Below are 115,343 nucleotides of genomic sequence, written 5' to 3' on the forward strand. Positions count from 1 at the left end.
GGCCTTGGTCATCGCGTCCGCCGCTTCAATCGCCGGAACCAGACCACGGGTCTCGATCATGCCCAGGGCCACACCAAAGTTTTCACTCGCCATTGCTATTTTCTCCCGGAGTTACGGTTACTTCGAAAAATTCGACGCTCAAGCGGCCCTGCGTCCGCCATCCGAGCGCCCGGTATCGGTCTGGTCCTGCCCAGCCTTGTCCTTCCCGGACGACGACGTGTCATCACTGCCGTCGTCCCAGTAGTCGATGATCCCGCCGATTGTCAGATCGGTCAGAATCGAATGGTCATCGAGCGCGAGGCGCGCCGCCGAACCGCTGATCGTGAACACCCAGTTGCCCGGGTACGCGCCCACCGGATCGACCGCGACCGCGCGACCGCCCTTCGCATCCACCAGCACGCGCAGGGACGCCGTTTTCAGGCCATCGACCCGACGGGTCACCGTCAGCTCGTCCTCCACGCGCATGATGTCCATGTCTTACTGCTCCTCCCAGTGATCGATGATCCCGACGATCGTCGCGTCACTGGGATAGGACTTGTCACCGGCCGCTTCGCGCGCCGCCGACGAGCCCACCACGATCACCCAGTCACCCGGAACGCAACCGACGGCGTCCACCGCCACGGTACGCGGCCCGCCGACCTTTTCCTGCACCACGAGCAGCGGCCGATGCCCCAGGTCGCGAATGCGGTTGGTCGATACCAGCGTTTTTTCTACCTTGCAGATTTTCATCTCGTTCCCGTTGGCCTCAGGCCTCCAGCGGCTCCAGTTGCGAACCACTGCGCTTGTCCCGAATCACCATGTGGCAGCCGATCAGCCCCTTTTCGGACAAATCGCGGTAGCGCTTCATGATCTCGTCGCGTACCCGCCGGCAGCGGGCCTCCACCCGCTCGCGCGACCCGGGCACCTTGCGGTCGTAGCGGAAGTGCACCACTACCGGCACCGGCAGCCCGCGTTCCACGTTCAGTTTGCGGAACACCTTGTTCACGCCGACGTCCATGCTTTCGGCGCCTTCTTCCATGGTGTCCAGATGGGCGATGTATGCGAAGTTGCGCACCTGCATCTCTTCCACTTCCTGGCCCACAATGATCATCCGTTCGCGATGCCCCACGTCGGCGTAATGGCCACCGTGATACCGCGCCACGTAATCGAGCTGCGACAGGTTGTTCATCAGCAGCCGCGAAATAAACCTCAGCATGCCCTCGTGCGGCGCCCCGTTTCCGGTGCCCCACCCCTGCTGGTGGACCGTGTCCTGAATCGCGCGATACACCGCCAGGGAGGCATCTTGTTCGTTCATGCCCTGCGTTTCTCGATACAGCGCGGCACTGTCCACAAACCGATACAGACTCATGCGCGTCTCGCCATCGGGCACATGGACCTTGATGGCGTCGGTGTCAGTGTCCACCCCGATCAGCAGGGTATCGACCGAAGCACCGCAACAATAGGTGTTCTCCACCGCCTGCCGGAACGCCCGGAGCTGGCGCAGGGCCGCATCCGCCGCCTCCCGTTCACAGGAAGCGTGGGCCGTACAGCCCTGATGGTTCGGGTCCGCACTGCTGTAGTGATACGCCGCCACCTTCAGGTACCGGCTCGGCACATCCGCGGTCGTCGGCCTTCCTTCACGAAAACGCAGAAGCTCGCGTTTCGTCCAGTGCCGAACGTCCTCTTCGATATCGAACAGGGCACCCGCGTAGCTCTTCACGCGGACCGCCATATCCGGCAGACGCAGAATGAAGCGCCGCAGACCCAGCAACCGTCCGTCCGAGCAAGGCGAGATATCCACTTCGTGGAAGTCGCAATCGAGGAACCACGCGATCGCCGATTCCGCCTCGGCCGCCAGATCATCCCGGCCCGACCAGTATTCGTTCACCAGCCGGTCGAACAGCCGAAAACTGCCTTCCAGGTACAGACGCCGGGTGTCCAGATGGTTGATCCACGCATCCTCAAGCACCTGTTCGGGAAGCCGGATACCGAGTTGTCGTTCCGCGAGGGACTGTGCCCGTTCCGAGAAACCCTTCTCATGCTGCAGCGAATGGATTTCGCGCAGGACCGGCACCAACTCCGAGAAGCGGTCACGAAAACCCTGTTCGAAGGCATGCAGCCGTTCGTTGCCCCGCTCGTCCGCCAGCGGGTGCCCTGGCCGCACACCACCCCCCGTATCCACGGGAGCATAACGGCCGACTTCACCCAGTGCCGGGGCCACCGACGAATCCGGCCCGACCGCCGGCGTGTGGTCGCTCCGCGGTGCCGAGGCACCCGGGCGACCGGTCACGCTCCCCCGCGGGCGCAGCGGACTCGTCTTGCGGCGACGACGTACGACCATGAGGTCCGTTCTCCCCGGATCAGCCGCGAGCGCCGCCGGACAGGGTCACCAACGACCCCGCATCGGTGCTGCCCGATGAGCCCGTAATCCGGCTCGGCGGTACTTCCTTGCGCTCCAGCTCGCGGTTACCCCAGGCACTGCTGCCCTCGCCCCGCGGATTGCCGCGCATGCTGACATTGCGGCGCGTGGAAAAACCTTCCGTGCCGGTCACCGAATCGCCGCGCTGCCAGTCATCACCGGTGATCGCCACGCCACCCCCGGCACCGTTAACGGTTACGCGTTCGGCACCCTGGCGTTCTTCTACCGCCGCCTGGGCCGCCTCGATCTCGGACCTCGCTGCCTTGGCCTGTGCCATGGCCATGGGGGCACCGGCGCGAGCATGCGCCTGTCCATAACGGAAATCCTCGGTGCCGGACACCAGGCCCATCGCCTTGTTCACCGAACCGGTAATCGAACCGCTTGAACCATAAGCAGTCCCAGTCACGCGCCTTTCACGAGCTTCCCGGGCCGGCGACGGAACGCTGAAGTCACGCCCCGGCACTTCCGCGGCGGGCGTCGCCGCCTGGATGGCCGTGGCCGGATTACTATCGAATCCCTCCGGACGCAAGCGAGGATGCAGGTCCCCGGCGACATTCGGGCAGGCCGATGCAAATTCATCCGCACCGACATAGGCCGAGCCGGAGATATCCTGGCAAGCGCCTCGTTCGGTACCCGTGACCCGCTCGTCATGGCCCGGCTGACTTCCGGAAATGGCGTGGCCCGGGGTGGAATGCCGTTCGGCGACCCGCACCTGGGCGGAACGGGATTCCTCGGGCGAACAGTACTGCTGGTACTGGTCCGGGCTGACATAGGACGTCCCGCTGATCGGCATGCAGGCGCCGTATTCATCGCCAGTCACGCGGGACGAGGGACCCATCGCCGGTCCCGACACCCCCTGCTGATTCCAGGTCCTGCTTGTCGTGACCTTTTCCGGCCCGGCTTCGGGCGTCGCAGCGCACAGCGTTTCGTAATGATCGGATCCCACGTATTCCGTCCCGGTAATGGGCTTGCAGCCCCCGTATTCGTCACCGGTGACACGGCTGGACGAGTCCACCCGTGTCCCCGACACTTCGCCGCCGTGCAGGGTGTGCATCACGCCTACCTTGTGGACACCCCCGGCGGCCGGCTTGTCGCACAGCTCCTCGAAATCCGCCCGGTTATAGTACGGCGTACCCGTCAGCGACGCGCAGGAACCGGTCTCGTCGCCGGTAACCCGAGGGCTTCGATCCACCGACACCCCCGTAACCGAACGACCGTGCGCGGAGTGCATCTCGCTGACGCGCGAAGCCGCCGGTTCCCCGCGGGTCCCGCAACGCTGAAAATCCTCGCTGCCCAGATACTCCGTACCCGTCACGGGCTTGCAGTCCCCGTGTTCAACACCCGTCACTGAAGAGGAGCGCCCGACGTCGGTGCCGGTCAGTTCACGACCCCGCAGGGTGTGCATCACACCGGCCCGGGCCGGCGCTCCGTCAGGCTTTCCCGTGCAGGGAACCTCACTGTCGCGGGTATTCAGATACTCGGTCCCGGTCACGCTGCGGCAGGAACCCGACTCATCACCCGTTACCTTCGGACTGCGACCGACCGTTGTGCCGGAGACATCCTCGCCGCGACCGGTGTGCATCACGCCGGTGCGCAGAGTACCGGGGGCCGGACGGGTGCCGCAGAAGCCCTCGTACTGTTCCGTACTGAGATACTCGGTGCCGGTGATCGCCTCGCAACTGCCGCGCTCGTCGCCGGTGACCCGGCGGGACCGCCCCACCTCGGTTCCACTGACTTCCTGCCCGTGGCTCGTATGCGAATGGCCGACCTTGGGCGAATGGGCCTCGGGGAGGGTCCCGCAGTAGCGATCGAAATGTTCCGCGCCCAGGTATTCGGTCCCGGTCACGTCGTAGCAGCTGCCGGCTTCGCCACCGGTCACGGCATAAGTGCTCTCGACCTGGGTGCCACTCACGTGCCCGCCGGAAAGGGTGGTCCCTTCCTCCACCTTGGCCGGCGCATCATCCTGCCCGGCCTGCCGCGGACGGCCGCAGGGCCGGCCCGGCTCGGACGAACCGCGGCCAATGCTGCACAGTTCCTGGCGCCGCTGACGCGCGATCTCCCGGGTGGTCATGCCCTTGCGCTGGGCCGCCTTCCACGAGCCCTCGCGCGGCAGATCGGAAGGCCGTTTGGTACCGGCCTGATAACGCCGGCGCAGCGCCTTCTTGCCCTGGCTCGCCATCGCGTCCCGACGCGCCATGCAGATGGCCCGCACGTCGGAGATCATCGGCTTGATCTCGCGATCGTTCTCGTCCTGACGCTGCTCCACCTGCTCGCACAGGCGGTCCAGCCCCTGGTCCAGCGCCTCTTCCGCACGTTCGGCGGATTCATCGGCCACCGGGGATTCCGGCTGCCGCGCGGCCTCCCGCGGCGGACGCGTCGGGCGCGGCGGTTCCGGGTCGCGTTCACGGCCACGCAGACGATCCTCGCGCCGCGGTTCGGTCGCCATCGCCTTCTTGCCGTTCTGCGCCAGCGCCTGACGGCGCAGGCGGCAGATCTCGCGGCCGCTCATATTCTCGCAGTCAACGTCCTGGCTCTGGGCAAGGACTTCGAGCTGACGCGAGCGTTCGGAGCCGGCCCGGGCAAATCCGCCCGAGCCGCGCGTGCTGCCCCGCCCCAGGGCCTTTTTGCCCTGACGTGCCATCTTCTGCCGACGCTCGAGCGCGGCCTGGCGCCCGTTGGAGGCACCCTGGTGGGCGCCCGGAGGCGGCGCGTCGGACCCATCGGTCTGCCGCTCCGCCCGCGGCTCGGTGAACCGGGGCTCGGGCTGCGCGGGCGCGTCGGATTCACGCGCCGATTCCGGAGCCGAGGGAGCCGGCTCGGGCGCAGGCGCCGCGGGCGCAGGGTTCTGACGAACCACCTGGGACCGCGAGACGCCCTGGTTCGAGCCCTTCACGGCGGCCTTGCCATTGCGGGACATGGCCTTGCGCCGTTCGCGGGCCAGCTCGCGACCGGAGAGGCCTGCAGACGCGGATGTCGGATTACTCATGGCACTTCCTTACAGTTGGCGACGGCAACAGTAAAACCCTGTATGGAATGGCCGGGCCGGCGACAGCCGACCCGGCCGCAGCCGGATCAACGGCCGCGATCGACCACGAAGGCCATGCCCAGGCTCTGGGCGTAGTTATCGTACGCGACGAAGCGCACCATCATGCCGGGGTTGCTGCGACGGCACTCTTCGATCTCCTGCAGCACGGCTTCCACCGACTGCTCACCGAAGAAGGGCAGCTTCCACATGTACCAGTAGGGGGACATGGCGTGCTCCTTCTCGGAGTACTCCACGGAGGGGTTCCAGCCCTGCGCGAGGCAGTATTCGATCTGCTTGCGCACCTGGTCGGCGTTCATCTCCGGCAGGTAGGAGAAGGTTTCGTACTTCTGCACCGGCTTGAAGTTCTGAATATCGGACATGTCGGTCATCCTGTGTCTGGTTCGTTCAGGGTGCGGACGGCGCCGCCAGCGGCCGTCCGCACTCGGGCGATCACTTGTGCTGGGAATCGAGCTTGTCGACGGTGTCGAACTCGAACTTGATCTCCTTCCAGGTTTCCATCGCAATCTTCAGCTCGGGGCTGTGCTGCGCGGCCTGGGTGAGGATCTCCTTGCCTTCGCGCTCGACGTCGCGGCCTTCGTTACGCGCCTGGACGCAGGCTTCCAGCGCCACGCGGTTGGCCGTCGCACCCGGGGCGTTGCCCCACGGATGGCCCAGCGTACCGCCGCCGAACTGCAGCACGGAGTCGTCGCCGAAGATGGTGACCAGCGACGGCATGTGCCAGACGTGGATACCACCGGAGGCCACGGCGAACACGCCCGGCAGGGAGCCCCAGTCCTGATCAAAGAAGATACCGCGGGAGCGATCTTCCGGGACGAAGGATTCGCGCAGCATGTCGATCCAGCCGAGGGTCGCGGCACGGTCGCCTTCCAGCTTCCCGACCACGGTACCGGTGTGCAGGTGATCACCGCCGGACAGGCGCAGGATCTTCGCCAGCACGCGGAAGTGGATACCGTGCTTCGGATGACGGTCGAGCACGGCGTGCATCGCACGGTGGATGTGCAGCAGCATGCCGTTGTCGCGGCACCAGTTGGCCAGACCGGTGTTGGCGCAGAAACCGCCGGTGATGTAGTCGTGCATGATGATCGGCGCGCCGATCTCCTTGGCGAACTCGGCACGCTTGTACATCTCTTCCGGGGTCGGCGCGGTCACGTTCAGGTAGTGACCCTTGCGCTCGCCGGTTTCGGCTTCGGCCTTCTCGGTCGCTTCCTGGACGAACTCGAAACGCTCGCGCCAGCGCATGAACGGCTGCGAGTTGATGTTTTCGTCGTCCTTGGTGAAGTCGAGGCCGCCACGCAGGCACTCGTACACGGCACGGCCGTAGTTCTTGGCCGACAGACCCAGCTTGGGCTTGATGGTGCAACCCAGCAGCGGCCGGCCGTACTTGTTCAGCTTGTCACGCTCGACCTGGATGCCGGCGGGCGGGCCACCGCAGGTCTTCACGTAGGCGATCGGGAAGCGCACGTCTTCCAGACGCAGGGCACGGATGGCCTTGAAACCGAACACGTTGCCCACCAGGGAGGTGAACACGTTGACCATCGAACCTTCTTCGAACAGGTCGATCGGATAGGCGATGAACGCGTAGAAGGACTCGTCGTCACCCGGCACGTCCTCGATGGAGTAGGCGCGGCCCTTGTAGTAGTCCATGTCGGTGAGGAGGTCGGTCCACACCGTGGTCCAGGTCCCGGTGGAGGACTCGGCGGCCACGGCGGCTGCGGCTTCTTCGCGGTCGATGCCCGGCTGCGGGGTGATCTTGAAACATGCCAGGAGGTCGGTATCCAGCGGCATGTATTCCGGCATCCAGTAGGTTTCGCGGTAATCCTTGACACCCGCGGAGTACTTCTTGGCGGCCATGTGGCTTTCTCCTACGCGTTGGTTAATCGTGACGGTCGCCTAGGTTAGGAAGGTTAACCACTAATAACAAATAAATAATCTAGATACGACCGATTGACGTTCATCTATGGTTTCCCGGGAGCCGTCGTTTACAGGTTCCCGGAGATGGGGGGCACGCGACCTTTCCCGCACGCTCCCGCTGATGAGCCGCCCGCGATTCTAGCCGAAAACCCCGGACGGTGCATGCCAATGACGACCCGGTTTCCCTGAAACCGGCCGGCAGGCAGGCACACGCAGGACGCCGGCCTCGGCAGCGGCGAGGGGTGGCGAGGAAAAGAAACGGGGTAGCACGAAGCGGAGCCGCCCGGGACGCCGGGCGACTCCGGGGAAGGGCAGAGGAGGATCAGGTGCCGCGCAGCAGCCGCACCATGGCGTCAGCGACCGCACGCGCCGACTGTGGGTTCTGTCCGGTCACCAGGCGGCCATCGACCACCACGTGTTCCGCCCAGTCGTCGGCCGTGTCGACCTCGCCTCCCTGAGCCTGCAACCGGTCCTGCAGCATGAACGGCACCGTCGCCTCCAGCCCCACGCCCTTTTCTTCGCTGTTGGTGAACGCGGCGACCGGACGGCCGGAAACCGCCGGGGTCCCGTCCTGCAGCATCGCGCCGACCAGGCATGCAGGGCCATGGCAGACCGCACCCAGCACCTTGTCATTCGCCAGGAATTCACCCACCAGTCGCTGGACATGCGGATTGTCCGGCAGGTCGAACATCGTGCCGTGACCGCCCGGGAAGAAGACAGCCGCATACTGGTCGTGCCGGACCGACTCGCTCAGGGGGATGGTGTCGTCCAGGGCCTGCTGGGCCGAGGCGGATGCGGGATCCGGATGGGCGGCGTCCAGGCTCCGCGGGTCCAGCGGAACCGGGCCGCCGCGGGGACTGACCACCTTGATTTCGTACCCGGCCTCGCGGAACCGCTGATAGGGAACCGCGAATTCGTCAAACCACAGTCCGGTCGCTTGCCCCGGGGCGAGCTCGTCGTGGCTGGTGGTCACGATGAGAATGGTCTGCATCATGATGCCGCCTCCTTTCCGTGCTTGTTGCCGGTGGACAGCCGGCGGGGCGACCACGTTCCCGCGGAAGGCTCAGCCGGTTCCGTCCTCATGGTCCGGCAGGGTGATGTTGAGCTCCAGGACCTCGCAGTCCCCCTCGCGATCAACGTTCATCTGCACCGCGTCGTCGTCCACCTCGACGTACTTGCGGATCACCTGCAGCAGCTCCTGCTGCATTGCGGGGAGATAATCCGGCCCGGAGCGTGCGGCGCGCTCGCGCGCTACGATGATCTGCAACCGCTCCTTCGCGACGTTCGCACTTTTCTGCCGTGGCTGCCGAAAATAGTCGAAGATGCCCATGGACTCAGCCTCCGAACAAGCGGCCGAAGAAGCCCCGCTTCGGCACGTCCACGAAACGCAGCGGACGGTCCTCGCCAAGGAAACGGCCCACGGCGTCGTCATACGCCTGTCCGGCATCCGATTCCGCGTCCAGGATAACCGGCTGCCCCGCATTGGAGGCGTTCAGAACCGCCTGGGATTCCGGGATCACGCCCAGCAGATCGATGGCCAGGATGTCGCCCACATCTTCAATGCTCAGCATCTCCCCGCGTTCGACCCGTTCGGGTGAATAACGCGTCAGCAGCAGGCGCCCGGGCATGGGATCGCCGCCCTGCTCCACCTTGCGGGTCTTGGAGGCGAGGATACCCAGGATACGGTCCGAGTCACGCACGCTGGACACCTCGGGATTGGTGACCACCACGGCCTCGTCGGCGTGGTAAGCGGCCATCAGCGCGCCGCGTTCGATCCCGGCCGGGCTGTCACAGATGATGTAGTCGAATTCCTCGGCCATCTCGCCGAGCACCCGTTCCACGCCGTCCTCGGTCAATGCCTCCTTGTCGCGGGTCTGCGACGCCGGGAGGATGTACAGGTTCTCCACCCGCTTGTCACGAATCAGCGCCTGCTTGAGGTTCGCGTCCCCGTTGATCACGTTAACGAAATCGTAGACCACGCGCCGCTCGCAACCCATGATCAGGTCGAGGTTGCGCAGACCGACATCGAAATCGATCACTGCGGTCCGGTGGCCCCGCTGGGCCAGGCCGGTCGCGATCGCGGCCGAGGTCGTGGTCTTGCCCACGCCCCCCTTGCCGGAAGTCACCACTACGATACGTGCCATGATGGCTGCGTCTCCTTGAGAATCGAGGGAAGCGGAATCCGCTCAGGACTCCGTGATGTTGAGGCTTTCGCCCGCCAGTGTCACCAGCCGGTTGTCGCCGCGCTCGGCTTCCGTGATGTCTTCGGCAATCCGGTAGTGTCCACCGATGGACAGCAGCTCGGCCTCCAGGCGGCGACAAAAGATGCGCGCGGTGACCAGCCCCCGCACGCCAGCCAGTGCGCGGCCTCGCAATGGCCCCAGTACGGTGATGTGGCCGTCCGCCAGCAGCTCCGCACCGGCGGAGACCGGAGCCGTCACCAGCAGATCCCCGCCGCGTGCGTAGACCTGCTGCCCCGAGCGCACCGGCTGATCCACCACGCGTGTCGCGCTGTGCACCGCCACCGGCGCCCCCGACGCCGCGGAATCGCGTTCCTCCGGGGCCGCCGCGGATGGATCCTCCCGCCGCGCACGGCCCTCGCTCAGGGCCACCTCGCCGGAACCGCCGCGGCCACCCATGGCCAGACGCGGCGGCAGTCCGGCGGCATCCGCCGCTTCAAGCGCCTGCGCCGCCTCGCCGTCCTGCAGCCCGATCAGGCGAAAGCCCGCGGCCCGCACCTGCTGCACAACCGCGCGCAGTGCGGCATCCCCGGCATCCGCCACCGGCTGCAGATCCAGCACAATGGGCATGTCGCGCATCAGATCGGGCGCCTCGTCGCGTCGCGCGGCGAGCATGTTGCCCAGGTTGTGCGGCTCGGCGTCGTGCACCCGCAGCACCGAGACCAGCAGCATGCGGCCCTTGAGTTCCATGGCCTGGACGGAGCTGGGGGAAGCGCTCATGCTCGGTTCCACGTTCGGAGGATGGTCGGATCGGCGTCGCCCCGGACGGGGCGGAATCGCGCATTTATAGCGTGCCGGCCCCGGGTCCGGCAAGCCGGTGCGCCGTTCACCGCCGGCGCGGGCGCCCCGGGATCAGCGCCGGGGTCCGTGCAACGTAGTCGGCATAACCCGGGCGGGTCTCGTGCAGGTGTGATTCGAGGAGCGTTACTCCGGATACCCGCAGGATCAGAACGATCATCAGAACCGCCGACGGGATACCCCACCAGCCGCCGGCCGCCAGCGCCAGCAGGCCATAGCCCACCCACACCACGATTTCGCCGAAGTAGTTGGGATGCCGGCTGTAGCGCCACAGCCCCCGGTCCATGACCTCGCCGCGCCGCTGCGGATCGGCGCGGAAGCGGGCCATCTGCAGATCGGCCGCGGTCTCGAAGACGAAACCGAAGGCCCACACCGCGAGACCCGCCGCCAGCAGCAGCGGCTGCATCGACTGCGCACTGACCCCCGCCAGGACCGGTAGGCCGATCACCGCCACCAGCGCACCCTGCAGACCGAAGATCGTAACCAGGCTGCGGCGCGCGAAGGCCGCATCGCTCAGCTCTCCGCGCATCGCGGTGTACCGCGCGTCCTCGCCATGGCCCCAGTTGCGCCAGGTGATGTAGGCCGACAGGCGCAGACCCCACAGGACCACCGGCACCAGCGTCCACAGTCCCGCTGCCGGGAACCCGGCCATCCCCCACCACAGGACGCCGACGACGATGAAGCCGATACCCCAGAAACGATCCACCAGGCTGGCGTCGCGGCGACGCATCGCCGCGCCCCAGACCAGGGTCATCAGACCCAGCGCCGCCAGCAGCCCCCAAAGAAAAGCGACCGAAAGGCTCATTGCACGGCCTCCCGCAGCGGGCGTTCCAGCAGGGTATGCGAGACGAACCACTCACCCCCGCCGTCCCGGGCGAACAGCTCGGCGCAGGCCATGTAGAACATCCGCCAGCGCTGGAAGACCCGCGCCGCCTCCGCCGCGTCCAGCGTCCGGGAGAACAGCGGCAACAGCCGCTGGCGAGCGGCATCCTGGCGTTCCAGCCAGGCGTTCAGGCTGCGCGCGTAATGTTCGCCGCCCACCCGCCACTGGTCACGTACCCGCAGATGCTCCTGGAAGTGGTGCACCAGATCCTCGGACGGCATCAGCCCGTCGCGAAAGAAGTGCCGGGCCATCCAGTCCGCGTCACCGTCGGTCTCGAAGAAATAGGCACGGTCGCGATGGGCGAACACATGCAGGAAGAACCATCCGCCCGGGCGCAACCAGTCATGGATGCGACGGAACAGCTCGGGCCAGTTGCGCATGTGTTCGAACATCTCGACGGAAACCACCCGGTCGAAGTCGCCGTACGGAGGACTGAAATCGTTCATGTCGGCGGTGACCACCTCCAGGTTGGTCAGACCCACGGCGTCCCGCCGACGCTCGATCGCCTCCCGTTGAGTCGTCGAGTTGGATACCGCGAGGACCGTGGACTGCGGAAACTGTTCCGCCATCCAGAGCGACAGCGACCCCCAGCCGCAGCCCAGTTCCAGGATCCGCTGGCCATCCGCCAGCCCGGCGCGCTCCATGGTCAGCTTCAGCATCGCGGCCTCGGCCCCGGCCAGATCGTCCACGCCTTCCGGCCACCAGCCGGAGGAATACTTCATCCACGGCCCCAGGCACGCCTCGAAATACTCGGTCGGCAGCTCGTAATGCTGTTCGTTGGCGGTATCGGTGGACAGCGCGACGGGCGCCTCCCGCATCGCCCGCACCAGCGCCTCGCGACGTGCACGCAGGGTCTCCGGCGACCCGCCACTCTCGCGCAACCGCCGCCGCAGCAGATGCCGGATCCCGGCACGGATGGCCGCATCCGGCAACCAGCCGCGCTCGGCCCAGTCAATCAGTCGCTCCATCGTCCCCTCCATCTGCCGGTGCCCGGGCCGAAGGCCCCGGTCCGCAAGACCATGGACCGACTGCAGCCCAACCCGGTTCCGCGCGACCCGCCGATCATAACCCCGCCCAAAATTGGGTTTGACGTGACCCCGGTCACCTCTCGTCCCCCGACAGCGGTGATAGAGTGAGACCCAACGCTCAATTTCCACGTGATCATGGCCCAGACCTACCGAATCCCGCCCCGGCTGCTGCAGCGCGTCTGGACCCCGTTCATGGATGCGCTCGAGGAAAAGAACCGGGCCTTCATGAACGAGCTCGACGACCGTCTGATGGAGGCATCCGAGAAGGCGATCGACAGCCATCGCGCGCAGCATAGCCTGATGCTCTCGCGACGCATCCGCATGGCCAGCCAGCAGGTTCTACAGCACTTGCGCACGGGCCTCGGAGAACGACTGACGCCGGATGCGCCCGGTGACGTTGCCGGCGAACTCGAGCTCACCCTGATGGACAACGAGGACACCGAACGCGAAGTCGCCCTGCGCAAGGTCGTGGCAGGTGCCCGCGCGGCCATGCCCCGGGAAATCGAGGCCCTGGAACAGCTCACCCGCGACTACTCGCTGGCACCCGCGCCGGAGTCCGCCCCCTGGCACCCACACGCCCTGGGCGAAGCGTTCCTCGAAGCGGTCGAAGCCATACCCCTGTCGGGCGAGGAATCCCTGATGATGCTGCACTGGTTCGACCGCGACGTGGTCCGCGACCTGCAGCCGGAGATGCAGGACCTGATCCACGGCTTCGGCGAGGCTGGACTGGCCGTCCCCGAACTCGAACCGGTAACCCGCTCGCGCAACACCGACGCCGGTGGACCGGCAACCGCCTCGGGGCCGGTCGCGGGCACCGCCCAGGCTGCCGCGACGTCCGACCCGGGCACGGCGGCACCGGAGAGCCACTGGGGCCAGTTCGGCTACGTCGTTCCGGCCGGAGAACGCGGCATGGTCCCCGCCGAGGGCGGAGCCATGCCGCAGGGCATGCCCGGCACGCTGGCCGTGGCCACCATGGTCCAGAACGCCCCCAGCCGCGAGTCGCTGGAACCGTTCATCATGGACCTGCTGCAAGGCCTGTTCGACCTGATCCTCAAGCGCGACGATCTCAACCCGGCGCTGCGCGAACCCCTGGCCGATCTGCAGCTGCCGCTGGTGCGCATCTCCCTGCGCGACAGCAGCTTCTTCCGCGACAAGCAGCACCCGGCACGCCAGATGACGGGTCAGCTGCTCAATATCGCCCTGCGCGTGGACCCCGACCTGGACCTGAAAGATGCCCGCGAACTGCCACTGGCACGGCTGGTCGCGGAACACGTCGAGCGTCTTCGGGGTGCCGGTCTCGACAGTGCCGACGCCTACCACAGCGCGCTGCAGGCCCTGCGCGAAGATCTCGAGCAGGTCGAATCCGAGATCGAGACCGAAGCGGCCGAAGAACGCCGCGCGGCGGAACACGAAGAGACGCGCATCGAGGTCTCCTGGCAGATGGAGACCACCGTGCACCAGACGGTGGAGACCGCCGGCCGGGGCCTGCCCGACCAGGCCCGCCAGCAGCTGATGGACGCCTGGGTCCCGCTGCTGACCGCCGAGGAAACCGCCCGCCTGGAAACGACCTCCGAACCCCGGGGCCGGGGGGACGCCGCCACGGCGGCCCCGATGGAGGACAGCGAACCGGGGTCGCCTCGGGAGTCCGGCGACTCCGCCCGCTCCACGGAGGCGGCCAATGCGGGCGGGACTGCCGACGAGGCCCCGACCGCGGACACTGGCACATCCACCGCCGATGACGCGCCAGAAGCTGACGACGGCCGGGAGTCCCCCGCCGGCCTGGCCCTGCTGGAAGAACTGCTGCAGCTGATGCGCGAAGCCCCGGACTTCAAGTCCTCGGCACCGCTGCTGGCCCGGATCCGCGGGTATCTGGACAAGGCCCCGCTGTCGGCAGAGGAGCGCGCCCGCATCAAGTCCGACCTGGTCAGCGCGCATCTGATGGCCGCCGGGCGCAAGCCGACCCACACCGAAGAGGCAAAACCGGCCGCGGAAGAGGAAGCCGCCACTGGCGAAGCCCCCGCAGCAGACAGTACCGACTCCACGGACACCGCGAGCCGCAGCGATCAGGCCTCCGACAAAGGCAGCGAACAGCGCACTCGCGAACACGGCCGCCGCAGCGAGGGCCGCTCGGCGGCCAGCCCGTTCGCGACCGCGGCGCGTCTGCCGGATGACGACCCGTCGCTGATGCGCGACCACGACGACGAGCACGTGGACACCGCCGACAGCCTGGAATCGGGCACCTGGATCCAGTTCACCTCGCCCGCCGGCACCCGGGTCACGCGCATGAAGCTCGTCTGGCGCGGCACCCACTCCGGGCGCTTCCTGTTCACCGATGCCGCCGGCCGCAGCAAGCGCCAGCACAGCCTCCAGGGACTGGCCCAGGAGTTCCGCACCGGGCGCGCGCAGATCATCCCCGAGGAATCCCTGTTCGATCACCTGATGGAGCAGAAGCTGGGCACGGAGGGGTCGGCCGGCGCCACCGGCTGACATCTGCCGACTTGCCCCCTCCGCGAGCGAACTCTTCGCGGCGAGGGCCGCCCCGCCGAACGACCGGCTCTACTCGGTCTGCGGGTCGGTCTGCGGGGTCCCGTATCCCCCGCCGCCCGGCGTATGGATCTCCACCGCATCGCCCGCTTCCAGCGCACGCCGATCGCAGCCCTGCAGGCGCTCGCGGCGCCCGTCCGCGCGGATCAGCCAGTCCTCGCCGGGTTCCGCATCGCCACCACCGCACAGGCCGAAGGGCACCACGCGGCGGCGATTGGCCAGCAGGGTCAGTTCTATCGGTTCGTCGAAACCCAGACGGCGTATAACCCCGTCGCCGCCCCGCCAGACCCCCGTGCCACCCGAGCCCGTGCGCAGCGCAAAGCGCTCCACCCGCACCGGGAAGCGGCTCTCGAGCACCTCCGGGTCGGTCAGGCGCGAGTTGGTCATGTGGCTCTGCACCGCACTGGCGCCATGGTGGCCGGGCCCCGCGCCGGCACCGCCGGCGATGGTCTCGTAATACTGGTGCCGGTCGTTGCCGAAGGTCAGGTTGTTCATCGTCCCCTGCGCGGCCGCCTGCGCCCCCAGGGCCGCGAACAGGGCGTCGGTCACCGCCTGCGAGGTCTCCACGTTCCCGGCCACCACCGCGGCCGGCGGCACCGGGTTGAGCATGCAGCCCTCCGGCACCCGCAGCTCCACCGGGTCCAGGCAGCCATCGTTCAGCGGCACCGGGTCGTCCAGCAGGCAACGCAGCACGTACAGCACCGCCGCGCGCACGATGGACACCGGCGCGTTGAAATTGTCCGCGCGCTGGGCCGAGGTCCCGTCGAAATCGATCACCAGCCGCGCATCCTCCGCCGATCCGGGCCGATCCGGGGTCACCGACACCACGATCTCCGCCCCGTTGTCCAGCGCACAGCGAAAGTGGCCGGGCTCCAGTTCGGGGATGAGCCGGCGCACTGCCGCGGCCGCGTTCTCCTGCACATGCCGCATGCTGGCGGTCACCATTGCGGGCCCGCTCTCGCCCAGCAGGCGATCCAGCTCTTCCAGACCGCGCCGATTGGCCGCCACCTGCGCCTCCAGATCGGCACGGTTCTGCGCCGGATTGCGCGCCGGCCACGGACCGGACGTCAGCAGCGTCTGGAGGATCTCGCCATCGAACTGGCCATCGCGCACCAGCCGCACCGGCGGGATGCGCACGCCTTCCTCCTCCGGAGCTGAAGAGAACGCCGGCATCGACCCCGGCGTGATCCCGCCCACATCGGCGTGATGCCCGCGCGAGGCCACGAAGTAGCGCAGTACCGCCGGGGTCGCCGGGTCACTCGTGACACCGCCCGCGGCGTCCAGGAAGACCGGCGTCACCACCGTGATGTCCGGCAGGTGGGTCCCGCCGTTGAACGGATCGTTGAGCATGTACGCGTCACCCGGACGCAGGTCGTCGCCGAAGGCCGCCACGATCGCGCGCACGCTGGCGCCCATGGAGCCCAGATGCACCGGCATGTGCGGCGCGTTCGCCACCAGCCGGCCGGCCCCGTCAAACAGGGCACAGGAAAAATCCAGGCGCTCCTTGATGTTCACCGAATGGGCGGTGTTCTGCAGGGTGAAGCCCATCTGGTCGGCAATCGCCATGAAGCGGTTGTTGAAGACCTCCAGCCGCACCGGGTCGCGGCGCTGCGGGTCATCGCGCCGCTTGCGATCATGCGCCGCCGCGGCAGGGTGGTGCTCCAGCACCAGCGTGCCGTCCGCGGCCATGTGGCCCCGCCAGTCCGGCTCCAGGATCACCGTGCCAGTGGCCTCGATCACGATCGCCGGCCCGTCCAGACGCATGCCGGGGCTCAGGGCCTCGCGGCGGTACAGCGGCACCTCGCGCCACTGCCCGGCGGTGAACATCGCCACCCGCTCGCCGGCATCCGCCGGAGTCCCGGCCGGGTCAGCCCCGGTTTCCGCGCCGCCACCGTCCGCGGGATTCTCCGCCCCCGGGCCGATCGCCTCCACCGTGGCCACCGCCACCACCAGGCGACGATCCGGCGGCGCAAAGCCGTAGCGCTGGCGCCAGGCCTGCGCAAACGCGTGCAGCATGGCCTCGGCCGACCCGGCATCCACCTCCAGCGTGGAGTCCGATCCCTCCACCCGCAGGTGCACGCGCCGGCGCAGCTGCAACTGCGCAGGATCCACCCCCTGCGCGGTGAGTTCGTCGCGGGCCGCGGCCTCCAGCTCGCCCAGCGCGGCCTCCAGGCCGGCCACGCCGTCGCCTTCCAGCGGCAGTTCCAGGCTCGCCTCGTGCAGCGCGCGCAGTTCCGCCAGCCCCATGCCGAAGGCCGACAGCACCCCGCCCAGGGGATGCAGCAGCACGTGCCGCATGCCCAGGCGTTCGGCCACCCGGCAGGCATGCTGCCCGCCGGCCCCGCCGAAGCAGACCAGCGCATAACCACCGACATCGTGCCCGCGCTGCACCGAAATCGTCTTGATCGCGCGCGCCATGTGTTCCACCGCGATCTCCAGCAGGCCTTCGGCCAGCGCCTCGGGCGACGGCGTCTCGTCCTGGGTCGCCCCCACCTCGGCCGCCAGCGCGGCAAAGCCCTCCGCCACCGCCCCGGCATCCAGCGGCCGGTCGCGATCCGGCCCGAACACCGCCGGGAAATACTCGGGCCGCAACCGCCCCAGCTGCAGGTTGCAGTCGGTGACCGTCAGCGGGCCGCCCTGACCGTACGCCGCCGGACCCGGCTGCGCCCCGGCCGACTCCGGCCCCACGCGCAGGCGCATGCCGTCGAACCGGCAGATCGACCCGCCGCCGGCCGCCACGGTGTGAATGTCCAGCATCGGCACGCGCAGGCGGACCCCGGCCACCTCGCTCTCCTGACGCCGCTCCAGCTCGCCCGCCAGATGCGCCACGTCGGTGGAGGTCCCGCCCATGTCGAAGGTGATCAGGCGCTCGAAGCCCAGCGGGCCCGCGGTGCGCAGCGCACCGACGATGCCCCCGGCCGGGCCGGACAGCACCGCATCGCGCCCGCGGAAGTGTTCGCCATCCACCAGTCCGCCGGAGGACTGCATGAAGCGCAGCGGTACCGTCCCCAGCTCGGCGGTCACCTGACGCACGTAGCGTCGCAGCACCGGCGACAGGAAGGCGTCCACCACCGCCGTCTCGCCGCGCGGCACCAGCTTGATCAGGCCGCTGACCTCGTGGCTGGCGACCACCTCCTGGAAACCCAGCTCGCGCGCCAGCGCGGCCACCGCCTGCTCGTGCGCCGGGAAGCGATAGCCGTGCACGCAGGCCACCGCCAGCGCGCGATACCCCTCCGCCCGCGCCGTCTGCAGGCGCGGGCGCAGGTCCTCCAGATCGGGCGAGCGCAGCACCCGTCCGGCGGCATCCACGCGCTCGTCCACCGGTTCCACCCGGTCGTACACCGGGGCCGGCAGGCGGATGTCGCGCGCAAACAGCTCCGGTCGTGCCTGATGCCCGATGCGCAGCGCATCCTCCAGACCCGCGGTAATCACCAGCACCACCGGCTCGCCCTTGCCTTCCAGCAGGGCGTTGGTGGCCACCGTGGTGCCCATGCGCACCTCATGAATGCGCGACTGCGGGACCGGCTTGCCCGGCCTGAGCCCGAGGAGATCGCGAATGCCCTGCACCGCCGCGTCGGCGTAGGCCTCGGGGTGCTCCGACAGCAGCTTGTGCGAATGCAGCCGCCCGTCCGGATCGCGCGCCACGATGTCGGTGAAGGTGCCGCCGCGGTCGATCCAGAAATCCCAGGCCCGCGTATCCGCGTGCCGGCCGCGGGCTTGTGCGTGAGCGTCGCCGCCCGCCATCATTGCGCCCCGACCCCACCCACGCATCGCAGGGAAACGCAGACCCCCATGGATCCCGTCACCCACGCCAGTCTCGGTGCCGCCGTCGGCGGCCTCGTCCTCGGTTCACGACTGGGCCGCAAGGCCCTTGTACTCGGCGCGCTGGTCGCCCTGATTCCGGATCTCGACATCCTCATAGCTTACGGTGATGCGGTTTCCGATTTCACCCTGCACCGGGGTTTCAGCCACTCCATCCCGGTGCTGCTGTTATTCTCGGCGGCGGCCGCCGGGGTGCTGTCGCGGACCCCGACAACGCGCGACATCGGCTTTGCCCGCTGGTGGTGGTTCTTCGCCCTGGTGCTGATCACGCATGTCCTGCTCGATGCCCTGACCACCTACGGCACGCAGATCCTGTGGCCGCTGCCGGTGGGCCCGGTGGGGACCGCCTCGATCTTCGTCATCGACCCGCTGTACACCCTGCCGCTGCTGATCGGGGTGATCGTCGCGGCCTTCTGGCGCTTCGCGCCCCGGGCGCTGGTGGCCGGGCTGGTGCTTTCCACCGCCTACGCCGGCAGCGGCCTGGCCCTGCAGGCGTGGCTGGACCGTCACATCCAGCCCGCGCTGGCCCAGGCCGGACTGGAGGAACAGCCCCGGCTGATCCAGCCCACCCCGTTCAACATGCTGGTCTGGCGGGTCACCGTCATCAACGGCGACCACTTCCACGAGGCCTGGGTCGGGATCTTCGACCAGCCGATCCGGCCCGATTTCGAGACCTTCCGGCGCGATCCGCACGGACTCGAGGAAACCGCGATGGACCTGGAAGACGGCCGGCGCCTGCGCGAATTCAGCGGCCCGTTCCTGCGCTTTCACGCGCAGTACGACGAGGACCGTCCGCCGCGCCTGGTCGCCACCGACATCCGCCTGGGCGGCCCCGGCTACTTCCCCTTCGGCTTCGCCATCGCCGAACGCGAAAACGGTGAATGGCAGCCGATCAGCAGCGAACGGGTGCGCGAGGAAGGGCCGCTGGACGACGCCCTGCACGCGCTGGCGCGGCGCGCCTTCCAGCCCGATCGCATCGGCTGCATGGGTGATCTGGCCGGGCCGGAGTACTTCGTGACCAATCCTCCACCGCGCTGCCGCATGCGCATGGGTCTCCCCGGCGCCCACCCCGGCGATCCGATCCGGCCGCGCCTGTAGAGAAACGCCGATCCATGTGCCCACCCGGAGACCGCCATGGTGGACACTCGCCCGGGACGCCCCCGGAGGCCCCGGCCAGCGGGATCTGCGAGCTGTGCGGGCGACACGAAGGCCTGACCCGGCACCACCTGATCCCACGCAAGCAGCACCGGCGTCGGCGCATCCGCCGCCGGTTCCCGCGCGCCGAACGCGAGGGCCGCCTGCTGCAGGTCTGCCGCCCGTGCCACGATCACATCCACCGCCAGTTCGACGAACAGACCCTGGCCGAGCGTCTGAACACTCGCGAGGCCCTGCTGGCCGAGCCTGTCATCCGGCGCTTCGTGGAATGGATCGCCGAACGTCCGCCGGGTTTCCGGCCCCGCCGCTGACCCCTGCCCCCGACACCGGCTCTTGAGCCCGGCGCCGCCGCGGGGTAGCGTCTGGGTCATGCTGTTCTCCGAACTCACCTCCGATGGCCTCACCTATCGCATCACCGGGCATGCCCCCGGGGCGATCGGGATCAATGATGTCGCCTATCACGCCAGCCTGATCGTGCGGCCGCGCTCGCTGCATGCGGACTGGCCGGTGCGCGCGGCCGGCGAGCTGGATCTCGCGGCCCTGGAGCCGGTCCTGGAAGAGCCCCCGGAGGTCCTGCTGATCGGCACCGGCGAGGTCAGCCGCTTTCCGCCGCGCGAACTGCGGCGCGAACTGCAGCGGCGCGAGCTGGGGGTGGAGATCATGGACACCGCGGCGGCCTGCCGCACCTACAACCTGATCATGGCCGAGGGCCGCGACGTGGCCGCGGCCCTGATCGTGGAACCGGCAGAAGCCTCCGCCGGCGATTGAGTCGATGCCCAACCGGGCTCGGGAGCCCGGCAGCACTCAGGACCCGGGCAGCACCTCGTCGCCCTTCATTCCGCGCGATTCCAGAAGCCGCCGCAAGCGCTTGAGCGCGTCCATCTGGATCTGGCGCACGCGTTCGCGCGTGACCCCGATCTCCGCGCCCACCGTCTCCAGCGTGGAGCGCTCGAAGCCGTGCAGACCGAAGCGGCGCACCAGCACCTCGCGCTGCTTCTCGTCGAGCAGGCCCAGCCATTCCTCCACCAGATCCTGGATATCCTGATCCTCGAGGATGGACGAGGGTTCCACCGCATTCACGTCGGCGAGGATATCGGTCAGCGAGCGATCGCCCTCCGGCCCCGGCGGCAGGTCCATGGAGGTCGAGGGTTCGGACATCGCCCGCAGTCTCTGGATCTCGGCCACCGGCTTTTCCAGGCGCGCGGCCAGTTCCTCTTCGCTGGGATCGCGCCCCAGCTCCTGGGTCAGCTCGCGGGCCACCCGCGCATGCATGCGCAGTTCCTTGGAGACATGCACCGGAATGCGGATCGTGCGTCCCTGATTCATCAGGGCGCGTTCGATCGTCTGGCGGATCCACCAGGTCGCATAGGTGGAAAAGCGAAAGCCGCGCTCGGGATCGAACTTCTCCACCGCATGCATCAGCCCGAGGTTGCCCTCCTCGATCAGATCCAGCAACGCCAACCCCCGGTTAAGATAGCGCCGGGAGATCTTCACGACCAGACGCAGATTGCATTCGATCATACGCCGCCGGCCGGCCTCGTCGCCCTGTCGCGCGAGGCGCGCATAGTGGCGTTCTTCTTCCGGAGTCAGCAGGGGACGGAATTCGATGTCGCGCAGGTAGAGCTGGATGGCATCCAGCTCCGCGGGGCGGGCGTCACGCAGGGTACGGGGCCGCACCTGCACCTCGTCCTCGGGCACCCCGGATTCGACGGGGTCGGGGGCTTCTTTTTCCAGGGCGAACCCGCCACCCTCGTCCCGCTCTTCTTCCGCCGGTTCGTGCAATGCCGGCTCTTCCAGCGGAGATTCCGGATCCTCGCCTTCAGCGCCGTCGAGATCGACCGGGTTCCGGGGCTCTTTCATGCGTGATCCTGTAATTTGACTGCTTCGATTCATCGATCCGGAAGGTAGCTCGCCGGGTCAACCGGGGAACCGTCCACGCGGATCTCGAAATGCAGCATCGGCAGATCCGTCCCCGATGCGCCCAGGCGCGCAATTTCGTCGCCGCCTTCCACCGTGTCGCCTTCTTCCACCAGCAGCCGGTCGTTGTGGCCGTAAGCCGACAGGAAACGCTCGTCATGGCGAACGATGATCATCCGACCATACCCCACCAGACCGCCGCCTGCATAGACGATCTCGCCACTGCGCGCGGCGCGCACCGGATCCCCGACCTCGCCACCGATTCCGAGTCCCTGTCGGGTGCTCGCGCTGTCGGAAAAACCCCTGACCACCTCGCCGTCGGCCGGCCACACCCACTGGCCGTCGCCACGCGGTGCAGGCGGCGGATCGGGTTCCGGCTCGGGATCGGGTGCGGGCGCCGAAGACGCCCCACCGCCGTTTCCGGACGCTTTTCCGCCGGAAGAAGACGATCTCGAGCTCCCCGCCGTCTCGCGCGTGGGTGCCGGCGGTGGCGAGGAACGGGCCGGACCGGTCAACCGCAGACGCTGGCCGGGATGGATCGTGTAGGGCGCGCCGATCGCATTGCGCCGCGCCACCGCCCGCCACTCCAGGCCGTACCGACTGGCAATGCTGTACAGGGTTTCGCCGCGCGACACGGTATGGGTATCGGGGATCCGGGACTCTCCCGGTGTACGCAGGGCACAGCCATTCATGGCCGCGACCAGCAGGGCCGCCAGCAACAGGGGGATCAGGCCGCGCAGCAACCCACTGTGCATGCTCACTCCAGGGCCAGGTACACCGCGATGGCCGCCGCGAGGACCCCGATTCCGGCCCAGCCGATGCGTTCCATGTAGGGTCGCAGGTGCCGTTCGGCACGGGGCCCCGCCCAGGCCATGAACAGGGCCACAAGGAAGAAACGGGCGCCCCGGCCCAGCAGCGACGCGAGCACGAACGGCAGCCACGCCATGGCCAGGGCCCCGGCGGTGATGGTGAAGAGTTTGTATGGCAGTGGCGAAAACCCGGCGATGAGGACCACCCATACCCCCCAGGTCCCGAACCAGTCCTCGGCCTGCGCGAGTTCGGCGGCATACCCGATGTCCCGGAGCCACGGTCCCAGCCACTCGAACGCCAGCCAGCCCGCCAGATAGCCCAGCACCCCTCCGACCACCGAGGCGACCGTTGTCAGCGCGGCCAGGTACCAGGCACGTGCCGGCGATGCGGCCGCCATCGGCGCGAGCATGACATCGGGGGGCGGGAACGGCAGGACGAAGGACTCGAACAGCGAGAGTCCGGCAAGGTAGCGCGGCGCGTAGCGATGCCGCGACCAGCCCATCACGCGATCATAGACCGGTTCGAAGAACTTCATCGCAACGCGACTCCGGGCACGTCGTTACTGCTCCGCGCCCGGCAGCATCGGGACGAACATCACCGCGTCGAGAACGTCCCGCACGAACGCCTCCTCGGTACGGGTGTAGCGCACCAGCTGCTGACGTCCGTCGGGGCCCTCCACCGGGGCCACCAGACGCCCGCCGGGGGCCAGCTGGGTCAGCAGGGTCTCCGGCACCTCGCGCGGGGCCGCGGTCAGGATAATGCCATCATAGGGTGTCTTCTCGGGCCAGCCCTCGGCCCCGTCCCCGTGGCGCAGATTCACGTTGTTGATGCCCAGCCGGCTGAGCAGCTCTCGCGCGCTGCGGGTCAGCGCCTGAATGCGCTCGATCGAGTACACCCGGTCGACGATCTGCGCCAGCACCGCCGCCTGATAACCGGACCCCGTGCCAATCTCGAGCACAGTGCTCACCGGCCCGCCCTCCAGCAGGGCCTCGGTCATCCGGGCGACGATGAACGGCTGGGAGATCGTCTGGCGGTGCCCGATGGGCAGCGCGATGTTCTCGTAGGCGCGGTGACTCAGCGCCTCTTCCACGAACAGGTGCCGGGGCACGCTGCGGATGGCCTCCAGCACCCGCGGATCGCGGATACCCTGCTGCTCGAGGATCCGGACCAGGCGGTCGCGCGCCCGTCCCGAGGTCAGCCCGGCACCCGAGGCGTCGCTCACCATGGTGTACCTCCCTGGTGGTGACCCCCTGGCGCAACGCCCTCCAGCCAGCGCCCCACGGTGTCGATGGCATCGTAACGAGTGAGATCCACCTGGATGGGCGTAATCGAGACGTAGCCCTCGCGCACCGCATGGAAATCGGTCCCGGGACCGGCGTCCTGCTCCGGACCCGCGGGACCCACCCAGTAGATCTCCCGCCCGCGCGGATCCTGGTCGGCGACCATCGGCTCGGCGCGATGGCGGTTCCCCAGGCGGGTGGTCTGCACGCCCTGGATCGATTCGAACGGGATATCCGGGACGTTCACGTTGAGGATGGTGGCCGCCGGCAGCGGGACCTGCCGCAGCCGATCCAGCAGGTCCAGCACCACGCGCGCCGCGGTGTCGTAATGCCGCAGATCGGTCCCCACCAGCGACACCGCGATCGACGGCAGGCCAAGGAAGCGGCCCTCCATGGCCGCGGCCACGGTACCGGAGTACAGCACGTCATCACCCATGTTAGCCCCGGCATTGATGCCGGAGATCACCAGATCCGGTTCGTCCTCCAGCAGCCCCGTCAGCGCCAGATGCACGCAGTCGGTAGGCGTGCCATCCACTTGCACACCGGCGTCGCCCACCGATCGGGCGTGCAGCGGCCGCACCAGCGTCAGACTGTTGCTGGCGCCGCTGCGGTCGCGGTCCGGTGCCACTACCCGGACCTCGGCCACCGTTCGCAGGTGGTCGGCCAGGCACTGGATGCCGGGGGCATGGATTCCATCGTCGTTACTGACCAGAATGCGCATTCGGGAGCCGGAGGCTTTAAAAGGGTCTTCAATATACTGGAAACGGCTTCGGGACATGCAGTTTCCTGCCTGTGCCGGAGCCTCGGAAAGCGAGTATCCTGCCATGAATTCCGGGGACGGTCCCAGCGATTTCGACGAGTTTCTGCGTGCGGTGGGCCCGGTGCGCCGGATTCACAGCGACCGCGCGGAGAAGGACACGCCGCGCCCGCCCGCCCGCGCCGCCCAGCGCGACCGCGACGAGGAACAGGCCCGGCGCGACTGGATGAGCGATCCGCTGGAATTCGGCGACCTCCAGCCCGGCGACGAGCTGCGTTTCAGCCGCGCGGGCATCAGCCAGCGGGTGTTCCGCAAGCTGCGCGGCGGCCATTACCGGATTCAGGACGAACTGGACCTGCACGGCCTGTTCGCCGACGAGGCCCGCCAGGCGGTGGCCGGCTTCATCGACGAGGCGCGCGCGGATGACCGCCTGTGCGTGCGCATCATCCACGGCAAGGGCCAGCGCTCGAGCCCCCGGGGCCCGGTCCTCAAGGGGCTGACCGACCACTGGCTGCGCCAGCGCGACGACGTGCTCGCGTTCTGTTCGGCACGTCCGGCCGACGGTGGGACCGGCGCCGTATACGTCCTGCTCAAAAAACGCCGGGATCCGTCCTGAGTGACGCCGCTATCGCCGCGGAACATTAGCACTGGACGGCATGTTGATTTAGATCAAGTCCAGAGTTACCTTGACCGTTATCAGCGGATTGCCGCAGCCGCATGCCGCCCGGGTTGCAATCCCGCACGGGCTGCGAGACCATCCTGTACAAGCCTTGTACAATGAATGCATCCAAAGGCAACGGAAACTGCGACGAAGAGGTCCTGCTCATGAATCACTGGAAACTTGCCCCCATCGCCCTCGGCATCGCGGCCCTCGCCGCAGGCTGCTCCAACAACGAGGCAACCACGACCGCCGAAGAACCGGCAGCCACCGAGGTCAGCGAAGAGGAAATCGAACAGCGCGCCATGGAGAGCCGTGAGGCCATCCAGCAATTCGCCAGCACCCTGCAGGGCGAACTGATGAGCGCGATGGAAACCGGCGGCCCCACCGAGGCCATCCAGGTCTGCAACGAGGTGGCCCCGGAGATCGCCGCGGACATCTCCGCCGACACCGGCTGGGACGTCGGGCGTACCAGCCTCAAGCTGCGCAACCCCGACAACGCCCCGGACGAGTGGGAGCGCGCGGTGCTGGAAAGCTTTGACGCCGAAGTCGCCGCCGGCACGCCGGCCGACGAAGTCGCCCCGTCGCACGAAGTGATCCAGACCGAGGATGGCGCGCGGTTCCGGTTCATGGCGGCGATCCCGACCGGCGGTCAGTGCCTTGCCTGCCACGGCGAGGACATCGACTCCGACATCAAGCACGCGCTGGAACGTCTGTACCCGGAAGACGAGGCTACCGGCTACCAGGCCGGGCAGGTGCGCGGGGCATTCACCATCACCCAGGAGATGTAACACTCTCCGGAAATGGCGATACGAGAAGGGCCGCATCAGTGATGATGCGGCCCTTTCTTTTTGCGCTCTACTCCAACAGGCCCCCGGCAGGACGATTGAACAAACCGAATTCCTGCAGGGACAAAGGGACAAACAAGTGGCTTTATGACAGTCTGTAAAGTTGACGGATGGAACCTATAGAATCGAAGACATGACGCGAACCATTGATGCCGAGCTGCTCGCCCTCGCGGTCGACGCCTCCAACGACGGCGTGGTGATTGCCGAACGCGAAGGCAACGACAATATCCTGATCTACGTGAATCGCGCGTTCGAGGAGCTCACCGGGTATCGTTCCGAGGAGATCCTCTACCGCGATTGCCGTTTTCTGCAGAACGACGACAACGACCAGGATGCCGTGCGCGAAATCCGCGCCGCGCTGGACGAGGATCGCCCCTGCCGCGTGACCCTGCGCAACTATCGCAAGGACGGCTCGCTGTTCTGGAACGAGCTGTCGCTGACGCCCATCTTCAACGACGAAGACCGGCTGACCTACTACATCGGGATCCAGAAGGACATCACCGCGCGCGTCGAGGCCGAAGAACGCGCCGAACGTGCGGAGCGTCAGCTGGCCGGCTCCGGCTGACCCGCCAGCAACCCCGGAGCGACCCGGAGTGACCCCGGGGGTCACTCCCCGGCCGACGTGCGCATCAGGGCCTCCACTACACTCGTGGCATATTCTCCCGGGCCCAGTTCCAGCTGCAGACGCAGCACCCGCGACGTCTCCCATTCCCACTCCATGGATCGCGGCACCAGACGCAGCGCCCGGCGCGCGGCCTTCAGACCCTCGGCCTCCAGGCCACGGACCAGCACCTCGTGCTGCGCGGCCACCGCATCTTCCAGCTCGCGCACCTCGCCCCCGGTGCCCGGATCCCCGCGCCCCCACAGCGGCCCGGTGGGATGCACGTCGAGCCGCGCGGCGCGCGCCTCCAGCTCCGCATCCACCGACTCCGCGGTGAACACGCTGCCGGTGCCATCCAGGTTGACCCGCTCGCCCGGCAGGATGCGGTCCCAGTCGCCACGGCGCACGCGCTCGGCCAGTACCGCGTTGAACAGTTCCGCCCGCGCCGCGGACAGCAGCAGGCTGCGCTGATTGCGCCCGCGCGGACGCCGACCGCCGCCCAGCCAGTCGTACGCCCGCTCGCGGTTGGCATGCCCGAAGCGCTGTTCGCCGAAATACGCCGGCACGCCGCCGGCGCGGATCCGTTCCAGGACCTGCTCGGCCATGTCGCCATCGCCCTCCAGCTCGCGCAGGCGCAGGGTGAAACGATTGCCCGCCAGGTGCCCGGTGCGCAGCTTGCGGGCATGGCGAGCGTGCCGACAGACACGCAGCCAGGCGTCCGCGGCGATCGCCTCGCCGGGTTTCGGCACCGCCCATGACGCCGAATCCACCTCCGGCGCGCAGGCCACGCTGAACCACTGCCGGGTCACGGCATGACGATCCTTGCGCCCGGCGTAGCTGACCGCGCCGCGTCCCACGCCCGCGGACCGCGCGATCCACACGGCCACGTCCTCGGTGTTCAGGCCGCGCTTCTCGATCTCCAGCCACAGATGCTCGCCCGCACCGTCCGGCAGGGTAGCCGGAAGCTCCTCCACCCGGAAATCCTCCGGGCTCGCCTTAAGCCGGCCTTGCAGCGGGGCCTCCCAGGGCCACACCGGGGCATTCCCGGGCGCGGTCACGGGCTCGCCGCCGGTCGTGCCACGTCATCGCGCAGATAGACCGGCTGCGCATCCGCCGGATCCACCGCCTCGCCGCGCTCCCAGGCATCCACCGCCAGCAACGCCAGGTCAAAGGCGTCCGGCAGGGCATCGGGATCCACCCGTTCGTCGGCCAGTCCGCATTGCCCGGCGAGTTCGGGGAAGGCACGAAAGCCGGTCCCCAGCCCCAGCCGCTCCCCCGCCGGCCATTGCGCAGCCACCGCCTCCGGCGGCGCCACGGCCTCCGGTGCCGGCAGGACCCGCTCCCCGGCCACCGGGCACAGGCTCCAGTAGACCTCGCCCATGCGCGCGTCCAGCGCGGCCAGCACCGCCGCCGGGGCCGGCTCCGGCGCCAGCCGCAGGCCCTGCTGGGCCAGCACCTGCAACGACGACACCGGGACCACCGGGCAATCCAGGGCGAACGCCAGGCCCTGCGCCACGCCCAGTCCCAGCCGCACCCCGGTGAAGGCCCCCGGACCGCGTCCCACCGCCACCGCATCCAGCGAATGGCGGTCGATCCCGGCCTCCGCCAGCAGGGTCTCGACCTGCCCCAGGATCAGGTCACCGTGACGCTGCGGTGCCCGCTCCGACAGCGAATACAGTTCGCCGTCCACCCACAGGGCGGCGGAACAGCGTTCGGTGGCGGTATCGATGGCGATCAGGCGCATGCGTGGCGCTCCCGGGCCCGTTGCAGAAAATCCAGCGCCGCCCGCGGGCGGGTCGCTTCGTGGAACGGCGGCAGGCTGTTGAGAAAGCGCTTGCCGTAGGGCTTGCCGTCGATGCGCGGATCGCACAGCGCGAGAATTCCGGTGTCCGAGCCGTCGCGGATCAGGCGCCCGGCGCCCTGCTTCAGCGCCAGCACCGCCTGCGGCAGACTGAACTCCATGAACGGGTGCCGACCCTCGGCTTCCAGCGCTGCGGCGCGGGCCTGCAGCACGGGATCGTTGGGCGCGGCGAACGGCAGGCGGTCGATCACCACCACCGACAGCCCGGTCCCGCGGATGTCGACGCCTTCCCAGAAACTGTGCGCGCCCAGCAGCCAGGGCCGTTCGGCCGCGCGGAAACGCTCCAGCAGCTCGCCACGCGACTGCTCCCCCTGTACCAGCAGTTCACGGTCCTCCGGCAGATGCTCGCGCAGCAGGGTCGCGGCCTCCTGCAGCGCACGATGGCTGGTGAACAGGAAAAATCCGCCGCCCGGTCCGTCCTTCAACAGCGGCCAGGCCCAGCGCAGGCAGGCACGGGTGTAATCCGGCGCGTTGGGGTCCGGCAGCGGCGGATCCGGGCGCAGCAGACAGGCCTGACGGGCAAAGTCGAACGGGCTGTCCAGACGCGCGGTAGCGACGTCTCCGGGCAGCCCCAGGCGGCGCGCCGCGTGGGTGAAGTCCTCGCCCACCGCCAGGGTCGCCGAGGTGAAGACCCAGGCGGCCGGGCGCGCCGCGCGGCGCTGCGCCAGGGGTCGCGCGGCATCCAGCGGGGTGCGATGCAGGGTCAGGCTCTGACGGAAACGCTCCAGCCAGGCGACCGTGTCTTCGGTATCCTCGCGCCACGCCGACAGTCGCTCGCGCAGCAGCTCGCAGCGCGCACGCAGCTGTTCCAGCCCGGGCGCCCGCGGCGCCGCGACCTGGAGGGCATCGTGCAGCCAGCGCAGCGCGTCGTCCAGGGCGTCCAGCTTCGGCCCCAGCGCCCCGTCGGGGTCGGCATCCTCCAGACCGGCGCGCCCTTCGTGCCCCTCGGTCACCTCGAGCAGACCGCCCGCCGCGGCCTCCACCTCGGCCACGCGCTGGCGCATGTCGGTCATCTCCGGGGCATGCTGCTCCTGCTCGCGGCGCGTGTCGCGCGCCAGTTCGCGCAGGGCCCGCGTGCTCAGGGCCACGCCGAAGAACGCCCCGGCGATCTCCGGCAGCTGATGCGCCTCGTCCACGATCACCGCGTCGACCTCCGGCAGCAGCTCGGCGAAGCCCTCTTCCTTCAGCGCCATGTCCGCCAGCAGCAGGTGGTGGTTGACCACGATGACATCCGCCTCCTGCGCCCGGCGCCGCGCGCGCACCACGAAGCAGTCGTCCAGATGCGGGCATTCATTGCCCAGGCAGTTGTCCACCGTCGAGGTCACCTGCGGCCACAGCGGCGAATCCTCGGCCAGCAGGCCGGACTGGCTGAGATCCCCGCTGTCGTCGGTGCGCGCCATGGCCTGCAGCTCCTGCAGGGTATGCAGACGCTCGGCCCGCGCGCCGGCGCCGGTGGCCCCGGCGGCATCCGCTTCCGCGACCTCCAGCCGGTAGTGGCACAGGTAGTTCGAGCGCCCCTTGAGCAGCGCGGTCTTTGGCTGATACCCCAGCGCTCCGCAGACCACCGGAAGGTCCCGATGGTAGAGCTGGTCCTGCAGGGTTTTGGTGCCGGTGGAGATCAGCGCCCGCTTGCGCCGCTGCAGGACCGGGACCAGATAGGCATAGGTCTTGCCGACCCCGGTGGCGGCCTCCACCAACAGGGCCGATGGCGCGGTGGCCACGCCTTCCTCCACCGCCGCGGCCATCGCCTGCTGGGGTTCGCGCGGCCGGAACCCGGGGACCGCCTCGGCAATATCGCCGCCCGGGCTCAGGGCCCGCACGGCCGGCGAAGCGGCGGACTCAGACACGTTCGCCCCCGAGCGCGCGCAGGGCTTCGCGCGCCTCGCGCGCGCCCTCCGTATCGTCCCGGCCCTCACGGGCCTGCAGGATCACGGTCCAGTTCTCCCGTTGCAGGTCACGGTCGTTCCCGGCCATGCCCAGCGAACGCTGCGCCAGCCGCTCGGCCTGATCGAAGTTACGCTGTTCCAGTCGCACCACAGCCAGGCGCTGCCACAGCCGGGCATCCCGCGGCGCGATGCGCAGGGCCCGCTCCAGCAACTGGCCGGCGCGCGCCAGCTCGGCATCCGCGCGCGCCTGTTCGGCGCGCTGCGCCAGACCCGATGCTGCGCTGTCCACCCCGGCGGCCAGCTCCGGATCCTCGGCCGCCCCGGGCTCGACCTCCAGGACCTCGGGCTCGGGCACATCGGTCGCGGGTTCCTCCGGCGCGGGACGCGGCTCCGGGGTCGCGCAGCCGGCCAGGATCGCGAGCACGGCACAGCCGGCCAGCAGCCGCACGGCGCGCGGGGTGCGGTGCACGGAATGTTCGCCTTGTCGCAGCTTCATCATCATCGGATATACCCGCTCAATCCTGATTGCGGAACATGCGGCCGAACCAGCCGCCGGCGTCGCCGTCCGCCTCGCCCTCGCACTCGGCCACCGCCTCGGGGGCCGAATTCTGCCAGAACGGCAGGCGCCTGACGCGTTCGCAGGCGTGATCCTCGTCCACGATCCGTGCCCCGGACTCCAGGTCGATGTCGTGATATTCGATGGAAGGATGCCGACCGTCCTCGATCGATCCACCCGGCAGCTCCCCCATGATGCCGGCCCAAACCGGCGCCGCCCCGGAACCACCGGTCAGGCCGGTCGCCCGATTGTCGTCCATGCCCAGCCAGACCACACCCACATGGCGATCGTCGTATCCGGCAAACCAGGCATCGCGAAAATCATTGGTGGTCCCGGTCTTGCCCGCCAGGCGGCGCTGCGGCAGGCGCTGACCAATCACCCGACCGGTGCCGTCCACCGTCACGTCATGCAGGGCCTCGCCGAGCAGACGAATGGCCCCGTCCGGCACCGCGCCGCGCAGTTCCAGCCCGTAGTGCGACAGGACCTCGTCGTCGGCATCCAGGACGTCGCGGATGGCGCGCGTGCCCGTGGCGTAACCGCCGCTGGCCAGCCCCTGATAAAGCCCCGCCACCTGCAGCGGGGACAGCTCCAGTGCGCCCAGCGCCAGCGACGGGTTGGGGGCCGGGGTGGCCTGCAGCCCGAAGGTCTGCAGGATATCCACCAGCTGAGAAACCCCGATGCGATCGGCCAGGCGCACCGTGGGCACGTTGTAGGACTGTACCAGGGCCTCCCAGGCCGTGACCTCGCCACGGTGTTCGCGGTCGAAATTGCGCGGGGTCCAGGGTTCCCCGTGCGCCAGCTGCAGGGTCACCGGCCGGTCCTCCAGCAGGCTCGCCAGGGTATAGCGCCGGGGGTTGGTCAGCGCCGCGAGGTAGACGAACGGCTTGACCAGCGAACCGATCTGGCGGCGCGCCTCCACCGCGCGGTTGAACCCCGGATACGCCGGGTTGCGGTCCCCGACCAGCGCCAGCACCTCGCCGGAGCGCGCGTCGGTCACCACCGCAGCGGCCTGCAGCTCCTCCGCATGTTCGCCCGCCCGCGGGGCCACCGCCGCCACCTCTTCGCGCACGCGCTCCTCCACCGCCAGCTGGATCACCGGATCCAGCGAGGTAAAGATGCGCAGCCCGTCGGAGCGCAGGTCTTCGTCAGCGTATTCGGCGCGCAGCTCGCGGCGCACCAGATCGAGGAATGCGGGGAAGCGGCTGCCGCCGGGCATCGCCGGCGAGACATCCAGCGGCATGCCACGAGCCGTCGCCACGGTGTCCGCGTCCGCCAGGCCCGTCTCGTGCATCGCGTTCAGCACGCGGTCGCGCCGGGCCCGGGCCCGCTCCGGATGGCGGCGCGGGTCGTAGTAGCTGGCCCCGCGCGCCAGCCCCACCAGCAGGGCCAGCTGATCCAGGCGCAGTTCGTTCAGCGGACGCTGGTAATAGAACCGGGCCGCCTGCCCGAAACCATGGATGGCACGTTCGCCGGCCTGCCCGAGAAACACCTCGTTGACATAGGCTTCGAGGATGGCTTCCTTGGAGTAGCGATGCTCCAGGATCAGGGCCATCACCGCCTCGTTCAGCTTGCGCGACAGGGTCTGTTCGCGGGTGAGGTAGAAGTTCTTGACCAGCTGCTGGGTCAGCGTACTGCCTCCCTGCACCGTGCGGCCGGCGCGCAGATTGGCCCAGGCCGCCCGGGCGATACCGGCCGGGTCCACCCCGCGATGTGACATGAAACGCCGGTCTTCGATCGCGATCAGGGCACCGATCAGCGCCGGCGGGACCTCGTCGAGATCCACCACCACGCGGTCTTCACCGTGCGTCGGGTAAATACTGCCGATCAGCAGCGGCTCCACCCGCATCAGGTCGACCGCCGCGCCCGTGTCGCGATCCGTGATCGAGCGCACATGGCCACGGTCCATCTGCACCCGCACCGAACGCGCCGGCTCGGGCCCGTCGCCAAAAGTGAACGGGCGCGTGGTCAGGGCCACCGTGCCGTCGTTGACCTCGTATTCCCCGGCCCGGGCGCCCTGGCCGCTGCGCTGATAATTCAGCGCCTCCAGCTCCGTCACCAGGCGCTCACGGTCCAGGCGCCGACCGGGATACAGCTCCAGCGGCCGTGCATACACCCGCGCCGGCAGGGCCCAGCGCTGACCTTCGAACTGGGCGCGGATCTCGCGATCCAGGTTCTGCACATACAGCACACCCACGCCGGCACCGGCCAGCAGCAGACCGAGCAGGGTCCAGGTGCCGGCACGCAGCACGCGACGCAGCCGGCCGCCGGCGGGGCGGCGCTTGCGCGAAGATCGGGAGCGGGAGGAACGCGGCATGGCTCTCGCGGTCTGCAACAGGGACGGGTGAACACGGGCATCTCGCCCGCAACTCGCGCAATGATAACCTGACCCGGGGCAACATTGATGGAGGCCGCATGACCGCGCTGGACGAGCAGCACCGCATTCTCACCCGACTGATCGAGAGCGGGGCGTTCCCCGATGGCGGTCCGGCCGAACGGATCCGGCGCATCGAAACGCACATCTCCACGGTGATCCTGGCCGGGGACTGGGCGTGGAAATTCAAGAAGCCGCTGGACCTGGGCTTCCTCGACTTTTCCACCCTGCAGGCGCGCCGCCATTTCTGCGAGACGGAGCTCGAGATCAACCGCCGGCTGGCGCCGGAGATCTACCACGAGGTCGTCAGCATCAATGGCGATCCCGAACACCCGGTGATCAACGGGACCGGCGAAATACAGGAATACGCGGTACGCATGCGCCGCTTCGACCGCGACCGCCAGCTCGACCGGCTGCTGGAGCGCGGCGCCCTGCCACCCGAGGCGATGGACGAGCTGGGCCGCTACATCGCCCGCTTCCACGAGAGCGTGGAACGCACCGGCCCGGAATCCGCCCACGGCACCCCCGAGGCCGAGGCCGCGCCGATGCGCGAAAACTTCCCCAGTCTGTTCGAATCCGCCCAGCAGCCCAGTGAACGCGAGCGGCTGCAGCGCCTGCAGACGTGGACCGAAAAGGAGCTGGACCGCCTGCGCCCGCTAATGCAGGCGCGCCATGACGGCGGCCACGTCCGCCACTGCCACGGCGATCTGCATCTGGGCAACATGGTCTACATCAAAGCCGGGGACGAAGCCGGCGGCGAGCGCCCGGTGGCCTTCGATGCGATCGAGTTCGACCCGGAGCTGCGCTGGATCGATGTCATTTCCGAAATCGCCTTCACCACCATGGACCTGCTGGCCCGCGAGCACCCGGCGCATGCCTGGCGGCTGCTGAACGCCTGGCTGGAAGAACGCGAGGATTTCGACGGCCTGGCCCTGCTGCCGCTGTACCAGGTCTATCGGGCGCTGGTGCGGGCCAAGGTCCAGGGCATCCATGCCGCCGAACCCAGCCTGCCCTCGGACGAGAAGGCCGCCCACCAGGCCGAGATGGGGCGCTACCTCGCGCTGGCCGAACGCCTGACCGAACCGCGGCGGCCCCGCCTGATCCTGATGCACGGGGTGTCCGGGTCGGGCAAGACCGTGATCAGCACCCGCGTCCTTCAGGCCCTGGGCGCGGTGCGCCTGCGCAGCGACGTCGAACGCAAGCGCATGGCCGATGCCGTTTCCTACAGCGAAGAGGCCCGCACGCGGATCTACGACCACCTGCTGGAACGCGCCGGGGAACTGCTGGAGCTGGGGCATACCGTCATCGTCGACGCGACCTTTCTCGAACGTGGGCAGCGGGAGCCGTTCCGCGAGCTTGCCGCGCGCATGGAGGCCGGCTTTGCGGTCGTCGCCTGCCACGCCGACGAAAACCTGCTGCGCGAACGCCTGGAGGCCCGCGCCGCGCAGGGCCGGGATGCGTCGGATGCCGACGTGGAGGTCATGCAGCAGCAGCGCCCGCGCCAGGAATGGCCCGGCGCCGACGAGCATGCCGTGGAAGCAGGCCCCGGACAGCCCCTGGATGTCGAGCTTCTGGCTCAGCGGCTGGAACGCCCGGCGTGACGGCGGTCAGTTCATTTGACGTAAAATAGAGATACCATCGGTTGTCCGCCAGCCACACAGGAGTCACCCCATGTCCGAATTCCGCACCAGGACCCGCCAGGCTGCCCGCCGTGTCACCGCCGGATTGCCCGCGCTGGCCCTGACCGCCGCACTGGCCTTCCCCCTGCCCGCGCTGGCCTATGAGGTCGTCGAGGAGAGCGAGGAGCGCGTGATCTACAGCGTCGAAGGGGACTTCGACCACTACTTCGAGATGGTCGAGTTCGCCATCGAAACCGAGGGGCTGGTGATCAACAACGTCGGCCACATCGCCGACATGCTGGACCGCACCGCGGGCCAGGAATCCGGCGAGGGCATCTACCTGAACGGCCGCTCGGTGGACTTCTGCTCCGCCACCTATTCGCGCGCGACCATGGAGGCCGACCCGCACAACATCACGTTCTGCCCCTATGTCATCGCCATCTACGAGCTGGCCGCGGAGCCGGGCACGATCTACATGAGCTATCAGCGCGTGCCGCAGATCGGCGACGAGGCCTCGCAGGAGTCCCTCGGCGATGTCAACGAACTGGTGGACCGGATCGTCACCGAAGCCCTGATGTTCTGAACCGGCGGATCAGCCCGGCCGGACGGAGGCCAGTGCCGCCACCCGGCCGGGCGCCTGCAGCCAGGCCTCGGCCCGGTCCGCGGGCAGCCCCGGGCTGTACAGGAATCCCTGCCCGATATCACAGCCGTGGGCGTTCAGCCATGCCGCCTGGGCCGCCGTCTCGACGCCCTCGGCGATCACCTCCAGATGCAGATTGCGCGCCATCGCGATGATGGTCGCGGCAATCCAGCGCCCCCGGCCCTCGCGGTCCACCTGATCCACGAAACTGCGGTCAATCTTGAGCACGTCCAGCGGGAAGTCCTGCAGGGCCGCCAGTGACGAATAACCGGTGCCGAAATCATCGATCGCCAGGCGCACGCCCAGCGACTTCAATGCGTTGAGCCGGGAGACCGCCTGATCGCCCTGACTCATGATGGCGGTCTCGGTCACCTCCAGTTCCAGCTGTTCCGCCGGGAACCCCGTCTCCGCCAGGATCTCGCCGACCCGGCGCACGAGTCGGGCACTGCGCAGCTGGACGGGCGAAAGGTTGACCGCCACCACCAGGTCGCTGCGCACCTCGCGCAGCAGGCGAACGCCATGCCGGCAGGCCTCGCGCAGCACCTGTTCGCCCAGCGGGACGATCAGGCCGGTTGCCTCGGCGACCGGAATGAACCGGTCCGGCGTAATGCTTTCGCCCTGCGGGGTCTCCCAGCGCGCCAGACACTCCACGCCCGCGGGTACGCCATCGCTCAGGCGCACCTGCGGCTGGAGATGCACGTGCAGCTCGCCGGTTCCGCTCGCCAGGGCCTCGCGCAGGCGTCCTTCCAGTTCCAGCCGTTCGCTGGCCGCCCGGGTCAGCTCCGCCTCGTAGAAACTCCAGACCTCGCGCCCGTTTTCCTTGGAATGGAACATGGCCGCGTCGGCATGCTGGATCAGTTTGGTCGCGGTGTCGCCGTCCTCGGGGAAGCGGGCAATGCCGATGGAAGCATTGAGATGCACGCTGTGCCCGCTGTCCAGCAGCACCGGGGTATCCAGCGCGGCCTGCAGCTCGCGCGCCACCTCGCTCAGCGATTCGTGGTCGGCGGCCCGCTGACTGACCACCATGAATTCGTCGCCACCCAGCCGGCCGAGGATATCCGGCGGGCGCACCGTGTCGCCCAGGCGCCGGGCGACTTCGACCAGGGCCTCGTCGCCGGCCGGATGCCCCAGGCTGTCGTTCACGTCCTTGAACCGGTCCAGGTCGAGGCTCAGCACGCCCAGCGGGTGGTCCTCCGCGCGCGCCTCGTCCACCGCGCGCGACAGCAGCGCATGCAGCCGCGTTCGGTTAGGCAGGTCGGTCAGCGGGTCATGCTCGGCCAGATAGTTGAGCTCGCTCTCCGAGCGCTTGATTTCGGTCATGTCGGTGATGGTGCCGGCGTAATGGATCGGCTGCCCGCTCTCGTCCACCACCACCGACAGGCTCAGCCATTCGGGGTACACGGTTCCGTCGCGACGGCGATTCCACAGCTCGCCGGCCCAGTAGCCGGTACGCTCCAGCTCCTGCCACATGGCGCGATAGAACTCGGCGTCGTGATACCCCGACTGCAGGATGCGCGGATTCTTCCCCAGCACCTCGGATTCCGCGTATCCGGTGATCTCGGTGAACGCCGGATTGACCGCGATGATGCGCGACGACAGGTCGGTGATGACCACGCCGTCGCGGGTACTGCGGAACACCGCCTCCAGCCGGCGCAGGCCGACCACGGTCTCGCGCCGCGCCAGCGCGGCCCCCAGGCTGCTGGCAAAGATGCGCGCCACGCTCACGTCGGTCGCACTCCAGTTGCGTGCCCGCACCAGCGCATCCACCGCGACGAACCCGCGATATTCGCCCTCCAGGAACACCGGCGCCAGCAGCAGGGACTGCAGTCCCTGCTGCTGCAGCAGTGCCTGTTCCTCCGCGGGGAACTCCGCCCGGGTGCCGGCGACCGCCTCGCCGGCCCGCAGGCGTTCGGTCCAGCGCGCATGCAGGCTGTCGGGTGTCAGATTGCGCAGGGCGGGTGGCCTGACCGGAACGGCCGAATCGCCGCGCAACCAGTAGTAACGATGCGTCTCGCGGTTCTCCCGACCCGGTTCCTCGGCGGCCATGACCACCACCCAGGCGCGATCCCCGGCCAGGGTCTCGCCCAGCCGCCCCAGCAGTGCATTCATGACCCGGTCCGGGGTCTCCGCCTGCAGCAGTGCCAGGGTCATGCGGGCCGAGCTCTCCAGCGCCTGCTCGCGCTGGTCCAGGGCCTGCGCCGCGTGCAGCTTCTGTACCGCCAGACCGGCCAGTTGAGTGAACTCGTCGATCAGACCCTGTTCCTCGTCGCGCGGCTCGCGCGCCTCGTTCAGGTAGGTGGCCAGCGTGCCCAGCACGTGCCCGTCGTCATCAAAGAACGGGAACGACCAGCAGGCCTGCAGCCCCGCGGCCTCCATGGGCGCCTCCAGGCCCTCCCAGTACGGATGGCCCGTCACCTGCGGCACCACCACCGTTTCGCCGCGGAAGGCCGCGGTGCCGCAGGAGCCCACGCCATCACTGGCCGGCACCGGGCTGTGCAGCCACGGCAGCGAACCCGGCAGGGACGGCGCCGCCACGCATTCGAGCATCCCGGTCTCGCGGTCCCGCAGCATGATGGACGCCGACAGCTCCGGCAGCAGCAGCTCCAGCTCCTGGATCACGTCCGACAGGAACCCCGGATCACGTGTCCCGGTGGCCAGCCGGTCGAGCACCCGTGCGCGCACGGCCGCCAGTCGCTGGTCGCGCACGCGCCGGGTCACGTCCACCAGGTTGCCGGAAAACCCGGTGGGCTGCCCGTCGGTACCCTTTTCGCAGCGCCCCTCCAGCTCCATCCAGTACAGCCCGCCCCAGCGGGTCACGATGCCGATCGCGGCTTCGTCCGGGAGCGTCGACACGGCCGCCTCGCCGCGCAGCACATCCGCCAGCACCTCGCGCTCCCCCGCCTCGACGAAGTCCGTCAGCGGATGCCCCAGGGCCTCTTCGACCGAACGTCCGGTCATGCGGGTCCAGGCGGGGTTGAGGAACGTGAGCCGCCCCTGCGCATCGGTCTGAAAGATGATGTCACCGGCGCTGTCGATGACCTGGCGATAGCGACGTTCGCTCTCCGCCAGGGCGGCCTGTTCGCGCCGCAGCCGCCCGCGGGCCACCACCTGATCGACCAGCACCGGCAGCCCCTTGAGATAGCCCCCGCTCTTGAGCACGTAGTCGTCGACCCCCAGGCGCAGGGCTTGTGCGGCCAGTTCCTCGGTCCCCTGCCCGGTCACCAGGATCACGGGGATATCGAGACCCCGCTCGGCGCGTATGCGGCGCGCCAGCTCCAGGCCATCCATCCCCGGCAGGCGATAATCCAGCAACAGGATGTCGGGGTACGCTGCGTCCGCCGCGGCCCCGCCGTCCAGACGCGCCAGGACCTCGTCGGCCGAATCGACCACTTCCAGTTGCAGATGCGGCGCCGCGCGGGCGAATTCCCGCCGGGTCAGGCTGACATCGAAGCTGTTGTGCTCGGCGTAGAGCACGCGCACCGTTTCCAGCTCCTCCGGCCGCCGGTGGCGACGCCCGAGGGCGTCCCGCACACGCGCCGGCAGGTGCTCCAGGTAGGTCTCGTTCTTCGGCAGATAGTCGTCGGCCCCGACGCGGAAGGCGGTCACCACGGTTTCCTGTTCGCCGTGGCCGGTCATCACGATAATCGCCTCCTCGCGCCCGCCCTCGCGCAGACGCGGGATCAGGTCCATGCCGTTGCCGTCCGGCAGCCGCAGGTCGAGCAGCACGCAATCGAAGCGCGCCTCCTCCAGCGCCGCCCAGGCTTCGGCCATCGACCCCGCCGTGCGGATCTCGACCTCCGCCCCGTCACGGCTCAGCGCCCGACGCTGCAGATCGGCATCCACCGGATTGTCTTCAACGAGCAGAATCTTCATCTCGCGGGGACCTCCCTGAGGTAAACACCGAGGCCGGAGGCTGGTTCAACACGCACCAGTAGAGTTCGATCTGTTCGGCCACATCCATGAACCGGTCGAAGTCCACCGGCTTCACGATATAGGAATTCGCGCCGCATTCATAAGCAGTACGGATGTCGGCGTCATCCGCCGACGACGTCAGCATCACCACCGGGATGCGCCCGCAGTCCGGATGCGCGCGCAGTGCCCGCAACACCTCCAGACCGTTGATCCGCGGCAGCCGGATGTCCAGCAGGACCACCGCCGGCACCGGTTCCTCGCCCCGCGCCCAGCGTTCCAGCCCCGCCAGGGCCTCCTCCCCGTCGCGCGCCACCGTCAACGGATTGGCCAGGCGGCGGCGACGGAAGGCATGGCGCAGCAGATCCAGATCCACCGGGCTGTCCTCGACTACGCAGATGGGCGGTGGCGAGCCCGGGTCACTCATTGGGGCGCTCATTGCGGCAGCTCCACACGGAAGGTCGCGCCCTCGCCGGGGCGGCCCTCGGCCTCGATCCGGGCGTCCAGCCGGCGGGCCGCGCGACGCACCAGGGCCAGGCCCACGCCGGTGCCGGGGTAGTCCTCGGCGCGGTTGAGACGCTGGAAGATCTCGAACATGCGCTCCCGGAACGCCTCGTCGAAGCCGATCCCGTTGTCCTCCACCTCCAGACGCACCACCGACGTCCGCCGCTGAGCGGCGACCCGGACCCGGGGTTCGTCGCGACCGGCACTGAACTTGAAAGCGTTCTCCAGCAGGTTGCGCAGGATCAATCCCAGACCGTCGGGATCGGTCTCGACCTCCAGTTCTTCCGGCACGTCGATCGCGGTCGTCGCCGCCGCCGGGTATTCCGGCTCCAGGGCGCGCAGAGTCTCCGCCACCAGGTCACGCAGCCGGATCCGGCGCTGTTCCAGCGGTCGCCGCTCCATGCGCGAGTACGTCAGCAGGTCGCCGATCAGTTCGTTCATCTGCGCCACGCCCTGGCGGATATTGCGCAGGAATTCGCGCCCCTCGTCGTCCAGGCGCCCGGCATGCTCCGCCTCCAGCAGCTGGCTGTAGCCCTCGATCCCCCGCAGCGGCGCCTTGAGATCATGGGAAACCGCGTAGGAAAAGGATTCGAGCTCCTGGTTGGCGATTTGCAGTTCCGCCGTGCGCCGCTCGACCCGGTGCTCCAGATCGGCATTGAGCGCACGCAGTTCCAGCTCGGCCTGGTGCAGTTCGGTGATGTCCAGCGCCGTACCCTGCACCCGCCACGCGCCACCAGGGCTTTCACCCGTAAACGACGACGCGCGCTGAATGCCGAACCGCAGCCAGGTCTCCGGCCCGCGCCCCGGGTGTCGGCGTACGTGCAGGTACTGGCTTTGCGGCGGGGTACCGGCGGCCATGCCCCGCAAGGTGGCAGCCAGGCGTGGCCCGTCGGCGGACTCGGTGTCGAGGTCACGCTCCAGCAGCGTGGCCACGTCCGGTTCGGGACCGTCGGGCGGGCGCCCCAGCAATCTGAACAGCTGGTCCGACCACCAGAACCCGTTCACCGGATCGTATTCCCAGCTGCCAAGGCCCGCGTCGCGTTCGGCCCGTTCCAGCCGCTCCATCTGCCGCTGGCGCTCCAGCTCCAGCCGCCGGCGTTCGGTGACGTCCAGCAGCACCCCGTGGATGCGTGTCACACGACCGTCCGTGTCCCGACTGAGCCAGGTCCGGTCCTCCACCCAGACCGTACCCAGCACGGGCAGCACCAGGCGGTAGAGCTGGGTATAGCGATCGGGGCCGTGTGCGAGGTGCATCTGCACCTCCTCGACGATGGACGGCAGATCGTCAGGGTGAATGAGGCTGGCGTAATCCGGATCGCCCGCCAGCAGGGCCTCGCGATCCAGCCCCCAGTCCGCGGCATTGGGCGAGACGTAGGTGACCGGCCAGCCGTCACGCGCCTCCCATTCGATCGCCAGCACCGGCGAGTGTTCGATGATGCGCGCGGCCCGGCTCGCCTCGGCGGCCGCCCGGTCGCGGGCGGCCAGCGCGCGATGGATCAGCACGAACAGCAGCCCGGCGGTCACCACCACATAGGCCCAGCCCTTCCCGGTCTGCAGCCGGGACAGCAATTCCACATCGTCTACCAGCGCCAGCAGCGCCCGGTCGGAAAACCCGATCCACATCAGGCCGAGCACCAGATAGATCAGGGTGATGCCCAGCGCCGTGATTGCGGCACCGCGGCGGATCCCGGGACTCGCGTCGCGTGTCATGCCCCCTCCTTTCTACGCGGTGCTTCCTTCCCCCAAGAATCCGCCGGACGGCCACAAGACGCAAGATCCGGCCGCGCCGCGGCGCGGAATGTTATTCTCTGACGTTTGCGAACAAGCCGAACGACCCGCCATGTTCAAGAACCTGGAAAAAGCCCCGGCCGGCCACCACGAACCGCTCGCCGATGTCCTCGACCGCGTCCGCTTCAACGCCGACGGGCTGGTGCCCGCCATCGCCCAGCAGGGTGACAGCGGCGAGGTCCTGATGATGGCCTGGATGAACCGCGAGGCCCTGGAGGAGACCCTGCGCACCGGGCGGGTCTGCTACTGGTCGCGTTCGCGCGGGGCGCTGTGGCGCAAGGGCGAGTCATCCGGCCAGGTCCAGCAGCTGCGGTCGCTGCATCTGGACTGCGACGGCGACACCGTGCTGGCGAAGGTCGATCAGACCGGCCCCGCCTGCCACACCGGGCGGCGCAGCTGTTTCTATCTGCAGGTCGACGGCGATCAGGTTGCCGTGACCAGCGATCCGCAGATCGACCCCGAGACCCTCTACGGCGCCTCCTGAAACCGCGACAAGGAACACCGACCATGGCCGACGCCAGCGCACCGCAGCTCGTCATCCACAACACCCTCGGGGGGCAGCTCGAGCCCTTCGTTCCCGCCGACCCGCAGCGGGTGACGATGTATGTCTGCGGGCCGACCGTGTACAACCGCGTGCACGTGGGCAACGGCCGCCCGGTGGTGGTGTTCGACGTGCTGTTCCGCGTGCTGCGCGCACTCTACGGCCCGGAGCACGTGGTCTACGCCCGCAACATCACCGACGTGGACGACAAGATCAACCAGGCCGCGCGCGAGAACGACGAACCCATCGCCGCGCTGACCGAACGCTTCACCCGGGCCTTCCACGAGGACATCGCGCGGCTCGGCACCCTGGAGCCGACCCTCGAGCCCCGTGCCACCGATCACGTGACCGAGATGATCGCCCTGATCGAGGACCTGCTCGCGCGCGGCCACGCCTACGCGGCGGACGGCCACGTGCTGTTCGACGTGACCTCTTACCCTGCCTACGGCGCCCTGTCCGGGCGCACCCTGGAGGCGATGCAGGCCGGGGCCCGGGTAGAGGTCGCCGACTACAAGCGCCATCCCGGCGACTTCGTGCTGTGGAAGCCCGCCGGCGCGGACGAACCCGGCTGGGACAGCCCCTGGGGCAACGGGCGCCCGGGCTGGCACCTGGAGTGCACCGCGATGATCCGCACCCATCTGGGCCGCAGCATCGACCTCCACGGCGGCGGCCACGATCTGGTGTTTCCGCACCACGAGAACGAGATCGCCCAGGGCTGCGCGGCCGAAGGCTGCGACGAACACGGCGGCCATTACGCGCGTTACTGGATGCACAACGGACACGTGACCATCGAAGGCGAGAAGATGTCCAAGTCGCTGGGCAACTTCCGCCTGCTGCACGACCTGCTGCAGGTCTGGCCCGGCGAGGTCCTGCGCCTGGCGCTGCTGTCGCGCCATTATCGCGCGCCGCTGAACTTCTCCGAGGACACCCTGGAACAGAGCCGCAACGCGCTGGACGGCTTCTACCGTCTGCTGCGCGAACATGCCGGGGTCGTGGCCACCCCCGCCGATGCGGCGGACACCCCGGTCTTCACCGCATTGCTGGACGATCTCGACACCGCCGGGGCGCTCGCCGCCCTGCACCGCATGGCGGATGCCCTGCACGCCGCCGACAGCGCGGACGAACGCGCCCGCCGCAAGGGCGAGCTGCTGGCCGCGGGCGAACTCCTGGGCCTGCTGCAGCAGGACCCGGAGGCCTGGTTCCGCGGCGACGTCGCCGATGATGCCGATCTCGCCGCATGGGTGGAGGAACGCATCGCCGCGCGTGCCGAGGCGCGGCGCGCGCGGGATTTCGCCACCGCCGATGCGATCCGCGACGAGCTGACCGCCAGCGGCATCGAACTGGAGGACACGCCGGATGGCACCCGCTGGCAGCGCGCCTGAGCGGGCTGTCCGCAGCGCCACCCGGGCACGCGCCCGGCTGGCGCTGGTTCTCCTGATCGCGGTGGCCGCCGGTCTGCCCGCGATGGCCACCGCCCACCCGCATGCCTGGATCGACCTGCGTGTCACCCTCAACTTCGACGGCGACGGCCGGCTGGCCTCGATGCACCAGCTGTGGGTCATCGACCCGACCTACAGCCACATGCTGCTGGAGGAGATGACCCGCGACATGGACGGCGACGCCGGTATCGACTCGGTGCTGAAAAAGGTCGGCCCGCGCATGCTCGACAACCTCGCGGAATACGACCACTTCACCGAGTTCGAGGCGGGCGGCGAAACGCTGGACACCCCGCCCGCCGAGTCCCCCGAACTGCGTCTGGAGGACCGGCGCCTGCACCTGGGCTTCGAGATCCCGCTGGACCGGCACGACATCGGCGCCGAAGAGGATTTCACCTACCGCGTCTATGATCCCACCTACTGGATCGAGATCCGCCATGACCCCGGTGACGTGATCCAGGTGAACCGCGGCGACGGCTGCCGGGTCGAACTCGAGGAACCGCGCCCCGATCCACAACTGGTGCGTTATGCCGCCACCCTGGAACGCGAATCCCGCAGCCCGATCGAAGATCTCGGACGCCATTTCGCCGAGATTGCGCGCCTGGAATGTGAATGACATCGGGTTCTTCGCGCCATTGGAGCGTTATACAATAACGATATGATCCGACACGCCCTCTCTCGCAACCGCCGCCCGGGACGGCCCGCAGCGGTTCTGCTGCTCCTGCTCGGCATCCTGCTGCCCGCGCTCGCGCTGGCCGGCCACCCCCTCGGCGGCGGCCCGGAGCCCGACGCGGATGCCGATGCCACGGAACAGCCACCGCCCGCCGAAACGACGAGACCCGCCGATGCCCCGGACGCTCTTGCCGACGCCGGGCTCCCGGGAGGGAATGACGCCGGACCGCTGGAACGGCTGGTCGGCTGGGTCCTGCATACCCAGCGCCAGCTGCACCGCGAACTGACCCGGGGACTGCACGGGCTGCGCGACGCGCCATCGGCGCAGGCGGGCGCCCTGCTGATCCTCGTGAGCTTTCTCTACGGGGTCTTCCACGCCGCAGGACCCGGGCACGGCAAGGCGGTGATCACCACCTACCTGCTGACCCAGCCACAGAACCTGCGCCGCGGCATCGCCCTGTCGGCGGCGTCATCGCTTGCCCAGGGCGTCACGGCCATCCTGCTGGTCGGGCTGCTGGTGGGCCTGCTCGGCTGGCTGACACGCGAGACCCTGGGACAGGTCCGCCACCTGGAGATCGCCAGCTTCGCCCTGGTGGGACTGCTGGGCGTCTGGCTGATGGGGCGCGCCCTGCGGCAGGCCTGGCGGCGCCGGGCAGCCGCCGCGCACGGGCATGACCACGGGCATGACCACGGGCATGACCACGAACATGACTGCGGCTGCGGCACCCCCCACCACGTCGACCCCGATCACAAGGGCACCTGGTGGGGCACCGTGCTGGCCGTGGGCATCCGCCCCTGCTCCGGCGCCGTGCTGATCATGGCAGTATCCGCGGCCGTCGGTCTGGTCTGGGCCGGCGTGGCGGCCGTGCTCGCGATGTCCGCGGGTACCGCCATCACGGTCTCCGTGCTGGCCATGCTCGCGGTCTACGCTCGCGACTGGACCCGGCGGCGTTTCACCGGCACCCGCGCCGCGCGCCTGGCCTGGATCGGGCCGGCCTTCGGCCTGACCGGCGGCGCGATCATCGCGGTGCTGGGCTTCAGCCTGGTGCTGGGGGCGGTGGCCGCGGGTCCGGCGATGCATCCGCTCGGCATGTAGGGCTCCCGCCCCGCGCTTGCCCCTGCCCCGCGCCGTCCTCTACTTTGCAGGGCAAGACAAGTCCAGCGAGACCGCGCATGTCCAACCCCCGGGTCCACCCCGCAACCATCCGTCCGGAAGACGCCCCCACCCTGCCGGCGCTGTTCCGCGCCCGCGTGGCCGCGACCCCCGATGCCCCGGCCTACCGCCAGTTCGACCCCGAGCGCGAGGAATGGACCTCCAGCAGCTGGGGCGAGATGGGCCGCACGGTCGACCGCTGGCAGGCAGCGCTGGCCACCGAGGGCCTGCGGCCGGGCGACCGCGTCGCCATCATGGTCGGCAACTCGCGCGAGTGGATCGCCGCCGACCTCTCCGCCATGGAAATGGGCCTGGTCACGGTCCCGCTGTACACCGATGACCGTCCCGAAAATGTCGGTTACATCATCGGGCAGACCCAGGCGCGCGCCCTGCTCATCGGCGACACGGTGCATGGCCGCCGCCTGCTGGAGCATCTGGAGAAGATGCCGTCGCTCAAGCGCGTGGTGCGCCTGAGCGACAACGCGGGCACCTCGGGCGATCCGCGGGTCCTGCCACTGGAAGACTGGCTGCAGGGCGGCGACCCGTCCGCGATCCGCTATCCGGAACTGGACCCCGACGCCCTGGCGACCATCGTCTACACCTCCGGCACCACCGGACGTCCGAAGGGCGTGATGCTCTCGCACCGCAACATCCTGGAGAACGCCTGGGCCTCGTCTCTCACGGGCCCGCTCGGGCCGTCGGACCGGTTCCTGTCGTTCCTGCCGCTGTCGCACATGATGGAACGCACCGCCGGCTGTTACATGCCGATGATGGTTGGAGCCGAGGTGGCTTTCGCCCGCTCCATTCAGCTCCTCGGCGAAGACCTGCAGACCATCCGGCCGACGGTGCTGATCTCGGTGCCACGGATCTACGAACGCGTGCGCGGGCGGATCCGGGCCGGTCTCAGGCAGAAGTCGGCGCTCGGCCGCTGGCTGTTCGAGAAGACTGCCGCCGTGGGCTGGCGCCGGTTCGAACACCAGCAGGGCCGCGGTGGCTGGTCCCCCGCCTTCCTGCTGTGGCCACTGCTCGAGCGCGTGGTCGCGCGCAAGGTGCTGGACCGCCTCGGCGGCCAGGTCCGGTTCGCCGTCTGCGGCGGGGCACCGCTGCCGCCTCCGGTGGCGCAACTGTTCATCGGCCTGGGGCTGCCGGTGCTGCAGGGCTACGGCATGACCGAGGCCGGCCCGGTGGTCACGGTGAACACCCCGGATGACAACCTGCCGGCCTCCATCGGCAAGCCGCTGAAGGATGTCGATGTACGCATTGGCGAAAACCACGAGCTGCAGACCCGCTCGAACTGCGTGATGCTGGGCTACTGGAAGAACGAAGAGGCCACGCGCGAGACCATCGACGCCGACGGCTGGCTGCGCACCGGCGACCAGGCGCGCATCGACGACTCCGGCCATGTCTACATCACCGGCCGCATCAAGGACATCCTGGTACTGACCAACGGCGAGAAAGTACCGCCGGCAGACATGGAGATGGCCATCGGCCTCGACGGCCTGTTCGACCAGATCATGGTGGTGGGCGACGGGCAGCCGTTCCTCACCGCCCTGATGGTTCCCGAACCGGACGCCTGGCAGACCTTCGCCTCCGACCAGGGGATCGACCCGGCGACCGCGGGCGAGCCCCCGCGCAAGGTGGAACGCGCGATCCTCGACCGCATCCACCACCAGCTGGAGGACTTCCCCGGCTACGCGCGCATCCGCCACGTGTACGTGATCCACGAACCGTGGAGCGTGGAAAACGGCATGATGACCCCGACCATAAAACTCAAGCGGCCGGTGATCCGGGAGCACTACCGCGAGGCGATCGAGACCATGTACAACGGCCGCGACCGCTGAAGGAAACGCTGATCAGGACGGTTCCCGGGATTCGCCGGCTTCCGCTGCGTCCCCCTCCCCGTCGCCGTCATCGTCGGCCTCGTCGGTCGCCAGTGACAGCCCGGCGTCGGTGGCCACGTCGGCCAGATCGCGGATCTCGTCCAGCGGCGGTAGCTGGTCCAGGGCCTGCAGTCCGAGGTCGTCGAGGAAGCTGCGGGTGGTGCCGTACAGCGCCGGCCGCCCCGGCAGCTCCTTGTGCCCCACCACGTAGATCCATTCCCGTTCCTGCAGCCCGCGCATGATCCCCGAACTGACCGCCACCCCGCGCACCGATTCGATCTCGGCGCGGGTGACCGGCTGGCGATAGGCGATGATCGCGAGGGTCTCCAGCAACGCGCGCGACAGCCGCTGCGGGCGTTCCGGCCGCGCCGCGCGCACGCTGCCCGAGTACTGCGGCCGGACGCGGAAACGGTACCCGCCGGCCGAACGCACCAGTTCGATCGCGCGGTCGGCATAGCGCGTCTCCAGATGCGCCAGCGCCGCCTCCACCGACGCGCGGTCGACCTCGCCCGATTCCGCGCAGGCGGCGCGCAGATCGCGCAGGGATACGGGCTCGGTGGCGGCAAAAAGAACCGCCTCCAGGGTCAGCTCCAGCGCGTCGGGTGCGGGCGGCTCCGCCGCAGACCCGGCGCATTCGGGGACATCGTGGCTGGACATCGGCCCTCCCGGGCATGCCTGGACGAACCGCCGATTATAACGGTGGCGGCGGGCAGACACCGTCGCGACAGCGGGAACGCCAGCGCGAACGGGCGAACACGTTGTACACCCGGTCCATCAGCCAGACCACCGGCGGCAGCCGATGCAGCACCGCCCCCGCCACGCGGTAGTACGGCAGGTGCCGCCAGGTGGCGACGAAGGCGTAAGCCCCGCTCACCACCCGGCCGTGTTCATCCACCGCGTGCATGCGCCGCATGGCGTCCTCCCACGCGATGCCCCGGGCTTCCAGCGCCGCGGCGTCCGCATGGATATCCCGCCAGTCGATCCGCCCGGCCGTGTCCAGGCGCTGGTAGTGGCCGATCTCGCGGCGGCACAGCGGGCAACCGCCGTCAAAGAACACCACGGGCCGTTCGCGCGTGTCAGGCATGGCCGACGGGCCCGGTCATTTCATGGCGCGCCTCGGGCAGCGCCCGGAGTGCACGCTCCACCACATCGCGCGCGAGACCGCGGGTCATCTCGCCGTCGGCGGGGATCATTTCCGTGCGCACCGCCAGCGCCATCGCCAGCGCCTGCAACAGATCACCGTTGCAGGTGTCACCCAGCACCGCCACTTCGTGATCCACGGTGGTCAGCACGCGATCCAGCAACTGCTGCACGCGCACGGCCGAATCGGTCTCGGGATGCAGCGCGAACTCGAAGGTCAGCTGCTCCCCGCTTCCGCTGGTGTAGCGATACGGCAGGTATTCCATGGCTCGCCTCCTTGTTGTCTCTGATGGGCCGGAACGCGTCCGGCCGGCCTGTCGCGTGATCCGCGGCGAATGGCGATCTCCGTGATCCTTGGGCCGCGCGGAGGTCGCGGAGTTCGCCACAGCCGGACCTTTCCTGCGCTATTCTTGCTTCCGATGAAACGGTACTCCGGGTACAACCACCACGAAACCCCGATGGCGGAGGGGCGCCCGCGATGATGCTCCTGGGTCGACGTCGCCGCGCCCGGCCACCGGGGCCGCTGCGCTACCTCTTGTGGCTGCTCGTCGCCCTGCTGGGGCTGGTGCTGGCCGCGGTGGTCGCGGTGCTGCTGTATTTCGCCCGGGTCGATCCACCTTACGGCATGGCGATGGTCACGGCCACCGACCGCGCGACCGCCTCCCGTTACCGCCCGCAGTGGCGCTCGCTGGACGAACTGCCGGACGCCGTGCTGCTGGCGGTGATCGCGTCCGAGGACCAGCGCTTCCCGCGGCACCGCGGATTCGACTGGTCGTCGGTGCGCCAGGCCCTGACCGACCACGCGCGCGGCGGACGCCTGCGCGGGGCCTCAACCATCACCCAGCAGACCGCCAAGAACCTGTTTCTCTGGCATGAGCGTTCCTGGCTGCGCAAGGCCCTGGAGGCGGGTCTGACCGTGGGCATGGAGGTGCTGTGGTCCAAGGAACGCATCCTGGAAGTCTATCTCAACCTGGCCCAGTGGGGAGCCGGCATCTACGGCATCGAAGCCGCCGCGCAGCACTATTTCGACGTCCCCGCCAGCGAACTGACGCCGCAGCAGGCCGCACGCCTGGCGGCCATCCTGCCGTCACCGGGAAGGCTCGACCCGGTCACTCCGGGCGAAGGTCTGGAGCGCCGCATCGCCTGGATCGAGGAACAGATGCGGGTGCTGGGCCCCGGCTGGCTGCGGCCCGTGCGCGAGCCCGGGCTTTAGCGGGACGCGCTGCAACCTTTACACTCGCAGGCCTTTCCTCCAACCCGTCCGAGGTTCCGCGTGCCCGCACGACTTCCCGTCCCGCATCGCCTCCTGGCCGTTCTCGTCTTCCTGCTGACCGCACTGACCCTGCTGGTCTCGGGCTCGGCGGTCGCGGACGAGACGCCGTCCTCCGCCGAAACACACGCCGCGCTGATCGAACTGCTGGAGGATCCCGAGGCACGCGACCGGCTGCTGGAAACCCTGCGGGCCAGCGACACCCCTGGGGATGAAGGCGCCGCGGACGCCGCACCGGAGAACGCCGACGAGGGAGCCGTGGCCCTGCCGCGGCGCATCGCCCGCATGACCCAGGGACTGGCCGAGGGGACCGTCGCCGAGATCCGTACTCTGGGGACGGTCGTCGAGGACACCGCCGCACAGCTGCGGGCGATCGAACCGATAGCCTTCGGCATGGCAGTGACGGACCTCGCGCTCGTGATCGTTTTCACGCTGATCGTTTACTGGGTACTGCGCCGCGCCGTCTCGCCGATGTTCGGGGGGCTGAACCGCTGGGTCCTCAATGCCGCAGAACGGTACCGGCTGCTGCGCACCCTTCCCGGAGTCGGGCTGGCCGCGGTCATCGATTTCGTCGCCGTGGTTCTGGCCTGGATCGCGGGTTACGCGCTGGCGCTGTTCGTACTCGGCGAAACCGGCGCCATGGAGACCCGGCATTCGCTGTTCCTCAATGCGTTCCTGCTCATCGAGCTTGCGCGCGCCGCGCTCCGGCTGATCTTCGCGACCCGTTACCAGGGCCTGCGCCTGCTCCCCATGGAGGGCGAGGAAGCGGCCTACTGGAACGCCTGGCTGGCCCGCATCGTTTCCTATATCGGCTACGGCCTGCTGCTCCTGGTCCCGCTGACCAGCCTGCACATCTCGCTGGAGGCCGGACGCACGCTGGGACTGCTGGTGATGCTGACCGCCTTCCTGTACGCCGCGACCATCATCCTGCAGAACCGCCAACGGGTGCACGACCGCCTGATGGTCCTGGCGAACCGTTCGTATTTCTCCTTCACCCGCATCACCACCGGCCTGCTGGCCCGTTTCTGGCACGTCCTGGCGCTGCTGTACTTCCTCGCCCTGACGGTGGTCAGCGTCGTACGGCCCGAAGACGCACTGCCGTTCATGGCCACGGCCACCCTGCAGACTCTGATCGCCGCGTTCGTCGGCTTCTTCGTGGCGACCCTGCTGACCCAGATCATCGGGCGCAGAATCGCCCTTCCCGAAGAAACGCGGGAAAAGTTCCCGCTGCTGGAAACGCGCCTGAATGCCTACGTACCGAAGGCACTCAAGACCATGCGCCTGGTGATCCTGCTGATCGTGCTCGCGGTCATCGCCGACGGCTGGGGCGCCTTCAACCTGTTCGACTGGGTGCGCTCGGGTGCGGGCACGCTGATCCTGGGCACCGCCATCTCCGTCGCCCTGATCCTGCTCGGTGCGGCACTGGTGTGGCTGGTGTTCGCCAGCTGGATCGAGCACCGCCTCAACCCCAATACCGGCAACGGCGAACCCACGGCGCGCGAGCAGACGCTGCTGACCATCTTCCGCAATGCGGTCGCCATCGCGCTGCTGGTGTTCACGCTGATGATCGTGCTCGCCGAGCTCGGCATGAACATCGGCCCGCTGCTGGCCGGCGCCGGCGTGCTCGGCCTGGCGATCGGCTTCGGCGCGCAAAAGCTGGTACAGGACATCATCACCGGGGTGTTCATCCAGCTGGAGAACGCCATCAACGTGGGCGACGTGATCACCGTCACCGGCATCACCGGCACGGTGGAGAAGCTCACCATCCGCTCCCTCGGGATGCGCGATCTTGCCGGAACCTACCACCTGATCCCGTTTTCCTCGGTGGATGCGGTCTCCAACTACATGCGCGAATACGCCTACCACGTGGGCGAGTACGGGGTGGCCTATCGCGAGGACATCGACGAGGTCATCGTCCGCCTGCGCGAGGCCTTCGAGGAGCTCAAGCAGGACCCGGAACAGGGCCCCAACGTACTCGACGAGATGGAGGTGCACGGAGTCACCGCGCTGGACGATTCCTCGGTCAACATCCGTATCCGGATCATGACCGCGCCCGGCACCCAGTTCGGCCTGGGGCGCGCGTTCAACCGCCTGGTCAAGCGCCACTTCGACGCCGCCGGCATCGAGATCCCGTTCCCGCACACCACGCTGTACTTCGGCGAGGACAAGGACGGCTCGGCGCCGGCCGCCAACCTTCGGGTACTGGAATCGCGGCGCGTGCCCGAAGCGGATACCGACGATACCGATTACTCGCGGGACCGCCGGGCACGCCCCAATCCGAAGCACAAGGGCGACTACGACGACGTCGACGAGTGACCGGCCAGTAACCCGCCGGACAGTGTACGCCCCGCAGGCCGCCGGGGGTTCTTGGACCGGCGGGCCGCTCCGGCGAAGATCATGGCATGCGTCTGCTGATCCTGGTCATACCGCTGCTGCTGCTCGTCGCCTGGCTGCCCGGGTGGTGGGTCCGACGCACGATGGAGAAATATCACCGCCCGGAGGACCGCTACCGCTACAGCGGCGCGGCCATGGCGCGCGAGCTGCTGCACCGCCACGGTCTGACCCATGTGGACGTGGAGACCACGAAAGACGGCGACCACTACGATCCCGGCGACCGCACGGTGCGGCTGTCGCAGGAGAACTATCACGGCCATTCGCTGACCGCGGTCACCGTGGCGGCCCACGAGGTCGGCCATGCGGTGCAGCACGCACGGGGCTACCGCCCGCTGCAGCTGCGCGGCACCCTGGTGGCCGCCACCCGTCACGCCCAGCGGCTGGGCGCGATCCTGATGATCGGCATCCCGATCATCACCCTGATCACCCGCCACCCGGCGCCGGGCATCCTGTTCTTCCTGGCCGGCGTGCTGTCGATGGGCATGGCGGCGCTGGTCCATTTCGTGACCCTGCCCACGGAACTGGACGCGAGTTTCCGTCGGGCGATGCCGATGCTGCGCGAGGGCGGCTACCTGCACGAACCGGATTACCGCCACGCAGAGCGTATCCTGCGCGCGGCCGCGTATACCTATCTCGCCCAGTCACTCGCCAGTCTGCTGAACATCGCCTCGTGGTTCCGCTACCTGCGGCGCTGATCGGGCGAGTCGCCCGCCAATGGAACGCAAGGGCCTCCTGCGCGGTCTCTCCACCACCGCCACAGCCGGCATCATGCCCCGTTGGCGGGCCGACACCCGGCCCTCGAGGCTGTTAAGCTGTGGTTCATCACTCGCCTTCAGAGTGGCAAGAGACATCCTTTCAGGAGAGCAGTACGATGCAGAAACATTCCCGGTCGATCATCGGCCTGACCGCCGCCGCGGTCCTCGCACTGGCCAGCGGCATGGCCCACGCCCAGGGCATGGGCCAGGGCATGGGCGGCCAGCAACAGCAGGGCGGCCCCCAGGTGGAGATGCAGGAACTCCAGCAGACCCTCGCGCAGACCCAGCAGCAGGCCATCGAAAACAACCCCGAGCTGGAGCGCAAGGGCGAGGAACTGGAAGAACTGGTCCTCGACAAGATGGAAGCCGCCGGTTTTGAACCGCGTTCCGATCTGGACACCCTGGAATCCGCCGAGGAAGGCCTGCGTGATCCCGACCTGAGCGCGGAAGAACGCCAGCAGCTGATCCAGTCCGAAGACGTTCAGCAGGCGCAGCGCAACCTGCAGGAAGCCCAGCAGGCCGTGGCCGAGGATCCGGAGATCCTGGACGCCCAGGAATCCCTGCGGGAAGACCTGATGAGCGCCATGCGTGCGGAAAACGCCGACATTGACGATGTCATCGAGCGCATGGAAGCCCTGCAGCAGGAAATGATGCAGCAACAGCAGCCCGGGGGTGGCGGTGGCGCGCCCGGCATGGCGCCCCAGCAGTAGGAGCCTGCTCGCAGGCGAACTCGCAGGCAGCCAGCAAGGCCCGGTCCTCTCAGGACCGGGCCTTTTTCATTGCGGCCCGTGGGATTCCCCGCGGGGACCGCGAGCTCAGGAGTCGGGCGGAAGGCGCCCGTGCGCCTCGGCCAGTGCCCGCATCTCGCCGGCACGTTCCCCGGGCACCCACTCCCAGTCAAAACGCCAGTCCCAGTTACCCTCCACCGTCCCGGGCCGGTTCATCCGGTGCCCGGCATCCAGTTCCAGCACGTCCTGCATCGGCAGGATCGCGATGCGCGCCGGCGAGGCGTACGCCGTGCGGATCAGTGGCCAGGGCATGGTATCGGCCGCATCTTCCGGCTCCCCCAGGACATTCAGCACGTGCAGCTGCATGGGTTCATCCAGTGACGCGAACCAGCCCACGGTGGTGTCGTTGTCATGCGTGCCGGTATACACGGCGCTCATCTCGTCATGATTCGCCGGCAGGTACGGGTTGGCCTCGCCGCCCTCGAACGCGAACTGCAGGATCCGCATACCCGGGAAGTCGAACCGTTCACGCAGCGCGGTGACCTCCGGCGTGATCACCCCCAGATCCTCGGCCAGCACCGGCAGGTACCCGAGTTCGTCGCCCAGCGCCTCGAAGAATGCCGCGCCCGGCCCCTCGAACCAGTAGCCCCGGATGGCATCCGGCTCCTCGGCCGGGATCGCCCAGCTCGACTCGAAACCCCGGAAATGGTCGATGCGCAGGGCATCCACCGTCTCCAGCGCACGCCGAACGCGGCGAATCCACCAGGCATAGCCGGTCTCGGCCAGACGGTCCCAGCGGTATTGCGGATTGCCCCAGCGCTGTCCGGTCTCGGAGAAGTAATCCGGCGGGACCCCGGCGACCGTGCGCGGCTGCCCGCGCTCATCCAGATCGAACAGATCCCGGTGGCTCCAGACATCCGCGGAGTCGTGGGCGACGAAGATCGGCATATCCCCCAGCAGCAGCAGTCCGCAGTCGTTCGCGTGGCGGTGCAGTGCGCGCCACTGATCGGCGAACACGAACTGCACGAACCGCACCTGTTCCAGCGCCTGCGCTTCTTCCCGCGCGACACGCGCCAGGGCCTCCGGCTGGCGATCGCGCAGTTCCGGATCCCATTCCCACCAGGGGCGATCGTCGTGGCGCGCACGGATCACGCAGAACAGCGCGAAATCGTCCAGCCAGACCGGCCCCTGCTCCTCCAGAAAGACGCGGTACGCCGCATGCAGGGCATGCTCTTCCCGCGCCACCGCGGCACCGGCCCGTTCCAGGAGTTCCTCGACCGCCCGCCCGTCATCGACGATCCCGGTCGCCTCCGCCAGCCGCGCCGGATCGATCATCCGCGGATCACCGGCAAAGGCCGAGATGCTGGCGTAGGGAGAGCCGTCGCTCTGCACCGGGTGCAGCGGCAGGACCTGCCACAGGGTGAAACCCGCCGAGGCCGCCCAGTTGACGAACCGGAACGCCTCGTCGCCCAGGGTCCCCACCGAATGCGGGCCCGGCAGCGAGGTCGGGTGCAGCAGCACGCCGGCACGCCGGCGCTGCAGCAGCGGATTGGAATGCTGCGTTTCTTCCATCAATCAGTCCTGCCCTTTCCGCATGGTCCCTCCGGCAGCCGGATCGCCGCCGCCCACCGACAGCACCTCGTCCAGGGCCTCGGGCACCGCCAGTCCGGCCAGCTGGTACAGCCGCGCCAGGTGGCGCCGATAGAGCTGTTCGAAATCGCTCACCGAACCCGCCGGGTTGTAGGCCCCGAACCACCAGCACCAGTCGGACCCCTCGCAGATCGCGAGCTGTTCGCGCAGCTCCGGGGTATCCAGCGAAGGATCCGCCGCCACGGCAGCATCCACCGCGTTCCGGGCCTCGATCAGCCGGTCCCAGCCGCGGTTCTTGTCGGGATCGCCGATCCAGGTGGAAAACGTCCCGTAGACCCAGGAACCGGCAACCAAGGACGGGAGCTCGACAGGCGCCGCACCCCCGGAAGTCGTCGCATGGGCGCACACGTCGTCGAAGGTGCACAGGTTGAGCCGCTCGTGCTGCGCCAGGGCCTGGCACAACCCGCTGAGGAAATAGAAGCCGTTCTCGGGGTAGTACTCCCATGCGTTCTCGCCATCGAGGACCACCGAAACGACGCTGCCGGCCGGAGCAACCTCGGCGATGTTCCCGAGGTGATGCACGAAATCGGCCACCGCATCGTCAGCGTGCCAGTCCGCATAGCGAAAACCGATCGCGTCGGACAGCCCGTCATCGCGGAAATACAGGGCGATGTCGGTATCGCGCAGGCGGTACCCGCGATGCAGCCAGCCCTGCAGGTCGCGGGGCCCGTCTTCCTCGCCCTCGCCCTCCCCGTTGCCGTTGTCCTCCGCGTCCGGTGCGCTGCCGGCGGCTTCCAGGCTGTTGCCCAGCACACCCTGGCCGCTGGCCGTCCATCGCAGGCCGTATTCGTCCAGCAGGCGGATGGTGGCCTCGCTCAGGCTGCCCTCGGACGGCCAGCAGCCGGTCGGGCGCATGCCGAAGTGCTGCTCGAACACCTCCAGGCCCCGCTCGATGTGCCAGCGCACCCGGGCTTCCCCGTCCGGATACGCCGGTGCCTCCGGCAGTTCGGCCTCGGGCATGGCCTCACGGGCCGATGTCAGATCCTGCAGCAGCGGCATGATCGGATGCGCGTAAGGGGTGAACGACAGCTCCACCCGCCCCTGCTCGGCGAGCTTGCGATAGCGCGGGATGACGTTGTGCAGCTCGTCGCGCAGGATCTCCAGCAGGCGTCGACGCACCCCGGACTCGAAGCCGGATTCGGCCTTCAGCCAGCCCTGCAGTTCGGGCCGCGCGCGGCGCACGGTCTCGCCGGTCCAGGCCAGGTGATAGCAGGTGGCCAGGTCCTGGAAGAAGCGCCCGTCCAGATGCGCCAGCAGGAGGTCATCCTCCAGCGCCTGCCGACCGATTGCCGCCAGGCACGCGAACAGCGGGAACGGATCGATCATGCGCGGTGCATGGGCACGCAGGCAGGCGCGGATGATCTCGCGGCGCTGGTCCGGCTCCACCGGGACAATGTCCATATGCAGCATGTCCAGCACCGGATCCCCGACGGGCTCACAGGACTTCAGCGCCCGATCCACGCGTTCGGCATAGTCGGCGATCTGCTCCAGCAGGATGGGTGCGAAATTCACCACCGCCCGGGCCCGCGGGCAGGCCTCCAGATGAGCCGCCATGTCGGTGTAGTCCTTCAGGGCATGGAGATAGGTCCACGGCAGCACGTACTCCCTGCGCCCGCTGTCGAAGTACTGCGGCTGATGCATGTGCCAGCACAGGACCACGTCCAGCTTGTGCGGGACGCGGGCGAGGGCCTTCGAGGCGCGCTCAGCGGACATGGTGACGCGCCTGGCCGAGCATCTCCGGGGTCACCACACGCACGCCCCCGGGCGAGACGTAGTAATCGCGGGCATCGGCCTCGTCGTCCAGTCCGATCTCGGTCCCCGGCGGGATGCGGCAGGCCTTGTCGATCACTGCGTTGCGGATCACGGCGTTTTCGCCCACCTGCACGTCGGGCAGGATCACCGAGTTCTCCACCTCACCGCAGGCGCTGACCTCCACGCTGGAGAACAGCAGCGAATGCCGCACCCGGCTGCCGGAGATGATGCAGCCCCCGGAGACCATCGAGTCGATCGCCATGCCACGGCGGTCGTCGTCATCGAACACGAACTTGGCCGGCGGGAGCTGCTCCTGATACGTCCAGATCGGCCATTCGCTGTCGTACAGGTTGAGTTCGGGGGTCACGCCGATGAGCTCCAGGTTGGCCTTCCAGTAGGAATCGATGGTGCCGACATCGCGCCAGTAACCCTGGCGCTGGCCGGCCTCGTCGCGGAACGGGTACGCCATCACGCGGTGTTTCTCGATGATGCGGGGGATGATGTCCTTGCCGAAATCGTGGCTGGAGAAGGTGTCGTCGGCATCCTGAATGAGCTGTTCGAAGAGGAAATCGCGGTTGAAGACGTAGATCCCCATGGAGGCCAGCGAATGGGTCTCGCTGCCCGGGATGGTCGCCGGATCGTCGGGTTTCTCCTCGAACGAAGTCACGCGCCCCTCGGCATCCACGCCCATCACGCCGAACCCGGTGGCCTCCTCCTTCGGTACCTCCAGGCAGCCCACGGTCATGTCCGCCCCGCTTTCCACGTGCTGGGCGATCATCTGCCCGTAGTCCATCTTGTAGATGTGATCGCCGGCGAGGATCAGCACATAACTGGGGGCGTGCTGCCGGATGATATCGACGTTCTGGTAGACCGCGTCGGCAGTCCCGGAATACCAGGAGGTCTCGATGCGCTGCTGCGCCGGCAGCAGTTCGATGAATTCGCCGAATTCCCCGCGCAGGAAGCTCCAGCCGCGCTGGATGTGCTGGATCAGCGAATGCGCCTTGTACTGGGTCAGGATCGCCACGCGGCGGATCCCGGAATTGATGCAGTTGGACAGCGGGAAATCGATGATGCGGAACTTGCCGCCGAAGGGTACGGCGGGCTTGGCCCGCCACAGCGTCAGTTGCTTGAGTCGCGACCCGCGACCTCCGGCGAGCACCAGTGCCAGGGTTTCCCGGGTCAGTCGGCTGACGAACCGTTGCGGCTGAGGGTTCATAGGCCCATCCTTGCAGAAAGCTGCTGGTTGCGGGTTCCCCCGCGGATTCCGTTGACCGGCTCCACTCTACGTGAAGCGGATGCCTCGAGTATGACAACTGACCGGAACAATTGCATTACGGAAGTCGCGGATGAAATCCGGCGTCTGGCACAGGCCCGTCTGCACGACGCGCATGCGGTCCTGGGGGCCCACGCCCTTAACCGCCAGACCACCTGCTATCGCGCCTGGTTCCCGCAGGCCGACGAGGTCTGGCTGGTTCCGGAACCCGACGCGCCCCCGGAGCCCATGGACACCACCGACACCCCGGGGCTGTTCGTATGGAAGGGCGCCTCGCGCAAGCTGGCGGAACATCCGGAGCTGCGCTGGCGCCCGTCCGGCCACAAGGAGATCGTCAGCGTCATCGACCCGTGGAGCTTCGCCCCGAACATCCCGGATTTCGACCGCCACCTGTTCGGCGAGGGCCGCCACTGGCACGCCCACCGCATGTTCGGCGCGCACTGCGAAAACCGTGACGGGATCGACGGCGTGCGTTTTGCCGTATGGGCGCCGGCGGCCGAGCGGGTCAGCGTGGTCGGCGACTTCAACCACTGGGACGGACGCTGCCATCCGATGACCGTGCACGGCTCCAGCGGCATCTGGGAGCTGTTCATCCCCGGACTGGGTCCGGAAACCCTGTACAAGTACGAGATCCGCAACCGTGACACCGGCGAGCTGCGTCTGAAGTCCGACCCCTACGCGGCCGCCTACCAGGTACGCCCGGAGACCGCCTCGCGGGTCATCCCGGAGAGCGGTTACGCGTGGAACGACCGCGAGTGGATGGAGAACCGCGACCCCGAGGCCTGGAAGCACCGGCCGATGAGCATCTACGAGGTGCATCTGGGCTCCTGGCAGCGCAGCCCCGACGGTGACTGGCCGAACTACGCCGAACTGGCCGAACGCCTGGTGCCGTATGCCCGCGACATGGGCTTCACCCACCTCGAGCTGCTGCCGGTCACCGAGCACCCGTTCGACGGCTCCTGGGGCTATCAGTCCACCGGCTTCTTCGCGCCCACCTCGCGTTTCGGCGACCCGGATGACTTCCGCCGCTTCGTCGATACCGCCCATCAGGCCGGTCTGGGGGTGATCCTCGACTGGGTGCCGGGCCATTTCCCGCGCGACGACTTCGCCCTCGCCCGCTTCGACGGCACCGCGCTGTACGAGCACGAGGACCCGCGCCTGGGCGAGCACCGCGAATGGGGCACGCTGATCTTCAACTACGGCCGCCCGGAGGTGCGCAACTTCCTGCTGTCATCCGCACTGTGCTGGATCGAGGACTTCCACCTCGACGGGCTGCGGGTGGACGCGGTCGCCTCCATGCTTTATCTCGACTACAACCGCGAAGACCACGAGTGGATCCCCAACATCCACGGCGGCAACGAGAACCTGGACGCCATCGAGTTCCTGCGCGACGTCAACGAGACCGTGCAGACCGGCCACCCCGGCGTGGTGATGATCGCCGAGGAATCCACCGCCTGGCCCGGCGTGAGCCGGCCGCCGTCGATGGGCGGGCTGGGCTTCACCATGAAGTGGAACATGGGCTGGATGCACGACACCCTGACGTATTTCGGCATGGACCCGATCTACCGGCGTTACCACCACAGTCAGCTCACGTTCGCGCAGATCTACGCCTATTCGGAGAACTTCCTGCTGCCCTTCTCGCACGACGAGGTCGTCCACGGCAAGCGCAGCCTGCGCGGGCGCATGCCCGGCAACGAGTGGGAGCAGCATGCCAACATGCGCCTGCTGTACGCCTGGCAGTGGCTGTACCCGGGCAAAAAATTGCTGTTCATGGGCCAGGAGTTCGGCCAGGGAACCGAATGGTCGGAGGCCGGGGAGCTGGACTGGTACGTGCTGCAGTATCCGCTGCATCAGGGCCTGCAACAGCTGGTAAAGGACCTCAACGGGGTGTATCGCGAGCAGCCCGCGCTGCACGGTCGCGAGTTCGAGCCCGATGGCTTCGCCTGGCTGAATGCCGACGACGCCGACAATTCGGTGCTCAGCTTCGTGCGCCGGGACGTGGAGGGCCACGAACGCATCGTGATCCTCAACCTGACGCCGGTGGAACGCAGCGCCTACCCGATCCCGAGCCCGCGTTCCGGGACCTGGCGGGTGTTGCTGAACACCGACTCGGAGTTCTACGGCGGGGCATCGCGTGGCCCGCTGCAGTGCGAGGCCACGACCGAGGCGTATCACGGCCAGCCGGCCACCCTCCACGTGGACCTGCCGCCGCTGACCGCACTGCTGCTGGAGCCGACCGGGGGCTGAAGCCCCGCGCAGCGCCGGGGCACGGCCGGGAGGCGTCCGTCAGGACGCCATCCGCGCACGAACCTCCGGCTGCGTCACCGCCTCGCCCAGCCGGGCCTCCATCGGCCCGGCCTCGCGGGTCAGGGCCCCGGACAGGGCGAAGCCCGCCAGACGGCCGTTGGCATGGAACTCCATCCGGCGGCCGTCGGCATCGCCCCCCACGAGCACCCACTCACCGGTGGCCGCATCCGCGGCCGATGGCGGGCAGACCTGCATCGGCAGGCTGGTGGTCTTGACCTGCACGGTGCCGGCGTCCGGTTCATAGCGCGCCGTTCCCCCGGCCAGGCGATCGGCGATCACTTCCGCCTGGGCCCGCAGCGTACCCACGTAGGGGCGCAGGACGCCGTCGTATTCGGCGCAGTCCCCGAGGGCGCGGATCGCCGGATCGGAGGTCGCCAGCGTGGCATCCACCCGGATGCCGCGCCCGCAGTCCAGGCCGGCCCCGACAGCCACGTCGATGTTCGGCCGCAAACCGAGGGCGGTAATCACGACGTCCGCTTCCAGGGTCTCGCCACCGGCCAGTTTCAGCCGGGACGCCACGGGACCTTCGCCCGCCGCCGGCAAGGCCTGCAGACAAGCCACCGAGGTCCCGGTGTACAGGGCGACCCCGCGCTGCGCCAGTGCAGCCGCCAGGTCATCCCCCAGCTCGGGCGGCGCGAGCCGCGCCAGCGGGCGCTCGGCCATCTCGATCAGATCCACCGAATAGCCGCCGGCCGCCAGATCATCGGCCAGCTCGCTGCCGACCAGCCCCGCGCCCACGATCGCCACGCGGGCCCCGGGTTGCAGTTCCGCACGCAGCGCGCGGTAGTCATCCAGGGTGTTCACCACCCGCGGCGGGGGTCCGTCGCCCGGAATGTCGAGCCGTATCGGGCTCGCGCCGGTCGCCAGCACCAGATCGCCGTAGGGAATGCCGCCGCGCGGGGTGATCAGGCGCCGGCGTTCACGGTCGATGTCCAGCAGGCGCACGTGCGGCAGCAGCTCGACGCCCAGGCGCGCGGCCCGCGCCACGCCGGATTCCTCCATCAGGTCGTCCGGGTCCACGCCGCGCGCACAGGCCGTGGAGATCCGCGGTTTGGTGTAATAATCGCCGCGATCCCCGGTCACCAGACGAATACTGCGCTCCGGGTCGCGGGCGCGCAGTTCCTCGGCCATCGCCCAGCCGGCCATGCCGCCGCCGACGACCACCACCGCATCCGGGTCGTCCGCCAGCGGGGTGCGCCAGGCCTGCGCCGCTTGTGCCTCGACCGGGTCCTCGGCACGCGGCTGCAGGCGGTCGAAATCGGCCTTGGTGACGTTGCAGTCGGGGCAGTACCAGTCGTCCGGGATGTCCTCGAACCGGGTCCCCGGTGGCAGACCCGAGTCCGGGTCGCCCTTCGCCTCGTCGTAGATGTAGCCGCACACGCGGCAGATGTAGCGTCGATATTCGGTTTCGGCTTCAGCAGACATCACGCAACCTCCGGCAGACTGGCGACAATGGCCTCGAACAGCGGATCCAGCTCCGCGCCCAGGGCATCCAGGTCGGCGCTGCCCCAGGGGGCGAAGACCTCCGACGGGCGCCGCGCCGTTACATGCAGCTGCTCGCCGTCGCTCCAGACATGGATGCGCAGCGGGATGTCGATCCCCGCGGGCTTGCAGGCCTCCCACACGCGCAGGGCATAGCGCGGATGAAAGACCTCGAGGATACGGTCGACCGGGACCTCGGCCCCGATCATCGCCGCGTTGGCCTGGCCGTTGATCTCGGCGGCCACGCGCAGGCCCTGCGCCTCCACGGCCTCTTTCAGGGCCGCCACGGCCGCTTCGGCATCGAGTTTGGTGGTGGTTTCCAGCATGATGTCTCCTCCGGGCGCCGGTCAGTGGGCGTGGATACGCGCCAGCTCCTTGCGCAGGTGCTTGATGGCGGGCGTAACGATGGCCACGAAATAGGATTCGCGCAGCTTGCGCTGGGCGGCGGCACTGGCGAGATAGCCCCGGGCCCCGGTATGCAGCAGGGCCGATTGCGAAGCCCGCAGCGCCAGCTCCGAACCGGTCAGACGCATCTGCAGCACGTCGGCAAAGAAGGCGTCGCTGGTGTCGAAGGGATCGCGGGCCAGGGCATAGGTCGCCTGGCGTGCGTCTTCCAGGACCTCCTCCAGCTCGCCCGCCTGGTCGTCGAGGTAACCGTTCACGTGCGACAGGGTCTCGTTGGCCTCGTGCATGGTGTTGATGCAGCCCTCGATCAGGCCCAGGCCCATGCCCATCTGCAGCAGCACGAAACCGGGACGGATGCGCTGGATGTACTCCGGCAGCGGATCCGCCAGCACGTGCTCGTCGGGCACGAACACCCGGTCGAAATGGCAGCCGAAGGTGCGCGAACCCTCCAGGGCGATGAACTCGGGGCACGGGGTCAGGCTGAAGCCGGGGTCGGCGCAGTTGATGACCGCCATCAGCGGACGCGGGTTGTCATCCGTGGTACGGAAGATCGCACCGAAGTAGTGGTCCTCGCCCAGGTTGGACACCCACGGCAGCGCCCCGGACACCACGTAGCCGCCCTCCACACGTTCGGCCGAGAGCTTGAGCTCCTCGATGCTGGCGAACCATTTCATCGGATTGGACAGCGCGGTGGCGCCGAACGCCTCGCCGCCGGCCAGCTTCGGCAGTACCTCGCGCTTGAGCGTGGAGGAATCGCTGTTCTCCACGTACCAGGAGCAGGCGTTCTGGCACCAGGCGACAAACCCGGTGGTCATGCATTCGGCGGAGATCACCTCCTCGGCGCGGATCGCGGACACCAGATCGGCCTTGCCCGCCGGGTTCTGGCTCGCCAGATGCGAACGAAACGCTCCCAGCTGGCCAGCCTCGCGCAGGAATTCTTCGGGGTAGAGGCCTTCACGGTCGATGCGGCCGGTGAGCGGGGCAAGCTGCCCCGCCACCAGTTCCCGCAGCCCGTCCTCGGCCGGCGCCGGTCCGGAGACCGGCGCCTCCCCCGCTTGCTGTGTACGGGTCTCGAGCATTACGGGTCTCCTCGGCCTCAGGCCTTTTCCACGGCCACGTTGACCGGGTTGCGCATGGTGTTGGCGACCGGCGACCAGAAGTCGGCGTGCGCCACCAGTTCCTGCAGCTCTTCCTCGCTGGCGTCGCCCTCGAGGTCGACCTTCACGCGGATGTCGGTGAAGCCCAGGCGCTTGGACTTGTCGGTGTCGCCCACGCCCCAGACCGCGGTCACGTTGATGTCACCCTCCAGCGAGAGCTCCAGCTTGGTGAGGGTGATGCCGCGATCGATGGCGTTGGCATGCATCCCCACCGACAGGCAGGCCCCCAGGCTGGCCAGCGCGGCCTCCGAGGGGTTGGGCGCAGTGTCGTCGCCCAGCAGATGCGGGGGCTCGTCGATCACGTGGGCATCGAGGTCACGCACGTAGGTAAGGTTGCGGAACTTGCCCTCGCACACGGTGCGCGCCTTGAGGGTCACGACACTGTCGGGGTTGGACTTGCCCTTGTCGGCGAGCTTGTTCAGCCCGTCCTGGTCGATGGGATCCAGGGCATTCATGGAAATCGTGGTGGTGGCTTCTGCGGTCGACATGATCAGGTCTCCTGACGATTGTTTGGTCACTGCCCGAACCTTTTTGGCCGGGTCGCCAGTCCCGTTGCAGAAGCCGTGCCATGTTGGCCCCGATGGCGCCATGCCGCGGTTTTCGGCCGATCGGCAGTCCATCCGGGGAGATTAACCTGACCCGCAGTCGGACAAAGCGGACACTTTGTCCGCCCCTTGCACCAACATTGTCGACACAATGCCCCGTTGCACCACGACGAAACGTCGGCCACCGCCACCCGGCGTCACCGCCAGCGCCGGCCCGTGACCCCCGCCTGGTCCCCGCTGATCCGCGTCCTGCAGCCGTTTCACCCCCTCCGGAGCCACCCCGTTTCGCGCCCGGTCCGCCGCCGTTCTGCATCTGGCACGCCTCTTGTAAGGGTTCCTGTGAGCGCGCCGTGAGAACCACGGCCCATCAACGTTCCCGGAAGAGGAGCATCGCCATGGGCGCAGCCATCTCCATCGACTACATCACGCATCACTATCCGAAACAGACGGACCCGACGCTCCAGGACATCGAGCTGACCGTCAGCCCCGGCGAGACCATCGCCCTGATCGGGCAGAGCGGCTGCGGGAAATCCACCCTGCTGCACATGCTCGCGGGCCTGCTGATCCCCAGCGAGGGCGCGGTACGCATCAACGGCCACCAGGTCATCAAGCCCAGCCCGCGCTGGAACATGATGTTCCAGAAGCCCTCGCTCTACCCGTGGATGACCGTGCGCCGCAACGCCTCCCTCGGCCTGATCTTCCAGGGCCGTCAGGAAGGCATGAACAAGCGCGTCGACGCCCTGCTGGAGACGGTGGGCCTGGCCGAAAAGGCCGAGGTCAACGTGCAGTCGCTGTCCGGTGGCCAGCAGCAGCGCGTGGCCCTGGCGCGCAGCCTGGCCACCGACCCGGAACTCCTGCTGCTGGACGAGCCGTTTTCCGCCCTGGATGCGTTCACCAAGACCGAACTGCAGGACGAGGTCGTGCGGCTCTCGCGGGATCGCGGCATCACCGTGGTGTTCGTCACCCATGACATCGAAGAGGCCGTCGCCATGGCCGATCGCGTGGTCGTGATGGGTTCCAACCCGGGCACGCTGCAACACCAGCTCAAGGTGGACCTGCCGCATCCGCGCGACCGCACCAGCCCCGGATTCACCGAACTGAAGGCCGAGCTGATGGAGTTCTTTGGCGCGACGCGTCATCCGGCCTCGCGCCCCGACCCGACCGATGACACGTCGTCATCCGCCGAAGCCCCCGAAGCCGACGATCCCGCCGCATCCGGATCCGCCCCCGCCCGTCGCGCGATTCGCGCGGCCTGAACCGTCCCTAGCCCGTCACCCGAGAGGAACATCACCATGTGCAACTGTGACAACCACCACCACATCGACGCGGAACTCGACCGCATCCTTGGCGGCAGCCTGTCCCGCCGTACCTTCCTGCGCTCGGCGGCGGCCGGCTCGCTGGTCGCCGGCGCCGGCCTGACCGCCCCGGGCTCGCTGCTCGCCCAGCAACCCGACCTGGGTGGCGTCGACCCCGAAGTGGACGACTTCGACGGCGTCGTCCGCATCGGCTACATCCCCATCACCGACGCCGCGGCCCTGCTGGTCGCGCATTCCGAGGGCTATTTCGAGGACGAGGGCCTGGAGGTGGCCGAACCGCAGCTGATCCGCGGCTGGTCGCCGCTGATCGAATCCTTCGCGGCGAACCGCTTCAACCTGGTCCACCTGCTCAAGCCGATCCCGCTGTGGATGCGTTACCAGAACGACTTCCCGGCCAAGATCATGTCCTGGGCCCACACCAACGGTTCGGCGGTGGTCACCGGCCGCCACGTGGAGGTCAACGACTTCTCCGACATGGGTGGCATGAGCGTGGCCGTGCCCTACTGGTACTCCATGCACAACGTCGTCATGCAGATGGCCCTGCGCGACGCCGGCCTGAAGCCGGTGATCAAGGATCAGGGCGACGATCTGGCCCCGGACGAGGTCAACCTGATGCTGATGCCGCCGCCGGACATGCCGCCGGCCCTGGCCGCGCGCTCGATCGACGCCTTCATCGTCGCCGAGCCCTTCAACGCCGCCGGCGAGATGCTGGCCCACGGCAATCTGCTGCGCTTCACCGGCGACATCTGGAAGAACCACCCCTGCTGCGTGGTGTGCATGAACGAGACGCTCACCGACCGCCAGCCGGAATGGACGCAGAAGACCATGAACGCCGTGGTCCGCGCCCAGGGGCATATTCAGGACAACAAGAAGGAGGTCGCCCACCTGCTGTCGCGTGACGGCAAGGGCTATCTGCCGATGCCGTCCGGGGTGGTGGAACGCGCGATGACCAACTACGCCGACGACAGCACCTACATCGACTCCGGCGCGATCCGCCACGCCGACTGGGGCAACGGCCGCATCGACTTCTCCCCGTGGCCCTACCCGTCGGCGACGAAGATGCTGGTCGGGGCGATGAACGAGACCCTGGTCGGCGGCGACACCACCTTCCTGCAGGGCCTGGACCCGCAGGAAGTGGCCGATGACCTGGTCAACTACGAGTTCGTCGAGAAGGCCATGGAGAAATACACCGCCTGGCACAACGCACCCGGCGTGGACATGGATTCGCCGTTTGCCCGCGAGGAGATCGTACAGCTATGAACCGTGACGCGACATTCGACCTGCCGGCCACCCCCGGGGAGTGGGGGTGGGCCTCGCTGCGCACCGCGAACCACCTGCGCCGGCGGCTGCAGTACCCGCTGCTCGGCATCGCCGGGCTGCTGGCCCTGTGGTGGTGGGGTGGCTGGCTGATCGCCAACAACCCCGACACCATGGCCTTCGCCAGCTTCGCCCCCGGGCCCACGCTGACCGCCTTCTGGGACATCGTGAGTTCCGGGCAGGTGTGGTCGCCGATCGAATCCAGCCTGCACCGGGTCGGCTTCGGCCTGCTCTACGCGATCCTGATCGGGGTCCCGCTGGGGGTGATGATCGGCTATTTCAACGTGCTGCGCGAAACCACCCACGTGCCGTTCCAGTTCCTGCGCATGATCTCGCCCCTGGCGTGGATGCCGATCGCGGTGCTGGCCTTCGCCACCTGGGATGCGGCGATCATCTTCCTGATCGCCATCGCCGCGGTCTGGCCGATCACCTACGCCACCGCACACGGGGTGCAGCGCATCGATCCGATGTGGCTGAAGGTCGGCTCCAACCTGGGCGCCAACCCCTACCACACGCTGCGCTACATCGTGATGCCCGCGATCGCCCAGGACGTGTTCGCCGGCATCCGCCTGGCCGTCGGCGTGGCCTGGATCGTACTGGTGCCGGCGGAATACCTGGGCGTGACCTCGGGACTCGGCTACGCCATCAACGATGCCCGCGACACGCTCGAGTACGACAAGCTGGCGGCCTTCGTACTGGTGATCGGCCTGATCGGCTATATGCTGGACGCCATCTGCGTGCGGCTGATCCGGCGCAGCAGCTACCACGCCGAAAGCTGAACCACCCCCTTCCTCCCTGCTCCCTCCATCTGCCCGGCCGTTCGCGGCCGGGCCTTTTTCCCTTTCCACCTGCACCGCCGAAGCACGGATATCGCAGGATTGCACCATTCGCGTGCATTACGGGGCCCCACCGCCGGACCAACCGGGCGCTGCATGGCGCCGTGCCCGGCTCCCTGACACTGGCAGGGTTTCTGCATGTCCACCGGGCATGAACGACACCGCCACCGAAGACCGCACCGACCAGGCGACCCGCGAGCAGGAGATCACCCTGCTGCTGGAGGTCGCCCGGCTGATGGGCCGCTCGCGCGACCCCGACGCCGCCATCTACCGCATCCTCGGCATGATGTCCCAGCTGCTGGGCCTCAACCGCGGCCGGGTCCTGCTGCCCGACCCGGACAGCGGACAGCTGAAGATCCGGCATGCCTACGGCCTGACCGACGCCGAACGCGAGCGCGGCAGCTACTCGCTGGGCGAGGGCGTGACCGGCCGGGTGATGAAGACCGGACAGATCGCGCTGATCCAGGACATCGACAACGAGCCGGAATATCTCGCCCGGGCGGTCGACCGCTCGACCCTGCCGCAGGAGACCGTGGCATATATCGGGGTCCCCATCGTGCAGGACGAACAGCCGATCGGCGTACTCGGGGTCCACCGGCTGCGCCGCCGCTCGCGCCAGTTCCAGGACGATCTCAACGTGCTGCGCGTTGTCGCCTCCATGATCGGCCAGGTCCTGCGCATCAACCAGCTGATCGCCGAACGCACGGCCGAACTGGTCTCGGAAAACCGCTACCTCAAGAGCGCCCTCGACACCCAGGGGGCGAAATACGGAATCCTCGGCGAGAGCCCCGCCCTGCGCAGCGTCCTCAAGCAGGTCCACCGCATCGCCGACACCCAGGCCACGGTGCTGATCACCGGCGACTCCGGGACCGGCAAGGAAAAGATCGCGCGCATGATCCACCGGATCAGCCAGCGCAACACGCGACCGTTCATCTCCCTGAACTGTGCCGCGATCCCCGCCGACCTGCTGGAATCGGAACTGTTCGGCCACGAGAAAGGCGCCTTCACGGGGGCCTCCAGCGCCAAGACCGGCAAGATCGCCCTGGCCGACGGCGGCACCCTGTTCCTCGACGAGATCGGCGACATGCCGGAGGCGCTTCAGTCCAAGATCCTGCGCGTGCTGCAGGAACGGGTCGTGCAGCCCATCGGGGGATCGCGCGACATCCCGGTGGACGTGCGCGTGGTCGCCGCCACCCACAAGGACCTGCAGAAAGCGGTCAATGCCGGGGAATTCCGGCTCGATCTGTTCTACCGCCTCAACGTGATCCCGCTGCACATGCCCGCGCTGCGCGATCGCGCCAGCGACATTCGCCTGCTCTCACGGCACTTTCTCGACCGTTACACCCACGTCCATGGCTGGAACGTGGTCCTGGACGACGGGGTTATGGAGCGTCTGGAGACCTTCGACTGGCCGGGCAACATCCGCCAGCTGGAGAACGTGCTGGAACGCGCGGTGCTGCTCTCCAGCGAGGGCCGCATCGGCACCGGCCTGATCGACGAGATCCTGCACGAGGAATCGCGCATCAGCCCCGGACTGCACGCCACCGGCCCTGCCGGTTCCCCGCAACCCGACACCGCACCATCACCGGACACCCCGGCCTTTCCCGGCACGCACGGCAACGAGGCGCACTCCGACGGGGCGGCCGGCCCCGGCATCGTCCGCCCCTACCGCCGCGTGCACGCCTCCGAGGCCGACCAGCTGCGGGACGCCATCGAACGCAGCGGCGGCAACAAGACCCGTGCCGCCATGGACCTGGGCCTCACCCCGCGCCAGCTGCGCTACCGCCTGAAGAAACTGGGACTGGCCTGAGACCCCGGTGCGGACATTGTCGACACTTTGTCCGCACCGGGAGCGGACAAAGTGTCCGCCTCACCCGACCCGTGCTCCCGTACGGCCGTCCCGGAGCGGATCCGGTGAACGGCGTCCAGCTGGCACGGGATCTGCAGAGCATTGGGTGGCAACACTGATCCGACACCAACCGGGAGGCCACCATGACCCTCAGCAAGACCGAAATGACCGCCACCATCCTCGAAGCCAAGGAGAGCCGGTCCGCGACCTGGGCCGGCATCGCCGAGGCCACCGGCCTGCACGAGGTCTACGTGACCTCGGCCTGCTACGGCATGAATCACCTCGACGCCGAGGCGGCCGACCGGCTCACCGCGTTTCTCGACCTGGGCCCCGACGTGTCGAAGGCCCTGCAGGCGTTCCCGCACAAGCACTGGGACAAGACCATCCCGACCGACCCGGTGATCTACCGCTTCTACGAGGCAATCAACGTGTACGGTGACACCATGAAGGCGCTGATCCACGAAAAGTTCGGCGACGGCATCATGAGCGCCATCGACTTCACCATGGACATCGACAAGGTCGAGGACCCGAAGGGGGATCGGGTGAAGATCACCTGGAACGGCAAGTTCCTGCCCTACAAGAGCTGGTGAACACCGGCCACTCGCCCCCTTGCCCGCCCGTGGCCGTGGCCCGGGCGGGGCTCTGCCAGCCTTTCCTCCCTGCCCTCCCTGCATTTCCCTGCCCCTCGCGGGCACGAAAGGTTCCCGAATCAAACCGTTGTCTGCACGTACGAGCATCCACTGCCCGGTTCGTAGTAGGCTGACCGGCATGAAATGGCTGCCCCGCACCCTCGTCCTGGCCGTGATGCTGCTCCCGTCCCTCCCGGGCGCGGTCGCCGGCGCTCCGGATGGGGCCACGACGGTGGACATCGGTGTTCTCGCGGTGCGCGAGGCAAGCGCAGCCGAGGCCCGCTGGCAACCGACAGCGGACTACCTGACCGAGGCCGTGGGTGAAGATTTCGGCGTCCGCTTCCGCATGCGGGCGATGAACTACCCCGAACTGGAAGACGCGGTGGCGGGGGAAGAGATCGATTTCGTTCTCACCAATACCGGACACTACGTCCAGCTGGAATACGCCCACGGCATCAGCCGCCTGACCACACTGATCGCGTCACACGAAGGCGAACCGGTCCGGCTGTTCGGCGGTGTCATATTCACGCGCGCCGACCGCGACGACATCACTGCGCTGGAACACATCGCCGGCCAGCACCTGTTTGCGGTGCAGGAAGGTTCGCTGGGTGGGTGGCATGCCGGGCACGAGGCCCTGCTGGATGCCGGCGTGGATCCGCGCGAGGAACTCGCCGAGCTGACTTTCACCGACATGCCGCATGACCGCGTGGTCGAGGCCGTGCTCGACGGCCGCGCGGACGCCGGCACGGTCCGCACCGGCGTGCTCGACCGCATGGCCGGGGCCGGGGCGTTCGAACCCGGCGAACTGCGGGTGCTGGAACCGCGCGACACCCCCGGCTTTCCGTTCGAGCACACCACCCGCCTGTTCCCGGAATGGCCGTTCTCGCGCATGGAACATGCCGACGAAGCCCTGGCCAACGCGGTGACCGTGGCCCTGCTGGAGATGCCGGAGGGTCACCCGGCAAGTGGGGCCGGCGAATATTTCGGCTGGGCCGCGCCGCTGTCCTACGCCCCGATACATGACCTGCTGGAACGCCTGGGCGCCCCGCCCTACGAACGCAACCCGGCCCTGGACCCGCTGCTCTACTGGCGCGAGAACCCGGCGGTCACCATCGCCTTGCTGCTGGGGCTGCTGGCGCTGATGGCCGCGGCCACCATGCGCTACCACCGGATCAACCGCGACCTCGGGCGCGAGGTGCAGCAGCGCCGCGAGGCCGAGACCCGCCTGCGCCGGCACGAGGCCGAGCTGGCGCATCGCGCCAGCCACGACCCGCTGACCGACCTGCCCAACCGGGTGCTGCTGACCCAGCGCATGCGTTCGGCGATCAACACCAGTGCCGAAGATGGCGGGCGGGTCGCGATCCTGTTCCTGGACCTCGACCGTTTCAAGACCATCAACGACAGCCTCGGCCACCAGGTCGGCGACGAACTCCTGAAGATCCTCGCCGACCGGCTCAAGGACCGGGTACGGGCCAACACCATCGCCCGCCTGGGCGGCGACGAGTTCATCGTCCTGCTGGACGATGTCGAATCGCTGGAGGCCCTCGAGGAGCGGGCCCGGGAGATCCTGGCGGTGATCGCCGAGCCCTTCGCGGTGGGCGGGTGGCGCTCGCTGCAGGTCGGAGGCTCGCTGGGGATCACTCTGTTCCCCGATAACGGCGGGTCGCCCGAGGCCCTGATCACCCAGGCGGACGCGGCCATGTACCGCGCCAAGGCCCAGGGCCGCAACACCTACAGCTTCTACAGCGAGGACCTCACCGCCGCCGCCAGCGAGCGCCTGGAGACCGAAAATCATCTGCGCGAGGCCCTGAAGAACGGCCATCTCGAGGTGTTCTACCAGCCGCAGATCGACCTGCGCGAACGCCGCGTGTCCGGGGTCGAGGCGCTGGTACGCTGGCGCGACCCGGACAAGGGGCTGATCTCGCCCGGACGCTTCATCCCGGTGGCCGAGGAAACCGGCCTGATCAGCCCGCTGGGCGAGTTCGTCCTGCGCGAGGCCTGCCGCCAGGTGGTGGAATGGGACCGGCAGGGCCTGCCGGAGCTGTCACTGGCGGTGAACCTCTCGGCCCACCAGATGAACGACCCCGCACTGGTCGCGCGCGTGCGCGAGGTGCTGGATTCCACCGGGATGGACCCCGGGCGTCTGGTGCTGGAGATGACCGAAACCACCCTGATCCAGGCCGAGGGCTCGCGCGAGGTCCTGCTGCAGCTGAAGGGCCTGGGCGTGGCGCTGGCCATCGACGACTTCGGCACCGGGTACTCCTCGCTGGCCTACCTCAAGCGCTTCAACATCGACTGGCTCAAGATCGACCGGGCCTTCGTCCAGGATCTGCCGCACGACCCCAACGATGCCGAACTGACCGTAACCATCATCAACATGGCCCACAACCTGGGGCTGGAAGTGCTGGCGGAAGGGGTCGAGACCGAAGACCAGCACAGCTTCCTCCAGACCCGCTACTGCGATGCCTGGCAGGGCTTTCTGTGCAGCCCGCCGGTCCCGGCGAACGAGCTGCCGCAGCTGCTGGAAGACTGCGAGGGCGGGGTGGCCGCCGCCGGCGTCCCGCGCTGAGGAAAACGCCGAGGGACTCGCCGAAACCCGGGTCGGCGCCGGTCAGCGGGCAAAATCCGCCAGATGCACCGGCTGGCGACGCGGCCCCCAGTCCCCCGGCCGCGCCTCGAACACCCCGGCGACGGCCGCCCCGCAGGCATTGCAGCAGCCATCGGCGGTGAGGTTCCAGTCCGACAGCCGGTACCAGTCGCGCCCGATCAGCCGTTGCCCGCAGGAAGGACACCAGGTGCTCTGCCCGTCGCGGTCGTGCACGTTCCCCGTATACACGTGATGCAGCCCCCGCTCGCGGGCGATGTTGCGCGCCCGTTGCAGGGTCTCCGGCGGCGTGCGCGGATGGTCGGTCATGCGGAAATCGGGGTGGAAGGCGGTGAAGTGCATGGGCACTTCCGGACCCAGATGCCGGTACACCCAGTCGGCCATCGCCACGATCTCGGGATCGCTGTCGTTCTCTCCGGGGATCAGCAGGGTGGTGATCTCGGTCCACACGTCGGTCTCGTGTACCAGCCATTCCAGGGTATCCAGCACCGGCTGCAGATGCGCGCCGGTCAGGCGGTGGTAGAAGCGCTCGGTAAATGCCTTGAGATCCACGTTGGCCGCATCCATCGCGGAGAAGAACTCGCCGCGCGCGGCCTCGGTGATGTAGCCCGCGGTGACCGCCACCGTGCGGATCCCGCGCGCACGACAGGCCGCCGCCACGTCGATCGCGTATTCGTGGAAGATCACCGGATCGTTGTAGGTGAACGCCACCGAGCGGCATTCCAGCTCCTCGGCCGCCCGCGCGATGGTCTCCGGATCCGCCCGGTCGGCCAGGGTATCGACCTCGCGCGACTTGCTGATGTCCCAGTTCTGGCAGAACTTGCAGGCCAGGTTGCAGCCGGCGGTACCGAACGACAGCACCGGCGTCCCGGGCAGGAAATGGTTCAGCGGCTTCTTCTCGATCGGATCCACGCAATAACCGGAAGAGCGGCCGTAGCTGGTCAGCACGACCTCGTCGTCCAGCCGGGCGCGCACGAAACAGGCGCCGCGCTGCCCCTCCTTCAGCTTGCAGAAACGCGGGCACAGGTCGCACTGCACACGGCCGTCGTCAAGGGCGTGCCAATAGCGGGTGGACACCGTGAAGGCGTCATGCTGCGGGGTATCGGTGGTACGGCTCATACCCTTGAATGTGGTCCCCGAGGTCCCACAATTCAAGGCATGAGTCCCGATTTTGTGGAGCCCGAAATGTCCGCCACCACCGCCATCCGCGAACCCGCCGTCGCCGGGCGCTTCTACCCCGCCGAGGCCGCCGCGCTGCGGCAGATGGTGGAGCGCTTTCTCGCCGAGGTGTCGCCGCCGGAGGCGGATGCCCCGGCGCCCCGGGCGATCGTCGCCCCGCATGCCGGTTTCCCGTTCTCCGGGCCGGTCGCGGCGGCAGCCTACGCCCGAGTGCGTCCGCTGGCCGGCCGCATCCGGCGCGTGGTCCTGCTCGGGCCCTCGCACCGCGTGCCGTTTCGCGGGATCGCCACCACCGACAGCGCGTACTACCGCAGCCCGCTGGGCGACATCCCCGTGGACCGCGAGGCCGTGAATGCCCTCGCCGGGCTGCCCGGCGTGCAGTCCCTGGACGCCGCCCACGGCCCGGAACACAGCCTGGAGGCGCAGCTGCCGTTCCTGCAGGTGGCCCTCGAGGACTTCCGCCTGATCCCGCTGGTCGTCGGCGATGCGTCCCCGGACCAGGTCGAGGCGGTGCTCGACCGGCTGTGGGACGACCCCGGCACGCTGGTGGTGGTGAGTTCGGACCTGTCGCATTTCCACGACGAGGCGACCGCGCAGCGCCTGGACGCGGCCACCCAGCAGGTCATCGAGCGCATGGATGACACCGCGCTGGGGCCGGAAGACGCCTGCGGCTGCCGCCCGCTGGCCGGGCTGCTGCGGGCCGCGCGACGCCGCGGACTGGGCATCACCACCCTGGACCGGCGCACCTCGGCGGATACCGCCGGACCGCGCGACCAGGTGGTGGGTTACGGCGCCTGGGCCCTGCAATGACGGTCCCGTTCGAACCCGATACTCCGGCGCGTGAACGGCTGACCGGACTGGCCCGCGACGCCATCCGCCACGCCGCCGGTGACGGCCCCGCGCCCGAGCTCCTCGCGGAGGCGGAACCCGCGCCCCTGAATGCCCCCGGGGCGAGCTTCGTGACCCTCAAGTGCGGGGGTGAGCTGCGTGGCTGCATCGGCTCGCTGGAAGCGCGCCGTCCGCTGGCGGAAGACGTGCTGCACAACGCGGTCGCCGCGGCCACCCGCGACCCGCGCTTCCCGCCACTAACCGCGCCCGAACTGGCAGGACTGGAGTACTCGGTGACCCTGCTGGGGCCGTCCGAGCCACTGGAGGCCACCAGTCGCCACACCCTGCTGGACCGGCTGCGCCCGCGCGAGGACGGGCTGATCCTGCAGGCGGGGCCGCGGCGCGCCACCTTCCTCCCGGCGGTCTGGGAATCCCTGCCCGATCCGGAGGCCTTCGTCGACGCCCTGCTGCGCAAGGCCGGCCTGCCGCGCCATCCGTGGCCCGAGGGCCTGCGGGCCTGGCGCTACGGCTCGCTGGAGTTCCCCGGACGCATGGATACGCGCAATGACTCATAGCGCCCGCGCATGCGATCCAGCAGCACCAGCATCGCCGGGGTGAACAGCAGGGTCAGCGGGGTCGCGAACAGCAGCCCGCCGGCGATCGCCGTTGCCAGCTGGATCCAGAAGCCCGTCACCGGGGCGCCGATGTAGAAATCCCGGCCGGCGAAATCCACGGTCCAGGCCAGCACCATCGGCAGCAGGCCAAGGATGGTGGTGATCGCGGTCAAAAGTACCGGCCGCATGCGCTGCGCCGCCGCCCGCAGCGCCGCCTCGTGCGCCGTCAGGCCGCGCCCGCGCTGCTCGTTGTAGTTGTCGATCAGCACAATGTTGTTGTTGACCACGATCCCCGCCAGCGCCAGCACGCCGATCCCGCTCATCACGATGCCGAACGGCTCGCCGCGCGCCAGCAGCGCCAGCAGCACTCCGGCGGTGGAGAACACGATGGCGGACATCACCAGCAGCGCCTGGGAGAACCGATTGAACTGGGTGACCATCATCGCCAGCATCAGGAACAGCGACATCGCGAAGGCCCCCAGCAGGAAGCGCGCCGCCTCCTCCTGCTCCTCGGCCTCGCCGCGGAACCGGATCTCCACCGCGTCATCCAGCTCGAGGGTGTCCAGCCGTGCCTGCAGCGCCCGCACCCGTTCGTCCACCAGGTACCCGGGCGCGGCATCCGCCTCGATGGTGTAGGCGCGCTGGCCGTCGAGGCGCTTGATCAGCCCGGTGGCCGGGACCGGCACCAGCTCGGCGAAATTCGCCAGCGGCACCAGCCCGCCCGGCGCCGGCAGGTTGAGATTGGCCAGCTGCTGCAGGTGGCGCTGCTCGGCCGGCAGCCGCAGGCGGATGTCCACCTCCTCGTCGGTGAAATCGGGGCGCCAGCTCCCCAGCAGGATGCCGTCGGTCAGCAGCTGCACGCCGTCGCCCAGCAGTGGCACGTCCACACCAAAACGCGCCGCCTGCTCGCGGTCGAAGCGCACCTCCAGCTCCACCCCGGGCAGCGGCAGGTCGTCGCCGATGTCCTCGAAGCCCCCCAGTTCGTCCATCTGCGCGCGGATCTCGCGGATCACCGGCGGGATGCGCCCGGGCTGCTCGCCGGAGGCGACGATGCGGATCGGCCGGCCCTCGCCCGGGCCGTGTTCCTGCGCCCGGAACTGCAGCCGCAGTCCGGGCAGATCCGCGGTGCGCTCGCGCAATTCGGCGATGACCGCCTCCGCCGGCGGGCGGGTGCGCCAGTGGGTCAGTTCCAGCTGGATGACCCCGACCACGTCCTGCGGATAATCGCCCTGCAGGCGCGCGAGCTGGGTCCCGAGGGTGCGGGCATAGGCGTGTTTCACCTCGGGCGACGCCATCAGGCGGCCCTCCACCTGGCGCACCAGCGCGTCCGCCTCGCGCACCGAGAGATCGCCGCGGGCCTGCACCTGGACCTGCACGTTCTCCGGCTCGATCGACGGGAAGAACTCCACCCCGCGACCGAAACTCGCATAGGCGGCGTACGCGAGGACCAGCAACCCGACCGTGGCCCCCAGGGTCAGCCCCGGCCGGTCCACCAGCGGCCGCAGGATGCGGATGTAGCGGGCGGTGATGCCGTGCAGTTCGGCGAAGCGACCCTCCTCCGCCGCGCGCACGAAACGCGTCTGTTCCGCGTTGATCGGCCGCGACGGGCCGATCACCGAACCCAGCACCGGGATGAACACCAGCGCCATTGCCAGAGAGGCGATCAGGGTCACGATCACCGTCGCCGGCAGATAAACGATGAACTCGCCCACCATCCCCGGCCAGAACAGCATCGGCGCGAACACCGCCAGAGTGGTCGCGATGGCGGCCGTGATCGGCCAGGCCATGCGCTGGGCCGCGGCGCGGAAGGCCTCGACCCGCCCGCGCCCCTCGGCGATATAGCGGTCCGCCAGTTCCACGACCACCACCGCGCCGTCCACCAGCATCCCCACCACCAGGATCAGCGCGAACAGCACGACGATGTTGAGCGTGAAGCCCAGCAGATGAATGGCCAGAATCCCGCCGAGGAACGCGCCGGGGATCGCCAGCCCCACCAGCAGCGCGGCGCGCCCGCCCATCATCACCAGGATCACCAGGGCCACGATCAGCACCGCGGTGATCACGTTGTTCTCCAGGTCACCCAGCAGATCGGCGACATCCTTCGCCTGATCCTGGGTATACGTCACTTCCAGCGAGTCGGGCCATTCGGCGCGCGAGGCCTCGATGGTCGCGCGCGCGGCCGACACCACTTCGAGGATATTGGCGTCCGTCTGCTTGCGGATCTCCAGCGACACCGACGGCTGCCCGTCGATGCGGGTAAAGCCCTCCGGATCGCGATAACTGCGGCGCACCTCGGCCACGTCGCGCACGCGCACCACGGTGTCGTTCTCCACCCGTACCGCGGTGTCCAGCACGTCATCGATGTCGTCGATGGTGCCCGGCACCCGCAACGGGATGCGTCCCACCCCGGTGTCCACCGCGCCGGCGGCCACCAGCCGGTTATTGCGTTCGATCGCGCGACTCAGATCGCCGAAGGACAGCTCGTAGGTCTCCAGCACCAGCGGATCGACCAGCACCTCCATCTGCTCCTCGCGGTCGCCGCCGATGTCGGCCTCCAGCACCCCGGGCAGCGCCTCCACGCGGTCGCGCAGCTCGCGTGCCAGGCGCACCAGCGTGCGCTCCTCCAGCGGCCCCGAGAGATTCACCGTCACCACCGGAAACAGCGACAGGTCCACCTCGGACACCGACGGCTCCTCGGCCCCGTCCGGCAGCTCCGGACGAACCAGATCGACCTCCTCGCGCAGATCCGACAGAGCCTGGCGGTTGTCCCAGCCGGGTTCGAAATCGATTCGCAGCAGAGCGAAACCCTCGCCGGCCCAGGACTGCATCTCGTCCACCCCCGGAAGCCCCTGCAGCTCCCGCTCCAGCGGCTGCACCATCAGGCGTTCGGCATCCTCCGGCGAGATCCCCGGGTAGGGCACGGAAACGAAGAAGATCGGGATGTCGATCTCGGGAGCGGCCTCCTTCGGCGCCACCACCCAGGCCATGGACCCGGTGACCAGGATCAGCAGCAGGAACAGCAGGACCGTCCGGGCATGCGTCACCGCCCAGGCGATCAGCGCATTCACCGCTCGGTCTCCCCGGCCGCCTGCGGACGCACCCGCTCGCCCTCGGTCACGAAGCCCTGCCCCACAGTGATGACCCGGACCTCGTCCGGCAGACCGGTCACCCACACGCCCTCGGCCGCAGTCCGCACGACTTCCACCGGGTGGAAGACCACCCGATCGGCGTCGTCGACGGTCTTCACCCCGACGCGGCCGTCATCGCCCAGGGACATGACCGCCGGCGACACGCGATGGGCCCGGACGATGTCGGTGGGGATCTCCACACCGGCGCTGAGGCCCGACGGCAGCGCACCATCGGGATTGGGGACCTCGACCTCGAGACGGAAGGTGCGGGAGCCCGGCTCGGCCACGCGCGCGACGAAGCGCACCTCGCCTTCCGCGGTGCGCCCGTCGAGGAAGCGGATGCGCGCCGTCTGCCCGCGTTCGACCCGCCCGATCTGGTGCTGCGGCACCTGCACCACCGCCCGCAGCGGGTCATTGTCGATGATCTCGGCCACCGGATCGCCGCGGCCGACAAAGTCCCCGACTTCCGCCAGCCGCTGATGGACGATGCCCGCCAGCGGCGCGCGGATGCGGGTGTTGCGCAGATCCAGCTCGACCGCCTCGCGCGCGGCCCGCGCCGCCTCCAGTTCGGCCTCGCGCGCCTCCAGCTCGGTGCGCGAGGCATGCCCCTGCTGATGCAGCCGCCGGGTCGCCTCGAAATCACTCTCGGCGCCGCGCTCGCGCGCGATGGCCTGGCGACGCTGGGCCTCGCGGTCGTCGATGCGCAGGCGGGCCAGCAGATCCTCCGCCACCACGTCAGCACCGCGTGTCACCGCCCATTCGGCCACCTGCCCCTCGGTCTCGGCGCGCACGTGAACCCGCTGGTCGGGTTCCACCTGTCCTTGCAGGACCAGGATGCGCTCCACCGATTCGGCCGCCCGGCTTTCCACCGCCACCGCCATCGGCTGTGCCGCCCGCGGCTCCGGCTCCGCGGGCGGCTCGCGGGTCAGCACTCCCGAAGCGATCCAGGCCACCGTCAGGAGCACGATGCTCCCGGCCGCGATCCACCGTCCGTATCCCGCCATCATGGGTCGCCTCTCGCCATGGCCCGCCCGCGTTTAAAATGTCACTATGCCTTATCACTATAAACGGGGCGGCGACCACCTGTCGGCCGGCACCCCGGAAACGGGCCCCGCGCCCGCACGCGACAGCCCCCTGATGACCGAACAACCGGACGAACCCAGCACCGAAATCCGTGAACTCCGGGCCCGCAAGCGCCTGGTATATGCGCTGGTACTTGTCGGCGGGATCGCGATCACCCTGCTCAGCTGGTGGTTCCGCGGACCCGACGATCCCTTCCTGGCCCGGGTCTATCCGCCGTTCGCGGCTGTCCTCGCCGGGCTGCTGGTGGTGCTGTGGCGGCAATGGCTGACGCTGGAACACCTCGAAGGGCTGATGGTACTGGTCGCCTCCGCGCTGATCCTCGGGCGGCTGGCCTGGCACATGCACTTCGCCGCCGGGATCGAGCAGCAACTGATGGTGCTGGTCGGCGGCCATTTCTGGGCCGTGGGACTGCTGGTCGCCGGCGCCTTCGTGATGCTCGACCGGCGCCGCGGCATGATCGCCGGGATCGTCATCCTCGGGATCTCGATCCTGCTGACGGTCACCGGGGCCCTGCGGGAATACATGGCAGCCGCCCCGCCCGCGGCCGAGACCCTGATGTACCTGGTGCGCGTACATGTGTTCCTCGGGCTGCTGCTGGCCCTGCTGGCCGCGGTCGCCGGGATGCGCGACCAGCTGCAGCGCGCCCTGCTGCGCGCCGAGATCCTGCACGACTGGGCGACCACCGATCCGCTCACCGGCCTGGCCAACCGCCGCGCCGCCGAGGCCGGGCTGGAACGCGAGATTGCCTATGCGCGCGGCTACGGGCAGCCAATGAGCGTGATCATCGCCGATCTTGACCATTTCAAGGACGTGAACGACACCCACGGCCATGCCCATGGCGATCGGGTGCTGCGCGAGGTCACCGCCCGGCTGCAGGCACGCGTGCGCGACAGCGACCTGACCGCCCGCTGGGGCGGCGAGGAACTCCTGGTGGTCGCCCCCGGCATCGACCTGCGGGAAGCCACGGCGCTGGCCGAGCGCTGCCGGCGGGCCCTGGCCGAGGAGCCCGTGGCGGGCCTCGGCATCACCGCCACCCTGGGCGTGGCCGAATTCACCCCGGAAGACGACCGCGACTCCCTCCTCGCCCGCGCCGACCGCCAGCTCTACGCCGGCAAGGCCGCGGGCCGCAACCGCGTCGTTCCCCCGCCCGACCCGCTACCCGGCACCTGAACACACCCCGCGAGCGGCGCATGCGGGACGCCGTCCCGTTCGCTATTCGGCACCGCCCGAGTCACCTTCGGGCTCCTCGCCGAACCACACCAGGGCATATTCCTCCGACAGCGCGGCGCCGATGGCCTCCCATTCGACCTCGGACCATACGCCCCGATTGACCATCACCTCGTGATGCGCGTCGCTGTCACGCCAGATCCGCAGCGCCTCCTCCCGGTCCATGCCGGAACTGCGCCAGGCCGCGATCTCGTAACCGGCATGAGGGTAGTCCTCGCCGGTAATCTCACGCGGCTTGCGGCGCATGCACTCCGCGGATGCCTTGTCCCCGGGGCGATAGCAGCACGCGGTCCAGTCTCCCTCCTCGGACCAGCTGTGCAGGTTGCACTGTTCGCCCTCCGCGGCATCCGCGGACTCCAGGTCCTCCAGGTGGGTCTTCGCGACCTCGGCCAGCGCGGGCGACCAGGCCACCGGTTCCAGCCCCCGGTCCTCCCGGTGTTCGTTGACCGTCTCCACCAGACGTTCGCCCGGCGACGGAGGCGTGGCACAGCCGCTGACGAGAAGCAGCAGCACAACGGGCAACAGGCTCGGCCATGCGGCCGGGCGCGGGATCGGCAGGCGTCGCAAGGTCAGTCCTCCAGCATGTAGGCCAGGATCAGCGGCGCGACGATGGTCGCGTCGGAATGGATATCGAAGCGCGGGGTCCCGGGGCGCAGCTTGCCCCAGGTGATCTTCTCGTCCGGGGGCGCGCCGGAATACCCGCCATAGGTGGTTTCGGCGTCGGTGATCTGGCAGAAATAGCCCCAGGTCGGGGTATCCTCCAGACCCAGTTCGCGGGTAATCAGCGGCACCACGCAGATCGCGAAGTCGCCCGGGATGCCGCCGCCGATCTGGAAATAACCAATCCCGGGGGCCGGGTCGCAGTTCTCCAGATACCAGCGCACCAGGCGGTTCATCTGTGCCGTACCCGGCTCCACGCAGTCGTGGCGGGCCACGTCACCGCGCATGACCGCGGCGGAAAACGCATTGCCGGTGGAGGAGTCTTCCCAGCCGGGGGTCCAGATCGGGACGCCGCATTCATCGGCGGCCAGCAGCCAGCTGGCCTCGGGCTCGATGAAGCGTTCGCGCAGCCACGCGTCGCGCAGCACGTCCTGCAGGTAATCGGCGGGCGAAGCCTGGCGCCCGGATCGCGCCGCCGCCTCCCAGCGCCGGATCAGCAGCGACTCCACCGTCTGCATCACCGTTTCCGGGATGCCGATGTCGGTCACCCGGCTGACCCCGCGGGCGTACAGTTCGGCCTCGCGCTGCGGCCCGAGGGTGCGCCAGTCCGGCAGGGTCTCGTAGGTGTCGGCGCCGATCAGGCGAAAGGCGTCCTCCTCGAGATTCGCGCCCGTGCAGGCGATCCCGTGGATCAGGCCGGCGCGGATGGCGCGCGAGAGGATGCGACCGAACCCGGCGCTGGACATCGCTCCCGACATCGACAGGAACATGCGCCCGCCGGCGTCGGCGTGGTCGCGCCAGGCGCGCGCGGCCGCGCGCAGCTCGCGGGCGTTGAAATGCCCGTAATGGCGCTCGATGAACTCTGCGACCTGCATCCGCTCAGCCCCCGGCCCCGGCGCCCGAGTAGACGCCGCCCGAGCTGCCCCGCTCGGAGATGGTCTGACCGAACCCCCCGCGATCGGAGCGGTTGCTCACCCGGCCGGCGATGGGCGCGCCCGGCGCCGGGATGATCGGCATCGGGATCACCCAGGTCTCGGGGTCGCCCAGGGTCATGCGGGCGGTGTCGAAGCCGGCGGTGTAGAGCTCGTGCAGCCAGTTGGCCAGATCGTCCTCGGGCGTGGCATCGGCGTCCGCGGCCACGTGCACGACCCGCGCGATACCGGCGGAGCGCAGGCTCTCCGGCCCGGGGAGGATGGAGTCATCGATGAAATAGCGGTTGTCGTAATCGCCGGGGCCCGGCGTCGCGGACGTCAGACGGCGGGCATCGCAGACCCACACCGGCGGCGCGTCCGCGGGCACGCCGCGCGCCCAGCGCGCCGCCACCCGCGGCGCCATGGTCACCATCGCGTTCACGACTTCACGCGAGTCGACCATGATGCGGGGATCCCCCGCGTGCGGGGGCGCGACCGTGGGTTCCGCGTCCAGCCGGCGCATCATGCCCGCGGGCTCGGAGTTGGCCCGCGGCCAGTGATCGAAGGTCGCGATCAGCTGACAGGTCCCTTCGGCAAAAAGCGTCGCCGCCATCTGCACGCTCAGACCGCCCGGCAGGTCCACCACCGTCAGGGTATCCGGACGCAGCCAGTCCCAGGTGCCCGGGGGACGCTCGGCGGCAATCCGCTCGTGCAGCTGCTGCTCGTGTGGTTGCAGCTTGAGGCGATCGATCCCGGCGAACAGCGTCGGGCAGTGATACGGCCGCCACGGCCCCTCCGGATGCGGCCCGTACAGGCGGTACAGCCGTTCATGGTGCATGTAGTCACGCCAGTCTTCGGAGACCGTCTGCCCCTCCACCGGCGGTGCGGCATCGGGGTCTTCGGTGCCGGTCCCCAGCGGGGACCCCAGGCGTTCAAGCAGTTGTAACCATCGTCGGGACATAGCTCGCATCATGCTGGATCACGGGATGACGGCTGACCCGGGTGTGATACCCAGCGAATTCGCCGTCGACGAGAAAGACCCCCACCACCGGGTAGCCCATGCCATGGGAAAACCACAGCGGTGCGGGTTCGAAGAATTCCTGCAGGACGAAGCCCTGCGGGTCCTGCAGCGCGGTATCCAGGGCCTCGTCCCAGGCCTGCGCCGACAGCGCGGCGCCAATCCGGATGCCCTCGCCCATGCGTCCGTAGGTGCGTTTCAGCACCCATTCCTCGCGCTCGGCCAGCCACGCGTCACGCCCCTCCGCCCGGGGATAGCACGAACGGGTGAAGTCACGCGCCAGCGTGGCCTGCGTGGCCTCGGACAGGCCCAGCGCATGTTCGGCCGGAGCCGCGTGAAAGCGCTTGCTCTCCGCCACCACGGCGGTCAGCGGGTTCATGCAGGGCACCTCCTGCGCAACCCGCAGCCACGCCTGCGGGTCGGGCAGCCCGGGAATCCATTCCGCGGGGTAATGCCGGAACAGCGCATCCACCGGCCGATCGAACAGGTGCGGACGGTCATCACGCCACTGCAGATTGGCCGGCGAGCCGATGACCGTCGCATGCCCGGCCGCTTCCAGCCATCGCGCCACCGCGGCGACCTGCTGCAGATCCACCGACCAGGCGGTTGCGTGGACCAGACCGATGCGCGGCCACGGCGCCAGCGCGGCGGTGATCGCCGCGGCCAGGTCCCCGGCCGGCTGCATCCCGCGCACGCCCGTCGCCGCGGCGACGGTGGCGTCCAGCTCCGCGGTCTCGGCCAGCCCGCCGGGCACGTCCTGATTGAACTCGCTGATCCGCCAGCATTCGTCGGTGCTCCAGTGGAAGTCACAGCGCGTCAGCCGCGGTCCGGGCGCAGGCGCCGTGGCCACGACCTCGCGCAGTTCGGCCGGCACCCCCACCGCCTCAAGACAGGCCGGCTGAGTGCGCACCGCCTCCTCCATCTCGCACTGTGCCGCCCAGGCGGTCTGCGCACGCCGCACCAGCGCCCGGTGCTCTTCGGCGCCCAGCACCAGGAAATCCGGCAGCACCGTGGGGTCGCCGGCCTGGTGCATGTCCCACTTGCCCAGCTGCAGGGACAGCCGTTCCAGCAGGCGGCGCACCTGCGGCGGCTCCAGCGGCCAGGGTTCGGTTCTCACCCGCGCAGTCCCAGCAGGGTCGAGACCAGCGGTGCCAGCACGACTCCGGCCAGCGCCAGCAGGATGTAGACCCCGCCCTCGCGATCGCGCGAGCGGACCGCCGGCACGCCTTGGTCGCCGGCCTGATCGCCGGCCTGATTGCCGGCATGGGCCGGCGCGGGCGGCCGCATCACCTCGTGGCCCAGCACCGGCAGGGCGATCACGCTGAATCCGATCAGGGCATCGGCGAATCCGCGATAGTCGCCGTGTACCGCGTAGGTCAGGGTGATCGCACAGGCGATCATGAAATAGGCGGCCGCCTTGGCGTCCTCCATGTTGCGATCGCGCACCACACGGCGGTAGAAGTCGGTCTTCTCCCGTCGGATCCACAGCCCCAGGGTCAAGACCAGGATCAGCCAGCCCATGCCGAAGAACCACGGGGTGATCCACCAGCCATCCTCGTAGCCCGGCAGCACCTCGAAGACCCAGCCGTACTCCAGCCCGCCGGCCTCCAGATCGCCCCAGCTCGCGCCGCCGAAGATCATCCCGGTCGCCAGCACGAACGCACCGAGGAAGACCCCGGCGGCAAGATTGCCACGCTCGAACACGTCCACCTGCAGGCGCGGGCCGAACAGCTGCCCGGCCACCTGTCCGAAGACCTTGATCGCGGCGAACGCCATCAGGGCGTAGAGCACGAACCAGAACCCCTCGATGGTCGGGTCGGCGTGATGCACAAGCACCCACAGGCACCATGCAAAACCCAGGATGATCCCCAGACGCACCGCGCCGATCGCCGCATTGCCCCGCCGATACAACGGGTGCAGGCGCGAGGCGCGGTTCCAGAGCAGGCCAAAGAAGGAGATGACCAGCGCCATCCCGAACACCACACCGGTGTCCGGCCAGAAGATGTCGGCCTCATAAAAGAAGACCGCGGACAGGGCGCCGACCCACACCCCGATCATCAGGGGCCCGATCATCTTCTGCAACAGATAGACTTTATGATCCGTGTACATCTCGCGCCCCATCCGGAAACACGCCCAGCGGCTGGGCCATACAATGGAAGGTGCCCCCGAGATGCACCAGCGCGCGGGCATCCAGCCCCACCGGCCGGTGATCCGGCAGGCAGTCGGCCAGCACCCCCAGCGCGACCGCATCCTCGGGCACGCCGAACTGCGGCACGATCACGCGCCCGGGAGCAATGTAGAAATTGGCGTAACTCGCCGGCAGCCATTCATCATCGGGACCCTGCAGCACGGGGGCCGGCAGACTCACGACCTCGGGCGGGCCGGTCACCAGATCCAGCGCGCTCAGACGCCGATGCATGTCCTCCAGCATCGCCGCGTCCGGGTGCGCCCCGTCTGCCGAACGCATCGCCACGATGCGATCCGGGGCCACGAAACGGGCCAGGTTGTCGATATGACCGTCAGTATCATCCCCGCTCAGGCCACGCGGCAGCCAGTGCACCCGCCGCACGCCCAGGGTCGTGCGCAGGGCCCGTTCCATCTCCGGCATGTCGGGATTGTCACGCGCGGGCGCGCCCAGCACCGATTCGGTGGTCAGCAGATCCCCGGCCCCGCTGGATTCCAGCGCGCCCCCCTCCAGCGTCAGCGGCAGGCGCTCGCGGCGCTGGCCCCAGCGGCGCGCCAGCATGAGCGGGACCAGCGCATCCAGTTCGCAGGGGTGCTTGTTGCCCCAGCCGTTGAAGCCACCGTCGACCAGCAACGTCCGTGAACCCTCGCGGACCCACAGGGGGCCGGCATCGCGCATCCAGATGTCGTTGACCGGCAGCGGCTCCAGCCGCAGCGAGATCCCGTCCTCGCCCCCCAGCAACGCACCCGCATCTTCGCGTTCCTCGGGCGATACCAGCACGCATACGGGTTCCACCTCGCGCAACTCGGCGACCAGCTCCCGAAAGGCCGCCAGCACGCCGGCGTATTGCCCGCGCCAGGCCTGCTCCGCGGACGGCCATGCGAGCAGCGTGCCGCCTCGCGGTTCCCACTCCGCCGGAAACCTGCGGACGGGTGCGGTCGGATGCGTTCTCGCCGCACCCGCAACATGATCGTCCGTATCCGCTGCCGCCGGCACCGCCCCCATGACCTCTCCCCTCCCCCCTTGAAGACACCCCGAAGGTCACACTCCGGGCGCGGATAATGCCACAACCCTGCGAAGCCCTCCACCGGACCACTCCGGCACGCGTTACACTGCGATGAACAGTCGTCACAATTACGGGCGAGGAGCCGGAACCACATGTGGCTTAGGGTCACCAGCGAACTGGACATGCATCTGACGGCGGCCAGCCCGATGCTGCTGCTCCTGCGCCCGCGCAGCGACGCCCATCAATGGGTGGCCGCCGATCGCTATCGGGTTACCCCCGACATCGACGTCGCCGAATACACCGACCGCCACGGCAACCTGTGCCAGCGGCTGATGGCGCCGGCCGGACCATTCTCGATCCATGTCAGCGCCGATGTGCGCATCCGCCCGGAGCCGGTTCACGTCACCGACGCGCTGTTCGTCCCGGTCGAACAACTGCCCGACGACGTGCTGGTCTACCTCCTGCCCAGTCGCTTCTGCGAAGCGGACCGGCTGGGCCGGAAGGCCTGGGAAATCGTGGGTGGCTGCCGCCCGGGCCACGAACAGGTCACCGCGATCTCGCGCTGGATCCATAGCCACATCGAATACCGCACGGAAACCGACCCGACCCCGATCTCCGCCAGCGAGGTCCTGGCGCGCGGCAGTGGGGTGTGTCGCGATCTCGCCCATCTGGGCATGGCCCTTTGCCGCAGCCTGAGCATCCCCGCACGGATCACCGCAGGGTACGTGCACGACCTGGAACCGATGGACCTGCATGCGTGGTTCGAGGCCTGGGTCGGCGGGCGCTGGCACACCTTCGACCCGACCCAGGCCCGGCCTGGCAACAGGCGGGTACGCCTGGCCTACGGGCGCGACGCGGCCGATGTCCCGCTTTATCATCTGTTCGGCCCCCCGGCGATCCCCACGCGCATGGAGGTCTCGGTGGAGACCCTGACGCCGGCCGGTTGACCCGGGCGCCGGTTTCAGGAGCCGACCTCAGGAACCGGCCGGCTTCTTCTTGCTCTCGGATTTCGAGGCATTCACCGCACGCTTGAAGCTCCAGTTCCGCAGCTCACGGATCTGCTCGACCATGGTCTTCGACAGCGGGACCGTGCTGATCGCCGCCCGGATGATGTCCTTCTGATTGAACGTCCGCCCCTCGCGGTAGGCCTCGATGCGGGCCGAACGCACCAGCTGCTCGATCTCGGCCCCGCTCCACTCCTTGGTGGTGGCGGTGAGATACCCCATGTCGAACTGGTCCGGATCGCCACCATGATGGCGAATGTGCAGCTCCAGGATCTCCCGGCGCTCGTCGGCGTTGGGCAGATCCAGAAAGAACAGCTGGTCGAAGCGGCCCTTGCGCATCAGCTCCGCCGGCATCAGCTCGATGCGATTGGCAGTAGCCGCGACGAACACCCTGGGCGACTTCTCCTGCAGCCACGTCAGGAAGCTGGAGAAAATGTTCACGTTACCGCCGCTGCCGGTGGAGTCGAAGCCGAAGGCATTCTCCAGCTCGTCGATCCACAGCACCACCGGCGCGATCTCGTCGGCGATTCGGGTCGCGCGGGCGAACGCGTACTCCGGCGTACCAAAACTGCCTGACAGCACCAGACTCATGTCCAGACGCGCCAGCGGCAGGTCCCACGCCGCCGCGATGGCCTTGGCCGCCATGCTCTTGCCGCAGCCGGAGACCCCCATGAACAGCACCCCGGCGGGCAGCGGCACCCCTTCCTCGTAGGCCTTTTCCGAGAACAGGTCGGCGCGCGTGGTGACCCACTCCTTGAGCACCCCGAGCCCGCCGATGTCCTCCAGCGAACGCTGCGGGGGATAGAACTGCAGCACGCTCTCCTTGCGCAGGATCTGGCCCTTCTCCTCCTGCACCTCGCGCAGCAGGGTGTCCTCGTCGACGTCCTGCATGCGCAGCAGGCGCGAGGCCAGGTGGCCGGCCTCGTTGAGCGACAGCCCGCGCATCCCCGCCGCCAGACGGAACAGCAGCTCGCGCGAATGCGCCTCGGCGCCGCGACGCCCCTCGAGAAACTCCAGCAGTTCCTCTTCGGTGGGCAGATCCACGTCGACCAGGAAGATCTCCTTCTTGATAATGTCCGGGAGATGCAGCTGCGGGCAACTGACGAAGACCACGTTGCTGGTCCCCTTCAGCTCGTAGTAGAGATCGCGCAGTCCGCGCACCAGTCCGGGGCGCTGGTCGAACCATACCGGCAGATCCTTGAACAGGCTCATGCGGGGCGGATCACGATGACCGGCGATGCGTGTCAGCGCCGCCTCGGGATCATGGACCGCCGGCTCGGCCTCCACCGCCGGCCCGCCCGACGGATCCTCCTCCAGGGCAGCGAAACCGCGCGCCGCTGACCACACCTGCAGCCGGCCCTCTTCCCCGTAATATTTGCGGGCCACCTGCTGGAGCAGGCGTTCGATGCGATCCTCGTCCCAACCCTGCAGGTAGATGATCGGGTAGCGCGAGTGCAGCCCGCGCAGGATCCGTTCCACCGTCGGGTTCCGCTTCGCCGCCATTTACGCTCCTGAGTCCGGGCTACGGGCCCCAGTATAGACCGCTGCCATCACCCGGGCGCAGCCCGCCACGGTTTGACGGGACCATGGCATTCGTGATTCTTTCCACACAGAATCACGAGGGGGCCAGCATGGTCGACCGCAGCCTGACCGGGCACGAAATCGTTCTCGAACCGCACGACACCATCCAGTCCCGCACCGATACCCGCGGCGTCATCGACCTGGCCAACAACACCATGGTGCGCATCTCGCAATACAGCCGCGAGGAACTGATCGGCGCCCCCCACAGCATCCTGCGCCACCCGCACATGCCGCGCGCCGCCTTCTACGCGATGTGGCAGATCATCCAGGGCGGCGACGAGTTCTTCGGTTTCGTCAACAACCGCGCGAAGAACGGCGACAACTACTGGGTCTTCGTGCGGGTGGCCCCGCGCACCTCGGCCAGCGGCGAGATCACCGGCTACAGCTCGGTGCGCATTCGCCCCAAACGCGAGGCCGTCGAGGAATGGTCGAAGATCTATGCCGACATCCTCGCCGTGGAACAGAAATATCCCAGGGAAGAACAGGTCCAGGCCGGCTATCAGGCGATCCAGAAGGCCATGCGCAAGCGCGGTTTCCGCCACCTGACCGACTGGGTCATGAAATCCGTATAGCGCGGGGGCATGTTGCAGCACGGACGCCGCCGGCGTAACGTTTGAGTCCGTGAGAACAACGTTTTCGAGGCCTTGATCCATGCACGCCATCCAGGAAGATCCCCGGCAACAGGAACGCGAGCTGCGCGCCCGGCGCCGTTCGCTCAACCTGCTGGTGGCAGCCACCGCCGCGGTGCTGGCGTTCTGGGCCCCGCCGGGCTACGACTCCCCGGTGGCCACGGTAACCCAGGCGGACTGGTCTCAACTGGACTGGCCGGGCAGCGAAGCGCCGGGTTCGGCCGAAGTCACGGAATTCCGCCCGCAGCTCCCGCCGCCGGGCGTGGATGCCGATCAGGTCACCATGGAAGAGAGCGACGACACCATGGTTCTGACCCTGGATCGCGAGCTGGAGCGCACCTCCGGCGACCTGCGCTCGCGTGACCGCGTCGAGCGCGCGCCCGCCGACTGATCCCCTCTACGCAAGCCCGGATGAGGCCCCGAGGCGTTCGCCTGCCCGTCCTGCGGCTGCTGCCGGCGCTGTGCCTGCTGTTGCTGACGGCCGGCATTGCCGGGTCGGGAACGGCCCTCGCCGATTCCCCGGCCGCCACCGTCACCGCCGGGGGTGAGCCCGTCCCGGTGCAGCGCTACCCCGCCGACCACGGCCCCGTCCTGCTGTGGTTTCCCTCCGAGCATGGCCTGCAGGACGAGCACCGCCAACAGGCCCTGGCCCTGCAGGCACGCGGCGTGGAAGTCTGGCTCACGGATCCGTTCACCGGGCATTTCCTGCCGGAGGCCGCCTCTTCGTTCGACGACATGCCGCTGGCCACCGTACCGGATCTGCTGGACGCCGCACGCGAGGAGACCGAGCGCCCGGTGTTCGTCCTTGCAAGCGACCGGGCCTGGCCCTGGCTGCTCACCGGGCTGCACCAGTGGCAGCAGGCCAACCCCGGCTCGGAGGATCTCGCCGGCGTGCTGATGCTCAGCCCGTTCCTGCATACCGGGGCGGACGCCGCCGAGCCCGAGCTCCAGCCGATCGTCCACTACAGCAACCTGCCGGTCTTCATCCTGCAGCCCGTACAATCTCCGCAGTTCCAGCACCTGGGCCGCGTGCGCGCGGCGCTGGCCGAAGCCGGCAGTTCGGTGGGCGTGAGGCTGCTCCCCGAGCTGCGCGACCGCTATTTCTTCCGGCCGGACGCCACCGCCGCCGAACGCCTCGCACGCGAGGCACTGCCGGGCGAACTGCTGCGCGGCATGGACCTGCTGGCCCGCACGCCCTCGGCACGCGAGCCGCGCGTGCCCGCGGCGGATGTCGATCTCGCGGTGCGCACCCCGTCGGGCACCGACGCCCGCCTGAATCCGGTGGAAGAGCAACCGGACGCGCCGGAACTGATCCGTCCCGATCTGGCCGGTGAGGAACACGACCTGCGCGACTACCGCGGCGAGGTCATTCTCATCAACTTCTGGGCCAGCTGGTGCCCGCCCTGCGTGCACGAGATGCCGTCGATGCAGCGCCTGGAAGACAAACTGCGCGACGAGGGCTTTCGCATCCTCGCGGTGAACCTGGGCGAACCGGAAGACACCATCCGCGCGTTCATCGAGGACGAGGTAGAGACGGAGTTCACCATTCTGCTCGACCCGCAGCAGAAGTCGCTGGAAGACTGGCGCGCCCTCGCCTTCCCCACCAGCTACGTCATCGACCGCGAGGGGCGCGTGCGCTATGCCCTGTACGGGGCCATCGAATGGATGGAACCCGGGGTCGTCGAACAGATCCGCGACCTGCTGGAGGAGTAGCCGGCAAACGCCGGGCGCGAACGTGCACATTGATCGGCGTTTGCCTAGGATACGGGCACCACAATGGAAGCGAGGACGATCATGACGGAAAACACCGAGGGACGACTCCCCAACCTGCCCGTACCCCTGTTCGCAACCGTGATGGGCATGGCGGGCCTGACCCTGGCCTGGCGCACCGGCGAAATCGTCTGGGACGGCCCGTCCACGATCAGTGCGGCACTGACCGGACTGACCACGGTGCTGTTCATCTTCCTCGCGATCGCCTACCTGTCGAAACTCAAGGGCTGGCCGGACAAGGTGAAAGAAGAGTTCAACCATCCGGTCAAGCTGAACTTCTTCGCCGCCACCTCCATCTCGTTGATCCTGCTGTCGATGCTCTGGTTGCCGGTGGCCGAAGGGTGGGCGCTGGCCCTGTGGATCGTCGGCGTGATCGCTCATCTGTTGCTGACACTGACTGCGATGGCGCACTGGACCGGTGCCCAGCCGATGCCGATCGAGTCGATCAACCCGGCCTGGTTCATTCCGGTGGTGGGGAACATCCTGATCCCGCTGCCCGGCGTGGCCTTCGGCCTGATCGAGCTGTCGTGGTTCTTCTTCAGCATCGGCCTGGTGTTCTGGATCGTGCTGATGACGCTGGTGTTCTATCGCTTCATCTTCCACGACCCGCTGCCCGAGCGCATGATGCCGACCCTGGCCATCCTGCTGGCACCCCCGGCGGTGGGCTTTCTGGCGTGGATCGAACTGACCGGCGAGGTGGACGCCTTCGCGCGCATCCTCTACTACATCGGCGCGTTCCTGTTCCTGCTCCTGCTGGTGCGCCTGCCGGCGTTCCTCCGCCTGCCCTTCTTCCTCTCCTGGTGGGCCTATTCGTTCCCGGTCGCGGCGTTCAGCATTGCCACCATGGAATTCGGCCGGCATGCGGCCCTGCCGCTGATGGAAACCCTGGGCGTGATCCTGCTGGCACTGACCACCATCCTGATCGTCGGCCTGGCGCTGCGCACCCTGAAGGCGGCCCGCGCCGGAGAGATCTGCCGCCCCGAGTAGGCCGGGACCGCGTCAGAGTTCGTCGCGGACCCAGCGGATGATGTCGGGGGCGCGCATCGCCCCCGGCTGCCGGGCAACCTCCCGACCCTCCTCGAACAGGGCGAGGGTCGGGATACTGCGAACGCCGAAACGGGCCCCCAGGGCCTGTTCGCTATCCGTATTGATCTTTGCGAGCCGCACCCGGGGTTCCAGCTCGGCCGCCGCACGCTCGAACTCGGGCCCCATCATCTTGCACGGCCCGCACCACGAGGCCCAGAAATCCACCAGTACGGGGATGTCGTTGCGCTGCAGGTGCCGGTCGACGTTGTCGCCGGTCAGTTCCGCAGGTCGCGCACAGAACAGTGCCCCGTGGCACTGACCACACTTCGGTGCGCCCCCGATGCGGCGCGACGGTATGCGGTTCACGGCATCGCAATGCGGACAGACGACATGTACGGATTCCTTCATTGCAATCACCTCGGGGCCGGAACCAGACTTCCCCCCCTGTATAGCATCCGGAACACGGGGCCGTGCGGAAGACCCGCACGAATTCCGGCACTGCCTCATGAATACCCGGTCAACGTTGCACGCAAGCGACGAGTTCTGTATTCGTATATGCGGACCTCCCGAAATACCCGGTCCGCGAGCCGCACCACAACGCCCCACCCGAACCCCGAACGGTACGCGCATGAGTGACAAGCTCGTCGTAGAGGATCTCTACAAGATTTTCGGGCCGCGCCCGCACCGCGCCCTGGAACTGATGGAGCAGGGTCTGGACAAGGATGCGATCTTCGCCCGCACCGGCAATACCGTGGGCGTGCGCGAGGCCAGTTTCAGCATCCGCGAGGGCGAGGTCTTCGTGATCATGGGTCTGTCCGGTTCGGGCAAGTCGACCATGGTCCGGATGTTCAACCGCCTGATCGAGCCCACCGCCGGCCACCTGTACGTGAACGGCGAGGACATCACCCGCATGAGCCGCAGGCAGTTGATCGACCTGCGCCGGCGCGACATGTCGATGGTGTTCCAGTCGTTCGCCCTGCTCCCGCACAAGACCGTCATCGAGAACGCCTCGCTGGGCCTGGACGTCTCCGGTTTCGATCGTGTCCGCCAGCACGAACGGGCCCTGCAGGCCCTGGAGGCCGTGGGGCTCGGCGCGCACGCCAACAGCTACCCCGACGAACTCTCCGGCGGCATGCAGCAGCGTGTCGGCCTGGCCCGCGCCCTGGCCACCGACCCCACCATCCTGCTGATGGACGAGGCTTTCTCCGCGCTGGACCCGCTGATCCGCACCGAGATGCAGGACGAGCTCATGCGTCTGCAGGAACAGCGGAGCCGGACGGTGGTATTCATCTCGCACGACCTCGACGAGGCCATGCGCATCGGCGACCGCATCGCGATCATGCAGGGCGGGCAGGTGGTCCAGATCGGCACGCCGCAGGAGATCGTGTCGAACCCGGCCAACGACTACGTCCGCTCGTTCTTCTACGGCGTGGACGTGAGCCAGGTGTACTCCGCCGGCGACATCGCCCGCCACGATGCCATGCCACTGCTGCAGACCGGGCAGGCGGACGCCGCCGGGGCCCGGCAGCAGCTGGGTGCCGATGGCTGTGCCGTGCTGCTGGACGAAGGGGCACGCTTCCGCGGCCTGGTCTCCGCACGCAGCCTGACGGACGCCGCCGATCTCGACGCCGCACGCATCGACGGCATCGACACGGTGGAGGCCTCCACCGCCATGTCCGATGTCCTCGGCCGCGCCGCCGCCAGTGACTGGCCGCTGGTCGTGGTGGAAGACGGCCGTTTCATCGGGACCCTGTCGCAGCGCGACCTCCTGCAAACCCTCGACCGGACCCATCAGTAGGCCCATCCCCCATGACGCAAGACGAACCGGACATCCAGGACCACGAAACCGTCGGACCGCTCGAATCACTGGCCGAGTGGTTCAGCGAGACCGTACTGGAACCGATCACCATCGGTGACTGGATCGAGGACGGGGTCGACTGGATCAGCGACAACCTCGAGGGGCTGCTGGACGGGATCGAGGCGGTCATCCGCGCCCTGGTGGACGCGACCGAGTTCCTCCTGCTTTACCCGCTGTGGCTGACCGCCTTCCTGATTGCCGCAGGCGTATGGATGCGCTTCGGACACAAGATCGGAGCCATCACCACCGGCGCGCTGCTCGTGGCCTTTGGCCTCGGGGTGTTCTCGGAAACCGTTCAGGCGCTGCTGTGGTTCCCGCCACCCTGGGTACTCGCCGTATTGATTGTTCTTGGCGGGATCTGGCGGGTCGGCTGGCGTTTCGGCCTGTTCGCGGCGGTGGCGCTGCTGCTGATCTTCTCGATGGAGCTGTGGCCGGAGACCATCCGGACGCTCTCGCTGGTGGTGGCCTCGTCCATTGCCGCCCTGATCATCGGCCTGCCGATCGGCATCGCGATGTCGCGCAACGACACCGTGGAGATGCTGGTGCGCCCGGTGCTGGATCTGATGCAGACCATGCCACCGTTCGTGTATCTGATCCCGGCGGCGATCTTCTTCGGTCTGGGGACCGTACCCGGCGCGATCGCCACGCTGATCTTCGCCATGCCGCCGGCGGTGCGCCTGACCAACCTCGGCATCCGCCAGGTCAGTCGCGAGCACGTGGAGGCGGGCCAGGCTTTCGGCTGCACCCCGCGTCAGCTATTGTTCAAGATCCAGCTGCCGCTGGCGATGCCGTCGATCATGGCCGGCATCAACCAGACCATCATGCTGGCGCTGTCCATGGTGGTGATCGCTTCCATGATCGGGGCCGGCGGCCTCGGCGGCACCGTGCTCACCGGCATCCAGCGCCTGCAGGTCGGCGTCGGCTTCGAGGGCGGTCTGGCCGTGGTATTCCTCGCGATTCTGCTCGACCGCATCAGCCAGAGCTTCGGCCAGCGCCGGCGCGAGGGCAATGCCTACGGCAATCTGCTGCGCTGGTTCTTCAGCGGCCGGCAGAAGGCCGATGCCTGATCATCCGTTCATCCACGCGGCCGCCCCGAATCCCGGCGGCCGGATGCTCAAGAAGCAACAAGGAGAACCGTAACCATGATGAAGAAGAAACTGCTGACGACCGCCACGGCCGCTGCCCTGTCCCTGGGCATGGCGACCTCCGCCGCGCAGGCGGACGACGTGCGCATCGGCTGGACCGCCTGGGCCGATGCCGAGTTCATCACCCAGGTCGCCGACCGCGTGATCCAGGAACGCCTGGACACCGGCGTGGAGCTGGTGCAGACCGACATCGCCCCGCAGTACGCCGGTCTGGCCGGCGGGGACCTGGACATGATGCTGATGTCCTGGCAGCCGATCACCCACGAGGACTACATCGATGAATTCGGTGACGAGATCGTCGACCTGGGCGTGCTGTACGAGGATGCGAAGCTCGGCTGGCTGGTCCCGGAATATCTCTACGATTTGGGCCTGACCTCGATCGAAGACCTGCAGGATGACGAGTGGCAGAACCGCCTGAACGGGCAGATCCAGGGCATCGACCCGGGCGCCGGTCTGACCCGCCTGTCGCATGACACCATCGAGGAATACGGCCTCGACTTCGACCTGATCGAAGCTTCCGACGCCGCCATGACCGCCGCGCTGGACCGCGCCATCCGCCGCGACGAGGCGATCGTGGTCACCGGCTGGAGCCCGCACTGGAAGCTGGGTGCCTACGAGCTTGAATACCTCGAGGATCCGAAGGGTGCCCTGGGCGGTGCCGAATCCATCCACGCCATGTCGCGCACCGGCTTTGCCGACGACCATCCCGAGGTCGCCGCCTTTGCCGGCTGCATGAACATCGACATCGACCTGCTCAACGAGTACATGTATCTGGCCGACGAGGAGTCCACCGGCCACGCGGTGGACAAGTTCTTCAATGACGAGGCCGGGCTGGTCGACGAATGGGTGGCCTGCGCCCGTAACTGATCCCGTCCAGGGAACGCACCGGCAGCCTCGCGCTGCCCCCGGGCCCGGCCTTCTGGTCGGGCCTTTTTTGTATCCGGCGTTCTCCCCGATCGGGCCTTTAATCGGCCAGACCCGGCCGCGTAGGAGGCCGGCCCTCCGGCCGATTTCACGTCCGGGTACCCCCCTGCGCCGAATCGGCCAGGGGGCTGGCCTCCTGCCTTTTCAGGCGGTTCAGCCCGCCGCGGAAGGCCCGCGCGCGGAACCCGGCCCGCTGCATGCGCTCGGCGATCACCGCCGAATTGCTGCCGCGCTGGCAGTAGAGCACGTATTCGCGGTCGGCGGGCCAGTCGGCGAACGTCTGCAGCAGGGTGTCGGCCGGGTGGTTTTCCGCCCCCGGCCAGTGCCATTGCCGGTAGGCCTCCGCGGGCTGGCAGTCGATCACCGTGGCCCCCTCGGGGATGCGGTCCACGAAGATCCCTTCACCCTCGCCCGCAACCCCGTCCGGTCCGTCATCCGCCGCCAGCGGATCGCGCTCGCACACCGCGTCGATCGCCTGCTGCAGAACGGCCGGATGCAGCGCGTCTTCCGCCCGTTCGATGCGCGAGGTCCGACTCTCGACCAGCGGCGGCTGCTCCGTCAGCGCGCAGAACTCCGGCACCCGCTCGCACAGCTCGAAGGTGCCGATCGCCCGCGCCCGGTCGGTGATCTCCTGCTTGTCGAAACCGATCAACGGCCGCAGCACCGGCAGCGTGGCCACCGCGTCGATAGTCTGCAGATTGGACAGGGTCTGCGAGGACACCTGACTCAGGGCCTCGCCGGTGACCAGGGCCTCGGCCCCGCTGCGCGCCGCCACCGCCTCGGCCGCACGGTACATCAGCCGTTTGAGCACGATCTGCCACATGTCGCCGGGGACGCTGGCGCGCAGATCCTCCACCACCGCCTCGAAGTCGACCACGTACAGCCGCGGGCGGGTGCCGTGTGCCCAGTCCCCCGCCAGGCGTCGCGCGATCGCCGCCACCATCGCCTCGTGCGTGGGCCCGCCGAGGTTGCAGAACACGAAATCCGCCGTGGTGCCGCGCCGCATCATGTACCAGGCGGCCACCGCCGAATCGAAGCCCCCGGACAGCAGCACCAGCGTGCGCCCCTGCACTCCCAGCGGCAGCCCGCCGGCCCCGCGCCGCCGCTCGCTGAACAGCCAGGCCCGGTCCTCCTGCAGATCGATGCGCACGGTGACGTCGGGCGCATCCAGGTTCACCCGCCCGGGGCCATTGAGGGCCGCGCCCGCCTCGCGCTCGATGCGGGTGGCCGACACGCGCTTGGTGCCCTGGCGCTTGCAGCGCACCGCGTAGGTCCGGCCGCGCACCGCCTCGGTGAAATGCCGCCCCACGCCGTCGACGATGGCCTCCAGCTCCGGCTCGACCTCGGCCACCACCGGCGAGAAGGTGCTCAGGCCGAACACCCGCGGCAGGATCTCCAGCGCCCGCTCGCGCTCCGCCGTGCGCAGCAGCAGACGCCCCTGCGCGGTGGCCAGACGGTGCGGCACGTCCTCCAGTGCCCGGCGCAGGTTGCGCTGCAGGATGCGGGTGAAATGGCGCCGCGTACCGGGCGCCTTCAGGTGGATCTCCGGCGCCTGGCGGAGAATGATCAGATCGGATTCGGCAATCATTCGTTCGCGGGGTCTTCACCCGTCAGCAGTTCATCCGGCGCCGGCCGCAGATAGCTCTGCCGGCACACCCAGTCCAGTTGCAGCGCATCCGCGCGTTCCCGCAGCCGGCGCACCACCGACATGCGGTCCCGGCGACCCGCGCCGAAGTCCTCGATGGCGGCCTGCAGGGCCGCGCGTTCGTCCGCGGGCAGATATTCGCGGAAATGCCCCAGCAGGTGCTGCAGCACGTTCACGTGGGCGCCGCGCGTGGTCCCGCGCGCCAGCGCCCGGGCAAACACCTCTGCATATTCGGCCGCCAGCTCCGCGCGCGGACGCGTCCCGGCGGCCGCCACCAGGCGACCCAGGCGGTCGTAGTCCGGCCGGCCATGGGCCAGCAGCAGCATCTTCTCGCGCGCATGGAAGGCCGACAGGTCACCGGCGGTCCACTCGCCGGCCAGGCGTTCGCGCAGCCGCGCCAGGGCGAACAGCCGGATCACGAACGCCTCGCGCGCCGGCGCATCGTGCAGCGCGGTCTCGTCCACCAGCAGCCGCGACGGGGCAGCCGTTTCCAGCGCGGCTGCGAACAGCCCCGGACGCGGCTCGCGCTGGCCGTTGACCGGCACCGCGCGCCCGCAACTGGGCGAGCGCGCCTTCAGAACGTAGCCATCCGGACCCGCGGGCCCTTCCAGTTCCGGCAACCGCCCATCGACCCAGGCACGCAGGGCCGGCGCATGATCCTGTCCGCTTTCGCGTCCGCGCAGTCGCTGCGTATCCCCGGGCCCGCGTTCCAGCTGCATCGGCTCGCGTGGAGTGCCCAGACCGGCCTCGGCCTCCGGACACAGGGCCACGAGCTCCACATGCGGGAGCAGCACCTGCGTCAGCCAGTCGTCGCGGCGGTGACCGCCATCGTAGCGCACACGCTCGCCCAGCAAGCAGCGCGAGACCCCCAGACGGGGTCGTGGCGGGACAGTGTCGGGATCGTTCATCGTTGCGCGCCGTAGCCTTCCACCGGCCCCGGTTCTCGGTACTTCGGAGCGCATATGGTAGGCGCCCCCGAAGGTCAAAGGAAATGGAAACCTCCGGGAAAGTGCGTCGGCAGGGTCCGGCCGAGCTCTGGCGGGCCTCTTCGCACGGTGACCCGCCGCTACAAGGACGGCGTCGGGGTACGACCCGCCTTGCGGGCATACATCTCGCGATCGGCGCGCCCCAGCAGCGTATCCGGATCACCGTCCCCCGGCCCGTCGGCCCAGCCCAGGGTCATCGCGGGCGTCACCTCGCCCGCGGCCAGCTGCGCCGGCCGGCTCACCGCTGCTTTCAGCCGCTCGCCAGCCGTGTCCGGCGAGGCCTCGTCCGCCAGCAGCACGGCGAATTCATCGCCGCCCACGCGCGCCACGCACGCGGTCTCCGGAACCGCTTCTTCCAGCCGCCGGGCCACCACCCCCAGCAGCTCATCCCCCGCAGCATGCCCCAGGCGGTCGTTCACCGGCTTGAAATGGTCCAGGTCGATGAAGGCCACCGAGAACGTTTCGCCGGTCTCGCGGCCGCGCTCGATCGCGTCCTCCAGCCGTCGATAGAAGGCACGGCGGTTGGGCAGGCCGGTCAGGGGATCGTGCGTGGCCTCGTGCTCCAGCCGACGGCCGGCTTCCTCCAGCCGGGAGGCCTGTTCACGCAGGTCATGATGCATCGCCACCAGCGTCCGGCGGGTCACCAGCGTCAGGGCCAGGGCAAACAGCACGCCGCCTCCCCCGAACACCAGCATGAACCGCTGCGTATTGGCCCCGACCTCGCGCGCACGTTCGGCCGCGGCCTCCATCTGCGCCCGCTCGTGGGCACGCAGTGCCTCGATCGATGCATCGAATTCGCGATCCAGGTCGAACAGGCGCTCACTGAGGATCGCCATCGCAGGCTCGATCTCGTCGCGCGATGCCAGGTCCACGACCTCGTCCTGCAGCTCCACGATCTCGGGGATCAGCGCATCCTGCTCCTCCAGCCGCTCGCGGGCCACCGGCTCGGTCACGCGCTCGTCCAGGGCCGCGCGAACCTCGCCGACGCTGTGGCCCCAGCGGTGGTATTCCATCAGCAGGTCGTCGCGCTCGAACGGATCATCCGTCAGCACCTGATTCACCATGGTCTGGTGCCGATTGTAGGCCGCCTCGAGCAAATCGGACGCCAGCTGGATTCGCTGGGCCCGTTCCTCGGTCATGTGGTGGAGCTCGTCCAGCAGCCGCTGGTTCTGCCAGACACTGTTGGCCACCACCACGAGCATCCCCGCCAGCAGAACCACGAATGCCAGGGTGATGGCATTCACCAGACGCCCGCCGATCCGCTTCACCCTTTGCGAAAACTGCATGCATCCCCCACGAACGACGCGCGAAATGCACTATGCGAACGCCATCACACCCCCGGCAACACAACCGCGCAAATCGGGCGGTCTTGGACGGATCCCGCCATACGGCGGCGTTCCCGGGTGTCGCGACCCGGCAAGGAGGCCACTACACTGCACGCAGGTGCGGAAGGGGACAGCCATGAGCGATGAGCCGGGCGAGACGCCGGAACGGGACAGCGAGGGCTACGAGCTGTGGTACACCCGGCGCGACGGCGAGGTGCACGGGCCGTTTCCGGCGCATCTGATCCGGCGCTACCTGATCCTCGGTCGGCTCACTCCGGACGACGAAGTCGGGCCGACGCCGCACCTGTGGTACCCGCTGCGCGAGGTACCCGAGCTGATCCCGGAGGAACTGCTGCATGCCGACACCCCGGAGGGGCTGGAACGCCTGCAGCAGGCCCGACTGCGCGAGGACGAGCGCCTGCGCGAACGCCGCGCCCCGGACGAGGACACCCCGCCGGAACTCCTCGAACGCCGCGAGGGCGAGCGGCGCCGGCCCGAGTCGCCGGAAACCCTGACCCATCGCCGGCAGTGGGTGGAGCTTCTGACCCTCCCGGCACAACAAATCCCCGCGATACTCCGCGGGCCTCGCCGCTGGGCCACGCTGGGGGCGACGCTGGCGGTGGCGATCCTCCTGCTGTGGCTGCTGCGCGAACCGCCGCCGGAGACCACCGGCCGCGACTGCTCGGCCCCGCCGGCTCCGGAGGTCAACTGGAATCGCTGCGAGATGCCGGTGGCCGACCTGCGCGAGGCGGACCTGACACGGGCCAGTCTGCGCGAGGCCCGCCTGGGCGGCGCCCGCCTGCAGGGGGCCCGGCTGGACGGGGCCCTGCTGGAGTTCGCCGACCTGACCCACGCAAGCCTCGCCGACGCACGCCTGACGGACGCCCGGCTGCGGGGCGCCACCCTGCGTGGCGCGGAGCTGGCCGGTGCGGACTTCTCGGGCGCCGACCTGCGCCATGTGGACTTTCGCGAAGCCAACCCGCAGGACGCCGAACTGAACGGCGCCCGCCTGGGCCGTGCGCTGTGGCCGGACGGCTCGCGCTGTCCGGCAGAGGCCCTCAGCACCTGCGAATGATGCGCGCTCCGGGCGGTGCCGGACAGACTGGTTTCAGGCAGCCCGATCGAGGGCGTTGCGGATGTCGGGGATGCCCTTGATCCATTAGAGCAGCGCCACACAGCCGGCGAAGATCGATGTCCCCTGCATTTGAGGGGCGACGGCGGGAGGGGCGCAGTTTAGGCTGTTCCCATATCCCTTCCACTGGAGGCAGCATGCAGCCGACGCAACCGAATACCCGCACCCGAGCCACCCTGCTGACGGGTCTGGCGGCCGGTGCCACCCTCGCGCTGACCGGCGGACAGGCCGTCGCCGGCGAGGTGGTGATGAGCGGCACGATCGATGGTGACGAACGGACCTGGGAGCGCTTCGACACGGATGACGGGGGGCCGGCCTTCTTCACCGACCTGCCAGCCGGGGCCCGCCTGTTCAACCTGCACGGGCTGCGCGACGGCAGCACGCCCAACCCCCTGGGCTCGCTGATCGTCAGCGTGACGACCTTCAACGACAACGTGGGCAGGGTGGAGGTCAGCTATTACCACGAACAGGCCGGCGGCCCCGATTTTGTGGGGAACGACCAGCTCGAGAATGTGGAGTACGAGTTCGACCGGCTGGAGGTCGACGGGGATACCGCCCGCATCAGCGGCCGGGTTTCGGGCGAGCTGCACCACCGGGAGAATCCGCTGAGCGAGGAGACGGATCCATCGCGCACGCGGTCGGTGGAGGTGGAGTTCGACACCACCCTGCCCGAACAGGAGTAGGGCCGGGGCCCGATAAAAGGACCGGGCGCCCACCCCCTGTTCGCCTGCAAGCAGGCTCCCACAGGAGAACAAGACCAGGCAGGCACCTTCGCCTGCGGGCAGGGCGGGCTCCGGTTTTACGGCAATCGACTTACATCAGATCGAAGCGATCCGCGTTCATCACCTTGTTCCAGGCATCGACGAAGTCCCAGACGAACTTCTCCGCCGCGTCGTCCTGGGCATAGGCCTCGGCCAGGGCCCGCAGCTGCGAGTTGGAGCCGAATACCAGGTCCACGCGGGTCCCGGTCCACTTCACCTCGCCGGTGGCGCGGTCACGTCCCTCGAAGCGGTCGGCCTCCTCGCCCACGGGCTGCCACTCGATGCCCATGTCGACCAGGTTGACGAAGAAGTCGTTGGTCAGCTGTCCGGGACGCTCGGTCAGCACGCCATCCTTCGAGCCCCCGTGGTTGGCATCCAGGGCGCGCATGCCGCCCACCAGAACCGTCATCTCGGGGGCCGTCAGGCCCAGCAGCTGGGCACGGTCCAGCAGCATCTCCTCTTCGGCCACGGTGAAGCGCGCCCGGCGGTAATTGCGGAAACCGTCGGCTTCGGGCTTCATCGGCTCGAAGGACTCGGCGTCGGTCTGCTCCTCGGTCGCATCCGTGCGTCCGGGGACGAACGGCACGTACACCGGGTGCCCGGCATCCGCCGCGGCCTTCTCGATGCCGGCCGCCCCGCCCAGCACGATCATGTCGGCCAGGGAGATGCGCTTGTCCCCGTACTGCTCGTCATTGAAGGACTCGCGCACGCCCTCCAGCCGGTCCAGCACCTTCGCCAGCTGCTGCGGTTCGAACGCCTCCCAGTCCTTCTGCGGCGCCAGACGGATGCGGGCCCCGTTGGCCCCGCCACGCTTGTCCGACTGACGGAAGGTGCAGGCCGAGCACCACGCCGTGGCCACCAGCTCCTGCACCGACAGACCGGTCGCGAGGATCCCGGCCTTCAGCCGTTCGGCGTCCTGCTCGTCGATCAGCACGTGATCCACCGGCGGCACCGGGTCCTGCCAGATCAGATCCTCGGCGGGGACTTCCGGTCCGAGGTAACGATCCTTCGGCCCCATGTCACGGTGCGTCAGCTTGAACCAGGCGCGCGCGAAGGCGTCGGCGAACTCCTCCGGGTTCTCCTTGAAGTGCAGGGCGATCCTGCGGTACTCGGGGTCCTCGCGCATCGCCATGTCGGCGGTGGTCATCATGATGCCCACCTTCTGCGACGGGTCCTCGGCATCCGGCGCGCGGTCCTCGTCGGCGAGGTTCTTCGGCACCCACTGCGAGGCGCCGGCCGGGCTCTTGCTCAGCTCCCAGTCGTACTTGAACAGCACCTCCAGGTAGCTCATGTCCCACTGCCGCGGGGTCGGGGTCCAGGATCCCTCCAGCCCGCTGGTGATGGTGTCGCGGCCCTTGCCGGAGCCATAGCTGCTCTTCCAGCCCAGCCCCATCTCCTCCAGCGGCGCGGCCTCCGGTTCCGGTCCCACGTGGGCGGCATCGCCCGCGCCATGCACCTTGCCGAAGGTGTGCCCGCCGGCGGTCAGCGCCACCGTCTCGTAGTCGTTCATCGCCATGCGCTCGAAGGTCTCGCGGATGTCGAATGCCAGCTTCAGCGTGTCCGGGTTGCCGTCCGGGCCCTCGGGGTTCACGTAGATCAGCCCCATCTGCACCGCGGCCAGCGGATCCTCGAGTTCGCGCTCGCCGGAATAGCGGCTCTTCGCGTGATCACTGGTCGCCAGCCACTCGTCCTCGGCACCCCAGTAGATGTCCTCTTCCGGGGCCCAGATGTCCTCGCGACCACCACCGAAGCCGAAGGTCTCGAAGCCCATGGATTCCAGCGCCACGTTGCCGGCCAGGATGTACAGGTCGGCCCAGGAGATCTTGTTGCCGTATTTCTGCTTGATCGGCCACAGCAGACGCCGCGCCTTGTCGAGGTTGGCGTTGTCCGGCCAGCTGTTGATGGGGGCGAACCGCTGGTTGCCGGTGGAGGCCCCGCCCCGGCCGTCGGCGGTGCGATAGGTCCCGGCGGCGTGCCAGGCCATGCGGATCAGCAACGGGCCGTAATGGCCGTAGTCGGCCGGCCACCAGTCCTGGGAGTCGGTCATCAGATCGGCCAGGTCCTGCTTGACCGCCTTCAGATCCAGCTGGCTGAAGGCCCCGGCATAATCGAACTCCGGCCCCAGCGGATCGGACTCGATCCCGTGCTGGTGCAGGATGCCCAGATTCAGCTGGTTGGGCCACCAGTCACGCGGACCACCGCCGCCGGCATCGTTGCGGGTACGGCTTCCGTGCATCACCGGGCACTTGCCTTCGGCGTTCGCTTTGTCTCCTGCCATCTCTCTCTCCTCGTTCGGTTGCATTCAGCAGGGAGGGCGCAAACCGGACTCCGGGTCACGGCATCGCCTTCCTCTGTCATGAGGTATAGCAGGATTGAGAATAGATGCCATTATCGTTTGCACATTGTTGTATTAGGCATCAACTATTTCGCCGCTTTGCTTCACAACCGGGCCCGGACGCGCTGCACCAGGCCGGCCGGATCGCGCAGGCCGGGCACGACCTTCGCGTGCCCGTCGGCATCGACCACCGTGACCTTGCCGAAGCCCAGGCGCCGTCCCAGCCAGTGCTGTTTCACCCCGATGTCGCCGACTCGCTTGAGATCGAAGCGCACCGCGCGCTGCCACAACAGCCCGCTGGCCACGTGGAGGTAACGATCGGTCAGCACCGCCTCGGAGTTCACGAAACTGGCCAGCCCCCGAATCGCCAGCCCCGGCAGGACCACCAGGTAGAGCACTGCGGCCGCGCCCAGGCCCCACACCCCGAGCGGGCCGATAGCCAGCAGCGCCGTGATCCCCAGCACCCCCAGCGCCGGCAGAAACACCGCCCAGTGGGCGTTGGTCTCCAGCTCCACATGCGACCCGGGCTCCAGCTCTTCGCGCAGTTCGATGGAACGCCGCCCCAGGATCACCAGCAGGCTGATCAGCACTGCCGGCGGCAGCAGCAGGATGCCCGCCACCAGCAGCATGTTGCCGACGCGCGCCCCGGACCACGCGACCCCGGCCACCAGGGTGATGACCGCCGAGATCATCAGCGCGGCCGCCAGCATCCACAGCGCCCGGCGCACGCGCTCGCCACGGCAGACCTCGCGCGCCGTGCGCCCGCCCGGCCACCAGCGGATCAGCGCCGCTGCCAGTGTCAGCGGCAGCAGCACCACGAACGCCGCCACGAACCCGAGGGAACTGCCACCTCGAACCAGCATGGCCCCCAGCAGCGAGATCACCGTTGCCACCGCCAGGATCAGCGGCATCTGCCGCCCCAGTCGTGCCCAGAAACCCTGCGCCATCAAGCCCTCTCGCGATCATCCGTTCCCGAAAAAGGACGCCAGTCTATCAGCGAACGGCTTATTCCTCGGCGGCCGGCGGCTCGGCCGCGCCCGAGAACCCGGGTCCGCGCACGTCCTCGATCTCCCAGCCACGATCCATGTCGCGTCCGGTCACCCACCAGTCATGCACGTGCAGGCGCAGCGGCCCGCGCACCCGTTCCTCGAAGCGCGACGGCAGGACATACGGCCCGACTTCCTCGTACTCCAGGAACGTGGTGTCCACGTGCGCCCCCTGCGTGCGTTCGAAGCCCTCCAGCGTGATGTGTACGCGGTAGAGCCGGTCGGTCTCCGGATGGATCCACATCACCACCTCGTCGCGTTCGGCAAAGCCGAAGCCCGGTTCGATGGTCGCCAGCACCCGATGGTAGCCCACGCCATCCTCGCGCCGGTCCGGCAGGCGCTGCAGATCGGTGGCGCGGTGCTTCACGAAACTGGGGCCGAAATGGAACAGCTCGCCGGCGTCGATGGTCATCGCGGTGGCGGCGACCCGGTCCGGATCGGTCTCGAACTCCCCGTTGTAGTACACGCTGATCGTGCCCTCGTGGCGAAACACGTGCTTCACCCCCTCGGGGCCGGTGTACTCGCGCACGTAGAGCGAATCCGCCGGGCGATAGCGTTCTTCCGAGCGTCCGCGGAAACCGGTATCCGCCACCAGCGGCTGCACGCGCTGTATCATGCGTCCCCATTCGCCGTCGGTGGCCATGTTGAAGTCGCGCGGGTCCTCGCGCAGATCACCCCCGTGGGCCTCCAGCGTGCGCTCGAACAGGGTCTCGGCCGACAGCCCGTCGGCGAACTCGCGCTCCGGCGCGGGCTCCGGAAAGGCGCGCCCGCAGCCCGCCAGCAACAGAATCAGTCCCGCCACACCCGCAAGCCGCCAGCCCGCGGCCACTGTCCGTCCCGTCCGTACCATGGCGATCCTCCCCTGCGTGCGACCCGGGCCCTGCGGCCCGGTATCCGTCTACTCGGGATCCGGGGGCACGCCGGAAAGTTCCACGTGCTCGGACCCCACGAACTCCCACAGCTCCGGCATCAGCCGCTCCATGCGCTGCTGGATCGCATCGGACACCAGCAGCGTGTGGTCGATCCCCTCGGTCCGGCCGAAGATCGAATGGGTCAGCTCCTCGCGGGTCCGCACGCGGTTGCGGATGTCGTCCAGCAGCCGCTGGAACTCCGACGGCGTGGGCTGCACACCCAGCGCCCGGAACAGCTCCCCGAGGCCGCACATCAGGCCCTCCGCCTCCGGCCCCAGGCCGAAGTCCTCCGGGCGGTAATCCGCCTCGCCCACCGAGGCGCGCGGAACCCACACGCTGAAACCGACCTTCTTCAATGAATGATAGACCGGTTCTTCCGAGATCAGGACCAGCATCAGCCGCTCCCGACTGGCCACGAACGACGCCCCGCCCATGGACCACTCGCGATCGACCACGAAGCGGTACAGCCGCAGATGCTCGCGGAAGTCCGCCGCCTGCAGCTGATCCAGGATCAGGATGGTGCGTTCGCCCTCGGAGTACGCACAGGCACTGGAGACCTCGCGGTCGAAGGCCGGGATCGGCGGTTCCTCGACTCCGTCCTCCTCCGGGTTGGACGGCGGCTGCGCCGTCGGTGCCGGATCATGCGCCTGGGTGAAGTCGTGATACAGCACGTGCGGGACTTCCAGTGCCGCGGCCAGGGCGTTGGCGAAAGCGGTCTTGCGCCGCCCCGAGTCCCCCTCCACGTTCAGCGTGGGGATCGAACCGCCCGCCCGGGCCAGCACACAGTCCACATGATGGGCATAGTCGATATTCGATTCGAAGCCGTTGTCGGCCATCCGTTCGCGCAGTGTCTTCATGGGCCTTCCTCGTGGCCTGCCTTCCCCTCAAGGATACTTTCCCGCTGGCCGGCAGGGGTAGGGAACCGGCCCCCCGGCAGACGTCGAGCGGCCGCAGCGTGTTCCAGTCGATGGAACGAACCCGAAACAATCCATGAACTCGGTTCACAAATCGTTCCGGGTTCGCTAGCCTGCAGCGTCATGGGAACCGAAGACCGCAAGCAACGCGAGCGCCAGGCACGCGAACAGTTGTTCATCGACAAGGCCCACGAGCTGATCCGCACGGACGGCCTGCTGGCCCTGCAGATGTCGAAGCTGGCCGCCGCCTGCGAATACGCCACGGGCACGCTGTACCAGCACTTCGCCTCCAAGGAGGACCTGCTGGCCGCGGTGGCGACGCGCACCACCATCCAGCACGCCGAACGCTTCCGCCGGCTGCCGGAGCTGCCGCTGGGCACGCGCTCGCAGATGCTGGCGATCGTACTGACCGACCTCGATTTCGCCACCGCCAACCCGGACCACTACCGCCTGATGCAGTACCTGCTCACCGAAGCGGTCTGGGCGCAGATCTCGCAGGAACGCCGGGAGGCCCTGCTCACCGCCGCCCAGCCCATCAGCGATGCCGTGAGTGGCGTGGTGGAAAGGGCCCGGGAAAAGGGGGACCTTCCCGCGGCACGGGAGATCTCCGCCGAAGAGATGGGGCTCGGCCCCTGGGCCCTGAACCAGGGCATGCAGAGCCTCGCGAATGCCCGCGGCCTGCTGGAGGCCTATGACATCGGCCAGCCGCTGGATCACCTGATCCGGCACTTCCACGCCCTGATGACCGGCTGGCGCTGGGAGCCGCGCGTGGACCCCGACGAACCTTCGGTGGTGCGCGCGGAGACCGAGCGCGTGCGCGCCGTGCTGCAGGAGACCTTCCAGTGAGTCGCCGTTTCTTCTACATGCTGTTCGGCGTGGCCGTGGTACTGGGCGGGATCTTCGGGTTCAAGGCCTTCATGGACCAGCAGATCGCCGCATATTTCGAAGAGATGCCCGAACCCGAGGCCACCATCAACGCGGCCACCGTCGAGACCGACGCGTGGACGCCCGAGACCCGCGCCATCGGCAGCCTGGAGGCGGTGCGCGGCGCGACCCTGAGCTTCCAGAGCCAGGGCCTGGTGGATCGCATCCGGTTCTCCAGCGGCACCGAGGTCGCCGAAGGCGAGACCCTGGTGGAGCTGGACACCGCCCTCGACCGCGCCGAGCTGGAGAGCCTGCAGGCCGCGGCCATGCTGGCCGAAAGCGAGCTGCAGCGCGCCCGCGGGCTGGCCGAGCGCGACAGCATCTCCGACTCCGAACTGCAGCGCCGGCAGACCGAGGCGGAACAGGCCCGCGCCGCCGTGCGCTCGCAGGAAGAACGCATCCGACAGAAGAGCCTGCGCGCCCCGTTCGACGGCCAGCTGGGCATCCGCCAGATCGACGAGGGCCAGTTCGTCGGCCCCGGCGATCCCGTGGTCGAACTGCAGACCCTGGATCCGATCCACCTCAACTTCACCCTGCCCGAGCGACGCCTGAGCGAAGTCGAACCGGGCCAGGAAGTGCGTATCCGGACCGATGCGCACGACGCCGTTTTCACCGGCGTCATCACCGCCATCGAGCCGCGGGTGCGTCCCGCGTCGCGCATGTTCCGCGTGCAGGCCACCCTCGACAACGAGGACCACCGCCTGCGCCCGGGCCAGTTCGCCCGCGTGACGCTGCAACGCGGCGAGGCCGAGGAAGCCCTGGTGGTGCCGCAGACCGCCATCCGCCATGCCCCGTGGGGCCAGTCGGCGTTCGTGGTGTTCGAGGACGATGACGGACAGAAGCGGGTGGAACAGCGCCTGGTCGAGACCGGCGAACGGCGCGGCGACCTGATCCGCATCCGCGACGGGCTGGAGGAAGGCGACACCGTGGCGGCCAGCGGCCTGCTCAAGCTGCAGAACGACGCCCCGGTGAACATCACCGAAGACGCCCAGCCGGATGCCGAGCGCGACCCGCGCCCGGACACTCGCTGACCCGGGCCGCGACCATGCGTTTCACCGACGTCTTCATTCAGAAACCGGTGCTGGCCACGGTGGTCAGCCTGTTCATCCTGCTGTTCGGCATCCGCGCGGTGGTGGACCTGAACGTCCGCCAGTTCCCCGAGGTGCAGAACGCGGTGGTGACCGTCAGCACCTCGTATATCGGCGCGGAAGCCGACCTGGTCGAGGGCTTCATCACCACCCCGATGGAGCGCGAGGTCGCCGAGGCCGAGGGCATCGACTACATCGTCTCCTCCAGCATGGCGGGCACCAGCACGGTGCAGGCGCACCTGGAGCTGGACTACGCCCCCAACGAGGCGCTGACCCAGATCTCCGCGCAGGTCGACAAGATCCGCTCCGAGCTCCCGGCCGAGGCCGAGGACCCCGTGGTGGACCTGTCGGTGGGCGACGACGTCGCGGCGATGTACCTGTCGTTCTATTCCGAACAGCTCGACAACAACCAGATCACCGACTACCTCGTGCGCGAGGTCCAGCCGGAGCTGTCCACCGTCAACGGCGTGCAGCGCGCCGAGATCCTCGGCGGCGAGGCGTTTGCCATGCGGGCCTGGCTGGACGCCGACCGCATGGCCGCGTACGGGGTCAGCGGGCGCGACGTGCGCCAGGCACTGGAGGGCAACAACGTGCTCTCCGCGGTCGGCCAGACCCGGGGTTCGATGGTCAGCCTCGACCTCACCGCCGACACCGACCTGCAGAGCGTCGAGGAATTCGAGCAGCTGGTACTGTTCGAGGCCGACGGCGACCTGGTGCGCCTGGCCGACGTGGCCGAGGTAGAACTGGGCTCGGAGACCTACGACTCCTCGGTGCGCTTCAACGGTCAGGCGGCCACCTTCATGGGGATCGAGCTGGCGCCGGACGCCAACGCCCTGGACGTAATCGCCGAGGTGCGCGAGGTCTTCGGCGAGCGCGTGGAACCACGGCTGCCGTCGGGGCTGAACGGCGAGATCGTCTACGACTCCACCGACTACATCGAGAGCGCGATCAACGAGGTGCTGATCACCATCGCCCTCGCGCTGCTGATCGTGCTGGTGGTGATCTACCTGTTCCTGGGCTCGCTGCGCAGCGTGATCATCCCCGCGGTGGCGGTGCCACTGTCGCTGGTCGGCACCTTCATGCTGATGCTGCTGATGGGCTTCTCGCTCAACCTCCTGACGCTACTGGCGATGGTCCTGGCGATCGGCATCGTGGTGGACGACGCGATCATCATGCTGGAGAACATCTCGCGGCATATCGAGGAGGGGATGTCGCGCATGGAGGCCGCGCTGCAGGGTGCGCGCGAGCTGGCCTGGCCGATCGTGGCGATGTCCACCACGCTGGTCGCGGTGTTCCTGCCGCTGGGCTTCATCGGCGGGCTGACCGGCACGCTGTTCATCGAGTTCGCCTTCACCCTGGCGGCCACCGTGGTGATCTCGGGCATCGTCGCCATCACCCTCTCGCCGATGATGTGCTCGAAGATCCTGCGCCACGGCGACGGCCAGCGGCGCGGGCGCATCGAGACCTGGCTGGACGACCGCTTCGACGGCCTGCGCCGGCGCTACCGGCGGCGTCTGCACGGGGCCCTCAGCGACCGGTTCACCATCGCGGTGTTCGGCGCCATCGTGCTGGTCTCGTGCTATTTCCTGTTCGTCACCTCGCAGTCGGAACTGGAACCGCCCGAGGATCAGGGCTTCGCCTTCTCCATCATGGAGGGCGACCCGCACATGGGCATCGACTACCTGGAGCGCAACACGGCGCTGACCGACCGCCTGTTCGACGAAATCCCGGAGATGGACAACATCTTCATCGTCAACGGCTTCGGCGGCGGCCCGGGCATGGCCGGCGCGACCAACCAGGCGCTGGGCGGCTTCGTCATGAGCCCGTGGGAGGAGCGCGAGCGGGATACCGACACGATCCTGGAAGAAGACCTGCAACCGGCGCTGGACCGCATCCCGGGGCTGGAGGTGTTCGCGGTCCAGCCACCGCAGCTGCCGACCCCGGGCGACGGTGCGCCGGTCAGCGTGGTGTTCAACTCCACGGCCTCGTTCGAGGAACTCGAGACCTTCACTGACGAGATCACCGAGCGCGCGATGGACACCGGGCGCTTCATCTTCCTGGATACCGATCTCGACTTCGACAAGCCGCGGGTGGACCTGAAGATCGACCGCGAGCGCGCGGCCCAGCTCGGCATCGACATGACCACGCTGAACGCCGACCTCGCCACGTTCCTCTCCGGGGGCTACACCGGGCGCTTCGCGATGGAGAACCGCAGCTACCGGGTGATCCCCCAGGTGCAGCGCTCCGACCGCCTGACCCCGGAGCAGCTGGAGGAGCTGTTCACCCGCACCGCCGACGGCACGCCGGTGCCGCTGTCCAGCATCGTGACCCTCGAGGAGAGCGTCACCCCGCGCCAGCTGAACCGCTTCCAGCAGCTCAACGCCGTGACCCTGCAGGGCGTGCCGGCCCCGGGCGTGACCCTGGGCGAGGCGCTGGAGCTGATCGACGAGATCGCCGCCGAGGTGCTGCCGCCGGACGTGAACGTGGACTACGCGGGTGAATCCCGCCAGCTGAAGGCCGAGGGCGGCGACCTGGTGGTGACGTTCTTCTTCGCCCTGCTCGTGATTTTCCTGGTGCTGGCCGCGCAGTTCGAGTCGTTCCGCGACCCGCTGATCATCCTCACCACGGTGCCAATGTCCATCGCCGGCGCGCTGATCTTCATCAGCCTGGGCGTGACCTCGCTGAACATCTATACCCAGGTGGGCCTGCTGACGCTGATCGGCCTGATCGCCAAGCACGGCATCCTGATCGTGGAGTTCGCCAACCAGCTGCAGCGCCAGGGACACCCGCTGCGCGACGCGATCGAGGAGGCCGCCAGCCTGCGCCTGCGGCCGATCCTGATGACCACCACCGCCACCGTGGTGGCCATGGTGCCGCTGCTGATGTCCACCGGCGCCGGCGCCGGCTCGCGCTTCGCCATGGGGCTGGTGATCGCCGCCGGCATGGCCATCGGCACGCTGTTCACCCTGTTCGTGGTCCCGGCGATCTACACCTACGTCGCCCGCGACCACTACGCCGACAGCCTCGCCGCTACCCGGTAAGTTCCTTGAGGATGCGTGCGTGGATGTCGCGGTCCTCGTCCTTGCTCAGCACGAAGCGGATGTAGCGCACCGACTCCAGATGCGGGGTCCGGTGCACTACCGTCTCCAGAGCGACACGCGCCGCGTCCTCGACGGGGTAACCAAACGCCCCGGTGGACAGCGCCGGGAACGCGATGCTGAAGATCCCCGCCTCCTCGGCGCGCGCCAGGGCCTCGCGATAGCACGAGGCCAGCAGGCGACTGGCCGGTTCGTCACGCCCGTACACCGGACCGAGGCAATGGATCACGTAACGGTTCAGCAGCCGGTGCCCATCCGTTATGACCGCCTGTCCCGGCTCGATCGGCGCCAGCGGCTCGCACTCACGTTCCAGCTCCGGCCCCGCCGCATGGTGGATGGCGCCGGCCACGCCCCCGCCCGGGCGCAGCCAGGCATTGGCCGCGTTGACGATGGCGTCCATGTCGTGCTGCTCGACGATGTCACCGGTAACGCACTCGATCTTCACTCCCCGAACCACAACCTGCATCATTCTTCCCCCGTCTTTCCCTGATCATTTCCGTCTCAAGCATAGGCCAGCCAACCGGCCCCGTACACGCCACCCCGGTCCCGTAGGAGGCCAGCCCCTGGCCGACCCGGCGCAGGAGATTCCCCGAACGCACAATCGGCCGGAGGGCCGGCCTCCTACCGGGGGCAGGGCCCCATCCGTCGTAGGAGGCCAGCCCCCTGGCCGATCCGACGCCCCGCAGGAGGCCAGCCCCCTGGCCGATCCGGCGTCACGTCCGGAGCAGCAATTCCACCGGCCGCCGGGGCGTCGCCCGCGGGGTCCCGTCCGGGCGCCCCAGCGCGAACAGCAGCTGCGGATGCCCGCGGCCCAGCTGCTCTGCCAGCTCCGCACGTCGCTCCGGCAGCTGCAGCGGCTGATTCAGATAGCGCGCGCAGAACCCGTGACGCGCGGCCTCCAGCAGCACCCGCTGCAGGCCCTGCCCGGCGGCCAGCGACTGCATCGGCCCGTCGATCCCCGTCCCCAGCGCCAGCAGGACCGGCGCCCCGCTCGCCACCCGAGCCTCGGCACGGGCCATCCGCCGGGGCGACACCAGCCGGCGCACGGCCCAGCGGGTCAGACCGCCGGTGAAGCGCCCCACCGGCAGCCCGTCGCCTGCGGCCGCCGGGCGCATCCAGTGCGCCAGCTCCGCCCGCCAGGCCGGGTTGCGCCACTGCTCACGCGTCGCCTCCCGCACCAGCCGTACGATCTCGCGACGCGGCTCCGTCCCGGTCACCGGCCGCAACCAGACGCCCTCCTGGCGCGCCGCGGCGACCAGCGCATCCACCACCTCCGGCGGCACCGGGTCCGGACGGAAACGTCCGCGCCACGAGCGGCGCCGAGGGATCCACTCCTTCAGTAGCGGCAGCGTCTGCAGATCGGCGCCTGCGTGGGTCGTGTTCAGCAGGCGCACGTACGGTCCGGGACCGGCCTGTTCCGGACGCACGTTCAGCCCCCGGCCGTCAGCCGCCGCAGCCACCCGCAGGTTCATCACCGCGCAGCCCACGCTGATCACCCGCTCGCGCCCGCCGGGATCGGAGACCGGCAGGACCCGCTCCGGGTCGGTCCAGACCTCCACCCCATCACGCGCCACGCGGAACCGCCACGGCTGGCTGTTGTGCGACGACGGGGCCTGCGCGGCAAGCTCCAGCCAGTTCCGGATGACGGGGTCGAGATCCATGGGGTCATGCCTCTTCGATCAGGGAACGGGTGCGCGCCGCAATAGCATCGGCCGGATGCGCCATGGCCTCCTCCAGAGACAGGCTCCCGTCACACAGGGCGCGCGCATCGGTCAGGCCCAGCGCGGCCAGTTCGCCCGCATCGGCGTCCACGGAACCGGCCACCGCCGCTACCGGCACGCCCGGCCCCCCGGCGCGACGCAGCACCTCGGCCACCACCTTGCCATGCGCGGTCTGGCCATCCAGCCGGCCCTCGCCGGTGATCACCCGGTCCGCCTCGCGCATCGCCGCATCCAGACCGATCAGGTCGGCCACGTACGTCGCCCCCATGCGCGCGGTCCCGCCCAGCACGCAGCCCAGCGCGAAGCCCAGCCCGCCGGCCGCCCCGGCACCCGGTGCATCCACCGGCCGCTGCAGCCATCCGGCGGCCTCGATGACCCCCGCCAGGCGCTGCATGCAGGCATCCATCGCCGCGACGTCGTCCACCGCCAGGCCCTTCTGCGGTCCGAACACCGCCGCCGCCCCCTGCGGGCCGATCAGCGGGTTGTCCACGTCGCTCAGCAGCGTGATATCGACCTCGCCCAGGCAAGGATCCAGCTCCGCGAAATCGGCCTGCACGAGGGCCCCCAGCGCCGCCGGATGCGGCGCCAGCGCACATCCGTCCGCATCCCGGAACCGCACGCCCAGTGCTGCCAGCAGGCCCGCGCCCCCGTCCACCGTGCCACTGCCGCCCAGGCCCACCAGCAGATGCCGGGCCCCCGCATCCAGCGCCGCGCGCATCAGTTCGCCCACGCCCCGGGTATCCAGCTGCCAGGGATCGC

The 115,343-nt window shown here is 68.7% G+C and carries 99 protein-coding genes (1 of these 99 running past the window's edge); 41 read left to right on the forward strand and 58 right to left on the reverse strand.

Features of this window, described 5'->3' with window-relative positions; genetic code table 11:
- The 13 genes from D893_RS06970 to D893_RS07030 form a co-directional block, all read right to left on the reverse strand.
- Nucleotides 1-93: BMC domain-containing protein (locus D893_RS06970; RefSeq protein WP_038030644.1), on the reverse strand; the 93-nt coding region annotated here is incomplete at its 3' end.
- Between the two features lie 45 nt (nt 94-138).
- Nucleotides 139-474 carry a carboxysome peptide B gene (locus D893_RS06975; RefSeq protein WP_018947712.1) on the reverse strand — a complete coding sequence of 112 codons (336 nt, stop codon included), beginning with the start codon at nt 472-474 and terminating at the stop codon, nt 139-141.
- A 3-nt stretch (nt 475-477) separates the two neighbouring features.
- Complete coding sequence (locus D893_RS06980) at nt 478-729, reverse strand: carboxysome peptide A (RefSeq protein WP_018870589.1); 252 nt, start codon at nt 727-729, stop codon at nt 478-480.
- 16 nt (nt 730-745) lie between these two features.
- Nucleotides 746-2,320, reverse strand: coding sequence for a carboxysome shell carbonic anhydrase (locus D893_RS06985; RefSeq protein WP_018947711.1), 1,575 nt, complete (start codon nt 2,318-2,320; stop codon nt 746-748).
- Nucleotides 2,321-2,339: 19 nt separating this feature from the next.
- On the reverse strand, nt 2,340-5,384 hold the full coding sequence (locus D893_RS06990) for a CsoS2 family carboxysome shell protein (RefSeq protein ID WP_110619427.1): 3,045 nt from the start codon (nt 5,382-5,384) through the stop codon (nt 2,340-2,342).
- An 86-nt stretch (nt 5,385-5,470) separates the two neighbouring features.
- A complete protein-coding gene (locus D893_RS06995) occupies nt 5,471-5,803 on the reverse strand; it encodes a ribulose bisphosphate carboxylase small subunit (RefSeq protein ID WP_019022376.1) in 333 nt (110 codons plus the stop codon).
- Nucleotides 5,804-5,873: 70 nt separating this feature from the next.
- Nucleotides 5,874-7,295 carry a form I ribulose bisphosphate carboxylase large subunit gene (locus tag D893_RS07000; RefSeq protein ID WP_018947709.1) on the reverse strand — a complete coding sequence of 474 codons (1,422 nt, stop codon included), beginning with the start codon at nt 7,293-7,295 and terminating at the stop codon, nt 5,874-5,876.
- 382 nt (nt 7,296-7,677) lie between these two features.
- Nucleotides 7,678-8,349 (reverse strand): type 1 glutamine amidotransferase domain-containing protein, encoded by a 672-nt coding sequence (locus D893_RS07005; protein WP_110619428.1) that lies wholly within the window; start codon nt 8,347-8,349, stop codon nt 7,678-7,680.
- A gap of 69 nt (nt 8,350-8,418) precedes the next feature.
- Nucleotides 8,419-8,685 (reverse strand): cell division topological specificity factor MinE, encoded by a 267-nt coding sequence (gene minE, locus D893_RS07010; protein ID WP_018947707.1) that lies wholly within the window; start codon nt 8,683-8,685, stop codon nt 8,419-8,421.
- A gap of 4 nt (nt 8,686-8,689) precedes the next feature.
- Nucleotides 8,690-9,499 (reverse strand): septum site-determining protein MinD, encoded by an 810-nt coding sequence (gene minD, locus D893_RS07015; RefSeq protein ID WP_018947706.1) that lies wholly within the window; start codon nt 9,497-9,499, stop codon nt 8,690-8,692.
- A 42-nt stretch (nt 9,500-9,541) separates the two neighbouring features.
- A complete protein-coding gene (gene minC / locus D893_RS07020; protein WP_167769404.1) occupies nt 9,542-10,315 on the reverse strand; it encodes a septum site-determining protein MinC in 774 nt (257 codons plus the stop codon).
- A gap of 106 nt (nt 10,316-10,421) precedes the next feature.
- Nucleotides 10,422-11,198, reverse strand: coding sequence for a DUF1295 domain-containing protein (locus tag D893_RS07025; RefSeq protein WP_018947704.1), 777 nt, complete (start codon nt 11,196-11,198; stop codon nt 10,422-10,424).
- Nucleotides 11,195-12,244 carry a cyclopropane-fatty-acyl-phospholipid synthase family protein gene (locus D893_RS07030; RefSeq protein WP_077244229.1) on the reverse strand — a complete coding sequence of 350 codons (1,050 nt, stop codon included), beginning with the start codon at nt 12,242-12,244 and terminating at the stop codon, nt 11,195-11,197. The genes D893_RS07025 and D893_RS07030 overlap by 4 nt, the downstream gene beginning before the upstream one ends.
- Nucleotides 12,245-12,439: 195 nt before the next feature.
- On the opposite strand from D893_RS07030, the gene D893_RS07035 reads away from it, so the two are divergent.
- Entirely contained in the window at nt 12,440-14,791 is a 2,352-nt protein-coding gene (locus D893_RS07035; protein WP_110619477.1) for a DUF1631 family protein, read from the forward strand.
- Nucleotides 14,792-14,860: 69 nt separating this feature from the next.
- Here D893_RS07035 and D893_RS07040 read toward each other — a convergent pair whose 3' ends face one another.
- Nucleotides 14,861-18,595, reverse strand: coding sequence for a hydantoinase B/oxoprolinase family protein (locus D893_RS07040; RefSeq protein WP_110619429.1), 3,735 nt, complete (start codon nt 18,593-18,595; stop codon nt 14,861-14,863).
- 45 nt (nt 18,596-18,640) lie between these two features.
- Here D893_RS07040 and D893_RS07045 point away from each other — a divergent pair, with 45 nt between their 5' ends.
- The 3 genes from D893_RS07045 to D893_RS07055 are packed head-to-tail and all read left to right on the forward strand — an operon-like array spanning nt 18,641 to nt 20,593.
- Entirely contained in the window at nt 18,641-19,768 is a 1,128-nt protein-coding gene (locus D893_RS07045) for a metal-dependent hydrolase (protein ID WP_110619430.1), read from the forward strand.
- A 14-nt stretch (nt 19,769-19,782) separates the two neighbouring features.
- Nucleotides 19,783-20,136, forward strand: coding sequence for a hypothetical protein (locus D893_RS07050; protein ID WP_018947699.1), 354 nt, complete (start codon nt 19,783-19,785; stop codon nt 20,134-20,136).
- 58 nt (nt 20,137-20,194) lie between these two features.
- Nucleotides 20,195-20,593, forward strand: coding sequence for an MTH938/NDUFAF3 family protein (locus tag D893_RS07055; protein WP_110619431.1), 399 nt, complete (start codon nt 20,195-20,197; stop codon nt 20,591-20,593).
- Between the two features lie 36 nt (nt 20,594-20,629).
- On the opposite strand, the gene rpoS is transcribed toward D893_RS07055, so the two are convergent.
- The 5 genes from rpoS to surE are packed head-to-tail and all read right to left on the reverse strand — an operon-like array spanning nt 20,630 to nt 24,553.
- Entirely contained in the window at nt 20,630-21,685 is a 1,056-nt protein-coding gene (gene rpoS, locus D893_RS07060; RefSeq protein WP_110619432.1) for an RNA polymerase sigma factor RpoS, read from the reverse strand.
- A gap of 29 nt (nt 21,686-21,714) precedes the next feature.
- Entirely contained in the window at nt 21,715-22,497 is a 783-nt protein-coding gene (locus tag D893_RS07065) for a peptidoglycan DD-metalloendopeptidase family protein (protein ID WP_024329145.1), read from the reverse strand.
- A gap of 2 nt (nt 22,498-22,499) precedes the next feature.
- The gene (locus D893_RS07070) at nt 22,500-23,087 is read right to left on the reverse strand and encodes a YqaA family protein (RefSeq protein WP_024329146.1); all 588 of its coding nucleotides are present in this window, start codon (nt 23,085-23,087) and stop codon (nt 22,500-22,502) included.
- A 24-nt stretch (nt 23,088-23,111) separates the two neighbouring features.
- Nucleotides 23,112-23,777, reverse strand: a complete 666-nt coding sequence (locus D893_RS07075; protein WP_024329147.1) for a protein-L-isoaspartate(D-aspartate) O-methyltransferase — start codon at nt 23,775-23,777, stop codon at nt 23,112-23,114.
- Nucleotides 23,771-24,553 carry a 5'/3'-nucleotidase SurE gene (gene surE / locus D893_RS07080; protein WP_024329148.1) on the reverse strand — a complete coding sequence of 261 codons (783 nt, stop codon included), beginning with the start codon at nt 24,551-24,553 and terminating at the stop codon, nt 23,771-23,773. The genes D893_RS07075 and surE overlap by 7 nt, the downstream gene beginning before the upstream one ends.
- Before the next feature lie 103 nt (nt 24,554-24,656).
- Between surE and D893_RS07085 the strand changes: the two genes are divergently transcribed.
- The 3 genes from D893_RS07085 (at nt 24,657) to D893_RS07095 (ending at nt 26,660) form a co-directional block, all read left to right on the forward strand.
- Nucleotides 24,657-25,205, forward strand: a complete 549-nt coding sequence (locus D893_RS07085; protein ID WP_018947692.1) for a Smr/MutS family protein — start codon at nt 24,657-24,659, stop codon at nt 25,203-25,205.
- Nucleotides 25,206-25,414: 209 nt separating this feature from the next.
- A complete protein-coding gene (locus D893_RS07090) occupies nt 25,415-26,038 on the forward strand; it encodes a DUF3365 domain-containing protein (protein ID WP_024329150.1) in 624 nt (207 codons plus the stop codon).
- A gap of 190 nt (nt 26,039-26,228) precedes the next feature.
- Nucleotides 26,229-26,660 (forward strand): PAS sensor domain-containing protein, encoded by a 432-nt coding sequence (locus D893_RS07095; protein ID WP_018947690.1) that lies wholly within the window; start codon nt 26,229-26,231, stop codon nt 26,658-26,660.
- 41 nt (nt 26,661-26,701) lie between these two features.
- On the opposite strand, the gene D893_RS07100 is transcribed toward D893_RS07095, so the two are convergent.
- From D893_RS07100 to mrcB, 5 genes are read right to left on the reverse strand one after another with little or no spacing between them, the layout of a single operon-like run.
- A complete protein-coding gene (locus tag D893_RS07100; RefSeq protein ID WP_110619433.1) occupies nt 26,702-27,730 on the reverse strand; it encodes a tRNA pseudouridine(13) synthase TruD in 1,029 nt (342 codons plus the stop codon).
- Between the two features lie 20 nt (nt 27,731-27,750).
- Nucleotides 27,751-28,440, reverse strand: a complete 690-nt coding sequence (tsaB, locus tag D893_RS07105) for a tRNA (adenosine(37)-N6)-threonylcarbamoyltransferase complex dimerization subunit type 1 TsaB (protein WP_018947688.1) — start codon at nt 28,438-28,440, stop codon at nt 27,751-27,753.
- A complete protein-coding gene (locus tag D893_RS07110; RefSeq protein ID WP_026289045.1) occupies nt 28,431-30,404 on the reverse strand; it encodes an ATP-dependent DNA helicase in 1,974 nt (657 codons plus the stop codon). Before D893_RS07110 ends, tsaB begins: the two co-directional genes overlap by 10 nt.
- On the reverse strand, nt 30,397-30,945 hold the full coding sequence (locus D893_RS07115; protein WP_018947686.1) for a tetratricopeptide repeat protein: 549 nt from the start codon (nt 30,943-30,945) through the stop codon (nt 30,397-30,399). Before D893_RS07115 ends, D893_RS07110 begins: the two co-directional genes overlap by 8 nt.
- Nucleotides 30,946-30,958: 13 nt before the next feature.
- A complete protein-coding gene (mrcB, locus tag D893_RS07120) occupies nt 30,959-33,313 on the reverse strand; it encodes a penicillin-binding protein 1B (RefSeq protein ID WP_018947685.1) in 2,355 nt (784 codons plus the stop codon).
- Nucleotides 33,314-33,411: 98 nt separating this feature from the next.
- Between mrcB and D893_RS07125 the strand changes: the two genes are divergently transcribed.
- Together D893_RS07125 and D893_RS07130 are read left to right on the forward strand one after the other, a co-directional pair.
- Nucleotides 33,412-34,971 carry a bifunctional aminoglycoside phosphotransferase/ATP-binding protein gene (locus D893_RS07125; RefSeq protein WP_018947684.1) on the forward strand — a complete coding sequence of 520 codons (1,560 nt, stop codon included), beginning with the start codon at nt 33,412-33,414 and terminating at the stop codon, nt 34,969-34,971.
- A gap of 70 nt (nt 34,972-35,041) precedes the next feature.
- Nucleotides 35,042-35,572, forward strand: a complete 531-nt coding sequence (locus D893_RS07130; RefSeq protein ID WP_018947683.1) for a hypothetical protein — start codon at nt 35,042-35,044, stop codon at nt 35,570-35,572.
- Nucleotides 35,573-35,581: 9 nt separating this feature from the next.
- Here the strand turns inward: D893_RS07130 and D893_RS07135 are convergent, their stop codons facing one another.
- From D893_RS07135 to D893_RS07145, 3 genes are read right to left on the reverse strand one after another with little or no spacing between them, the layout of a single operon-like run.
- Nucleotides 35,582-39,502 (reverse strand): EAL domain-containing protein, encoded by a 3,921-nt coding sequence (locus tag D893_RS07135; protein ID WP_110619434.1) that lies wholly within the window; start codon nt 39,500-39,502, stop codon nt 35,582-35,584.
- Entirely contained in the window at nt 39,483-39,965 is a 483-nt protein-coding gene (locus D893_RS07140) for a response regulator (protein ID WP_018947681.1), read from the reverse strand. Before D893_RS07140 ends, D893_RS07135 begins: the two co-directional genes overlap by 20 nt.
- 8 nt (nt 39,966-39,973) lie before the next feature.
- Nucleotides 39,974-41,752, reverse strand: a complete 1,779-nt coding sequence (locus D893_RS07145) for an ATP-binding protein (protein ID WP_110619435.1) — start codon at nt 41,750-41,752, stop codon at nt 39,974-39,976.
- A gap of 130 nt (nt 41,753-41,882) precedes the next feature.
- On the opposite strand from D893_RS07145, the gene hisI reads away from it, so the two are divergent.
- From hisI to D893_RS07170, 5 genes are all read left to right on the forward strand, one after another.
- Nucleotides 41,883-42,314, forward strand: a complete 432-nt coding sequence (hisI, locus tag D893_RS07150; protein ID WP_110619436.1) for a phosphoribosyl-AMP cyclohydrolase — start codon at nt 41,883-41,885, stop codon at nt 42,312-42,314.
- A gap of 23 nt (nt 42,315-42,337) precedes the next feature.
- Entirely contained in the window at nt 42,338-43,753 is a 1,416-nt protein-coding gene (cysS, locus tag D893_RS07155; RefSeq protein ID WP_110619437.1) for a cysteine--tRNA ligase, read from the forward strand.
- A complete protein-coding gene (locus D893_RS07160) occupies nt 43,728-44,423 on the forward strand; it encodes a DUF1007 family protein (RefSeq protein WP_024329163.1) in 696 nt (231 codons plus the stop codon). Before cysS ends, D893_RS07160 begins: the two co-directional genes overlap by 26 nt.
- 42 nt (nt 44,424-44,465) lie before the next feature.
- Nucleotides 44,466-45,575: a nickel/cobalt transporter gene (locus D893_RS07165; RefSeq protein ID WP_110619438.1), complete on the forward strand. Its 1,110-nt coding sequence runs from the start codon at nt 44,466-44,468 to the stop codon at nt 45,573-45,575.
- 77 nt (nt 45,576-45,652) lie between these two features.
- A complete protein-coding gene (locus D893_RS07170) occupies nt 45,653-47,473 on the forward strand; it encodes a long-chain fatty acid--CoA ligase (protein WP_110619439.1) in 1,821 nt (606 codons plus the stop codon).
- Between the two features lie 12 nt (nt 47,474-47,485).
- Here the strand turns inward: D893_RS07170 and scpB are convergent, their stop codons facing one another.
- Genes scpB through D893_RS07185 form a run of 3 tightly spaced genes read right to left on the reverse strand, consistent with a single transcriptional unit; the run spans nt 47,486 to nt 48,918 of the window.
- Nucleotides 47,486-48,169 (reverse strand): SMC-Scp complex subunit ScpB, encoded by a 684-nt coding sequence (gene scpB / locus D893_RS07175; RefSeq protein WP_110619440.1) that lies wholly within the window; start codon nt 48,167-48,169, stop codon nt 47,486-47,488.
- Nucleotides 48,170-48,203: 34 nt separating this feature from the next.
- Nucleotides 48,204-48,596, reverse strand: coding sequence for a DUF393 domain-containing protein (locus D893_RS07180; RefSeq protein ID WP_110619441.1), 393 nt, complete (start codon nt 48,594-48,596; stop codon nt 48,204-48,206).
- The gene (locus D893_RS07185; protein ID WP_018947672.1) at nt 48,589-48,918 is read right to left on the reverse strand and encodes a hypothetical protein; all 330 of its coding nucleotides are present in this window, start codon (nt 48,916-48,918) and stop codon (nt 48,589-48,591) included. Before D893_RS07185 ends, D893_RS07180 begins: the two co-directional genes overlap by 8 nt.
- A 212-nt stretch (nt 48,919-49,130) precedes the next feature.
- On the opposite strand from D893_RS07185, the gene mtgA reads away from it, so the two are divergent.
- The 4 genes from mtgA to D893_RS07205 all read left to right on the forward strand — a co-directional run bounded on the left by mtgA (nt 49,131) and on the right by D893_RS07205 (nt 53,781).
- On the forward strand, nt 49,131-49,865 hold the full coding sequence (mtgA, locus tag D893_RS07190) for a monofunctional biosynthetic peptidoglycan transglycosylase (RefSeq protein ID WP_110619442.1): 735 nt from the start codon (nt 49,131-49,133) through the stop codon (nt 49,863-49,865).
- Nucleotides 49,866-49,958: 93 nt separating this feature from the next.
- A complete protein-coding gene (locus D893_RS07195; protein ID WP_246863893.1) occupies nt 49,959-52,238 on the forward strand; it encodes a mechanosensitive ion channel domain-containing protein in 2,280 nt (759 codons plus the stop codon).
- An 86-nt stretch (nt 52,239-52,324) separates the two neighbouring features.
- Complete coding sequence (locus D893_RS07200; RefSeq protein ID WP_018947669.1) at nt 52,325-53,011, forward strand: zinc metallopeptidase; 687 nt, start codon at nt 52,325-52,327, stop codon at nt 53,009-53,011.
- Between the two features lie 176 nt (nt 53,012-53,187).
- Nucleotides 53,188-53,781, forward strand: a complete 594-nt coding sequence (locus D893_RS07205) for a hypothetical protein (RefSeq protein ID WP_018947668.1) — start codon at nt 53,188-53,190, stop codon at nt 53,779-53,781.
- A 105-nt stretch (nt 53,782-53,886) separates the two neighbouring features.
- On the opposite strand, the gene malQ is transcribed toward D893_RS07205, so the two are convergent.
- From malQ to glgC, 3 genes are read right to left on the reverse strand one after another with little or no spacing between them, the layout of a single operon-like run.
- The gene (gene malQ / locus D893_RS07210) at nt 53,887-55,371 is read right to left on the reverse strand and encodes a 4-alpha-glucanotransferase (protein ID WP_110619444.1); all 1,485 of its coding nucleotides are present in this window, start codon (nt 55,369-55,371) and stop codon (nt 53,887-53,889) included.
- 3 nt (nt 55,372-55,374) lie between these two features.
- Nucleotides 55,375-57,162, reverse strand: a complete 1,788-nt coding sequence (locus D893_RS07215) for a glycoside hydrolase (protein ID WP_110619445.1) — start codon at nt 57,160-57,162, stop codon at nt 55,375-55,377.
- Entirely contained in the window at nt 57,152-58,417 is a 1,266-nt protein-coding gene (gene glgC / locus D893_RS07220) for a glucose-1-phosphate adenylyltransferase (RefSeq protein WP_018947665.1), read from the reverse strand. The genes D893_RS07215 and glgC overlap by 11 nt, the downstream gene beginning before the upstream one ends.
- 90 nt (nt 58,418-58,507) lie before the next feature.
- Here glgC and glgB point away from each other — a divergent pair, with 90 nt between their 5' ends.
- On the forward strand, nt 58,508-60,721 hold the full coding sequence (gene glgB / locus D893_RS07225; protein ID WP_110619446.1) for a 1,4-alpha-glucan branching protein GlgB: 2,214 nt from the start codon (nt 58,508-58,510) through the stop codon (nt 60,719-60,721).
- Between the two features lie 39 nt (nt 60,722-60,760).
- Here glgB and D893_RS07230 read toward each other — a convergent pair whose 3' ends face one another.
- The 4 genes from D893_RS07230 to D893_RS07245 are packed head-to-tail and all read right to left on the reverse strand — an operon-like array spanning nt 60,761 to nt 64,313.
- Nucleotides 60,761-62,206, reverse strand: a complete 1,446-nt coding sequence (locus D893_RS07230; RefSeq protein WP_077244640.1) for an FAD-dependent oxidoreductase — start codon at nt 62,204-62,206, stop codon at nt 60,761-60,763.
- Nucleotides 62,206-62,589: a DUF302 domain-containing protein gene (locus D893_RS07235; protein WP_077244639.1), complete on the reverse strand. Its 384-nt coding sequence runs from the start codon at nt 62,587-62,589 to the stop codon at nt 62,206-62,208. Before D893_RS07235 ends, D893_RS07230 begins: the two co-directional genes overlap by 1 nt.
- Before the next feature lie 21 nt (nt 62,590-62,610).
- Complete coding sequence (locus D893_RS07240; protein ID WP_110619447.1) at nt 62,611-63,747, reverse strand: acyl-CoA dehydrogenase family protein; 1,137 nt, start codon at nt 63,745-63,747, stop codon at nt 62,611-62,613.
- A 17-nt stretch (nt 63,748-63,764) separates the two neighbouring features.
- Nucleotides 63,765-64,313, reverse strand: coding sequence for an OsmC family protein (locus D893_RS07245; RefSeq protein WP_018947660.1), 549 nt, complete (start codon nt 64,311-64,313; stop codon nt 63,765-63,767).
- 452 nt (nt 64,314-64,765) lie between these two features.
- Between D893_RS07245 and D893_RS07250 the strand changes: the two genes are divergently transcribed.
- The 6 genes from D893_RS07250 (at nt 64,766) to D893_RS07275 (ending at nt 72,886) form a co-directional block, all read left to right on the forward strand.
- Nucleotides 64,766-65,626 (forward strand): ABC transporter ATP-binding protein, encoded by an 861-nt coding sequence (locus tag D893_RS07250; RefSeq protein ID WP_018947659.1) that lies wholly within the window; start codon nt 64,766-64,768, stop codon nt 65,624-65,626.
- Nucleotides 65,627-65,662: 36 nt separating this feature from the next.
- Nucleotides 65,663-66,946 carry an ABC transporter substrate-binding protein gene (locus tag D893_RS07255; protein ID WP_018947658.1) on the forward strand — a complete coding sequence of 428 codons (1,284 nt, stop codon included), beginning with the start codon at nt 65,663-65,665 and terminating at the stop codon, nt 66,944-66,946.
- Nucleotides 66,943-67,782, forward strand: coding sequence for an ABC transporter permease (locus D893_RS07260; protein WP_110619448.1), 840 nt, complete (start codon nt 66,943-66,945; stop codon nt 67,780-67,782). Before D893_RS07255 ends, D893_RS07260 begins: the two co-directional genes overlap by 4 nt.
- A 208-nt stretch (nt 67,783-67,990) precedes the next feature.
- A complete protein-coding gene (locus D893_RS07265; RefSeq protein ID WP_110619449.1) occupies nt 67,991-69,649 on the forward strand; it encodes a sigma 54-interacting transcriptional regulator in 1,659 nt (552 codons plus the stop codon).
- A 182-nt stretch (nt 69,650-69,831) separates the two neighbouring features.
- The gene (gene cynS, locus D893_RS07270) at nt 69,832-70,278 is read left to right on the forward strand and encodes a cyanase (protein WP_018947655.1); all 447 of its coding nucleotides are present in this window, start codon (nt 69,832-69,834) and stop codon (nt 70,276-70,278) included.
- A 178-nt stretch (nt 70,279-70,456) separates the two neighbouring features.
- The gene (locus D893_RS07275) at nt 70,457-72,886 is read left to right on the forward strand and encodes an EAL domain-containing protein (RefSeq protein ID WP_110619450.1); all 2,430 of its coding nucleotides are present in this window, start codon (nt 70,457-70,459) and stop codon (nt 72,884-72,886) included.
- Between the two features lie 42 nt (nt 72,887-72,928).
- Here D893_RS07275 and amrS read toward each other — a convergent pair whose 3' ends face one another.
- Nucleotides 72,929-74,041: an AmmeMemoRadiSam system radical SAM enzyme gene (gene amrS / locus D893_RS07280; RefSeq protein WP_018947653.1), complete on the reverse strand. Its 1,113-nt coding sequence runs from the start codon at nt 74,039-74,041 to the stop codon at nt 72,929-72,931.
- Between the two features lie 66 nt (nt 74,042-74,107).
- Here amrS and amrB point away from each other — a divergent pair, with 66 nt between their 5' ends.
- Entirely contained in the window at nt 74,108-74,911 is an 804-nt protein-coding gene (gene amrB, locus D893_RS07285) for an AmmeMemoRadiSam system protein B (RefSeq protein WP_110619478.1), read from the forward strand.
- Nucleotides 74,908-75,504 carry an AmmeMemoRadiSam system protein A gene (gene amrA / locus D893_RS07290; RefSeq protein WP_077244632.1) on the forward strand — a complete coding sequence of 199 codons (597 nt, stop codon included), beginning with the start codon at nt 74,908-74,910 and terminating at the stop codon, nt 75,502-75,504. The genes amrB and amrA overlap by 4 nt, the downstream gene beginning before the upstream one ends.
- Here amrA and D893_RS07295 read toward each other — a convergent pair.
- Together D893_RS07295 and D893_RS07300 are read right to left on the reverse strand one after the other, a co-directional pair.
- Nucleotides 75,453-78,611 carry an efflux RND transporter permease subunit gene (locus D893_RS07295; RefSeq protein WP_077244631.1) on the reverse strand — a complete coding sequence of 1,053 codons (3,159 nt, stop codon included), beginning with the start codon at nt 78,609-78,611 and terminating at the stop codon, nt 75,453-75,455. The genes amrA and D893_RS07295 overlap by 52 nt on opposite strands.
- A complete protein-coding gene (locus D893_RS07300; protein WP_077244642.1) occupies nt 78,608-79,675 on the reverse strand; it encodes an efflux RND transporter periplasmic adaptor subunit in 1,068 nt (355 codons plus the stop codon). The genes D893_RS07295 and D893_RS07300 overlap by 4 nt, the downstream gene beginning before the upstream one ends.
- Nucleotides 79,676-79,808: 133 nt before the next feature.
- Between D893_RS07300 and D893_RS07305 the strand changes: the two genes are divergently transcribed.
- Complete coding sequence (locus tag D893_RS07305; protein WP_110619451.1) at nt 79,809-80,924, forward strand: GGDEF domain-containing protein; 1,116 nt, start codon at nt 79,809-79,811, stop codon at nt 80,922-80,924.
- 42 nt (nt 80,925-80,966) lie between these two features.
- On the opposite strand, the gene D893_RS07310 is transcribed toward D893_RS07305, so the two are convergent.
- The 6 genes from D893_RS07310 to D893_RS07335 are packed head-to-tail and all read right to left on the reverse strand — an operon-like array spanning nt 80,967 to nt 86,760.
- Complete coding sequence (locus D893_RS07310; protein WP_110619452.1) at nt 80,967-81,548, reverse strand: CAP domain-containing protein; 582 nt, start codon at nt 81,546-81,548, stop codon at nt 80,967-80,969.
- Between the two features lie 2 nt (nt 81,549-81,550).
- A complete protein-coding gene (locus tag D893_RS07315; RefSeq protein WP_110619453.1) occupies nt 81,551-82,516 on the reverse strand; it encodes a deoxyhypusine synthase family protein in 966 nt (321 codons plus the stop codon).
- A 4-nt stretch (nt 82,517-82,520) separates the two neighbouring features.
- The gene (locus tag D893_RS07320; protein ID WP_038036335.1) at nt 82,521-83,513 is read right to left on the reverse strand and encodes a hypothetical protein; all 993 of its coding nucleotides are present in this window, start codon (nt 83,511-83,513) and stop codon (nt 82,521-82,523) included.
- A complete protein-coding gene (locus tag D893_RS07325; RefSeq protein WP_018947645.1) occupies nt 83,485-84,687 on the reverse strand; it encodes a glutathionylspermidine synthase family protein in 1,203 nt (400 codons plus the stop codon). Before D893_RS07325 ends, D893_RS07320 begins: the two co-directional genes overlap by 29 nt.
- The gene (locus tag D893_RS07330; protein WP_110619454.1) at nt 84,684-85,679 is read right to left on the reverse strand and encodes a hypothetical protein; all 996 of its coding nucleotides are present in this window, start codon (nt 85,677-85,679) and stop codon (nt 84,684-84,686) included. Before D893_RS07330 ends, D893_RS07325 begins: the two co-directional genes overlap by 4 nt.
- Nucleotides 85,663-86,760 carry an agmatine deiminase family protein gene (locus D893_RS07335; protein ID WP_110619455.1) on the reverse strand — a complete coding sequence of 366 codons (1,098 nt, stop codon included), beginning with the start codon at nt 86,758-86,760 and terminating at the stop codon, nt 85,663-85,665. Before D893_RS07335 ends, D893_RS07330 begins: the two co-directional genes overlap by 17 nt.
- 153 nt (nt 86,761-86,913) lie before the next feature.
- Between D893_RS07335 and D893_RS07340 the strand changes: the two genes are divergently transcribed.
- Nucleotides 86,914-87,708, forward strand: coding sequence for a transglutaminase family protein (locus tag D893_RS07340; protein WP_018947642.1), 795 nt, complete (start codon nt 86,914-86,916; stop codon nt 87,706-87,708).
- 27 nt (nt 87,709-87,735) lie between these two features.
- Here the strand turns inward: D893_RS07340 and D893_RS07345 are convergent, their stop codons facing one another.
- Nucleotides 87,736-89,268 carry an AAA family ATPase gene (locus D893_RS07345; protein WP_018947641.1) on the reverse strand — a complete coding sequence of 511 codons (1,533 nt, stop codon included), beginning with the start codon at nt 89,266-89,268 and terminating at the stop codon, nt 87,736-87,738.
- A 128-nt stretch (nt 89,269-89,396) separates the two neighbouring features.
- Between D893_RS07345 and D893_RS07350 the strand changes: the two genes are divergently transcribed.
- From D893_RS07350 to D893_RS07365, 4 genes are all read left to right on the forward strand, one after another.
- On the forward strand, nt 89,397-89,918 hold the full coding sequence (locus D893_RS07350; protein ID WP_110619456.1) for a PAS domain-containing protein: 522 nt from the start codon (nt 89,397-89,399) through the stop codon (nt 89,916-89,918).
- 79 nt (nt 89,919-89,997) lie between these two features.
- Nucleotides 89,998-90,366 (forward strand): hypothetical protein, encoded by a 369-nt coding sequence (locus D893_RS07355; RefSeq protein ID WP_018947639.1) that lies wholly within the window; start codon nt 89,998-90,000, stop codon nt 90,364-90,366.
- Nucleotides 90,367-90,386: 20 nt separating this feature from the next.
- Nucleotides 90,387-91,688 (forward strand): TlpA disulfide reductase family protein, encoded by a 1,302-nt coding sequence (locus D893_RS07360; RefSeq protein WP_110619457.1) that lies wholly within the window; start codon nt 90,387-90,389, stop codon nt 91,686-91,688.
- Between the two features lie 81 nt (nt 91,689-91,769).
- Nucleotides 91,770-92,732, forward strand: coding sequence for an SLAC1 anion channel family protein (locus tag D893_RS07365; protein WP_110619458.1), 963 nt, complete (start codon nt 91,770-91,772; stop codon nt 92,730-92,732).
- Nucleotides 92,733-92,744: 12 nt separating this feature from the next.
- On the opposite strand, the gene trxC is transcribed toward D893_RS07365, so the two are convergent.
- Nucleotides 92,745-93,179 carry a thioredoxin TrxC gene (gene trxC / locus D893_RS07370; protein WP_018947636.1) on the reverse strand — a complete coding sequence of 145 codons (435 nt, stop codon included), beginning with the start codon at nt 93,177-93,179 and terminating at the stop codon, nt 92,745-92,747.
- A 220-nt stretch (nt 93,180-93,399) separates the two neighbouring features.
- Between trxC and proV the strand changes: the two genes are divergently transcribed.
- The 3 genes from proV to D893_RS07385 all read left to right on the forward strand — a co-directional run bounded on the left by proV (nt 93,400) and on the right by D893_RS07385 (nt 96,641).
- Nucleotides 93,400-94,569, forward strand: a complete 1,170-nt coding sequence (gene proV, locus D893_RS07375; protein ID WP_110619459.1) for a glycine betaine/L-proline ABC transporter ATP-binding protein ProV — start codon at nt 93,400-93,402, stop codon at nt 94,567-94,569.
- Between the two features lie 11 nt (nt 94,570-94,580).
- Complete coding sequence (locus tag D893_RS07380; protein WP_110619460.1) at nt 94,581-95,696, forward strand: proline/glycine betaine ABC transporter permease; 1,116 nt, start codon at nt 94,581-94,583, stop codon at nt 95,694-95,696.
- A gap of 75 nt (nt 95,697-95,771) precedes the next feature.
- Complete coding sequence (locus D893_RS07385) at nt 95,772-96,641, forward strand: glycine betaine ABC transporter substrate-binding protein (RefSeq protein WP_110619461.1); 870 nt, start codon at nt 95,772-95,774, stop codon at nt 96,639-96,641.
- A gap of 145 nt (nt 96,642-96,786) precedes the next feature.
- On the opposite strand, the gene thiI is transcribed toward D893_RS07385, so the two are convergent.
- The 3 genes from thiI to D893_RS07400 all read right to left on the reverse strand — a co-directional run bounded on the left by thiI (nt 96,787) and on the right by D893_RS07400 (nt 100,615).
- Nucleotides 96,787-98,286, reverse strand: coding sequence for a tRNA uracil 4-sulfurtransferase ThiI (thiI, locus tag D893_RS07390; RefSeq protein WP_110619462.1), 1,500 nt, complete (start codon nt 98,284-98,286; stop codon nt 96,787-96,789).
- On the reverse strand, nt 98,283-99,251 hold the full coding sequence (locus D893_RS07395; RefSeq protein ID WP_168409932.1) for a DUF523 and DUF1722 domain-containing protein: 969 nt from the start codon (nt 99,249-99,251) through the stop codon (nt 98,283-98,285). Before D893_RS07395 ends, thiI begins: the two co-directional genes overlap by 4 nt.
- 158 nt (nt 99,252-99,409) lie before the next feature.
- Complete coding sequence (locus D893_RS07400; protein WP_110619464.1) at nt 99,410-100,615, reverse strand: diguanylate cyclase; 1,206 nt, start codon at nt 100,613-100,615, stop codon at nt 99,410-99,412.
- A 175-nt stretch (nt 100,616-100,790) separates the two neighbouring features.
- Between D893_RS07400 and D893_RS07405 the strand changes: the two genes are divergently transcribed.
- Nucleotides 100,791-101,729 carry a pentapeptide repeat-containing protein gene (locus tag D893_RS07405; RefSeq protein WP_110619465.1) on the forward strand — a complete coding sequence of 313 codons (939 nt, stop codon included), beginning with the start codon at nt 100,791-100,793 and terminating at the stop codon, nt 101,727-101,729.
- Between the two features lie 194 nt (nt 101,730-101,923).
- Nucleotides 101,924-102,469 carry a hypothetical protein gene (locus D893_RS07410; RefSeq protein ID WP_110619466.1) on the forward strand — a complete coding sequence of 182 codons (546 nt, stop codon included), beginning with the start codon at nt 101,924-101,926 and terminating at the stop codon, nt 102,467-102,469.
- 130 nt (nt 102,470-102,599) lie between these two features.
- On the opposite strand, the gene katG is transcribed toward D893_RS07410, so the two are convergent.
- The 4 genes from katG to D893_RS07430 form a co-directional block, all read right to left on the reverse strand.
- On the reverse strand, nt 102,600-104,825 hold the full coding sequence (gene katG / locus D893_RS07415) for a catalase/peroxidase HPI (RefSeq protein WP_110619467.1): 2,226 nt from the start codon (nt 104,823-104,825) through the stop codon (nt 102,600-102,602).
- A gap of 161 nt (nt 104,826-104,986) precedes the next feature.
- Nucleotides 104,987-105,829, reverse strand: coding sequence for a PH domain-containing protein (locus tag D893_RS07420; RefSeq protein WP_077244900.1), 843 nt, complete (start codon nt 105,827-105,829; stop codon nt 104,987-104,989).
- A gap of 58 nt (nt 105,830-105,887) precedes the next feature.
- Complete coding sequence (locus tag D893_RS07425; protein ID WP_244263472.1) at nt 105,888-106,778, reverse strand: hypothetical protein; 891 nt, start codon at nt 106,776-106,778, stop codon at nt 105,888-105,890.
- A 48-nt stretch (nt 106,779-106,826) separates the two neighbouring features.
- A complete protein-coding gene (locus D893_RS07430) occupies nt 106,827-107,696 on the reverse strand; it encodes a hypothetical protein (protein WP_110619468.1) in 870 nt (289 codons plus the stop codon).
- Between the two features lie 180 nt (nt 107,697-107,876).
- Between D893_RS07430 and D893_RS07435 the strand changes: the two genes are divergently transcribed.
- The 3 genes from D893_RS07435 to D893_RS07445 are packed head-to-tail and all read left to right on the forward strand — an operon-like array spanning nt 107,877 to nt 112,806.
- Nucleotides 107,877-108,599: a TetR/AcrR family transcriptional regulator gene (locus tag D893_RS07435; protein ID WP_018947895.1), complete on the forward strand. Its 723-nt coding sequence runs from the start codon at nt 107,877-107,879 to the stop codon at nt 108,597-108,599.
- Complete coding sequence (locus tag D893_RS07440) at nt 108,596-109,708, forward strand: efflux RND transporter periplasmic adaptor subunit (protein WP_110619469.1); 1,113 nt, start codon at nt 108,596-108,598, stop codon at nt 109,706-109,708. Before D893_RS07435 ends, D893_RS07440 begins: the two co-directional genes overlap by 4 nt.
- 14 nt (nt 109,709-109,722) lie before the next feature.
- Nucleotides 109,723-112,806, forward strand: a complete 3,084-nt coding sequence (locus tag D893_RS07445) for an efflux RND transporter permease subunit (protein ID WP_110619470.1) — start codon at nt 109,723-109,725, stop codon at nt 112,804-112,806.
- Here D893_RS07445 and D893_RS07450 read toward each other — a convergent pair.
- The 3 genes from D893_RS07450 to D893_RS07460 form a co-directional block, all read right to left on the reverse strand.
- On the reverse strand, nt 112,796-113,329 hold the full coding sequence (locus D893_RS07450; protein WP_026289076.1) for a macro domain-containing protein: 534 nt from the start codon (nt 113,327-113,329) through the stop codon (nt 112,796-112,798). The two genes, D893_RS07445 and D893_RS07450, sit on opposite strands and share 11 nt — an antisense overlap.
- A gap of 247 nt (nt 113,330-113,576) precedes the next feature.
- Entirely contained in the window at nt 113,577-114,524 is a 948-nt protein-coding gene (locus D893_RS07455) for a nitroreductase family protein (protein ID WP_110619471.1), read from the reverse strand.
- A 4-nt stretch (nt 114,525-114,528) separates the two neighbouring features.
- Nucleotides 114,529-115,343 carry the 3' portion of a glycerate kinase gene (locus D893_RS07460; protein WP_110619472.1) on the reverse strand. 322 nt of this gene lie beyond the right edge of the window, so only the last 815 of its 1,137 coding nucleotides appear in the window; the start codon falls outside the window, past its right edge; it ends in the stop codon at nt 114,529-114,531.

Source organism: Thioalkalivibrio sp. ALE21, assembly GCF_003208255.1.
GTDB lineage: Bacteria > Pseudomonadota > Gammaproteobacteria > Ectothiorhodospirales > Ectothiorhodospiraceae > Thioalkalivibrio > Thioalkalivibrio halophilus.

Coding starts and splice junctions, on each gene's coding strand:
- D893_RS06975 (WP_018947712.1), bottom strand. CDS start 474: ATGGACATCATGCGCGTGGAGGACGAGCTGACGGTGACCCGTCGGGTC.
- D893_RS06980 (WP_018870589.1), bottom strand. CDS start 729: ATGAAAATCTGCAAGGTAGAAAAAACGCTGGTATCGACCAACCGCATT.
- D893_RS06985 (WP_018947711.1), bottom strand. CDS start 2,320: ATGGTCGTACGTCGTCGCCGCAAGACGAGTCCGCTGCGCCCGCGGGGG.
- D893_RS06990 (WP_110619427.1), bottom strand. CDS start 5,384: ATGAGTAATCCGACATCCGCGTCTGCAGGCCTCTCCGGTCGCGAGCTG.
- D893_RS06995 (WP_019022376.1), bottom strand. CDS start 5,803: ATGTCCGATATTCAGAACTTCAAGCCGGTGCAGAAGTACGAAACCTTC.
- D893_RS07000 (WP_018947709.1), bottom strand. CDS start 7,295: ATGGCCGCCAAGAAGTACTCCGCGGGTGTCAAGGATTACCGCGAAACC.
- D893_RS07005 (WP_110619428.1), bottom strand. CDS start 8,349: ATGATGCAGACCATTCTCATCGTGACCACCAGCCACGACGAGCTCGCC.
- minE (WP_018947707.1), bottom strand. CDS start 8,685: ATGGGCATCTTCGACTATTTTCGGCAGCCACGGCAGAAAAGTGCGAAC.
- minD (WP_018947706.1), bottom strand. CDS start 9,499: ATGGCACGTATCGTAGTGGTGACTTCCGGCAAGGGGGGCGTGGGCAAG.
- minC (WP_167769404.1), bottom strand. CDS start 10,315: ATGAGCGCTTCCCCCAGCTCCGTCCAGGCCATGGAACTCAAGGGCCGC.
- D893_RS07025 (WP_018947704.1), bottom strand. CDS start 11,198: ATGAGCCTTTCGGTCGCTTTTCTTTGGGGGCTGCTGGCGGCGCTGGGT.
- D893_RS07030 (WP_077244229.1), bottom strand. CDS start 12,244: ATGGAGCGACTGATTGACTGGGCCGAGCGCGGCTGGTTGCCGGATGCG.
- D893_RS07035 (WP_110619477.1), top strand. CDS start 12,440: ATGGCCCAGACCTACCGAATCCCGCCCCGGCTGCTGCAGCGCGTCTGG.
- D893_RS07040 (WP_110619429.1), bottom strand. CDS start 18,595: ATGATGGCGGGCGGCGACGCTCACGCACAAGCCCGCGGCCGGCACGCG.
- D893_RS07045 (WP_110619430.1), top strand. CDS start 18,641: ATGGATCCCGTCACCCACGCCAGTCTCGGTGCCGCCGTCGGCGGCCTC.
- D893_RS07050 (WP_018947699.1), top strand. CDS start 19,783: ATGTGCCCACCCGGAGACCGCCATGGTGGACACTCGCCCGGGACGCCC.
- D893_RS07055 (WP_110619431.1), top strand. CDS start 20,195: ATGCTGTTCTCCGAACTCACCTCCGATGGCCTCACCTATCGCATCACC.
- rpoS (WP_110619432.1), bottom strand. CDS start 21,685: ATGAAAGAGCCCCGGAACCCGGTCGATCTCGACGGCGCTGAAGGCGAG.
- D893_RS07065 (WP_024329145.1), bottom strand. CDS start 22,497: ATGCACAGTGGGTTGCTGCGCGGCCTGATCCCCCTGTTGCTGGCGGCC.
- D893_RS07070 (WP_024329146.1), bottom strand. CDS start 23,087: ATGAAGTTCTTCGAACCGGTCTATGATCGCGTGATGGGCTGGTCGCGG.
- D893_RS07075 (WP_024329147.1), bottom strand. CDS start 23,777: ATGGTGAGCGACGCCTCGGGTGCCGGGCTGACCTCGGGACGGGCGCGC.
- surE (WP_024329148.1), bottom strand. CDS start 24,553: ATGCGCATTCTGGTCAGTAACGACGATGGAATCCATGCCCCCGGCATC.
- D893_RS07085 (WP_018947692.1), top strand. CDS start 24,657: ATGAATTCCGGGGACGGTCCCAGCGATTTCGACGAGTTTCTGCGTGCG.
- D893_RS07090 (WP_024329150.1), top strand. CDS start 25,415: ATGAATCACTGGAAACTTGCCCCCATCGCCCTCGGCATCGCGGCCCTC.
- D893_RS07095 (WP_018947690.1), top strand. CDS start 26,229: ATGACGCGAACCATTGATGCCGAGCTGCTCGCCCTCGCGGTCGACGCC.
- tsaB (WP_018947688.1), bottom strand. CDS start 28,440: ATGCGCCTGATCGCCATCGATACCGCCACCGAACGCTGTTCCGCCGCC.
- D893_RS07115 (WP_018947686.1), bottom strand. CDS start 30,945: ATGATGATGAAGCTGCGACAAGGCGAACATTCCGTGCACCGCACCCCG.
- mrcB (WP_018947685.1), bottom strand. CDS start 33,313: ATGCCGCGTTCCTCCCGCTCCCGATCTTCGCGCAAGCGCCGCCCCGCC.
- D893_RS07125 (WP_018947684.1), top strand. CDS start 33,412: ATGACCGCGCTGGACGAGCAGCACCGCATTCTCACCCGACTGATCGAG.
- D893_RS07130 (WP_018947683.1), top strand. CDS start 35,042: ATGTCCGAATTCCGCACCAGGACCCGCCAGGCTGCCCGCCGTGTCACC.
- D893_RS07135 (WP_110619434.1), bottom strand. CDS start 39,502: ATGAAGATTCTGCTCGTTGAAGACAATCCGGTGGATGCCGATCTGCAG.
- D893_RS07140 (WP_018947681.1), bottom strand. CDS start 39,965: ATGAGTGACCCGGGCTCGCCACCGCCCATCTGCGTAGTCGAGGACAGC.
- D893_RS07145 (WP_110619435.1), bottom strand. CDS start 41,752: ATGACACGCGACGCGAGTCCCGGGATCCGCCGCGGTGCCGCAATCACG.
- hisI (WP_110619436.1), top strand. CDS start 41,883: ATGTTCAAGAACCTGGAAAAAGCCCCGGCCGGCCACCACGAACCGCTC.
- cysS (WP_110619437.1), top strand. CDS start 42,338: ATGGCCGACGCCAGCGCACCGCAGCTCGTCATCCACAACACCCTCGGG.
- D893_RS07160 (WP_024329163.1), top strand. CDS start 43,728: ATGGCACCCGCTGGCAGCGCGCCTGAGCGGGCTGTCCGCAGCGCCACC.
- D893_RS07165 (WP_110619438.1), top strand. CDS start 44,466: ATGATCCGACACGCCCTCTCTCGCAACCGCCGCCCGGGACGGCCCGCA.
- D893_RS07170 (WP_110619439.1), top strand. CDS start 45,653: ATGTCCAACCCCCGGGTCCACCCCGCAACCATCCGTCCGGAAGACGCC.
- scpB (WP_110619440.1), bottom strand. CDS start 48,169: ATGTCCAGCCACGATGTCCCCGAATGCGCCGGGTCTGCGGCGGAGCCG.
- D893_RS07180 (WP_110619441.1), bottom strand. CDS start 48,596: ATGCCTGACACGCGCGAACGGCCCGTGGTGTTCTTTGACGGCGGTTGC.
- D893_RS07185 (WP_018947672.1), bottom strand. CDS start 48,918: ATGGAATACCTGCCGTATCGCTACACCAGCGGAAGCGGGGAGCAGCTG.
- mtgA (WP_110619442.1), top strand. CDS start 49,131: ATGATGCTCCTGGGTCGACGTCGCCGCGCCCGGCCACCGGGGCCGCTG.
- D893_RS07200 (WP_018947669.1), top strand. CDS start 52,325: ATGCGTCTGCTGATCCTGGTCATACCGCTGCTGCTGCTCGTCGCCTGG.
- D893_RS07205 (WP_018947668.1), top strand. CDS start 53,188: ATGCAGAAACATTCCCGGTCGATCATCGGCCTGACCGCCGCCGCGGTC.
- malQ (WP_110619444.1), bottom strand. CDS start 55,371: ATGGAAGAAACGCAGCATTCCAATCCGCTGCTGCAGCGCCGGCGTGCC.
- D893_RS07215 (WP_110619445.1), bottom strand. CDS start 57,162: ATGTCCGCTGAGCGCGCCTCGAAGGCCCTCGCCCGCGTCCCGCACAAG.
- glgC (WP_018947665.1), bottom strand. CDS start 58,417: ATGAACCCTCAGCCGCAACGGTTCGTCAGCCGACTGACCCGGGAAACC.
- glgB (WP_110619446.1), top strand. CDS start 58,508: ATGACAACTGACCGGAACAATTGCATTACGGAAGTCGCGGATGAAATC.
- D893_RS07230 (WP_077244640.1), bottom strand. CDS start 62,206: ATGTCTGCTGAAGCCGAAACCGAATATCGACGCTACATCTGCCGCGTG.
- D893_RS07235 (WP_077244639.1), bottom strand. CDS start 62,589: ATGCTGGAAACCACCACCAAACTCGATGCCGAAGCGGCCGTGGCGGCC.
- D893_RS07240 (WP_110619447.1), bottom strand. CDS start 63,747: ATGCTCGAGACCCGTACACAGCAAGCGGGGGAGGCGCCGGTCTCCGGA.
- D893_RS07245 (WP_018947660.1), bottom strand. CDS start 64,313: ATGTCGACCGCAGAAGCCACCACCACGATTTCCATGAATGCCCTGGAT.
- D893_RS07250 (WP_018947659.1), top strand. CDS start 64,766: ATGGGCGCAGCCATCTCCATCGACTACATCACGCATCACTATCCGAAA.
- D893_RS07255 (WP_018947658.1), top strand. CDS start 65,663: ATGTGCAACTGTGACAACCACCACCACATCGACGCGGAACTCGACCGC.
- D893_RS07260 (WP_110619448.1), top strand. CDS start 66,943: ATGAACCGTGACGCGACATTCGACCTGCCGGCCACCCCCGGGGAGTGG.
- D893_RS07265 (WP_110619449.1), top strand. CDS start 67,991: ATGAACGACACCGCCACCGAAGACCGCACCGACCAGGCGACCCGCGAG.
- cynS (WP_018947655.1), top strand. CDS start 69,832: ATGACCCTCAGCAAGACCGAAATGACCGCCACCATCCTCGAAGCCAAG.
- D893_RS07275 (WP_110619450.1), top strand. CDS start 70,457: ATGAAATGGCTGCCCCGCACCCTCGTCCTGGCCGTGATGCTGCTCCCG.
- amrS (WP_018947653.1), bottom strand. CDS start 74,041: ATGAGCCGTACCACCGATACCCCGCAGCATGACGCCTTCACGGTGTCC.
- amrB (WP_110619478.1), top strand. CDS start 74,108: ATGTCCGCCACCACCGCCATCCGCGAACCCGCCGTCGCCGGGCGCTTC.
- amrA (WP_077244632.1), top strand. CDS start 74,908: ATGACGGTCCCGTTCGAACCCGATACTCCGGCGCGTGAACGGCTGACC.
- D893_RS07300 (WP_077244642.1), bottom strand. CDS start 79,675: ATGGCGGGATACGGACGGTGGATCGCGGCCGGGAGCATCGTGCTCCTG.
- D893_RS07305 (WP_110619451.1), top strand. CDS start 79,809: ATGACCGAACAACCGGACGAACCCAGCACCGAAATCCGTGAACTCCGG.
- D893_RS07315 (WP_110619453.1), bottom strand. CDS start 82,516: ATGCAGGTCGCAGAGTTCATCGAGCGCCATTACGGGCATTTCAACGCC.
- D893_RS07320 (WP_038036335.1), bottom strand. CDS start 83,513: ATGTCCCGACGATGGTTACAACTGCTTGAACGCCTGGGGTCCCCGCTG.
- D893_RS07330 (WP_110619454.1), bottom strand. CDS start 85,679: ATGTACACGGATCATAAAGTCTATCTGTTGCAGAAGATGATCGGGCCC.
- D893_RS07335 (WP_110619455.1), bottom strand. CDS start 86,760: ATGGGGGCGGTGCCGGCGGCAGCGGATACGGACGATCATGTTGCGGGT.
- D893_RS07340 (WP_018947642.1), top strand. CDS start 86,914: ATGTGGCTTAGGGTCACCAGCGAACTGGACATGCATCTGACGGCGGCC.
- D893_RS07345 (WP_018947641.1), bottom strand. CDS start 89,268: ATGGCGGCGAAGCGGAACCCGACGGTGGAACGGATCCTGCGCGGGCTG.
- D893_RS07350 (WP_110619456.1), top strand. CDS start 89,397: ATGGTCGACCGCAGCCTGACCGGGCACGAAATCGTTCTCGAACCGCAC.
- D893_RS07355 (WP_018947639.1), top strand. CDS start 89,998: ATGCACGCCATCCAGGAAGATCCCCGGCAACAGGAACGCGAGCTGCGC.
- D893_RS07360 (WP_110619457.1), top strand. CDS start 90,387: ATGAGGCCCCGAGGCGTTCGCCTGCCCGTCCTGCGGCTGCTGCCGGCG.
- D893_RS07365 (WP_110619458.1), top strand. CDS start 91,770: ATGACGGAAAACACCGAGGGACGACTCCCCAACCTGCCCGTACCCCTG.
- trxC (WP_018947636.1), bottom strand. CDS start 93,179: ATGAAGGAATCCGTACATGTCGTCTGTCCGCATTGCGATGCCGTGAAC.
- proV (WP_110619459.1), top strand. CDS start 93,400: ATGAGTGACAAGCTCGTCGTAGAGGATCTCTACAAGATTTTCGGGCCG.
- D893_RS07380 (WP_110619460.1), top strand. CDS start 94,581: ATGACGCAAGACGAACCGGACATCCAGGACCACGAAACCGTCGGACCG.
- D893_RS07385 (WP_110619461.1), top strand. CDS start 95,772: ATGATGAAGAAGAAACTGCTGACGACCGCCACGGCCGCTGCCCTGTCC.
- thiI (WP_110619462.1), bottom strand. CDS start 98,286: ATGATTGCCGAATCCGATCTGATCATTCTCCGCCAGGCGCCGGAGATC.
- D893_RS07395 (WP_168409932.1), bottom strand. CDS start 99,251: ATGAACGATCCCGACACTGTCCCGCCACGACCCCGTCTGGGGGTCTCG.
- D893_RS07400 (WP_110619464.1), bottom strand. CDS start 100,615: ATGCAGTTTTCGCAAAGGGTGAAGCGGATCGGCGGGCGTCTGGTGAAT.
- D893_RS07405 (WP_110619465.1), top strand. CDS start 100,791: ATGAGCGATGAGCCGGGCGAGACGCCGGAACGGGACAGCGAGGGCTAC.
- D893_RS07410 (WP_110619466.1), top strand. CDS start 101,924: ATGCAGCCGACGCAACCGAATACCCGCACCCGAGCCACCCTGCTGACG.
- katG (WP_110619467.1), bottom strand. CDS start 104,825: ATGGCAGGAGACAAAGCGAACGCCGAAGGCAAGTGCCCGGTGATGCAC.
- D893_RS07420 (WP_077244900.1), bottom strand. CDS start 105,829: ATGGCGCAGGGTTTCTGGGCACGACTGGGGCGGCAGATGCCGCTGATC.
- D893_RS07425 (WP_244263472.1), bottom strand. CDS start 106,778: ATGGTACGGACGGGACGGACAGTGGCCGCGGGCTGGCGGCTTGCGGGT.
- D893_RS07430 (WP_110619468.1), bottom strand. CDS start 107,696: ATGAAGACACTGCGCGAACGGATGGCCGACAACGGCTTCGAATCGAAT.
- D893_RS07435 (WP_018947895.1), top strand. CDS start 107,877: ATGGGAACCGAAGACCGCAAGCAACGCGAGCGCCAGGCACGCGAACAG.
- D893_RS07445 (WP_110619470.1), top strand. CDS start 109,723: ATGCGTTTCACCGACGTCTTCATTCAGAAACCGGTGCTGGCCACGGTG.
- D893_RS07450 (WP_026289076.1), bottom strand. CDS start 113,329: ATGCAGGTTGTGGTTCGGGGAGTGAAGATCGAGTGCGTTACCGGTGAC.
- D893_RS07455 (WP_110619471.1), bottom strand. CDS start 114,524: ATGGATCTCGACCCCGTCATCCGGAACTGGCTGGAGCTTGCCGCGCAG.